The 84,312-nt window shown below is 68.1% G+C and carries 68 protein-coding genes, 1 tRNA gene and 6 pseudogenes (1 of these 75 cut by a window edge); 45 read left to right on the top strand and 30 right to left on the bottom strand.

Annotated elements, in window-relative coordinates:
* The 4 genes and pseudogenes from AB0A65_RS13255 to AB0A65_RS13240 form a co-directional block, all read left to right on the top strand.
* Positions 1-303, top strand: a 303-nt coding sequence (locus AB0A65_RS13255; RefSeq protein WP_359950818.1) for a hypothetical protein, incomplete at its 5' end; no start/stop codon positions are given.
* A gap of 278 nt (positions 304-581) precedes the next feature.
* Positions 582-818 carry a hypothetical protein gene (locus AB0A65_RS13250; RefSeq protein WP_359950816.1) on the top strand — a complete coding sequence of 79 codons (237 nt, stop codon included), beginning with the start codon at positions 582-584 and terminating at the stop codon, positions 816-818.
* 1,024 nt (positions 819-1,842) lie between these two features.
* The gene (locus AB0A65_RS13245; RefSeq protein WP_359950814.1) at positions 1,843-2,166 is read left to right on the top strand and encodes a hypothetical protein; all 324 of its coding nucleotides are present in this window, start codon (positions 1,843-1,845) and stop codon (positions 2,164-2,166) included.
* Positions 2,167-2,203: 37 nt separating this feature from the next.
* Positions 2,204-2,498 (top strand): annotated as a pseudogene (locus tag AB0A65_RS13240) (transposase family protein); the annotation flags it as partial.
* Positions 2,499-2,860: 362 nt separating this feature from the next.
* Here the strand turns inward: AB0A65_RS13240 and AB0A65_RS13235 are convergent.
* On the bottom strand, positions 2,861-3,175 hold the full coding sequence (locus AB0A65_RS13235) for a transposase (RefSeq protein ID WP_359950812.1): 315 nt from the start codon (positions 3,173-3,175) through the stop codon (positions 2,861-2,863).
* Positions 3,176-5,336: 2,161 nt separating this feature from the next.
* Between AB0A65_RS13235 and AB0A65_RS13230 the strand changes: the two genes are divergently transcribed.
* The 5 genes and pseudogenes from AB0A65_RS13230 to AB0A65_RS13210 all read left to right on the top strand — a co-directional run bounded on the left by AB0A65_RS13230 (position 5,337) and on the right by AB0A65_RS13210 (position 9,367).
* On the top strand, positions 5,337-5,669 hold the full coding sequence (locus AB0A65_RS13230; protein ID WP_359950810.1) for a hypothetical protein: 333 nt from the start codon (positions 5,337-5,339) through the stop codon (positions 5,667-5,669).
* Between the two features lie 61 nt (positions 5,670-5,730).
* Positions 5,731-6,099: pseudogene (locus AB0A65_RS13225) on the top strand (transposase); the annotation flags it as partial.
* 80 nt (positions 6,100-6,179) lie between these two features.
* Positions 6,180-6,398, top strand: coding sequence for a MerR family transcriptional regulator (locus tag AB0A65_RS13220; protein ID WP_359950808.1), 219 nt, complete (start codon positions 6,180-6,182; stop codon positions 6,396-6,398).
* Complete coding sequence (locus AB0A65_RS13215; RefSeq protein ID WP_359950806.1) at positions 6,395-6,601, top strand: hypothetical protein; 207 nt, start codon at positions 6,395-6,397, stop codon at positions 6,599-6,601. The genes AB0A65_RS13220 and AB0A65_RS13215 overlap by 4 nt, the downstream gene beginning before the upstream one ends.
* 153 nt (positions 6,602-6,754) lie before the next feature.
* Entirely contained in the window at positions 6,755-9,367 is a 2,613-nt protein-coding gene (locus tag AB0A65_RS13210; protein WP_359950804.1) for a DEAD/DEAH box helicase, read from the top strand.
* Positions 9,368-9,545: 178 nt separating this feature from the next.
* On the opposite strand, the gene AB0A65_RS13205 is transcribed toward AB0A65_RS13210, so the two are convergent.
* Positions 9,546-11,249, bottom strand: a complete 1,704-nt coding sequence (locus AB0A65_RS13205) for a recombinase family protein (protein WP_359950802.1) — start codon at positions 11,247-11,249, stop codon at positions 9,546-9,548.
* Positions 11,250-11,461: 212 nt separating this feature from the next.
* On the opposite strand from AB0A65_RS13205, the gene AB0A65_RS13200 reads away from it, so the two are divergent.
* The 10 genes and pseudogenes from AB0A65_RS13200 to AB0A65_RS13155 all read left to right on the top strand — a co-directional run bounded on the left by AB0A65_RS13200 (position 11,462) and on the right by AB0A65_RS13155 (position 23,288).
* Positions 11,462-12,031 carry a hypothetical protein gene (locus AB0A65_RS13200; protein ID WP_359950800.1) on the top strand — a complete coding sequence of 190 codons (570 nt, stop codon included), beginning with the start codon at positions 11,462-11,464 and terminating at the stop codon, positions 12,029-12,031.
* A gap of 17 nt (positions 12,032-12,048) precedes the next feature.
* A complete protein-coding gene (locus tag AB0A65_RS13195) occupies positions 12,049-13,452 on the top strand; it encodes a hypothetical protein (protein WP_359950798.1) in 1,404 nt (467 codons plus the stop codon).
* Between the two features lie 73 nt (positions 13,453-13,525).
* On the top strand, positions 13,526-14,722 hold the full coding sequence (locus AB0A65_RS13190) for a hypothetical protein (RefSeq protein ID WP_359950796.1): 1,197 nt from the start codon (positions 13,526-13,528) through the stop codon (positions 14,720-14,722).
* A 241-nt stretch (positions 14,723-14,963) separates the two neighbouring features.
* Positions 14,964-15,350 (top strand): CU044_2847 family protein, encoded by a 387-nt coding sequence (locus tag AB0A65_RS13185; RefSeq protein ID WP_359950794.1) that lies wholly within the window; start codon positions 14,964-14,966, stop codon positions 15,348-15,350.
* Positions 15,347-15,874: pseudogene (locus tag AB0A65_RS13180) on the top strand (trypsin-like peptidase domain-containing protein); the annotation flags it as partial. The gene AB0A65_RS13185 and the pseudogene AB0A65_RS13180, both read left to right, overlap by 4 nt.
* A gap of 9 nt (positions 15,875-15,883) precedes the next feature.
* Positions 15,884-16,873: a hypothetical protein gene (locus AB0A65_RS13175; protein ID WP_359950850.1), complete on the top strand. Its 990-nt coding sequence runs from the start codon at positions 15,884-15,886 to the stop codon at positions 16,871-16,873.
* Complete coding sequence (locus AB0A65_RS13170) at positions 16,866-20,990, top strand: CHAT domain-containing protein (protein WP_359950792.1); 4,125 nt, start codon at positions 16,866-16,868, stop codon at positions 20,988-20,990. Before AB0A65_RS13175 ends, AB0A65_RS13170 begins: the two co-directional genes overlap by 8 nt.
* Positions 20,987-22,096, top strand: coding sequence for a tetratricopeptide repeat protein (locus AB0A65_RS13165; protein ID WP_359950790.1), 1,110 nt, complete (start codon positions 20,987-20,989; stop codon positions 22,094-22,096). The genes AB0A65_RS13170 and AB0A65_RS13165 overlap by 4 nt, the downstream gene beginning before the upstream one ends.
* Complete coding sequence (locus AB0A65_RS13160; protein WP_359950788.1) at positions 22,093-22,446, top strand: hypothetical protein; 354 nt, start codon at positions 22,093-22,095, stop codon at positions 22,444-22,446. The genes AB0A65_RS13165 and AB0A65_RS13160 overlap by 4 nt, the downstream gene beginning before the upstream one ends.
* The gene (locus AB0A65_RS13155) at positions 22,443-23,288 is read left to right on the top strand and encodes a hypothetical protein (RefSeq protein ID WP_359950786.1); all 846 of its coding nucleotides are present in this window, start codon (positions 22,443-22,445) and stop codon (positions 23,286-23,288) included. Before AB0A65_RS13160 ends, AB0A65_RS13155 begins: the two co-directional genes overlap by 4 nt.
* A gap of 82 nt (positions 23,289-23,370) precedes the next feature.
* Here the strand turns inward: AB0A65_RS13155 and AB0A65_RS13150 are convergent.
* The 3 genes and pseudogenes from AB0A65_RS13150 to AB0A65_RS13140 all read right to left on the bottom strand — a co-directional run.
* Positions 23,371-23,481, bottom strand: a pseudogene (locus AB0A65_RS13150) (IS5/IS1182 family transposase); the annotation flags it as partial.
* A 108-nt stretch (positions 23,482-23,589) separates the two neighbouring features.
* Positions 23,590-25,044 (bottom strand): annotated as a pseudogene (locus AB0A65_RS13145) (transposase); the annotation flags it as partial.
* On the bottom strand, positions 25,022-25,912 hold the full coding sequence (locus AB0A65_RS13140) for a transposase (protein ID WP_359950784.1): 891 nt from the start codon (positions 25,910-25,912) through the stop codon (positions 25,022-25,024). The pseudogene AB0A65_RS13145 and the gene AB0A65_RS13140, both read right to left, overlap by 23 nt.
* 124 nt (positions 25,913-26,036) lie before the next feature.
* Here AB0A65_RS13140 and AB0A65_RS13135 point away from each other — a divergent pair, with 124 nt between their 5' ends.
* Positions 26,037-26,456 (top strand): hypothetical protein, encoded by a 420-nt coding sequence (locus AB0A65_RS13135; protein WP_359950782.1) that lies wholly within the window; start codon positions 26,037-26,039, stop codon positions 26,454-26,456.
* A gap of 358 nt (positions 26,457-26,814) precedes the next feature.
* Here AB0A65_RS13135 and AB0A65_RS13130 read toward each other — a convergent pair.
* A pseudogene (locus AB0A65_RS13130) lies at positions 26,815-27,078 on the bottom strand (NUDIX domain-containing protein); the annotation flags it as partial.
* A gap of 385 nt (positions 27,079-27,463) precedes the next feature.
* Positions 27,464-27,535: transfer RNA gene (locus AB0A65_RS13125), tRNA-Lys, on the bottom strand.
* A gap of 429 nt (positions 27,536-27,964) precedes the next feature.
* Here AB0A65_RS13125 and AB0A65_RS13120 point away from each other — a divergent pair.
* Positions 27,965-28,708, top strand: coding sequence for a peroxide stress protein YaaA (locus tag AB0A65_RS13120; protein ID WP_359950780.1), 744 nt, complete (start codon positions 27,965-27,967; stop codon positions 28,706-28,708).
* A 299-nt stretch (positions 28,709-29,007) separates the two neighbouring features.
* Here the strand turns inward: AB0A65_RS13120 and AB0A65_RS13115 are convergent, their stop codons facing one another.
* Positions 29,008-29,505 carry an inorganic diphosphatase gene (locus tag AB0A65_RS13115; protein WP_106364117.1) on the bottom strand — a complete coding sequence of 166 codons (498 nt, stop codon included), beginning with the start codon at positions 29,503-29,505 and terminating at the stop codon, positions 29,008-29,010.
* Positions 29,506-29,559: 54 nt separating this feature from the next.
* On the opposite strand from AB0A65_RS13115, the gene dacB reads away from it, so the two are divergent.
* On the top strand, positions 29,560-31,011 hold the full coding sequence (dacB, locus tag AB0A65_RS13110) for a D-alanyl-D-alanine carboxypeptidase/D-alanyl-D-alanine-endopeptidase (RefSeq protein WP_359950777.1): 1,452 nt from the start codon (positions 29,560-29,562) through the stop codon (positions 31,009-31,011).
* A gap of 177 nt (positions 31,012-31,188) precedes the next feature.
* Here dacB and AB0A65_RS13105 read toward each other — a convergent pair whose 3' ends face one another.
* Positions 31,189-32,973, bottom strand: a complete 1,785-nt coding sequence (locus tag AB0A65_RS13105) for a carbohydrate-binding module family 20 domain-containing protein (protein WP_359950775.1) — start codon at positions 32,971-32,973, stop codon at positions 31,189-31,191.
* A gap of 222 nt (positions 32,974-33,195) precedes the next feature.
* Between AB0A65_RS13105 and AB0A65_RS13100 the strand changes: the two genes are divergently transcribed.
* Positions 33,196-34,239 carry a zinc-dependent metalloprotease gene (locus AB0A65_RS13100; RefSeq protein ID WP_359950773.1) on the top strand — a complete coding sequence of 348 codons (1,044 nt, stop codon included), beginning with the start codon at positions 33,196-33,198 and terminating at the stop codon, positions 34,237-34,239.
* Entirely contained in the window at positions 34,232-35,299 is a 1,068-nt protein-coding gene (tilS, locus tag AB0A65_RS13095) for a tRNA lysidine(34) synthetase TilS (protein WP_359950771.1), read from the top strand. The genes AB0A65_RS13100 and tilS overlap by 8 nt, the downstream gene beginning before the upstream one ends.
* 312 nt (positions 35,300-35,611) lie before the next feature.
* Here tilS and hpt read toward each other — a convergent pair whose 3' ends face one another.
* Positions 35,612-36,226 carry a hypoxanthine phosphoribosyltransferase gene (hpt, locus tag AB0A65_RS13090; RefSeq protein ID WP_359950769.1) on the bottom strand — a complete coding sequence of 205 codons (615 nt, stop codon included), beginning with the start codon at positions 36,224-36,226 and terminating at the stop codon, positions 35,612-35,614.
* Positions 36,227-36,518: 292 nt separating this feature from the next.
* Here hpt and ftsH point away from each other — a divergent pair, with 292 nt between their 5' ends.
* The gene (gene ftsH, locus AB0A65_RS13085) at positions 36,519-38,498 is read left to right on the top strand and encodes an ATP-dependent zinc metalloprotease FtsH (RefSeq protein WP_359950767.1); all 1,980 of its coding nucleotides are present in this window, start codon (positions 36,519-36,521) and stop codon (positions 38,496-38,498) included.
* Between the two features lie 110 nt (positions 38,499-38,608).
* A complete protein-coding gene (gene folE, locus AB0A65_RS13080) occupies positions 38,609-39,250 on the top strand; it encodes a GTP cyclohydrolase I FolE (RefSeq protein WP_359950765.1) in 642 nt (213 codons plus the stop codon).
* Between the two features lie 93 nt (positions 39,251-39,343).
* Here the strand turns inward: folE and AB0A65_RS13075 are convergent, their stop codons facing one another.
* Positions 39,344-39,991: a hypothetical protein gene (locus tag AB0A65_RS13075; RefSeq protein WP_359950763.1), complete on the bottom strand. Its 648-nt coding sequence runs from the start codon at positions 39,989-39,991 to the stop codon at positions 39,344-39,346.
* 158 nt (positions 39,992-40,149) lie between these two features.
* Here AB0A65_RS13075 and AB0A65_RS13070 point away from each other — a divergent pair, with 158 nt between their 5' ends.
* Positions 40,150-40,722, top strand: a complete 573-nt coding sequence (locus tag AB0A65_RS13070; protein ID WP_359950761.1) for a hypothetical protein — start codon at positions 40,150-40,152, stop codon at positions 40,720-40,722.
* 90 nt (positions 40,723-40,812) lie between these two features.
* On the opposite strand, the gene AB0A65_RS13065 is transcribed toward AB0A65_RS13070, so the two are convergent.
* From AB0A65_RS13065 to AB0A65_RS13055, 3 genes are all read right to left on the bottom strand, one after another.
* Positions 40,813-41,943 carry a DNA polymerase III subunit delta' gene (locus AB0A65_RS13065; RefSeq protein ID WP_359950846.1) on the bottom strand — a complete coding sequence of 377 codons (1,131 nt, stop codon included), beginning with the start codon at positions 41,941-41,943 and terminating at the stop codon, positions 40,813-40,815.
* 14 nt (positions 41,944-41,957) lie between these two features.
* On the bottom strand, positions 41,958-44,096 hold the full coding sequence (gene tmk / locus AB0A65_RS13060; protein WP_359950759.1) for a dTMP kinase: 2,139 nt from the start codon (positions 44,094-44,096) through the stop codon (positions 41,958-41,960).
* Between the two features lie 107 nt (positions 44,097-44,203).
* Entirely contained in the window at positions 44,204-44,875 is a 672-nt protein-coding gene (locus tag AB0A65_RS13055; protein ID WP_359950757.1) for a TetR/AcrR family transcriptional regulator, read from the bottom strand.
* A 264-nt stretch (positions 44,876-45,139) separates the two neighbouring features.
* Here AB0A65_RS13055 and mshA point away from each other — a divergent pair, with 264 nt between their 5' ends.
* From mshA to AB0A65_RS13015, 8 genes are all read left to right on the top strand, one after another.
* Entirely contained in the window at positions 45,140-46,468 is a 1,329-nt protein-coding gene (gene mshA / locus AB0A65_RS13050) for a D-inositol-3-phosphate glycosyltransferase (RefSeq protein ID WP_359950755.1), read from the top strand.
* Positions 46,468-46,941: a YbjN domain-containing protein gene (locus tag AB0A65_RS13045; protein ID WP_359950844.1), complete on the top strand. Its 474-nt coding sequence runs from the start codon at positions 46,468-46,470 to the stop codon at positions 46,939-46,941. The genes mshA and AB0A65_RS13045 overlap by 1 nt, the downstream gene beginning before the upstream one ends.
* 92 nt (positions 46,942-47,033) lie before the next feature.
* Positions 47,034-47,786 carry a phosphoglyceromutase gene (locus AB0A65_RS13040; RefSeq protein ID WP_359950753.1) on the top strand — a complete coding sequence of 251 codons (753 nt, stop codon included), beginning with the start codon at positions 47,034-47,036 and terminating at the stop codon, positions 47,784-47,786.
* Positions 47,787-47,875: 89 nt separating this feature from the next.
* Entirely contained in the window at positions 47,876-49,117 is a 1,242-nt protein-coding gene (locus AB0A65_RS13035) for an ATP-binding protein (protein ID WP_359950751.1), read from the top strand.
* Between the two features lie 12 nt (positions 49,118-49,129).
* Entirely contained in the window at positions 49,130-49,816 is a 687-nt protein-coding gene (locus AB0A65_RS13030; RefSeq protein WP_359950749.1) for a response regulator transcription factor, read from the top strand.
* A gap of 70 nt (positions 49,817-49,886) precedes the next feature.
* Positions 49,887-50,879, top strand: a complete 993-nt coding sequence (gene mgrA / locus AB0A65_RS13025; RefSeq protein ID WP_359950747.1) for an L-glyceraldehyde 3-phosphate reductase — start codon at positions 49,887-49,889, stop codon at positions 50,877-50,879.
* Positions 50,880-51,014: 135 nt separating this feature from the next.
* Positions 51,015-51,512: a PH domain-containing protein gene (locus tag AB0A65_RS13020; RefSeq protein WP_359950745.1), complete on the top strand. Its 498-nt coding sequence runs from the start codon at positions 51,015-51,017 to the stop codon at positions 51,510-51,512.
* On the top strand, positions 51,509-53,029 hold the full coding sequence (locus tag AB0A65_RS13015; RefSeq protein ID WP_359950743.1) for a PH domain-containing protein: 1,521 nt from the start codon (positions 51,509-51,511) through the stop codon (positions 53,027-53,029). Before AB0A65_RS13020 ends, AB0A65_RS13015 begins: the two co-directional genes overlap by 4 nt.
* On the opposite strand, the gene AB0A65_RS13010 is transcribed toward AB0A65_RS13015, so the two are convergent.
* From AB0A65_RS13010 to AB0A65_RS13000, 3 genes are all read right to left on the bottom strand, one after another.
* Positions 53,018-54,238 (bottom strand): FAD/NAD(P)-binding oxidoreductase, encoded by a 1,221-nt coding sequence (locus AB0A65_RS13010; protein WP_359950741.1) that lies wholly within the window; start codon positions 54,236-54,238, stop codon positions 53,018-53,020. The genes AB0A65_RS13015 and AB0A65_RS13010 overlap by 12 nt on opposite strands.
* Before the next feature lie 76 nt (positions 54,239-54,314).
* A complete protein-coding gene (locus AB0A65_RS13005) occupies positions 54,315-54,737 on the bottom strand; it encodes a hypothetical protein (RefSeq protein WP_359950740.1) in 423 nt (140 codons plus the stop codon).
* Positions 54,738-54,820: 83 nt separating this feature from the next.
* Complete coding sequence (locus AB0A65_RS13000; protein WP_359950738.1) at positions 54,821-58,312, bottom strand: COR domain-containing protein; 3,492 nt, start codon at positions 58,310-58,312, stop codon at positions 54,821-54,823.
* Between the two features lie 211 nt (positions 58,313-58,523).
* Here AB0A65_RS13000 and AB0A65_RS12995 point away from each other — a divergent pair, with 211 nt between their 5' ends.
* Genes AB0A65_RS12995 through AB0A65_RS12985 form a run of 3 tightly spaced genes read left to right on the top strand, consistent with a single transcriptional unit; the run spans position 58,524 to position 60,691 of the window.
* Positions 58,524-59,015: a hypothetical protein gene (locus AB0A65_RS12995; protein WP_359950736.1), complete on the top strand. Its 492-nt coding sequence runs from the start codon at positions 58,524-58,526 to the stop codon at positions 59,013-59,015.
* A gap of 10 nt (positions 59,016-59,025) precedes the next feature.
* Positions 59,026-59,991: a hypothetical protein gene (locus tag AB0A65_RS12990; RefSeq protein ID WP_359950734.1), complete on the top strand. Its 966-nt coding sequence runs from the start codon at positions 59,026-59,028 to the stop codon at positions 59,989-59,991.
* A gap of 22 nt (positions 59,992-60,013) precedes the next feature.
* Positions 60,014-60,691 carry a hypothetical protein gene (locus AB0A65_RS12985; protein WP_359950732.1) on the top strand — a complete coding sequence of 226 codons (678 nt, stop codon included), beginning with the start codon at positions 60,014-60,016 and terminating at the stop codon, positions 60,689-60,691.
* 19 nt (positions 60,692-60,710) lie between these two features.
* Here AB0A65_RS12985 and AB0A65_RS12980 read toward each other — a convergent pair whose 3' ends face one another.
* The 6 genes from AB0A65_RS12980 to AB0A65_RS12955 all read right to left on the bottom strand — a co-directional run bounded on the left by AB0A65_RS12980 (position 60,711) and on the right by AB0A65_RS12955 (position 68,899).
* Positions 60,711-60,980: a hypothetical protein gene (locus tag AB0A65_RS12980; RefSeq protein ID WP_359950730.1), complete on the bottom strand. Its 270-nt coding sequence runs from the start codon at positions 60,978-60,980 to the stop codon at positions 60,711-60,713.
* A complete protein-coding gene (locus AB0A65_RS12975; RefSeq protein ID WP_359950728.1) occupies positions 60,977-61,987 on the bottom strand; it encodes a hypothetical protein in 1,011 nt (336 codons plus the stop codon). The genes AB0A65_RS12980 and AB0A65_RS12975 overlap by 4 nt, the downstream gene beginning before the upstream one ends.
* 168 nt (positions 61,988-62,155) lie before the next feature.
* Positions 62,156-62,899: a respiratory nitrate reductase subunit gamma gene (narI, locus tag AB0A65_RS12970; protein WP_359950726.1), complete on the bottom strand. Its 744-nt coding sequence runs from the start codon at positions 62,897-62,899 to the stop codon at positions 62,156-62,158.
* Positions 62,896-63,492, bottom strand: a complete 597-nt coding sequence (gene narJ, locus AB0A65_RS12965; protein WP_359950842.1) for a nitrate reductase molybdenum cofactor assembly chaperone — start codon at positions 63,490-63,492, stop codon at positions 62,896-62,898. Before narJ ends, narI begins: the two co-directional genes overlap by 4 nt.
* A gap of 26 nt (positions 63,493-63,518) precedes the next feature.
* Positions 63,519-65,243, bottom strand: a complete 1,725-nt coding sequence (gene narH, locus AB0A65_RS12960) for a nitrate reductase subunit beta (protein WP_359950724.1) — start codon at positions 65,241-65,243, stop codon at positions 63,519-63,521.
* The gene (locus AB0A65_RS12955) at positions 65,243-68,899 is read right to left on the bottom strand and encodes a nitrate reductase subunit alpha (RefSeq protein ID WP_359950722.1); all 3,657 of its coding nucleotides are present in this window, start codon (positions 68,897-68,899) and stop codon (positions 65,243-65,245) included. Before AB0A65_RS12955 ends, narH begins: the two co-directional genes overlap by 1 nt.
* 135 nt (positions 68,900-69,034) lie before the next feature.
* On the opposite strand from AB0A65_RS12955, the gene AB0A65_RS12950 reads away from it, so the two are divergent.
* From AB0A65_RS12950 to AB0A65_RS12940, 3 genes are all read left to right on the top strand, one after another.
* Entirely contained in the window at positions 69,035-70,240 is a 1,206-nt protein-coding gene (locus AB0A65_RS12950) for an MFS transporter (protein WP_359950720.1), read from the top strand.
* A gap of 84 nt (positions 70,241-70,324) precedes the next feature.
* Positions 70,325-71,194 (top strand): ATP-binding cassette domain-containing protein, encoded by an 870-nt coding sequence (locus AB0A65_RS12945; protein ID WP_359950718.1) that lies wholly within the window; start codon positions 70,325-70,327, stop codon positions 71,192-71,194.
* Positions 71,191-72,372: an ABC transporter permease gene (locus AB0A65_RS12940; protein ID WP_359950716.1), complete on the top strand. Its 1,182-nt coding sequence runs from the start codon at positions 71,191-71,193 to the stop codon at positions 72,370-72,372. Before AB0A65_RS12945 ends, AB0A65_RS12940 begins: the two co-directional genes overlap by 4 nt.
* A gap of 76 nt (positions 72,373-72,448) precedes the next feature.
* Here the strand turns inward: AB0A65_RS12940 and AB0A65_RS12935 are convergent, their stop codons facing one another.
* Both AB0A65_RS12935 and AB0A65_RS12930 read right to left on the bottom strand, forming a co-directional pair.
* On the bottom strand, positions 72,449-73,750 hold the full coding sequence (locus AB0A65_RS12935) for an NCS2 family permease (protein ID WP_359950840.1): 1,302 nt from the start codon (positions 73,748-73,750) through the stop codon (positions 72,449-72,451).
* A 498-nt stretch (positions 73,751-74,248) separates the two neighbouring features.
* Positions 74,249-75,271, bottom strand: coding sequence for an LPXTG cell wall anchor domain-containing protein (locus AB0A65_RS12930; protein ID WP_359950714.1), 1,023 nt, complete (start codon positions 75,269-75,271; stop codon positions 74,249-74,251).
* 247 nt (positions 75,272-75,518) lie between these two features.
* Between AB0A65_RS12930 and AB0A65_RS12925 the strand changes: the two genes are divergently transcribed.
* Positions 75,519-77,768, top strand: coding sequence for a glycoside hydrolase N-terminal domain-containing protein (locus AB0A65_RS12925; protein WP_359950712.1), 2,250 nt, complete (start codon positions 75,519-75,521; stop codon positions 77,766-77,768).
* A 72-nt stretch (positions 77,769-77,840) separates the two neighbouring features.
* Here the strand turns inward: AB0A65_RS12925 and AB0A65_RS12920 are convergent, their stop codons facing one another.
* The 5 genes from AB0A65_RS12920 to AB0A65_RS12900 all read right to left on the bottom strand — a co-directional run bounded on the left by AB0A65_RS12920 (position 77,841) and on the right by AB0A65_RS12900 (position 81,036).
* Positions 77,841-78,344, bottom strand: a complete 504-nt coding sequence (locus tag AB0A65_RS12920) for a hypothetical protein (RefSeq protein WP_359950710.1) — start codon at positions 78,342-78,344, stop codon at positions 77,841-77,843.
* A 45-nt stretch (positions 78,345-78,389) separates the two neighbouring features.
* The gene (locus AB0A65_RS12915) at positions 78,390-78,944 is read right to left on the bottom strand and encodes a hypothetical protein (protein WP_359950708.1); all 555 of its coding nucleotides are present in this window, start codon (positions 78,942-78,944) and stop codon (positions 78,390-78,392) included.
* Positions 78,945-79,008: 64 nt separating this feature from the next.
* Positions 79,009-79,386 (bottom strand): hypothetical protein, encoded by a 378-nt coding sequence (locus tag AB0A65_RS12910; protein ID WP_359950706.1) that lies wholly within the window; start codon positions 79,384-79,386, stop codon positions 79,009-79,011.
* Positions 79,387-79,471: 85 nt separating this feature from the next.
* The gene (locus AB0A65_RS12905; RefSeq protein ID WP_359950704.1) at positions 79,472-79,840 is read right to left on the bottom strand and encodes a hypothetical protein; all 369 of its coding nucleotides are present in this window, start codon (positions 79,838-79,840) and stop codon (positions 79,472-79,474) included.
* A 191-nt stretch (positions 79,841-80,031) separates the two neighbouring features.
* Positions 80,032-81,036: a hypothetical protein gene (locus AB0A65_RS12900; RefSeq protein WP_359950702.1), complete on the bottom strand. Its 1,005-nt coding sequence runs from the start codon at positions 81,034-81,036 to the stop codon at positions 80,032-80,034.
* A 262-nt stretch (positions 81,037-81,298) separates the two neighbouring features.
* Between AB0A65_RS12900 and glnII the strand changes: the two genes are divergently transcribed.
* From glnII to AB0A65_RS12885, 3 genes are all read left to right on the top strand, one after another.
* A complete protein-coding gene (glnII, locus tag AB0A65_RS12895; RefSeq protein WP_359950700.1) occupies positions 81,299-82,312 on the top strand; it encodes a glutamine synthetase in 1,014 nt (337 codons plus the stop codon).
* A 169-nt stretch (positions 82,313-82,481) separates the two neighbouring features.
* Positions 82,482-83,225, top strand: coding sequence for a DUF6270 domain-containing protein (locus AB0A65_RS12890; RefSeq protein WP_359950698.1), 744 nt, complete (start codon positions 82,482-82,484; stop codon positions 83,223-83,225).
* Between the two features lie 148 nt (positions 83,226-83,373).
* A protein-coding gene (locus AB0A65_RS12885; RefSeq protein ID WP_359950696.1) for a class I SAM-dependent methyltransferase crosses the window boundary here: on the top strand, positions 83,374-84,312 show its 5' portion. It continues 147 nt past the right edge of the window; 939 of the gene's 1,086 nt are visible here — the first part of the coding sequence; it begins with the start codon at positions 83,374-83,376; the stop codon falls past the right edge of the window.

Below are 84,312 nucleotides of genomic sequence, written 5' to 3'. Positions count from 1 at the left end.
AAGCGCATCGAGGACCAGCTCGTCAACCGCGACATGGCCCTGGAGCTGACGGACAACGCGAAGCTGTACCTCGGCCACAAGGGCTACGACCCGGTAATGGGCGCGCGGCCGCTGCGCCGCACGATCCAGCGCGAGATCGAGGACACGCTCTCGGAGAAGATCCTCACACAAGGGACACCTCTCACGCCCCATGAGCCTCAACCACCAAGGACTTCGCCTGGGTGGGCACGGTGCCTCGTCGAAAATTTTTTCCAATGCGGCCAGACAATTCCCCTCTTTTCGAACACGGTCCTGGTTGACTAGAGCCCGGCGGACTGGCTGATTAACCTTGTAGCGCAACGGATTTCACCGCAATGTCGTCTCGATGAGGTACTCGTGACCCTGCGCTCCGCGAGAACTCTCCCCGCGAACCTGGGTCAGCCGCAGGCAAAGCTGACCCCGTCCTGGGATACTCTGGTCGAGAACACGCGGGGACAGTCGGGAAAATATGACTTAGTCCGGCGCCCCGAGAAAGTTCCGCTTCCAATTGCCCCGGCCCGCCCGGGTCGGGGCTCCTACAAAACAATGCAAGGGGAAACCTCATGAACGAAGGTTGGCAGATTCGATCCTGCCTTCCGACGCCGCTTCTGCTCGACGAAGTTCGCGCGCGTTACTTCTCCACCACAGAGACCGTGATCACCGTCACGATCGCTCTCATCGCGACGGTCTCGTACCTTAAGGACGGCATTGATGCCGCTATCGCCCTGACCGTAGCGGTCTGTGGCGGCGTCGCAACCGTCCTGAAGGCCATCCCGACCCGAACGCTTCTCGCTTCCTAGACCGAGAAGCAATGTCGAGCGGACAACCGCCGACCAAGACCCCGGCCGTGCTAGTGAACTTCAAGGAGTGCCTCCGCGAAGTTCACTGGCACGCCGGGCGTCCCACATTGTCGGCCATGTCGAACGAGGTGAACTACTCCCCTGCAGCTTTGAGCCGCGTAGTAAGTGGACCACGCGTCCCCTCTTTGGAGGCAACGCTCGCGTTTGTCCGAGCTTGCGGGGGTGACTGCCCCCACTGGGGCGCGCAGCATGGAATTCTGAAAAAAGCTCTTCATAATTCAACTGATGCAAACTTTACCCCATTTAGTGGTTTTAGACCGTATCTCGGCGCGCCTGCCGAGCCACACGTCCGGTTTCCCGCCCGACCGATGACTCCCGCGGTCTTCGCGTCCGCGATGTCAAAACTTCGGAGCGGATCAAAGTTGACGCTCTCGCAGATCGCCTCGGCCACCACGAGCGAAAGTGTGCTACGCCATATCGGGAAGCCACTCTCAATTTCCACTCTGAGCGACTTGTGCAGCACGAAGCATGGACGAGTTCCGTCCGAGCGCACAGTACGAGGTTTTCTACTAGCGCTCGGCGGCAATCAGAGCGATATTAGCCACTGGCTAAGCTTCCGGTCACAGATTATCCAGTAGTAATCCTTCAAATGCAACGGGTGCGGTCTTGACGCGAACACGTCAGTCCGCACCCGTTGAATTTGCCCTCAGGGCGGCCCTAAAGGTTGCCCCGTTATTGGAGCTGAGGGTCGTTGATCGCGGCGATCCTCGTTGCGCCTCGGTTTCGGGTCAGGCGGTGCGGGCGAGGTTGTGGAGGCGTGCGATGCCGAGCATCGCTTCGGCGACACCGTCGCGTTGCGGACCGCCTGCTCGGCGCCGGACTCGCCGAAGGCCTTGCAGTCGTTGCGGTTGCCCGGCAACGGTACGCTCACAACAGCCACATCGTGGGCGCGTCCTCACGGGTGGGTGCGGACGATCCAGCATGGTTCTGGAGGCCGTCGATGCGCCCGATATCATTTCTGTACATGAACATAGAGGACGAGTTCCGCCGGTACGGTGCGTACTGGAAGCTCATGTGGGGTGTACGTCTGGTGCTGTTCTCCCCGCTGATGCTCGCCATACTGGTCGTCCTTAATCTGTTCGTCTCGACGCCCGGCGACGTGTTCGCCGGAGCGCTCTTCGTCGATGCCGTCGGTGCGTTGGCCTGTTTCGTGCCGGGTTTGATCGGTTTGTTCGCGTTTCTCGACGTCAGCGTGCCCGATCAGAAGAAACGCGACGATCTCGCCGCAGTACGGGGCGATATCTGGCTCTCGATGGTTCGCGAAGCCGTGTTCCTACGAAGGAAATGAGCCCTATACCGCTTGCGCCGCAAAGGCTTAAGATGCTGTGGTGGGTGTGGTGACAGCAGCTGAGGAGTGCTGGATCGAGCCGTTCTCAGGATTGCGGCCCAAGGTCTTCACTCGCCTCGTGCGCCAGCTCGAGCGCGAAGGCGCCGACGCTGTCCACCGAGGCCGACCGTGGAGTCTGTCCCTGGCCGACCGGGTCCTGCTGGTCGCCGCGTACTGGCGGACCAACCTCACTTTGCGCCAGCTTGCGCCACTGTTCGGCGTCTCGAAGTCCACAGCCGACCGCGTCATCGACGACCTGGGACCGAAGCTGGCACTGCCCGCGCAAGCGCTTCACCCCGGGCAGCACAGTGAGTGCCCTGGCTCGAGGCGAACGCCCTCAACCTCAAGATCACCCTGCCAAGCAGGATCACTGAGCACCTAATGGTTACTTCCATCCGCAGTGAGCCGATCGGCCATCTCAAAGACCTTCGCCTACAGTTCGCCTGTGCTGCAATTGAAAGCGATCATCGACTCGCAGGCCACGAACCGCTTCGCCCCTGGTCGCTCAACGAACATGGAAAGGGGCAGGGCGCTTAACCTTCGTCGATGAACTTGAAGCCAGTTCTAGCTTCTCTGATCACGAAGTAGTGAAATCAGGTGGTCCATCCTTCCCTTCAACGGTAAAGAATATTTCTCATTCTCCGTCAGATTTCGCCTACAGCCAGCAGACGGTGGACCAGTCCATCTCTCCGAGCGCATGCAGCTCGGATAGGCGCAAGCAGTGGAACCGGTCCCACACCTCGGCCTCACACCAGCGGCAGAAACGCCGCCAGCAGGTGATGCCCGAACCGAAGCTGAGTTCGGGTGGCAGGTGCTTCCAGTTGATTCTGTCGCAGAGCACGAACTGGATGCCCAGCAAGCATTTCCGGTCATCAAGGGGGACAGGCCCGCGCTTCCCAGGCCGGCGAACCGGCAGGAGCGCCCCGGTTCGAGCCGACAACGCCTCCTCGATCTCCCACGGCTTCGCCATGACGACTCAACGAGGAAACCCTAAGCCGCACAACCAGTCCGATCACCAGCGAACTTGAAACCAGTTCTTGGCCTCCAAGTCACCCGACTCGATGCGAATGCGGCATCGGTTTAGTTGGCCAGCCCGGCAAACCGGCAAGCATCCGGGGATGCAGTCAATCACCCCGCTCCGTACTACCCCCCTCCGACCGCTTCCAAAGACTCATACCGAGTACAGGCAGTTGTGGGTCAGCTTCTATCCATCCCCAGAAGCCCCTGCAAGACAGCTCGTTAGTTCTTCATCGAAGTTCAAACGCCTGCTCATTCCACAAGGTACAGACCATCAAATTAAGTCCATAAGGTACTCATATTTCTGGGTCATCTTGATTTTTCGGCGAGACAGGTTGCAGCGCAACCAACTTGGCAATGATCACAACCTCAACGTTCGCGGTTGCAGATCGTGAACTAGGTCGGCGAGACCCTGAGAGTGAACACTGCCCGTACCGGCACCACTCAGTTGAAGGCCATGTGCGACTCATCAAAGCAGTTGATTAGGTGCCGCTACGGCCGACCGATTGCCTGCTGCAGCCCGGAGCACCGGCAACACAGGATGCATTCACTTGTCGACGTAGTGTTGCGATACCTGACGTTTTCGCAGTTCGAACACCAGGTCATCAACACTGACGCATCAATGATGATTGGCTGGCTGGCTGGCCGCGGAGGCCGTTGGAGCGGTCTGCAACGCAGGCTGTGGTAAAACTGACTGATTGCCCGCCGCTTGGCTTCCATGCAAGCTCCCCGCTTCGGCAAGAGCGGATTCCATCGGCCCAACCGGATATTGAACGTTACGCAACCGGGATTCTTGTTGGGCTGCAAGAGATTTGAGCATCCAAGGATGGTTCTCGCGACAGCCATCTCCTGGCGATGAGATTGAACAGGCGCCTGGCGAACAGAATCAAAACCCCTGGCAGGCAATACAACCAACGGCGCGGACCCACAGCAACTGTGAGTCCGCGCCCCGAGAGCGTTCCGCTTCCAAACAAAACAAGCTCGGATCTTGAGCATACACCTTGCCCTGGAACCGCAGCAATTGGAACCAATCAAAACCAGACATATCATGATATAACTCACGAGATGGAAGATCGATCCGCTACCTTGGACTTGGGCTTGGCTGCCTAGAGGAATGATTCCCCATAACCATCAGTTCCGGCAAACCTCTCCGTCGTACGAAACCATGGATTTTCGCCGACAGCACCGAGCTCACCTGCAATAACGCTGGTCCGACCAGCAGTCAAGGTGGCAAAAGACTCGGACGCATCGGGCCTGTCGCCAACTCACCCGACACTGCGCTGCAGACCGCTCCAACAACACCCTGCAACCAGCAAGTCAATCAACCAACATCGATACGCCAGCAATACCAACATGCATTTGACCTGCAACAACACCCGATCCAACGGCGCCACGGCGCCACGGCTATGAGTGAATACACCCAGCGTCCCTGACACTGCAGACCGCTCCGGGCAATCACCGCTGACACTGCAGACCGCTCCGGGCAATCACCGCTGACACTGCAGACCGCTCCGGGCAATCACCGCTGACACTGCACTGCAGACCGCTCCAACAACACCCTGCAACCAGCCAGTCAATCAACCAACATCGATACGCCAGCAATACCAACATGCATTTGACCTGCAACAACACCCGATCCAACGGCACCACGGCGCCACGGCACCACGGCGCCACGGCGCCACGGCTATGAGTGAATACACCCAGCGTCCCTGACACTGCAGACCGCTCCGGGCAATCACCGCTGACACTGCACTGCAGACCGCTCCAACAACACCCTGCAACCAGCCAGTCAATCAACCAACATCGATACGCCAGCAATACCAACATGCATTTGACCTGCAACAACACCCGATGTCGTCACCAATCAGGTGATAGCGATCTTCGCAAACCAGGCCAGTTCCGGACCGATGGCCGCAAGATTATGACTTTGGACCTGGACGCACTTCAATCATGGATAGGCTTCCACAATCCAAACTAGCCAGTGGACCAAAAGTAACGCTTCACGATGCCTACAAAGTCGCATCACTAAGATGCGTGTCTCAGTTGGTGGCGGTCATGTGTTGCGGGGCTGAAACAGGGTTGGAAACCGGTCTGACTTGAGCAACGATGTTCACATGGATGAAGACGAGCTCCAAGAGATCGAGCGTTGCAGTGCCGCTGCCACGCCGGGCCAGTGGTTTGTTCGCTTCCTCGATGATGACCACGCCATGAACCTCGTCGCGGTGAGCACCGTTGAAGACTCCGGCGCGGGTGAGCGTTGGCTGGCTTTTAGCCATGAAGAGATCATCGCCGCGACGCTCGTACAGCATCCGCGTTATGTCGATGTGGAAGACGAGCGCTGGGATGAGAACGCCGCATTCATCGCGATGGCCCGCGAGGCGATCCCTCGTCTGGTCGCCGAAGTAAGGCGGCTCCGGGATCGACTCACCGATCCCGAAGATACTTGAGCCCGGTGTTCGCGCGAACCCGGTTACCTCCAAGACCACAGCAGAACTGTATAGATCTGGCGTGGATGAGTTCGCCAAACGTCTTGTGCCCAATGGGCTGGGAGATCACCTAGCCGCTGATACCGGCCCCACCGAAGCGGGCCCAGGGCCGTGGTATCCCCCGGGCTGTTGACCGGCAGGTGTTCTGCGCGATCGTGTACGTGCTGACCACCGGCTGCGCCTGGCGGCACCTGCCGCCGACCTTCGGTGTCTCCCAGCAGACCGCGCACCGGCGCTTCACCGAATGGTCGAAGGCCGCCCTTTGGTCGAAACTCCATCGGGCCGTTCTCGACCGGCTCGGCGCAGCCAGCGAGATCGACTGGTCGCACGCCATCATCGACGGCGTGAGCTTGCGCCAAAGTGGAGATCGCTGACCGGACCAAACCCGATCGCGGCAAGCCGGGTCCGTGGACTGTGAGTGTGGTTATTGGCTGTTGACCTTCATGTCGGTTGAAGTCCCACACTCGCAGGGTGACCAACCCTGACTTGATGACGATCTGCGCCTTCGCACAGCGCTTCGGCCTCACGGCGGGCGCGTTGCGGTTCTACGCCGATTCGGGCCTGCTGCTGCCGACCGAGTTCGACGGTGTCTCGGGGTATCGGTTTTACGCCCCGGCGCAGATCGAGCGTGCGGTACTGGTCCGGCGGCTCCGTGGGATCTGCATACCCTGGAGGCGATCGAGACGGTGATCGCCGCCGCTCCTGCGGTGATGGTGCGGCTGGTCGATGAGCATCTCGAACACCTCGGCGAGGAGGTTGCGATCACACGCGAACGGGCGGCGGCCGCCAAAGCCGATCTGGTCGATACGCCGATGCCGGCCGTGGCCTCGCTGAGCGGACCGATCCTGACCGCGACCAACGGGGCGGCCGTCCTGGACAGTCTGCGGTTCTAGTCCGGCGTGGATGCGGTGGTGCTGATCCACACAGCCCCAGCTGGGCAGCGGCACTCCGCGTCTCCGCACTCGCGACGGCCCAGTCGACGGCAGATCGATACCAATTGGGGTGGTGAGCCGCTCCCTGCTGGTTGTCTGCGCGAGAATGTGAAGATGACCCTCGAAGATGGCGAGCGGCCCCGGCCGCGCTTCAGGAAACGTACTGAGCAGCCGGTCGGCGCAACCGATCCGGAGGCCTTGTTTGGAGAGCTCCCGCGTGCGTCAAACGGTGTTGGTGCGCTCTGGTCGCATCAGGCCGATCAGCTCCGAACCTACGCTGAGATGCCTCAGGAGACACCTGACGTTGCGCTCGAGCTCCCAACCGGGTCGGGAAAGACTCTCGTTGGGCTGCTCATCTCAGAATGGCGGCGGCGCACGCTCCGCCAGCGCGTTGTCTATGTCTGCCCGACAAAGCAACTCGCCCGGCAGGTTCTCAAGAAGGCGGACGACCAGGGTATCCCCGCCGTGCTGCTTATCGGACCTCATGGAACCTGGGACCAGGCGGAACTTGCTCGCTACACACGAGGCGACGCCATCGCTATCAGCACATACAGCGCAATATTCAACCTCAACCCTCACCTGAATGACGCCCAGACCCTAATATTCGACGACGCACACGCAGCCGAGGGCTTCGTGGCCGAGGCATGGGCACTGAGTGTAAGCCGAAACGACGGCGCGTACGAACAACTCTTCGACGTGCTCAAAGACTCGATCGATCCCTCGCTCGCGTCCCGAATGCTCGCCCCCGATGGTCCAACTACCGACAGGAGTACAGTCCGCCTCCTACCAATCGGCACCATCTCCCACCACGCGAACGACATAGCTCAAGTGCTCGCACTGCTCCAGGGAGACGCCTCCTACCGCTTCAGGATGCTGCAGGCGAATCTTGCGTCCTGCCTGTTCTACGTTTCCTGGCGCGAATTTTACATCCGGCCAATGATCCCACCGACCTTCGAGCACGCCCCCTTCACCAACCCAGCGCAACGCGTTTATCTGTCAGCCACCATCGGGGATGCCGGCGAGCTCGAGCGCGCATTTGGACGGACTGGCATTAAGCGGGTTCCGGTACCAGCGGCGTGGGACAGGACCGGCAGCGGCCGCCGCTTCTTCGTCTTCCCCGGGCTCGCATCCGCTCCAACAGAGCCAACGGCGAACGACTACGATAGCGGCCCAGAGGTCAGACTTGTCGGCGCGCTGCTCGAGCTAGCCCCAAAACGGCTCGTGCTCACCCCCGACGACGATTCCGCTCATCATATTGCCAATGCAATCAAGGTTCCTGACGATGAGCGATTCACCGCCAGGGATGTCGAAGCTGGGATCCAGCCGTTCATCGATGCCGAAACTGGCACGCTCCTGGCGCCGAATCGGTATGACGGCATGGATCTCGCAGCCGACTCTTGCCGAATGATGCTCATGGCAGGTTTGCCTACAGCATCGCATCTCCAGGATCGGTTTCTCGAAACCAAGCTGCGAGCTTCAGAGGTGCTTCAAGAGCGAATCCGTACGCGCGTATTGCAGGGTGCCGGGCGGTGCACGCGGGGACCTCAAGACTGGGCGGTTGTCATCGTCGCAGGCGAAGACATCCTGCGATTCCTATGCCGTGACGAGGTCCGGAAGTCACTACCAATCGAGCTGCAAGCCGAGATCAGTTTTGGGCTCGATCAGAGCCAAGTGCCCGCAGACGACCTGCTCTTCCTCGCCAAGAGCGCATTTGAACAGGACGATATCTGGATTGAAGACGCAGAACCCGAGCTGGCGACACTGCGGCGAGCAGCAGTCCGCACACCGCAACCCAATGTCACGGAACTCGCTACGAGCGCTGCCCGTGAAGTTAAAGCGTGGAATCTGGCGTGGCGGCAGGACTGGGAGGGAGCCACGCGGGCTGCAATTGATGTGCTCGAGCATCTCACCGCCCCGGGGCTCCGGTCATACCGCGCCCTCTGGGCCTACCTTGGGAGCGCATGGTCCTCACTCTCCGCTCCGGCAAGCAACTCGGCCGCAGAGCGAAGCGCCGAGCTGCTCCGCAAGGCTCATAAGTCCGCTGAAGGAACCACATGGTTGAAGGAGATCCAGCCCCTCCCGTCTGCCATGCTGGACTCTGAACCAGTCGATGAGGAAAGCGTCAATCGTGTCATTGAACTACTGAACGGCAAGTTCAAGTCAGCAGCAAAGTTCAACCGACTGTCAGCTGCGATGCTGGCGGACCTTAATCAGCAAAATGCCACAAAATACGAGCAAGCACTGGTCACACTCGGCGAATTTCTAGGGGCCGAGTCGTTCAAACCGTCCGGTAAAGGACGAGCCGATGCAGTATGGCTCTGGGACCCAATGTGGATTTTGATTGAGGCGAAGAGCGAACAGACGGCTGACGGCATGCTTAGCATGGACTACGTCCGGCAAGCCAACACTCAGCTCACGACGATGGCAGAAGATCGTGAAATGGACTCACCGCCGGGCGCCAGCATATCGGTTATCGTGTCGCCGCGTAGCATCGTCGACCCTGACGCTGTACCCATCGCCGCAACTCATCTACACCTGGCGCCTCCCAGACTCATCCTCGACATTGCGCACGATGTTGTACGCGCATGGAAGGAGCTGCGAGGCATCGGTCACGGTGTGGCCAGCGAGACGGTGCATCCGGAAGCGGCTCGCATCTTCTGGGAGCATCGCGTGCTTCCCACCAATATTCGCGAGCGCTTGTCCAAGGACCCCATACGGGGTGCGTAAGTCACCATCGATAGACGAACGCTCTGGTCTGCGGTTCAGAGGGAAGCCTCGTACGTATGTGTCCCGCATAGCAAGGAACGCAATTAAGTGGACCGAATCGGTTGCACGCCAACCAAATCGACACGTGGGACTACACACAGGTGGAGCCATCGTGATCTGGGCCAAACTCATCTGCTAGCTATACATACGTCGGTACCTCCCAGACGTTCACGTCCCGGCCGCGTTCCCGTTGAGGCTGTTCTCGTTTCGTCTGGGAGGCGGTGATCACGAGGTCGGCGATAGCGCGGACGTTCACCTCAGTACGCCGTTGTCCTGCCGCAGTGAGGTTTCGGGCATCGATCGACACTGCTGACCCGCGGTCCGAGCTCCGTGTTGCGGCGACGAGCATCCCTTCCTCGGTGCGGACGTCGAGGAGGACCTGTTCGAAGCACAGGTGTCCGAGGGTCTTGCGGAGGTTGTTCGGCAGGCGCCTGAACAGGTCCCGGGGCCGGTTCAACGTCGCGAGCATGGCGGTGACAGGGGCGGCCTCCGCATCGGCCGTGCAGGCGTTGGCTTTGATGGTCGCGAGTCGTTGGGTGATCTCGGCGCGCTGATGCCGGACGAGTTCGAGACGCTCGGTGAGTTTGGCCAGCGGCCACCCGCGTTGCCCGAGGAGTTCGAGGCACTGGTTCTCCAGGCTGTTGAGCCGGGTGCGTTCACGGCGCAGGCGCCGCCGCAGGTCTTCGGTGGCGGCTTGCTGGGTTTGGACCGCGCGGTGCAGGTCGTCGGCGACTGCTGCCTGCTCGGCGGGGGTGAAGGCGACCGTGGCCCAGTGCGCCTCCAGGACCGCTTCCACAACCGATAGGGGAAGGCGTGGGAGGTCGCAGGTGCGTGGTTGGCGTCCGGCGCAGATGAAGTAGAAGTAGCGCCAGCCGTGGCGGTTGCGGCTCACCTCGAAGTGGAGTTTCTTCCCGCAGCGGGCGCAGGCGAGCAGGCCCTTGAGGTAGTGGTCCCACTTGCGGTCGCGGGTGCTGCGGCAGCGGCTGGCCAAGGCGCGCTGGGTCCGGTCGAAGAGGTCCTGGTCGACGAGCGGAGGGTGGGTGCCGGGGTATTCCTCGCCGCACCATTGCACGTATCCAAGGTAGGTGCGGTCCTTGAGCAGCTTCGTGAGCTGCGTGACGCTGATGGGTGAGCCGGCGGGGTGGGCCCTGGTGAGCCGGGTGCGCAGGCCGGCAGTGGCGAGCTCGTTTCTGAGGCGGCTGAGCGTGTACTGGCCCGACGCGAAGAGCCGGAAGGCGGTACCGATGTAGGGGGCGCGGTCGGGGTCGAGTTCGATCGCCGGGGTCGAACGGCCCTCAACCTGGATGCGGGTGTTGCGGTACCCGAGTTTCGCCCGTCCCGGCATCCTGCCGCGGGCCGCGGCAGCGGCCATTTTGAACGAGACGTCGATCCCGAGCTTGCGGGATTGGTATTCGTTGACGCCGTCGAGGATCAAGGTGACCAGGTCGCCTTCAGGACCCGCCTCGCAGGGCTCCTGTGTGGAGAGCAGCTCGACGCCGATCTTTCGGAACTCTTCCCGGATGACCATCGCCTCGAAGGCGTTCCGGAAGGCCCGGGAACGGGTGTAGACCAGGACCACCTCGACATCACGCTGGTTGAGGACGCGGTCGAGAAGCTGCCTGAACTGGGGCCTGCGATCAATCGCAGTCCCGGATCCACCTGGTTCGGTGTACTCGGCGACGATCTCAAGGCCGTGTTCACTGGCGTAGCGGTGGCATGCGGCCTGCTGACTCGCAATCGAGGCACCGAACTCCTCAGCTTCGCTGCCGGTCTGCGCCTGCCTGAGGGTCGAGACGCGGTAGTACGCGACCGTTCGTCGTGAGTTGGTCATGTCGAGGTCCATTCTCGGAGAGCACCTCTGTGCACAACATCGAACGTTGCACCGACAGCGGCACTTGTGGCAATGACATGATCCATAACGATCCGGCATTTATCAGGCAACTGCCGTGAGCAAGAATTCCTTCGAGCGACCAGAGTTAGCGATGTGACTCTTGCTCCAGCAGTTCACAAGAGGAGGAACCCAATTCACGCAGTGGAGACGGTAGGCTGGCGCCTATGGTTGCTGAAGGCGCTCACATGCAGGGGCTCATCGGCGTCAAGAAGGCGCAACTGTTCTTGGAGAGCACCACCTTCATCACCTTGCCGTGGAACGTCTGCGAAAACCAGAACCAGACGAGATTCCTCCGTCTGGACAAGGAAATCAAACACTTTGACCTGGCCGGCTACTTTCTTGGCGAGCGACGACCGCCCCTGGCCGTGGAAAACAAGGCGTACAACCATGTTGGCTCCCAGGCGGAGGACTACACCGAGTACCTAGCGAATGCCTACAGCATTACTGCGCGGGCGTGCGAGGACGGCGCGGACGACGAACGGGAGTTCATGTGGCTCACCACCCACCCGTTTGCGCAAGGGAAGTGGCCACGCCTGCGGAGCCCCGAGGAGATCGCCGCAGCACTTGAGAGGCACCCCGATGCGCTCGCAGGACGCCAGATCGACAGCGACCTGCTCCAGCTGGTGTCGGGACGGCTCTGGCTGATCCCGCTCCACGACCGCCACACCGAACTCGTGCTTGATCGCAGTGAGCTCTTCAAAATCCATGAAACGCTCAAACGGAAGGGCTTTTAGCGATGACGGGCGCCAGCATGCGAGAGGCGATCGAGTTCGCCCTCGGCCACGACGATCCCGAAGACGTCATCGACGGGGTTAAGAGCGCGGTCGTCAAGGAGCTCGAAGGCTTGGACGCCACCGCTGAAATCCGCACCACCGAGTACTTCAACCACAGCTTCGCCCCCGACATCGTCATGACCTGGAAGGACAACGGCCAAGCCTCGGACCGCAACATCTTCCTGCGACACTCACTGGCCTCAGCCGCGGCAGGACGTGACATCCCCGCGCTCGGCGACGTCGGCCCCGTGCTGCTCGGACTCCGCGAAGAACGCAATGCCGAGGTGATCGAAGAAGTCCGCGCCGAAGCCGCCGTCGCCCCTAAGGTCCTGGTCACCGACAGCCGATCACTCGACCACATCACCGGCCGCATCCCCAGATCAACCTCGACCATCGCCGCATCGCCCGGCTCAGCCCGCGAGCCGCTCCTGCAACTGGTCCGGGGCAACGTCATGCGAGGCGGGCGGGGACTGTTCCTCTCGGACTCCGACGAAGTTGCTGCACTCACCGGCACACGGGGTGAAACTGACGAGGTGGCCGGGCTCGATTCGTTCAACACCGTCGTGCGCCGTCTCTTCGTCGAGGACGCTGCGGTTAGTCTGCTTCGCGCCGGCCAGATGATCCGGATGGGTATCAGCGGTGACACCACCGACCTCGCACCAACCCAGCGGCTCGACTGGGACCGACCTTCTCAGGTGATCGGGGGGCGACTCTCGGAGGCCGAGCTCATGGTGGTGCTCCCCTACCTGCTGTCACGAGATGACGTGACCGATGACCCGCGGTACTGGGCATATGTGGGCGAGATGATCTCGCTCAAGCGCCTGGAGTCGATGGCCGACCGGCTAACTGGCCTCGACCTCACTCGCCTCGTAAAGCCGAGCCTCGCTTCATGGACCGCATCTCGAGCAAGCGCCAGCCTCAACATCAGCTCCCTTGAAGGTGAGGATGAGAGAGCCCCAGAGGAAGGGTGGCGTATCCACGGGCGCGTACTCGCGTTGATCGCAGGGTCATGGATCATCCATCTCACCAGCGACAAGCGCAGGTTGAACGGACGTAAAGGCGCACCCGCCGCAAGATGGGAAAACCTCGCCGAACCATTGAGCCAGTTCGCCTTGAACGCGGTGACCCTGCAGGGTCTCGTGCGCCGAATCAGAGTCGAAGCAGAGCGCTCCGACGACGTTTACCGAGACGTGGACACCATCACCTCAAGCCTTGCAGACACTTTCCAGGTCCCGGACGTCGAGATTCGCGTCCCCAACGCCCCTGAGAATGCAACCATCACAGCAGATTTCACGCGCATGATCGCCGAAGCCCGACCTCATGCGCCTGCCGCAGCCCTGCTTCGAGTCGCACAGGAGCTGCTTACAACCAGCCGCCGCTAGAAGCACGGAGACATGCGTCTTCCTTGAAGACACGTGGACAGCGCCATACCCCTCTCTCCGAAGGTACTTCATTATGGCATCGATTAATGGCATCTACCTCCCTGGATGGGAGTACAACCGCCTACTCGCGGACGACCCCCTGGAACCGCGAAACAGTGCGCTTCCCGGCGCTGTCTTCTGGAACGGTTCAGCGCCGCTGTGGATGTTCGAGAAGATCTTCTGCACTAGGGAATCGCTGGAGAACGAGAGTTTCGCTGCTCAGGAGATCGGATGGGCCACCAGCCGAATCTTCGTTCAGATGGCTGCCGGGGTGAAGGGTGAGGGACCGATGCTCGAAGCGGTGGACTGGAAAGAGACCGACATCGGCACCTCCGCAGCACTGCGCCAGGTGCATCGGGACCTGACCGATCTCGGCGCGAGGCAACTAGTCTCCCGGTGGATCGAGGAAGCAGATGATGCCCAGCTCGAGCACGTCAAACACGCCCTCATACGACCGGTGGCAGACGCAAAGCAGTGCGTCATCGCAGGATCAATGAGCGGGCTGCGGCATTGGCTGTCGCCTGCCAGCGGATCCGATACGCCATCTGGCAGTGAGATCGCCGATCCTGCCCGAGACCTCCTCGTAAGGATCGAGCGGCCGATTCGCAATTCCCGTGTTCACAACGGGGTTCAGCTACTCAGTCCGCCGAGTTCGTGGGACGCGACAGCCGTAGCTCAGCAGAACCGAGTTAAGCGCGAGGTCGAAACGCCCTATATACAGGAGATGCTGGCTGGAACGGGGCAGTTCTCGGGCCCGCGTGGGTTCGCTCCCTACATTCGAAACGCGGCAAGAGAACGAGCCGCGTACCAAGCTATCGACCTTCCCCTCCTCGCCGATTGGCAGAGGAATCTTCCAACACTCTTGCGACTTCGAGAGGTCGCCAGCAAGCATCTTTGGCCGAAACTCCATGGCGATTGGATACCTGCTTTGATGAGGGGTGATCACGAGGCCCTCAGAGATTACCCTCGTTACATCAATAGCGCCCTGATGGCTCGCCACTTCGCAGGACTCTTGAACCTCAGCACGAACCAGGTCCTCAGCATCATCACGGCAGGCATTTCAGTGATCGCCGCCCACAACCCGTCCCTCAGCGAGGCTGCCACCTATCTTGCAGCCGGGGCAACTCTTCTTGCCATACCTAAGAGAAGTGACACCACGCCACGTTCCGCGGCCCTGGCGATCTTCTACCAGGAGGCTGCAAGAGTTCTTAAAAACGGAAGTAGGGCCTAAACTCACCAACACGACTTAACGGCCCTACGGGCCCATGACTTACAGTCCCGAAACGCTCCTTCGATATCGAGAAATCACAATAGGACTATAATAGACATTACATAGCTTGATGCACTCCGCGATCTGGACTGTCGCTAAGACCCATCTGGCCCCACTTATGGGCGACAGGCGACCCGCAAGGCTCTAGAAGCCATGGCATGATCGTGGTCTGGTCCGACTTCATTCCCCTTAAGGAGTCCCAGTGCCCGATATCGAAATCGAGTTCGAAGACCCTCCCCGGTCTCGAACTATCACCGTCGAAGTCAGTGACGAGTCCTCCCCTCCAGAAGCGGGACTTGAAGGGCCTCAACGTGTCGGTCTGATTGATCGCAGCGCCGCGCTTGGTGCCCGAATTGCAGGGGTCTCTGCAGCAACGTTCAATGAGTCTTTGGCAGCTGTCCCGTTGATGGGGGAGGCCGTGCTGGATCAGATCGAAGCGATGCAGCGCCGGCCCCGCGAAGTCGAGGTTGCTATGTGCTTCAAGATCAGCGCGAAAGGCACCATCAAGCTGGTGGAGGCCTCGGGGGAGGCTCACCTCCAAGTCACGCTCCGTTGGGACGCAACTCTTGAGGAGGGAACGGGGCGATGATCGATCACCCGACCTGGCTCGTCCGGGTCGTCAAGGCTGATGGCACCACCGCAGGGACTGGCATCGCCGTTGACGATCGGCACGTCATTACCTGTGCGCACCTCCCCGTCGGACCTTCGAACGAGCCGATCTCCACTGGTCAGGTTGTCCTCGTAGAGTTCCCATTTGTCGGAGGGCAAGCGGGGATTCCGTCGGATCAACCCGGTCCACCAGTGCGATCGCGAGTTCTCATGTCCCACCAGGTCGCATTGGGCTGGGCCGACTTTGCAGTGCTCGAACTCGATGCACCAGTACCTGGATTGGTTCCACCTCGGCTGCTCCATGCACCCCAGAGCTTCACAGACCGCGCTGTCACCGTCCGAGGTTTCCCTTTCGTCGGCGAGGCACAGGCCCCGGACGCGCAGATGCGCCTCTCCGGAAACTCAAGGCCAGGTTGGGTGCAGCTCAATCCGACCAGCGCGCGGGGCTGGACGGTCGACCATGGCTTCTCAGGTGGGCCGGTCTGGGACGACAAGGCCAAAGGTGTCGTCGGCATGACCGTCGCCAAATCAGGCACCCACGCTGGCGACATGATCGCCCTCGATCACCTCGCATGGCTCTGGCCCGACCTCGGACGACACATGGTTGCGTTTCCTCCATCACGCAAGGCCTGGCGAGTTGTTTCCGCCGTGGGTGGTACTACCTCGGTGCTCCTCGCAGCCGCCCTCCTTCTGCCAGGCTTCGACCGAGGCGCTGACGAGCCAGAGGACCCGGAGTCGACGGAATCTACTCTCCTCGAGGCGACCGATACCGAGGGAGTTTCGCCAGCGGCAGGAGAGTCCCCCGACTTTCTGGCTACTATCACCCAGCTCAACAATGTATGCGCTCGGGTCGACTTCGCTGAAGGCATGGAGGCCACTGCCACACCGTTTCTCGACACTGAACAGGTCTATTCCACTGATGAAGATGTCTACATCGGCGATGCCCTGAACGCCGGGGCATATGCAACGGGGAGTCTGGTCATCGAGTTCACCTTGCAGACGGAGCTGGACCACATGGTGACCATCTACGACATCCGAGCCAACGTGGCCGAGGCCGAACCGCTCCCGATGCAATCCCATCTAGGGCTCGAAACCTGTGGCGGAGGAGAGGTTGATGCCATGGCGATCCCCCTCGGGCAAGCTGATCACGGCCCCTTCGTGCGAGATGAGTACGGTGAGATGACCGGCGAGAAGTTCTTTGACACCAGAACGATCGATGTCTCTCCCACGGAGAAGCCGTACGTGCTCGTCGAAGTCTTCACGACTGAAGATGGATATTCACTCGACACGGCGACCGCGTACGAGTTCACCCTAGAGATCGAGTACGAGTCTGGCGGAGTGAAGGGCACCCAAGTTATCGACCTCAACGATGCCCCGTTCAGACTGAGCACGGGACAGGTCTGCTATGACCAGGTTGTCGGGTACGGAGGAATGACTGGTTTCAACGAAGACCCAACCCTCGCCCGTCTGGAAATCCTGGAATGCGTGAACCGGGATGGTTGAGAAGCTCGCTGACCTGCAGCGAATCCTGGCTCGATTTGACGAGACCGGCGACGGCACGCCCCTGCTCGCCGACACAACTACTGCTCTGGCCAAATCTCTGATGCCGGAGGCCTTCGCTGACGACAAGGTGATGCTCGCGGTCGCCCGGCTCCACATGCTCCGGTACGAGGCGCGTGGCTATGCATTCGTCGGCGAAAGCAGCGTCCCGCTCCAAGTCATCACCTACAAGGGCGAGGAACGGTTTGCGCTTGCCTACGACACCGGCGACGACCACGATGCTGCGGCCGACGCCGCCTCGGCGCTCAGTCTCTTCGCGATGCTCCACGTAGACCATCCAGAAATCGTGCCGGAGCCGCTTGCCAAAGACTGCGAGCTGCTGCGCACCGGGACGATCAAGATGACCGACCTGGCTGAGCAACGCGCCAGTGAGCTGCTGTGGCAGTTCGACCAGACCGGCGATGTCGAGGTTGTCAGGGAAGCCGCGGGCAAGTTCTTGCGCGCGGCCGAACAGCACCTGCTGCCAGCCGACCGCCGTGCCGAGCTGCTTGTGCGTGCGGGGGCCACCATAATTGAGTTGGCAAGCGCCACCGGCGACGTTGACTTCTTTGAACCGGCCGAGGTTGCCCTGCGCGGTGCCGTTGCGATCGGAGAGTCGATCGGCTCGGTTCGCTCATCCGCTCTCGTCTACCTGTCCCAGATTGTGGCCGAGCGGACGGGCGCCTTCGACCAGGCGATTACCCTCGCCCGGCGGGCCCTGGCGACGGTAACCAGCGACAACGACCGGGAGTTCGCTCGCGGCAACCTCGCGGCGCTGCTCATTCGCGACGCAGGGGAGGAAGCGCCGCCCGAACTCGTGGACGAGGTCATCGGCATGCTTCGCACGGTCGTGACCGACGGCGACCCGTCCGCCTCGTATCACTCCGCGGCCAAGGCGAACCTGGCCATCCTGCTCAGCCGTAGTCAACCTACCGCCGCCGACGACCGCCGCGAACTTCTCCTCACTGCGATGCGGCAGCTGCCCCGGCACCACCCGCAGCGGGCCGCGCTCGCCGTCGTCCTGGCACGCCTGATCGACGATTGGACCGAACCCGCCGGCCAGGAGGCTGGCAGCGAGGTGATCGACGCGCTCACAGTGGCCGTCAACCGGCCGACCCCTGACCCGGAGCAGGTCGCCACCCTCGCCGTACAGCTCTACCTCCGCTATCTGGTCGGCGGCAACAACGACGACCTGACCCAAGCCAACGACCTTATGCGAGGCGTCATCGACGACTCGACCGATATCGGATCTCACATCGCTTTCGGCCAGATTCTGGCCGACTCCTACCTCGAGGGCGGCGACGTGCGGGCGCTGCGGGAGGCTATCGACCGGGCCCGGGAGCTGGTCGCTCGGCATCCCGGCGACCCGAAGGTGCTCGTCGCCTACGGGCGCCTCCTGGAACAGGAGCATCGCGTGGCTGACGACCCGGGCGCGGTGCTCGATGAGGCCATCACGGTCATGCGACAAGCCCTCGAGGCGACACCGGAGTCTCATCCGCAGTACGATAGGCGACTGATCGCACTGGCGAACGCATTGCTCAAACGGTCCGACCAGGTTGGACCGACGGACGGCATCGACGACGTGCTGGCGGCCATCCACGCCCGCGTGGAAGCCGATCCGAACCGAGCGCAGATCTACCACAGTAGTCTTTCCGTTGCCGAGATGATGCTATGGGAACAGTCGGCTCGTGGGGACCTGACGGCTGCGATCGAGGCAGCACGTGCCGCGCTGGCCCACCGCGGACTGGATCGGTTCGACCGGGCGACCAGCCTCAATGGGCTTGCGATTTCGGTGCGCGAGCTTTTCCTGCGCACTGGCGATCTCCGCCAACTTGACGAGGCGATCGACTTGGCGCGCCGGTCCGTCGCCGGTTTGCCAAGCCGCCATCCCGACATGGAGAGGAGCGCCGGCACTCTGGCCAGCCTCCTGCAGAGCCGCTACACGCATACCGGCGACACCCGCGCCCTCGAGGACGCAATCGCTTCGGCACGCCTCGCCGAGGCGTCACGCCTACCCGGCACCCGCCCGGACCCCGTCGTGCTCAACACCCTCGGCGGGTGCCTGCTGGCGCGGGCCGCGCGGACCCGCACCGTGGACGATGCGAACGAAGCGGTCGAGGTCATGCGCCGCTGCGCCGAAGCAACACCTCCCGGCCACCCCCGGCACGGTCGGCACCTGTCCAATCTAGCCGCCGCGCTCAACACTCGCCATAGGCTGACCGGGGACGCAGCAGATCACGACGAAGCACTCGCGCTGTACGCCGACGCGGTTGATGCCACCTCGACGGAGTCGCCATTCCGCGTGTTGATGGTCACCAACTCCGCTATCACGCACCTCAATGAGCACACCGAAGAGGGCCGCGAACGGGCCATCGCCCTGCTGCGCGACGCTCTCACCTTGCCCGGGAACACCGGGGCGACGATGCTGCACCTCGGGCGGGCCTTGATCGAGCAATCCCCGGACAGCGACGAGGCTGCCGACTTGCTGCGACGCGCCTCTGATCAAGTCAGCGAGCCGGTCCGGTTGCGGATCGACGCGGCCTGGCAGCTCGGAGAACTCGGCGCCGGACGCGACGACCCAGTGCTCGCCCTAGACGGCTACGGCCGGGCGGTCGAACTGCTCGAACTCCTCGCTTGGCGGGGCTTGAGCCGCAGCGACCGGGAAGGTCTCATCCGGCACCACCGCAAGTTGGCCTCCCGCGCCGCCGCCTGGGCACTCACCGCCGGCCAGCCCGAACGAGCGGTCGAACTGCTCGAACGCGGACAGTCCGTGCTGCTGCGGCAGGCCGCCAGCGGCCACAACCGCTACGACGACCTGCACGCGGCCGATCCCGAACTCGCCGACCAGCTGGCCCGGGTGCAGTCAATGCTGGAGGTCGACCCGTTCGCCGACTTGGAACCCGGGCAGTTGGAGGCACGCGACGCCCTCGTCCGCGAGTGGACCGCCCTCGTCGACCAGGCTCGGGCGCTGCCCGGATTCGCGGACTTCCTAGCGCCACCCACGTTCGCCGACCTGCAACCGGGCGAGGCCGAGCCGCCGATCGTGCTGGTCAACTCCGACCAGACCCGCAGCGATGCGCTCATTGTGGACCACCGCGGCATCACTGTGGTGCCGTTGCCCAGGGTGCGCCGGGCCGAACTGGACTTCTGCGTCCTGGCTTGGGAGACGGCGCTCAACCGATTGCTCGGCGAGGACGCCAGCACGCTCCGACTTGCGCAACTACTGCGCGCCCGCGAGGTGGTCAGCTGGACGCTGGGCTGGCTGTGGGACGAGATCGCGTCACCCGTGCTGGCCGCACTTGGCATCGACGGCCCGCCCACCGGTCGGTGGCCGCGACTGCGCTGGTACCCGGTGGGGTATCTGAAGTTCCTGCCGCTGCACGCGGCCGGCCACCACGGCATACCCGGAGAAAACGTCATCGACAGGGCGGTGTCGAGCTACGTGACGACCCTGCGCGACCTCTACCCCAACTGGGGACGCACGCCAGCGACCAAGGAGCCGCTGCTGGTGGCCATGGCCAACACCCCAGGCCACCGCCAGCTCGCTGGGGTCGACCGGGAGCGGCGGGCCTTCGCGGAACGGTTCCCTGCCGCTCCGGTGCTGCTCGATGACGCTGCCACCATGGCCGCGACAGTCGCCGCGCTGCGCGAATGCGGCTGGGCCCACTTCGCCTGCCACACCGACATCGACAACCTCGAACCGTCAGCCGGCAGACTGCTGCTGCACGACGGCTCGATCACCATCGCGGACCTGCGGGCGGTACGGACCGCACGCGGACGCGGCACACTGGCGATTCTCCTGACCTGCGCCAGTGCTCGGGTCGCCGGGGGAATGGCCGAGGAGAACATCTCCCTCGCCACCGCCATGCAAGTCGTCGGCTTCCACCACGTAATCGGCACGATGTGGACCGTCGATGACGAGACCGCAGCCGACCTCGGCGTCGACCTCTATAAGCGACTTGCCCCCACATCCGCTGTCGACCCGGCCCTTGCTCTGCACGAAACCGTCCGGGCCGCCCGAGCAGCCCATCCTCAGGCCCCGCTTGGCTGGGCTGGCCTAGTCCACCTGGGGGAGCGATGACCGACAAAACGCTGGCGACTGCGACCCAGGCTCTCAAGGACGGCCGTCCCGACGACGCGGAACAGCTCTTGCGTGCAGCGATAGCGGATGGTCACCCGGGCGCTCGAGCGGGACTGATCACCGTGCTCAACTCCTCGGGCCGAACCGCCGAGGCGGAGGAGCTGGGCCGACAGTCGATCGCCGTCGGCGATATCACCACCCAGATGATCTACGGCCGGATACTCGCCGACCGCGGCCGCTTCGACGAAGCGGAGTCGATACTGCTGCCACTCGCTGAGACCGACCACCCTCAACCAGTCGGCGCCTACCTCGCGGTGCTTGACCAGGCCGGCCGCAGTGAGCGAGCCGAGCAGTGGCTGCGCGAGCAGACGGCGGCCGGTCATCCAACGGCGACCCGCTACCTGGCCATCAAACTACTCGAGGAGAGACGGACGGACGAGGCGATCCGCCTCCTGGCGTCCCTCGTCGACAACGGCGACGCTGAAGCATCCGCGAGCCTCGCCCGGATAGTGAGGTTCAGCGCTGGCGTCCTGGCCCGGGAACAGAGTCGCGACGACGAGGCCGTCGGCTGGTTCGAGCGAGCCGCCGACGCCAAGCTGACGGCCGCCACGGTCGAGCTGGGATATCTGCACCGTGAGGCCGGGCGGCTCGACGAGGCCGAGACGGCGTTCGCACGGGCGGCCGACCTCGACGACATCACCGCGCTCCTGGCACTCGCTAACGTCCGCCGATCCCAGGACGATCACGCCGGCGCCGAGCCACCACTGCGCCGTGCAGCCGAGCTCGGCGACCCGACCGCCTGGTTCAACTTGGGAGTCCTGCTCTCCCAGACCAACCGGCGGCCCGACGCGCTGGCCTGGTTCCGTCGCGCGGCGGACGCCGGTGACGCGGACGCCGCCCTTCGGGCCGGATCGATGCTGTTCGAGTTTGATCGGCTGGATGAGGCTCGCCCGTACCTGGAGAAAGCCGCCGAAGCGGGCGACCGTCAGACAATCGGTGTGTTGCTCACGCTCCTTGCCGAGCAGCACGACCTTCCCGCCGGGGCACGCTGGCTGCTGCGCCTCAGGGAACTCGAACATACCGACAACGGAGGGCATGAGGGGTGACGACGGAGGAAAGCCGACTCGCCGAGTTCTGCCGCACGCTTCCGCAGATACGCGCGGCGGCGACGCAGCAGGGTTGGCTGGGCCGGCTAGAACAGACTGTGACTGCGATCGGCACCGACGCGGCCACCGCCCCCGCGGAACTGGCCGAGCTGTGGCGCTTCCTGGGTCTCGAAACTCACGGCCGCGGCCCCGACGTGGAGTTCGGCCGGTCCGGGCAGATGCCGACGCCGCCGCCCGGGGGCAGATACGTTTGCCCGCACCGGGTCTGCACGCGCTACGAGTCCCGGGTACCAGGCGAACCCATCGGCGCGTGCGACCTGTTCGGCGAGTCGCTGGCGTGGCAGCGATGAACGAACCGATTTCCGGTCTACTTGCCGAGACCGGCAAACATTTGGCACAGCGCTTCGTAAACGCCCTCGCCTTCCCTGGCCTGCTGTTCGTGGCGGCCGTCGCCACCGCGGTCGAGCTGGGCATGCGGCACAGCGTGGACATCGCCCGACTGGTCGATGCTGGGCAGCAGCTGGCCGACCAGTTCAATCACCGTCCGGTGCCAGCACTGTTCGCAGTCCTGGCCGCCGGGCTCGCCGCGTGTACGGCCGGGATCGTCTGTGCCGGCCTGTCCCGGGTGCTCAGGTACCTGTGGTTGCGCAACTGGCCTCGGTGGCGGGCGCAGCAGCGAATGAACCGGTGGCTCGCCGCCGATGTCGCCTTCCGGACAGCGACCGCGGGCACCGACGAAGCCGCCCGCCTCGCCTCCGTCCGTAATGCAATTGCGTTGGCGAAACCGACCCAGGCGACCTGGAGCGGCGACCGCCTGGCCGCCTCTGGCCAGCGGGTGTGGGCGGAGTACGGCTTGGACCTCACGTTCAGCTGGCCCCGACTATGGTTGCTCCTACCGGACACCGCGCGCGACGAGGTCCGACAGGCCGGGCAGGCTTTCACGGCCGCCCGCGTATGGCAGGCATGGGGCGTGCTCTACCTGCTGCTCGGCATCCTCTGGTGGCCTGCCGGGCTGGCCGGGGTCGTCACGTTGTTCCTCGGCTGGCGTCATGGCCGGACGGTCGTCGCCACCCTCGCCGACCTGATCGAGGCCTGCTACGACCTGCATGTCAAGGCGTTGATCGACGCGATCGACGGACCGGACCGACTCCTCGGCGAACAGGTCAACGTACGCCTCCGCAAAGGTGCCTAGATTGGCGTACTGGTTTAAACGTTGTCCCGTTATTGGTTTTAAGGGCGGCAGATCGACTGTTGCCTCCGTGGTCGGGCTCGGTTCAAGCGGTGCGCGCGAGGTTGTGGAGGCGGGCGATGCCGAGCATCGCGACGCCGACACCGTTGCCTCGAAGGCGGCAGTCCCGCAGGACTTTCCAGGTCTTCATGATGCTGTCGGTTAACGCCGGTGTCGGACTTTTCAGGCGGACTCTGGCGAGGTGGGTGGTTCTGGTCGTTGCGCGGTGGCAGCCTTGGGCCCAGGCGTCGATGCGGATCAGGTCGATGGCGGCAGCCGCTAGGCAGTGCCCGAGATGGGTCTTGCGCCGTCCGCGGTAGCGGCTGCGTCGGATCCGGGTGCGGTGGAGGGTCTGGCTGATGGTGCCCTCGACGCCGGCCCTGCGCCGGTAACGCGCCCGCCACTCGGGTGTGGACTCTTGGGCCCGGTGCTCGACGAGGGCTTGGTGCTCGCGGTAAGGCAGCACCGTCAGCTGGCGTCCCCACTTGTGGCTCTTGGCATTCGTGCACTCGGCTCGGAGCGGGCACGGGTTACAGGTGTCCGCGCTCCATTTGATGGTGCTGACCGGATGCCCGGCCCGGTTGGTCGCCCTCGTCCAGAGCGCAGGCGGGTGTCCGCCCGGGCAGCGTGCAGTCCGGTGTTTCCAGTCAATGCTGAAAGCGGCCTGGTCGAACAGGCGGCCCGACTGGTTCGCCGACCGCATGAGCCCGACCAGGTCGATGCCGCGCGCGGCGGCGCCGAGGACCTTGTGGATACTCATGTAACCGGTGTCGCCATAGACCGCCGCCGGGGCGGGCAGCGACTCCAAGATCGCGTCGAGACGAGCGATGTCGGCGGCAGCGGCATCGGTGGTGTCGGCGTGGCAGATCAGGTTCGGCCGTTCGGTGTCGCCGCAGGTCTCGGCGAGATGCAGTTTCCAGCCGGTCCAACCGGTCCCGCGCTTGAAGCCGGGCCGGGCATCGGGGTCATGCGGCGTCTCGATCAACTCACACCCTGCCGGGAGCTCTTTTCCCCTGCGCCACACGGCCTTGCCCTCGGCGTCGGGTCGGAACTGCTGGCCCCAGACCCGGCGCAGCACCACCACAGCGGGCAGCCGGAGCAGCCAGTCGAAGCGGTCATCGACCGCAGCCGCGGTGTCCACGGCCTCCAGCAGCCCGTAGCCGTCAGCGCCGACGGTGGCGACCCAGCGGCCGACATCGCTCGGGCCCGCGGGGAGCTTCCACTGGTCGATAGGGCGGTCATAGCGGGCCTGCTGGTCGGCATCGATTCGCTCGGCCAGCCAATCCGGGGCCGCAACCGCGATCGTCTCCAAGGCCAGTCGCAGGGTCTCGGCGACGAACTCCATCCGGTTCAACACCTTTGCGGCCGAGACGATCCGGGTCGAATCGACGCGCACCTCACCGCCCTCGGCAATCAGGTCGGCCGCCCGGCACCGGTCGACCACGGCCTCGAGCACGGCGCTTTCGAGGCCATGGCGGCACAGCCGGGAGCGAAACTCACTCAGAGCCGAGTAGTGAAAGCCCGGATCGTCCAGCTCCAGACCGAGCAGGTACTTCCAGTCCATTCGGGCCCGGACCGCTTCGGCCGCAGCACGATCGGACAGCGCTTCGACATACTGGAGCACGCAGACCAGCGCCAGCCGGCCCGGCGCGATCGCCGGGCGCCCGGTAGTCGAGAACGCCGACCGGAACCGCTCGTCATCGAACACCGGACCGAGCACCTCCCGGACCCGCACCGCCAACGTCCCCTTCGGGAACGCCGCACGCACCACCCGATCCGTCAGCTCCGGAACCCGCTCGGCCGCAACCGAATCCAGCACCATCGCACCCTCCCCGAGGACAGGTGGGGTAACCAATACAGCCTAACCGAGAAATATCAGTATGAATGTCGGATTTCAGCGTTAACCGACAGCATCCTTTTAATCGTGCGAAGGCGTGCTCGACGCGGGCGCGGACGCGCCGGTGGGAGGCGTTGTGCGCCTCCTTCCAGTCGGTAAGCGGCTCGTCCTTGTCCCTGCGCCGATGTGGGATCACCGCTTTGGTGCCTTGGTAGCCGCCATCGGCGATGACTGTCGCGGTGCGGGTGGCGTAGTCGACGCCGGAGGCGCCGAAGGCCACCGAGTCGTTGCGATTGCCCGGCAGCGGTGTCCCGACCACGACCACGAGCTGCGTGTCGGCGTGAATAACCACCTGATGGTTGGTCGAGTACCGGTAGTCCTTCGACTTGGCGGCGACGGCGTGATCCCTGGTCGGAACCAGGGTGCCGTCGACGATCAACACCGTCTCCGGCGCATACCGCTGCCTTGGGCGGAGCGCAAGTTTCGGCGCAAGGTCATCGATGATCCGGTCGGCAGCCGACTTCGAAGTGCCGAACAACGCCGCGATCTGGCGCATCGTGAGGTTGGTACGCCAGTAAGCTGCGACCAGCAGCACCCGATCCTCGAAGGCGAGTTTCCAAGGGCGGCCCCGGAGCGCAGGATCGGCGCCTTCCCGGCGAAGCTGGCGGACCAGCTTGGCGAACCAGCCAGGACTCAGCCCGCTGAACAGGAGCACCATCGATTCGTCCCTCGCCGCGATCACTCCTGACACAACATCATGATCTATTGCGCTCCAACGGCATCCGATTCGGGAGACTCCAGATGAGCGAGCGGTCGCACGCTCACCAGGCGAGATACCCGTTCGACCTGCAGGATGTCTGTGAGAACCTGTCGCGATGAGTACGTATGGCGAGGTTGAGGTGGGCGAGCGGCTGCATCAGGACGGCTGGCGGAAGGCGTTCACCGTCGCTGAGATGGTCGACAAGTGGGAGCGGCTGGTGGGCGAGGTCGAACAGGGCTATAGCCACACCATCCACGAGTACACCAACGACCTCTACAACCGGAACTGGCTCCGGGAGGCATCCGGGCTGCTCCATGACTTCGTAGTCCAGGGTTGGACGCCGAGGCTGATGGCCCTGGACAACCGCTTCACGGCCGCGACCATCGCCGACGACGGCGCAGCGCTCTCCCAGTTCCATAAGCTTCGTGAGCCCGACTGGTGGTGGTGGCGCCGGTATCCCCGCATCCTCACCGGGCCGCTGGGGAAGTCGCTGCGCGATGCTGGCGCCATCGGAAGCGCCCCCGAAACGAACTGATCATGGCCCACCCACCGCTTACGGGACAACGCTTAATTCAGCCCATCACTCTTAACCGGCTTTTGAAGGTCGGGTTCATTGGCTGGGGGCGGGCGCGCGATACGCTCGCCCAAGCGACAGGGCGGGCCCGCAGGGATCGCCCGTAATCCGACCTGAGCGCGCGCCCGCAGGGGTCCCCGGCCAAGGGTGCCGGCCGGAACCTTTCTTTCCCATCATCAAGGCGTCCCCGGCCCGTGGCCGGCCGAGGACCGCCCGCAGCGCAGCGAGGACCGGACCGCAGGCCGGCCACGCGGCAGCGGCCGCAAGGCCGCCTTGAAGATGAATAGAAAGTTCTCACAGGCCCCGACACGCAGCGGCTCAGGTGGTTGGGATTCGTATAGACACCGATCAGCCCAGTGACCTCGATGTCGAGGCCGGTCTCTTCGTTCGCTTCACGGACGGCGGTGTCCTCGATGCTCTCGCCGATGTCGTGCGCCCCACCGGGAAGCGCCCAGTCGCCGTTGTCAGACCGCTTGATGAGCAGGACCTCACCGTGCTCGTTCTCGATGAACGCAACCGCTGAGGGCACCACGCTGTTGGGAGGAGGTGCATCAGGATTGTTGATGTGGTCGATCCTTGACACGGCGTCCTCCTAGCGATCAGGCTTCCGACAGCTCCCAAACCCGGGCGCCATCCCTCAGGAACGCAAGGTGCTCCATGAAGCGCTGGAACGGCCCCCGTCCTCCAGCTTCTTCAGGTGGAGCGTAAGCCAGTTATGCCCCATCTATCCGGAGGGGCAGAGCTCAAGGATGACCCCGCCAGCGCCGAACACCATTTGTCGGCCCCGAGCTCCATGCTCCCGTTGAGCCCGCCGAGCGAGCAAGCAGCAGCTTCGACCGGCACCGTCCACTAAGACTGAGCAGCAGCTCCATCCAAAGGTCATCCACAAAACTGTCTTGGAAAACGTTCTCAGGACTGATTCTCGAAGGCTCTTCAGGAATAAACTGCTGGTCAGGAGATTGCAAGAGTGGGCCCCCTCGGACTCGAACCGAGAACCTACGGATTAAAAGTCCGCAGCTCTGCCATTGAGCTAGAGGCCCTTGCCGGGGACCTTACCGCATCCGGGCGGACGGGGCGCAGGTGGCGGCATCCGGATGGCCTGGGGCACTCGGAATGTCGGAGGGGTCGGGCAGGATGGCGGGAGCGGCTCGCGGACCGGGTCCGGGCGGCTTCCGGGCAGGCTCCACCGCCGGGCCGGTGGCGGTGGAACCCGCGGCGGGCGGTGTGGGCTCGGCGCCGCCGCTGGACGGCGCGGCGGCAGTCGCGGAGAACCGCCGCCGCGCCTATTCGACCCGGCGTCACACGTGGCCCTCGGTGGGGGCGGGCCCGCTCCCGCTGGAATCGAACATATGTACTATAGCGGATCGCCGCCCGCCCGCGCACCCCCGGTCGGGTGAAAACCCGGGAGGCCCGCCGCGCGGGTGCGGCCCCGGCGGCACCAGGCGGACGGGCAGGTAGACTCGCCTGCTGTGCTCATACTGCTGCCGCCGTCAGAGGGGAAGGCCGTCCAAGGCGACGGTCCGTCCCTCGACCTCGGGCGACTCTCCTCACCGGCGCTGAACCCCATCCGCGAACTCCTGGTCGACCGGCTCGTCGAGCTGTGCGCCGACGAGGAGGCGGCCGTGCGGACCCTGAAACTCCCTGCGACGCAGCGGCATTACGTCCAGGCCAACCGGACCCTGCGCAGCGCCCCGACCCTCGCGGCCTGGGAGCTGTACAACGGCGTCCTCTACGACCGGCTCGGCCTCGGCGACCTGCCCGACGGCGAGCAGGTCCTCATCGCGTCCCCGCTGTGGGGGCTCCTGCGGCCCTCCGACCGGGTGCCGCCGTACCGGATGCCGATGAGCGCGAAGCTCCCCGGCACCGAGACCCTCGCGAAGCTGTGGCGCCCGGCGGTCGCCGAAGTGCTCGGCGCGCGCGACGAACTCGTGGTCGACCTCCGCTCCGGCGCGTACGCGCAGGTGTGGGGCCCCAAGGACCGCGGCGTGTCCGTGCGCGTGTTCAAAGAGGACGCCGACGGGCGGCGCAGCGTCGTCACCCACATGGCGAAGGCCACCCGCGGCGAGGTCGCCCGGGCCCTCCTCGCCGGCGGCGCCCGCCCCGAGTCCGCGGCCGAACTCGGCGACTTCCTCGCCGGGCAGGGCTGGAAGGTCCAACTCTCCGAACCCGCGACCCGCTCCAAACCCTGGCTCCTGGACATCGTCGGCGCCTGACCGGCCGAAAGCTACCCTCGCGTGCAGTAAGCAGCACCCCCGGTGCCGATGATGCCCGCGAGCACCTGAAGCCTGGCTGAAGACGGACCCGACTTACCCTCGGGTGTAGTAAGCAGGGCCCCCTGCATCAAGGGTGCCCGCGCGTAGCTGAAGGCAGGCTGAAGACGGTCGCGACCTACCCTCGGGTGTAGTAAGCAGGGCCCCCGGTGCCGATGGTGCCTCGGGGTCGCTGAAGGGGAGCTGAAGACGGCGAAGGGGCGGTCCGGGCGCGAGCCCGGGCCGCCCCTTCGGCGTGTCGTCTAGTGGTTGGAGTGGTATCCGGCGGCCTTCGCGCGGTCGAAGGAGCGGCGGACCTCCTCCTCGGCCTCGGCGCGGCCGGTCCAGGTGGCGCCCTCGACGCTCTTGCCGGGTTCGAGGTCCTTGTAGACCGTGAAGAAGTGCTGGATCTCCAGGCGGTCGAACTCGGGGACGTCGGCGATGTCCTTGAAGCGGTCCTTGCGCGGGTCCTCCGCGGGGACGCAGAGGACCTTGTCGTCCACGCCCTTCTCGTCGCGCATGCGGAACATGCCGATCGCGCGGGCGCGGATCACGCAGCCGGGGAACGTGGGCTCGACGAGCACCAGCGCGTCCAGCGGGTCGCCGTCCTGGCCCAGGGTGTCGTCGATGAAACCGTAGTCGGCCGGGTACACCGTGGCGGTGAACAGCGTCCGGTCCAGGCGGATGCGACCGGTCTCGTGGTCGATCTCGTACTTGTTGGCGCTCCCCTTGGGGATCTCGACGGTCACGTCGAACTCCATCGGCCGACCTCCTCCAGGCTCCTGTGCAGTGTCTCCATGGCCTAGTCTCTGTGCATGTCCCTCAGCGACAACGCCGACCCCAAGGTCGCGAGTAGTACGCCACACGCCCGGCCCGCCGCGCCCGCTCCGGCGCGGCCCCAGAAGCAGGGGCCGCGGCGGCGCCGCCGGGTCCTGACCGGCGTGCTCGCGGCGCTGGCGGTCCTGGTCACCGTAGCCGCCGCGGGCGGCCTGGTGTGGCAGATCTCGGCGGTCGCCGCTCCGCGGACCGGCACGTTCACCACGCCCGAGGCGTACCCGCCGGCCGCTCCGGCGCAGGTCCTGGCCGCGACGAACGCCGACGCGCCGGTGCCGGACCTCCAGTCGGTGCTCCCGTCGCTGCTCGCCGACGCGGGCCTGAACGGGAGCCTGTCGGCGTCGTTCGCCGACGCGCTCACCGGTGAGGTCCTGTTCGAGCAGGAGGGGGCGACGCCGCTCGCGCCCGCGTCGTCGATGAAGGTGGTCACGGCCGTCGCGGCCCTGGAGCACCTCGGCGCCGAGTACCGCATCCCGACGACGGTGGTCGAGGGCCCGACCGAGGACAGCGTCGTGCTCGTCGCGGGCGGCGACGTGACGCTGACCGTCGACGGCGAGGGCTACTACACCGAGTACGCCGACGGCGCGAGCCTCCAGGAGCTCGCCGACCTGGTGCTGGAGGCGCGCGGCGGCACCGCCCCGGCCACGGTCTACCTGGACACGAGCGTGTTCACCGACAACCCGAAGGCCGAGGGCGTGCCGACCACGGACCTGGAGACCGCGACCGCGCCGATGGCGCCGTTCATGGTCGACGGCGGCCGCGTGGACAACACCCAGAAGTACGCGCAGCACTACTCCGACCCGGCGCAGGTCGCGGCCGAGCAGTTCGCGGACCTCCTCGGGGCCGCCACGGTGGCCGACGGGACCGCCGAGGCGGGCGCGGCCGAGCTGGCCGTGGTCTACTCGGCGCCGCTCGCGGCGCTGGTCGACGAGCTCATCCTGACCTCCGACAACCTGCTCGCCGACGCGGTGTCGCTCCAGACGGCGCTGGTCGTCGAGGGCGAGATGACGTGGGCGGCGATGTCCTCGGTGCACCTGGCGACCCTGGAGGGCCTGGGCGTCGACAACACCGGGCTGGTGTTCTACGACGGCTCGGGCCTGTCCCCCACGAACCGCATGACCGCGAACGCGTTCACGCAGCTGCTGCTCGGCGCGGCCGGGTCCAAGTCGTCGGCGGTCTTCGGGTCCCTGCCGGTCGCCGGGTACTCCGGGACGCTCCACGACCGGTTCGGCTCGGCCGAGGAGGGCAAGGGCGTCGTGCGGGCCAAGACCGGCACGCTCACCGGCGTGAGCTCCTTGACCGGGACGCTGACCACCGTCGACGGACGCCAGCTCGTCTTCTCCCTCATCAGCAACGGTGCGACCAACGGCGAGGTGGCGGTCGAGGCGGCGCTGGACGGGATCGCGACGGGCGTCGCGCTCTGCGGCTGCTGAGCGGCTGCGGCTGCTAGTCGGTCTGGTTCATCGGCCTCCTCCTTTCTGCGGCCCGTCCATGATGGGCCGGCGGACCTGAAGCCGCGCTGAAGGCGCCTGAAGGGCGCTTCAGGAAGTACGTCAAAGGGCCCCGGGCGCATCGCGCCCGGGGCCCTCTTCCTATGGGCGGGAACGGGGTCAGGCCGTGTTCCAGGTCTGGTTCAGGGCGAGGCACCCGGTGCTCGGGACGGTGGCCGAGCGGTTGCCGATGGACTCCCAGGTGAGGCTCCCGTCGGCCCGCACGATCACGTACTTGTACTGGAACGACGTCCCGGCCGGGACCGAGACCGTGGCCTTCCAGTACGGGTAGCCGGTGCCCGACAGGTGGGCGGAGGCGATCGGGGTCCAGTTGCCGAGCTGCGGGACCGAGCCGACGATGTAGACCTCGTCGCCGACGCTCGTGCCGGTCACGTACGCGCTGACCTGGACGCAGTTGTCGGTGCCGCCGTTGCCGCCGCCGGAGTCGTTGCCGACATAGATCGCCAGCGCGGTCTTGGCGGCGACCGTCGCGGTGAAGGTCCCGCCGGAGACGGTGACCGTCGAGCCGGAGATCACGTCGACGTAGGAGCCGTTGGGCAGCGAGGTCGTGAACGTCTGGGTGATCGACGAGGTCCCGGCGTTGACGACGACGTGGCCGGAGTCGCCGCGGCCGAAGGCGAGGGCGTCGCCCGAGCCCCAGGTGTTGACGACGGCGTCGCCCGCGGTCGCGGCGCGGAATCCGGCCATGCCGATCATGTACGGGGAGCGGTGGATGCAGGTGAAGGCGTCGGAGCCGCAGTTGACGTCGGCGACGGAGCCGTCGGCGTTGAGGGGCGGGCCGGAGTGGTTGGCGGAGAAGGAGTAGCCGGTGTAGGAGGCGGGGGTGCCGAAGGGGTAGGCGAGCATGAACGCCTCGCCGAGGAGGTAGTCCTGGCCGTTCTTGTAGCTCATGGTGAGGGAGCCGCGCTCGGTGTCGTGGTTGGCGACGAAGACGCCGGCCGGGGAGGTGTAGCCCCAGGAGGTGCCCATGGTGGTGAGGTAGCGGGCCTCTGAGGAGCCGTTGATGTGGTTCTTGAGGTCGTAGGAGTAGGAGAACTCCTGGACGTCGCCGATGCCGGTGTACTCGGCCTCGGTGATGGGTTCGCCGGCGGCGCCGATGACCTCTTGGACGATGTAGGGGTCGCCGTCGACGAGGTCCATGATGGCGCCGAGGTCGGTGGCGGAGATGTGCTTGGCGGCGTCAACGCGGAATCCGGCGACGCCGAGGCTCATGAGGTCGTCGAGGTAGGCGGCGATGGTCTGGCGGACGTGGGTGGAGCCGGTGTTGAGGTCGTTGAGGCCGACGAGGTGGCACTCCTGGACCTGGGTGCGGTTGGTGTAGTCGGAGATCTCGCAGTAGCTGGAGCCGGTGTTGTGGAAGTCGTCGGCGTCGTATCCGGCGTCGGGGTAGTAGAACTGGCGGTACTCGCTGCCGTTCCAGCCGTATCGGGTCTGGGTGGAGGATCCGGCGGCCATGTGGTTGATGACGACGTCGGCGATGACGCCGATGCCGTTGGCCTCGCAGGCGGCGACCATGTTCGCGTATTCGGCGCGGGTGCCGAGGCGGGACTCGATCTCGTAGCTGACGGGCTGGTAGTGGATGTACCAGGCGTCCTGTTCGCCGGAGGAGGCGTCGGTGCCGAGGATGTGCTCCTGGGGCGGGGAGGTCTGGACGTAGGTGTAGCCGGAGTCGGCGAGGGCGCCGTCGCATTCGGCGGCGATGGAGTTCCAGGTCCACTCGAACATGTTGAGGATGGAATCGCCGCCGCCGAGGGCGGCTGCGGGGGCGAGGTCGGCGGGGGTGTCGGGGGCGGTCTGCGGGTAGGCGGCGGCGAGCACGGCGGCCGCGGTGAGGGCGGCCCCGCCTGCGGCGGCGAGCGTCCGCCTGGCGATGGAGTGAGGCATTGTTGCTCCCTGTGCAATTCCTGCCCGCAATCCATGCAAGATGTTGCGAGCCTGGAGAGAACGTAACATCCGGGGCCCGAAACTTTCAAGTCGTTCGATATTTGAATCCGTGCGCGCGCTTTTGCCGGGACCGGGCCGGTTCGGACCCGCTTGCGCGGGATGGTGGCGAGACGACTGCGCTCTGGATAGGCTTGGACGATGGCGCCGCCCGCAGGAAACCCGATGCTGCCGTCAGTCGACTGGCGGACCGCCGCCTCGTGCTCGCGGGCCTTCAGCAAGGGCGGGCCGCGCATGAGCCCCGAAGGGGCCCTCGACGTCGTCGCCGACCTCCACCGCCACGCGCGCACCGCGATCGACCTGGTCACCGAGTACACCGGGCTCGTCCCCGCCGCGCAGGCGCCCGTGGACGTCGTCGACCGCATCCGCTGGAGCCGCATCAACATCGCCGGGTTCCGGCGCCTCCTCGACGGCCTCGGCGCCGACGTGGAGGAGACCGGCGTCCCCAGCGCCGCCGCGCGGCTCACCGGCGTCCAGGCCGGCGCCGTGCTCGCGTTCCTGTCGTCGCGGGTCCTCGGCCAGTTCGAGACGTTCTCCTCCGACACCGGGCGGCTCCTGTTCGTCGCCCCCAACATCGTCGAGGTCGAGCGGCGCCTGCGCCTGCCTTCGCGCGAGTTCCGCCTGTGGATCGCCGTCCACGAGGCCGCGCACCTCACCCAGTTCACGGCCGTCCCGTGGATGCGCGGCCACTTCGAGGGCCTCATCCAGACGTTCTTCGACGCCGCCGAACCCGACCGGTCCTCCGCGGCCGGCCTCGCGCTCGCCGTGCGCCGCGCCCTCGCCTCCGCCCGCGACGACGAGCCGCCGCAGGGCCCCGGCACCGACGTCATGACCGCGGTGACCAGTCCCGAACAGCGCCAGGCGATCTCGCAGATCCAGGCGCTCATGACGCTCCTGGAGGGGCACGCGGAGGCCGTCATGGACGGCGTCGGGCGCACCTCCATCAACCACGTCGCGCTGCTGCGCCGCCGCTTCGACCGGCGCCGCACCAACCCGACCACGCTGCAGCGGTTCGTGCGCCAGCTCCTCGGCCTCGACGCGAAGATGCGCCAGTACGCGGCCGGGCGGCGCTTCGTCGACCACGTCGTGGGCGAACGCGGCCTCGACGGGTTCAACCGCGTCTGGGACGCCCCCGCGAACCTCCCCACGGAGGCCGAGATCGACCGCCCCGAGCTGTGGACCGCCCGCGTCCTCGGAGCCCGTGCCTAAGCTGCCGCCCGCGGTGGCGCGCCTGCGCGCCGCCGTCCGGGACGGCCTCGACGGCCTCCCGCCGGGATCGCTCGTCCTCGTCGCCTGCTCCGGCGGGCCCGACTCGCTCGCACTCGCCGACACCGCGGCGTTCTGCGCCCCGCGCATGGGGCTGCGCGCCGGGCTCGTGAGCGTCGACCACGGACTCCAGGACGGCTCGGGCGAACGTGCTGCGTCGGTGGCGGAGTGGGCGCGGGGGGCCGGGCTCGACCCGGCCGAGGCCGTGCGCGTGGAGGTCGGCGCGGACGGCGGGCCCGAAGGGGCCGCGCGCGAAGCCCGGTACGCGGCGCTCGACGCGGCCGCCGAGCGGTGGGGCGCGGCGGCGGTCCTCTTGGGGCACACCAGGGACGACCAGGCCGAGACGGTGCTGCTGGCGCTCGTGCGCGGCGCCGGTCCGCGCGGCATCGCCGGGATGCGGGCCGTGCGCGGCCGCTACCGGCGGCCCCTGCTGGACATCGCGCGCACCGACACGCATGCGGCGTGCGCCGAACGGGGCCTGCGGCCCTGGGCCGACCCGCACAACGAGGACCCGCGGTTCCTGCGCTCGGCGCTGCGTCCCGCGCTCGACTCGCTGGTGGCGGTCCTCGGCGACGGGCTCGTCGCGAACCTCGCCCGGACCGCGGCGCTCGTCGGCGAGGACACCGACTACCTGGACGCGCTCGCGCTGGCGGCGCTCGACGAGTGCCGGGACGGGATCGCGGCGGGAGGCGGCGGTCCGGTCGGCGGCGGGCCCGGGGACGGGGGCGCGAACGACGATCCGGACGACGGCTCGGGCCGCGGGGCCGCGGACGGCGGTGCGCTGGACGCGAAGCGGCTCGCGGCGCTGCCGGGGCCGGTGCGGACGCGGGCGCTGCGGGCGTGGGTCCTGGAGTCGGGGGTGGACGGCGCGGAGCTGAACCACCGGCACCTCGCCGCGGTCGACGCGCTGGTCGCGCAGTGGCGCGGGCAGGGCCCGGCGTTCCTGCCCGGCGGCATCGAGGTCGCGAGGGCGGACGGGCGCCTGCGCGCACGCCGCCCGTAGTTCCCCCGACGTGAAACCCAAGGCAGTGGAGACCGGGCGCCTGCGCGCGCCGCCCGTAGGGGCGGGAACGTGCGCCGCCCGCAGGGCGGGTGGGTGGGGCAGGCGTCTTACCATCCCCAGCCCCCACCCTCCCAGGGGAGATATAGGTGCGATCCTCCGGCGGGGGTCCGACAGTTCCGGGCCCGTCCCGGCCGGATGTGATCCGGTGGTTTCCGCTTATAGCGAAACTGGGAGAACTCCCAGTGAACGGGGCGAGAGGAAAGGGCCCGCGCGATGCGCGGGCCCTCGGACGGTTGGGTGGGGGAAGCTCGCCTACTGGTAGACCTCGGGGTTGAGGACGCCGATGAAGGGGAGCTCGCGGTAGCGCTCGGCGTAGTCGAGGCCGTAGCCGACGACGAACTCGTTGGGGATGTCGAAGCCGACGTACTTCACCGGGATGTCGACGCGCTGCACGCCCGGCTTGCGGAGCATCGAGACCACCGAGACCGACGCGGGGCGCAGGCCCTCCAGGTACTTGAGCAGCCACGACAGGGTCAGCCCCGAGTCGATGATGTCCTCGACGACCAGGATGTGCTTCCCGGCCACGTCCGAGTCGATGTCCTTGAGGATGCGGACCGTGCCCGAGGAGGTCGTGGAGCTCCCGTACGAGGACAGCGCCATGAACTCCATCTTCACCGGGACCGTCAGCGCCCGCGCGAAGTCGGCCATGAACATGACCGCACCTTTGAAGACCCCCACGAGCAGCAGCTCGTCGGTGGTGTCGGCGAAGTCCGCCGAGACCCGCTCGCCGAGCTCGGCGACCTTCGCGCGGAGCTCCTCCTCGGTGATGATGGTGCGCTCGATCTGCCCGGCGTACCACGCATCCGGATCGAACACCGCGTCCTGCGCCGCGGCTGACGGCACCTCGTTGACCAACTCCGACGTCATGTAACAAGGGTGCCACCCGTTCGCTCGCGCCGCAGGCTTGGGTGGGCGAAGTCAAGCCGCCCGTGGTACTAATTACGGACTATCGGCGGGGCGGGTAAAAGGCGGCGACCGGCGCGAAGCGCCATCTTCGGGGTGCGAACGCTATGGGACGCCGATCCTTCACACCGTGTACGTTCGAGGTGTCAAAGCCTTGCGGCCAAGGAAACCCAGCAGGGCCGAACAGTGGGGCGCTCGCGCCGTGCACGCCCGCGGCCCCGCTCGAATACGCGACGAACGCAGCAGGAGGAAACGAGTGGTCGACGCCGGGAGACCCACACCTGAGCGGAAGCGGTTCTTCCGCAGGCCGCTCGTCTGGATCGTGCTCATCGCCCTCATCGCGGTCCTCATCGGCAGCTTCTGGTCCGGCGGCTCCGACTACGACGAGGCCACCACCTCCGAGGTCCTCAAGGACATCAACGACGGCAGCGTCAAGGAGGCGAACCTCCTCGACAAGGAGCAGCTCGTCCAGCTGACGCTCAACAACGGCGACCAGGTCGAGGCGTACCTCCCCGCGGGGATGATGGAGACCGTCGCCACCGAGCTGGAGGACGCGGGCGTCAAGTTCGACACCGAGGTCAACGAGACCTCCGTGTTCGTGAGCTTCCTGCTGAGCCTCCTGCCGATCGTCCTCATCGTCCTGCTGCTGCTGTTCTTCATGTCGCAGATGCAGGGCGGCGGCTCGCGCGTCCTCAACTTCGGCAAGTCGAAGGCGAAGATGGTGTCCAAGGACACCCCGAAGACCACGTTCGACGACGTGGCCGGCGCCGACGAGGCCGTCGAGGAGCTCCGCGAGATCAAGGACTTCCTCGAAGACCCGAAGAAGTACCAGGAGCTCGGCGCCAAGATCCCCAAGGGCGTCCTCCTGTTCGGCCCGCCCGGCACCGGCAAGACGCTCCTCGCGCGCGCCGTCGCCGGCGAGGCCGGGGTCCCGTTCTACTCCATCTCCGGCTCCGACTTCGTGGAGATGTTCGTCGGCGTCGGCGCCAGCCGCGTCCGCGACCTGTTCACCCAGGCCAAGGAGAACGCGCCCGCGATCGTGTTCGTCGACGAGATCGACGCCGTCGGCCGCCACCGAGGCGCCGGCATGGGCGGCGGCCACGACGAGCGCGAGCAGACCCTCAACCAGCTGCTCGTCGAGATGGACGGGTTCGACACGCGCGGCGGCGTCATCCTCATCGCCGCGACGAACCGCCCCGACATCCTCGACCCGGCGCTCCTGCGCCCCGGCCGCTTCGACCGCCAGATCCCCGTCGACGCCCCCGACAAGGAAGGGCGCCAGGCGATCCTGGCCGTCCACGCCAAGGGGAAGCCGTTCGTCCCGAACGTCGAGTTCGACACGATCGCGCGCCGCACGCCGGGCTTCTCCGGCGCCGACCTGGAGAACGTCATCAACGAGGCGGCCCTGCTGACCGCCCGCCACAACGAGAAGGCGATCTCCGCGGACGCCCTCGAAGAGGCCATCGACCGCGTCATCGCCGGACCCGAGCGCAAGGGCCGCGTCATGGGCGACGCCGAGAAGAAGATGACCGCCTACCACGAGTCGGGCCACGCGCTGGTCGCCCACGCGCTCCCGCACGCCGCGCCCGTCCACAAGCTCACGATCCTCCCGCGCGGCCGCAGCCTCGGCCACACGCTCGTGCTGCCCACCGAGGACAAGTACACGCAGACGCGCTCCGAGATGATCGACACGCTCGCGTACGCGCTCGGCGGCCGCGCCGCCGAGGAGCTCGTCTACCACGACCCGACGACCGGCGCCTCCGACGACATCTCGAAGGCCACCAAGGTCGCCCGCGCCATGGTCACCGAGTACGGCATGTCGTCCAAGCTCGGCGCCGTCAAGTACGGCTCCAGCGGCTCCGAGCCGTTCCTCGGCCGCGAGTACGGGCACCAGAAGGACTACTCCGACGAGATCGCGGCCCTCGTGGACTCCGAGGTCCGGGCCCTCATCGAGATCGCCCACGACGAGGCGTACGCCATCGTCACCGAGTACCGGGACGTCCTCGACCAGATGGTCACCGAGCTGCTGGAGAAGGAGACGCTGAACCAGGAGGACCTGGAGCGGATCGCGACGCGCGTCGTCAAGCGCCCGCCCATGTCCCCGTTCAACGGCACCGACAAGCGCAAGCTCGGCCAGCCGCCGGTCTCCACGCCGAACGGGTCCCGCCCGGTCGACGGCCCCGACGAGGGCATCGAGGTCGGCCCCGGCACCGAGGGCCAGACGCCCCTCGCGTAACACGGAGCGAATATTTTCCGGGCCCGCCTACCTGCGTAGGCGGGCCCGCGTGTTTCCGGCGGGTGACAGAGCGCACTCGGATCGTCGGAGCGGAAACGTAAGCTTGCGCCATGGCTGAACTCGACAACCTCGCCGCGCGGCTCATCGACGGCAGAATCAACGGCGGCCCCGTCGAGGACGCGGTGGACCTGGGGCGCATCGAGGGCGCCGTCCGCGAGATCCTCGCCGCCATCGGCGAGGACCCCGACCGCCCCGGCCTCAAGGAGACCCCCCGGCGCGTCGCCCGCGCCTACGCCGAGCTGTTCGCCGGGCTCCGCGTCGACCCCGCCGAAGTCCTCAAGACCTCCTTCGACGAGAACCACAACGAGCTCGTGCTCGTGCGCGAGATCGAGGTCCAGTCGTTCTGCGAACACCACCTGCTGCCGTTCACCGGCGTCGCCCACGTCGGGTACATCCCCGGGGCCAGCGGCCAGATCGTGGGCCTCTCGAAGCTCGCGCGCCTCGTCGAGGTGTACTCGCGGCGCCCGCAGGTCCAGGAGCGGCTCACCAGCCAGATCGCCGACCAGCTCTACCGGTCGCTCGAAGCCAGCGGCGTCATCGTCGTCGTCGAGTGCGAGCACACCTGCATGTCCATGCGCGGCATCAGGAAGCAGGGCTCCAGCACCATCACGTCCGCGGTCCGCGGGAGCCTCCAGTCCGACGCGCGCACCCGCGCCGAGGCCATGTCGCTGCTGCGCGGCACCAGCGGCTGACCCCGGACGCGACGAAAGGCCGGATGCGTCGCATCCGGCCCTCGCGTATGGAAGGACTGAGGCCAGGGGTGTCCGGTCTCAAGCACCCGGTTGTTAGATGACCTGCCCGGTCTGGGACTGGAACGAGTCGCCCTCGGGGGTGGTCTCGGTGTAGACGGTGTCCAGGAACGCGTCCTGGTTCTCGTCGGTCAGCACCGCGTCGGCCACGCCGTCGCCGTCCGAGTCGATCGAGATGTCGTCCACGAAGCCGTCGTTGTTGGTGTCCGAGGCCACGACGTCGGTGTAGCCGTCGCCGTTGGTGTCGGTGGCGACCGAGTCGACGTAGCCGTCGCCGTTGGAGTCCACGGAGACCTGGTCGACGAAGCCGTCGCCGTCGGTGTCGGACTCGTAGGTGTCGATGTAGCCGTCGCCGTCGGAGTCGGAGGCGTAGGACTCCAGGGTCCCGTCGCCGTCCGTGTCCAGGATCAGCTCGTCGCTGATGCCGTCGCCGTCGTAGTCCGTCGCCACGCCCTCGGCGTCGCCGTCGCCGTCCGAGTCGATCAGGGTGACCCCGTCGGCGGTGATCGTGTTGTCCTCGTAGCCGTCGCCGTCCACGTCGAAGGACTCGGTCACCGAGGAGACCTCGGTGTCGTACTCGTCGGTGTAGTCGGCGGTCTCGTCGGAGGTGTAGGCGGTCTCCTCCTCGGAGTACTCCTCAGCGGTGACGTCCTCTTCGACCGCGGGCTCTTCGTACTCGCTCATGTCTTCCATCCTCAGGTGCTTGAAGTGTTCGGTGCTTGTGAGAAGAACTCTACGACCGGCCCCCGGGCCGTGAATCCCCAGAGTGTGCCAACCCCCTATGCTTTCTCCGGTCCCCCTTGCGCGCAGTTGTCACAGAAGGTCAGGAGCGTTCCTTGGGCTTGCCGGACAGCTCATTCGCGGTCCCGGACCCGCCTCCGGCACTGGTCCCGGTGCCCGCGGGACGGGCGTTCGACCTCCACTCCTCGCGGGTCCTCACCGGCGCCCTGGGATGCGGGTGGCAGTTCGACCTCCGCGCCGACGACCCCGTGACGCGCGACGGGATGCTGCTGGTGCCGTTGATATCCGAGGCCGACTACTACCGGGCCGTGGACGGCGACGGGGACGCGTACGCGAGCCTCGTGCCCGCCGAGGACGTGTGGGTGCAGCGGCCCGAGCCCGGCACGGGCGCCCCCAGGCCGGGGTACCTCATCGAGCGGCTCTCCGACCCCGACGCGCCGCCGGTGCGACGGCCCTACCCGGCGTCCGACGTGCCGAACCTGATCGGGCGGCGCGTCTGGAACTGGACCGACGGGGTGTTCCGCGACGACTTCCGGTGCGTCTCCGAGCCGTTCGAGACCGACGGGGACTTCTGCGTGCGTGTGGTCGAGGAGCGCGCCTGGTACCGGTGGCGCCGCAGCGGGCAGGTCCCGAAGGCGCAGGACGCGTTCATCCACCACCTGTGGACGCAATGAGGGAGTGACGGCCCCCGCGGTCGGGCGTGTCGCGAATGAGCGTCCCCCGGTTCAACAATGGCGCGGGGGTGCGACAGCGGGGTGCGGCGGTCAGGCCCGCCAGAGGGACAGCATCATCGCCTCCACCGCGATACGGGGGCGCACGTTCGCCTCGATGGCCTTGCGGCACGCGAGGATCGCGTCGATGCGGCGCAGCAGGGACTCCGCGGAGAGGCGGGCGGCGGCGGCGCGGGTCGTGTCGGCCATGTCCGGGTGGACCGGGTCCACACGGGCGCCGAAACCGGCGGCGAGCGCGTCGCGGTAGAACGCGGCGAGGTCCACCAGGGCCCGGTCGAGGGAGTCGCGCTGGGCGCGGGTGTCGCGGGTCTTCTGCTTCTTCTCCAGCTCCTTGAGCGCCGCGGAGGCGCCGCGGGCGGCGCGGGACGCGCCCTTGCCGGTGCCGCCCTTGCCGAGCGCGGTCTCCAGGGCCTCGCGTTCGGCGGCCGAGCGCTCGGTGTACGTGCCTGACGCCTCCGCCTCGGCGGCCTCGATGAGCTCGACGGCGGCGGTGAAGCACGCGCCGAGGCCGGTGAGGCGGCGCGGGATCTGGAGCACGTCGTGGCGTTTCGCGCGGGCCTCCGCGTCCGTGGCAAGGCGCCGGGCGCGCCCGACGTGGCCCTGGGCGGCGGCGGCGAAGAGTTCGGCCTCGCGGCGGTCGAGGCCGTCGCGGGCGACGAGGAGGTCGGCGATCGCGTCGGGCGGGGGCTGGCGCAGGCCCATGACGCGGCAGCGGGAGCGGATCGTCACGGAGATCTCGGCGGGGTTCGTGGACGGCGCGCAGAGGAGGAACACGGTGCGTTCCGGGGGTTCCTCGACGGCTTTGAGCAGGGCGTTCGCGGCGGCCTCGGTGAGGCGGTCGGCGTCTTCGACGATGAGGACCTGCCAGGGCCCGGAGGTGGGGGCGCGGGAGGCGTCGAGGATGAGGCCGCGGACCTGGTCGACGCCGAGGGACAGGCCCTCGGGGATGACGCGCGTGACGTCCGGGTGGGTGCCGCCCAGGGCGGTGCGGCAGGCGTGGCACTCGCCGCAGCCGCCGTCGGGGCACTGGAGGGCCGCGGCGAAGGCGACCGCGGCGGTGGAGCGGCCGGACCCGGGCGGGCCGGTGAACAGCCACGCGTGGGTCATGCCGGTGCCGCCGGCGGCGTCGGAGAGGACCCGGCGGGCCTCGTCCTGGCCCACCAATTCGTCGAATACGCTCACGCGCGCCCGGCCTCTTCGGCGACGCTGCCCCAGCCGTACTCCTCGTCGGAGCCGCGCTCGGGGGCCTTGTCGGAGTCCAGGCCCGGCCAGCCGGCGTCGGTGCGGGCGGTCTGGGTGCGGATGTCGAGGCGCTCGGCGACGGCCTCGCGGACCGCGGCGGCGATCTCGTCGGGCGTGCCGCCCGCGGGGATCACCAGGTAGCGCTTGGGTTCGGCGGCGGCGAGGCCGAGGAACGTGGCGCGGACCTTCTCGTGGAACTCCAGGCGCTCCTGTTCGAGCCGGTCCCCTTCGCCGCCCGCCTTGGCGCGGTGCAGGCCCTGCGCGGGGTCGACGTCGAGGAGGACCGTCAGGTCGGGCTTGAGCCCGCCCGTGGCCCACTGGGAGACCCACGCGACCTCGTCCTTGCCGAGGTCGCGGCCCGAGCCCTGGTAGGCGATCGAGGAGTCGATGTAGCGGTCGGAGACGACGACGGCGCCGCGTTCGAGGGCGGGCCGCACGACCCGCTCGACGTGCTGGGCGCGGTCGGCCGCGTACAGGAGGGCCTCGGCGCGCGGGGACGGCGCGGAGTCGCCGCCCGAGTCCAGGACCAGGGAGCGGATGCGCATGCCGATGTCGGTGGCGCCGGGCTCGCGGGTGAGGACCGCCTCGTAGCCGCGGAGCTTCAGCCACGCGGCGAGCTTCACGGACTGGGTGGACTTCCCGGCGCCCTCGCCGCCCTCGAAGACCACGAAGAAGCCGTCGCTGGCGAGCGGGACGGCCGCCGAGAGGGGGCGCCCGCGCAGCGAGGACCACAGGTCGGCGAGGACCGGCACGCCCGGCTTGTCGTCCATGGACCGGAACGCGGTGACGCCGAGCCACACGACGAGCCCTGCCGCGACGAACAGGAGGATGCGGCTCATCGACACCTGGACCTCGGTGAACCCGAGGTTCAGCTGCCTGGCGGCCTGCCAGCCCGCGAGCGGCGCGGAGATCGTCATGGCGAGCATGAGGATGACGCGCGCGGAGACGGCGATGAACGCGAACATGCGGCCGCGGATCTCGTCCTCGGTGGAGCGCTGGAGCAGCGTGATGCCCGCGAGGAACGCCATCCCTGCGCCGAGGCCGATGACCACGGAGCCGATGACGGAGAAGACCATGTGCGGGGCGACCGCGTCGATGGCGAGCCCGGCCCCGGCGAGGACGATGCTCATGCCGAACCAGCGCAGGCGCGAGAGCTCGCCGATGAGCTTGGGGCCGAAGGCGATCCCGGCGCCGAGGCCGAGGAACAGGAACACGGCGAGGGTGTAGAACGCGGCGTCCCCGGCGCCGAGCGTGGCCGCGTAGACGGTGCCGACGCCGATGAGGATGCCCGCGCCGGAGAACGCGCCGAGCATCCCGAGGATCAGGCCGCGCACGCGCTCGTTCGTGCGCAGGTAGGACCAGCCCTCGACGAGGTCGTACCAGACGCTGGTGGCCTTCGCGGCGGTCAGGCCGTAGCGGCCGGAGATCTGCGGGATGAAGAAGTAGACGGTGACGGCGAGGATCGCGAACATGGCCGCCGTCAGGTACAGGGCGATGACCATCGGCTCGGCCCAGGAGCCGAGGTTGGACCACACGTTCGAGCCGCGTTCGAGGATCGCGAGGACCGCGAACGCCAGCGGCGGGGCGATGCCGTACGTGGTGGCGAGGCTGAGCTGGTTCGCGGCCTCGTACTTCTCCGGCGGGAGGAGGTTCGGGACCGCGGCCTCCTTCGCGGGCGACCAGATGAGGACCGCGCCCTCGATGCACAGCTGCGCAATCGCGAGCCACACGACGGTGAACGCCGTGTTGTCGGTGATGAGGTAGACCGTGGGGACCGAGGCGATGAGCAGGAACCGGGCGGTGTCGCACGCGGCCATGGTCTTGCGCCGGTCGAACCGGTCGGCGAACACGCCCGCGACGGGCCCGAGGACCAGCGACGGCAGGAGCCGCAGCACGATCGTCGCCGAGAACGCGGCGCCCTTCGCCGCGGGGTCGTCGAACAGGGACTGCGCGAACCCCGCGGTGGCGAAGATCGCGAGCCAGTCGCCGAAGGAGGCCAGGCCGAGCACGGTCCACAGCCGCCGGAAGGGCCTGATCCGCAGCACCGTCTGGATGTCGGCAAGGGTGTTCGCCATGCTGCTCCTCGAAAGTCAGAAGACCGCACCGGGTCGACTACGAGACTAGTCGGCCCGATGCGGCCCTACGTCCCGGCGCGGTGTTGAGAGTGGCCTGGGACGTCCTCTTACGGAAGGCGGCGGGCGAGGTAGTCGCAGACCACGCCGTTGGCCTCGGCGATCGACGCCGTGCAGCCCTCGGGGTCGCGGCGGAACGCCAGGCGGACCAGGGCCTGCCCGGTCTCGACGGCCACGGTCACGGTCTTGCCGAGCTCGTCGTCGCCGCCGATGCCGAAGCGCTGGGCGAGCCCGGCGAGGATCTGGTCGGCGATCACGTCGCCGCCGGTGGTGACCGCGTCGGCCCGGCCCGGGTCGATCGCGTCGGCCAGGTGGAGGACGCGGAAGCCCGGCGCCGTGCGGTACATGTGGACGTACTCGCCGATGGCGGCCTCGACCCCGGCCCGCCAGTCGGCGGGGGGCTCGGCGTCGAAGCGGGCGGTCAGGCGCTCGAAGTACAGGTCGATGTACCGCTGCGAGAGCGCCTCGGCGAGCGAGCGCTTGTCGCCGAAGAACTGGTAGACCGAGCCGATCGCGACGTCGGCCCGCTGCGCGATGGCGGTGGTCGAGAGCCGGTCGTACCCGACCTCCTCGATCAGGTCGGCGGCGGCGTCGAGCATCCGGCGCACGCGGGCGGCCGAGCGCTCCTGGACGGGCAGGCGGCGAAGCGAGTGCGTCTGGCCGAACTTGGACACCGGTGACATCGTGGGCTGCCTCGCGGCCGGCACGGTGGCAGTGCTCATGGTGTTGTCTCCCCCCTCGTGATGACAAGTCACCCCATCATGGACGACTTGCCCGGATTTGAGGCTCATTCCCGGTCGTGTCGCGAGAGAAATTCCGGCTTCCCCCGACCGAGTGTCACCATTCGGCCACGAAACGGAACGAAAGCTCCATGTCGCCTCCCGTCTTGCGGGAATGCGGAGTTGGTCACTCCCGCGCGTGCGGCGGTTGTGCCAGGACGCCCGGAGGCGGAAGGATGGCGAGGGTTTTGCGCGTTGCTCTAGGGGATGGCAACCGCGGGAGAGGAATCACACGTGAATCAACGGCGCACACCGGCGTTCCGGGCCCGATGCCGAAAGCAGGCCGTCCACCGCGTGGCGATGGTCTCGGTCCACACCTCCCCGCTCGCGCAGCCCGGCACCGGCGACGCCGGCGGCATGAACGTGTACGTCCTCAACACCGCCCGCGAACTCGCGCGCTCCGGCGTCGAGGTCGAGATCTTCACCCGCGCCACCTCCTCCGAGGAGCCCCCCACCGTCGAGGCCGCCCCCGGCGTCCTCGTCCACCACCTCCCCGCCGGGCCCTTCGAGGGCCTCTCCAAGAACGACCTGCCCACGCAGCTGTGCGCCTTCACCGGCGGCCTCCTGCGCGCCGAGGCGCACAACCGGCCCGGCCACTACGACCTCATCCACGCCCACTACTGGCTCAGCGGCCAGGCCGCGTGGGTGGCCTCCGAGCGGTGGAACGTCCCGCTCGTGCAGACCTTCCACACCCTCGCCAAGGTGAAGAACGCGCAGCTCGCGGAGGGCGACAAGCCCGAGCCGATCGGGCGCGTGTGCGGCGAGGAGCAGCTCACGACCGAAGCGGACCTGCTCATCGCCAACACCGCCGCCGAGGCGGACGAGCTGCACCGGTACTACGCGGCCGACGCCCGCCGCGTCGAGGTCGTGCACCCCGGCGTGGACCTCGGGGTGTTCCGGCCCGGCGACCGGTACGCCGCGCGCGCCGCGCTCGGGCTCCCCCAGGACGCCCTCGTCGTCGCGTTCGTCGGCCGCATCCAGCCCGCCAAGGCACCTGACGTGCTGCTGCGGGGGCTCGCGCGGCTGCGCGAGACCGACCCGGGCCTGGCCGAGCGGATCGTCCCCGTGTTCGTCGGCGGGCCGTCCAACACCGACCTGTACTGGCTGCCGAAACTCGCCGGGGAGCTGGGCCTGGGCGACCGCGTCCAGTGGCGCACCCCGCGCTCGGGCGAGGCGCTCGCGCAGGTCTACCGGGCCGCCGACGCCGTCGCCGTCCCCAGCTACAACGAGTCGTTCGGGCTCGTCGCGCTCGAAGCGCAGGCCACCGGCACGCCCGTGCTCGCCGCGAAAGTCGGCGGCCTGACCACGGCCGTCGCCGACGGGACCTCCGGGATGCTCGTGGACTCCCACCGCGCCGACGACTGGGCCGCGGCCCTCGGGCGGCTCATGGGCGACGGCGCGCTGCGCGAACGCCTCGCCGCCGGGACCCGCGCCCATGCCGCGCTGTTCTCGTGGCAGGCCACCGCCGAAGGGCTCGGGGCCGCCTACCGGCGCACCGTCCTGCGCCGCTCCCAGGCGATTACGCTGAACCGGTGATCGAGCGACTCAAGGCCGCCCTCGACGGGACCGGCGCCGACTACCGCCTGGACACCCCGCGCTCGGCGGTCGTCACCCTCCTCGGGCGGCGCAAGCTCACCACCGAGTGCGGCCTCGTCATCGAGGACCACGCCCTGCGCGTCGAAGCCTTCGTCGCCCGCCGCCCCGAGGAGAACCGCGAAGCCGTCTGGGCGGAGCTCCTGCGCCGCAACGGCAAGCTCTACGCCGTCGCCTTCGCCACCGACGCCAACGACGACATCCACCTCGTCGGCCGCCTCCCCTTCGCGGCGATCACCACCGACGAGTTGGACCGCGTCCTCGGCCAGGTCCTCGAAGCCGCCGACGACACCTTCAACACCATCCTCGAACTCGGCTTCAAATCCTCCATCCAGGAGGAATGGCGCTGGCGCCTCGCCCGCGGCGAGTCCACGAGAAACCTCGAAGCCTTCGAGCACCTCAGACCTGAGGACTGATCCCACCAGGCGGAACGCGAGGGGGCGACGGCCGCCACACCTTCGCGGCGGACGGGGGGCCGGGGCGGGCGGGACGCGGCAGGATAGAGGGCATGACTTACACGCTCGTGCTGCTTCGCCACGGCGAAAGCGAATGGAACGCCAAGAACCTGTTCACCGGCTGGGTCGACGTCAAGCTGTCGGCGTCGGGCGAGGACGAGGCGCGGCGCGGCGGGCGGCTGCTCGCCGAGGCCGACCTGCTCCCGGACGTGCTGCACACCTCGCTGCTGCGCCGCGCCATCAACACCTCCGAGCTGGCGCTGGCCGAGGCCGGGCGCTCGTGGATCCCGGTCAAGCGGTCGTGGCGGCTCAACGAGCGCCACTACGGCGCGCTCCAGGGCAAGAACAAGGCCGAGACGCTCGCCGAGTTCGGCGAGGAGCAGTTCATGACGTGGCGCCGCTCGTACGACGTGCCGCCGCCCGTGATCGAGCCGGGCTCCGAGTTCGCGCAGGACGGCGACGCCCGCTACGCCGACCTCGCCCCCGAGGTCCGCCCCGGCACCGAGTGCCTCAAGGACGTCCTGGAGCGGATGCTCCCCTACTGGTACGACGGGATCGTCCCCGACCTGCGCGCGGGCAGGACCGTTCTCGTGGCGGCGCACGGCAACTCGCTGCGCGCGCTGGTGAAGCACCTCGACGGCGTCTCCGACGAGGAGATCGTGGGCCTGAACATCCCCACCGGGATGCCGCTCAAGTACGAGCTGGACGAGGAGACCCTGAAGCCCGTGGTGGCCGGGGGCCAGTACCTCGACCCGGAGGCCGCCGCCGAAGCGGCCGCCGCGGTGGCCGCGCAGGGCAAGAAATAAACGGACATCAGCGCGTTGGGTGAACAACGCGTGACTTAGATAACGGCCCGGTGCTCGACGCCGGGCCGTTTCCTGCTTAATCTGGGCTCGTGGCCCACAACGAACCGCAGCCCAAGAGCCTCGGGAGAGGCGTCGGGCGCGTCCTGACCGGTCTCGCCGCCGGTGCCGCTTTCGGCGCCGCCGCGACCGCCCTCATGAAGTTCCGGCACCGGGGTGCGCCCCACCCCGAGGCGCGCACCGCGCCCGTCCCCGACACCCGCCCGTGGGAGGCCGCAGTCGGCCTGCTGCGCACCGGGGTCTGCCTGGTCGACGACCACAACCGCGTCCTGTACACCAACCGCGCGGCCCGGGACTTGGGCCTGGTGGACGACCACGAGATCGTGTCCCTGACGCTGCGGGCGCTGCTCGCGCAGGCGCGGCGCTCGGGACGCTACCGGGACGCGGAGATCGAGGTCCCCAAGCAGGTCATGGGCGAGCCGAGCGCTGTGAGCGTGCGCATCACGCCGCTGCCCGACGGCGTCTCGGTCGCCGAGTTCCAGGACATCTCCGAGCTGCACCGGGTCGAGCGGGTCCGCCGCGACTTCGTGGCGAACATCAGCCACGAGCTGAAGACCCCGGTGGGAGCCATGCAGATCCTGTCCGAGGCGCTCAAGGACGCCGCGGAGGACCCCGACGCGGCGGCGCGCTTCGCCGACCGCATCCGCTCCGAGTCCAAGCGCATGAACCACCTGGTCAGCGACCTGCTGGAGCTGTCGCGACTCCAGGGCGCGGAGAAGCTGCCGGACCCCGAGCCGGTCGAGGTCGACCGGATCGTGATGGAGGCGTTCGACCAGACGCGGATAGCGGCCGAGGAGAAGGGGATCGAGCTCCGGCTCATCGGCGTCGAGGACATGGAGGTGCTCGGGAACGAGGCGCAGCTCGTCACCGCCGTGAAGAACCTCGTGGGCAACGCCATCTCCTATTCACCCGAGAACACGGCCGTGGAGGTGGAGACGTCGGTGACGTCCCCGACCGGTCATCTGGCCGGTGTCAAGATGGTGTGCATCAGCGTGCGCGACCAGGGGATCGGCATCCCCGCGGAGGAGCTGGACCGGATCTTCGAGCGGTTCTACCGGGTGGACGCGGCGCGGTCGCGCCAGACCGGCGGCACCGGCCTCGGCCTGGCGATCGTCAAACATGTGGCCGTCAATCACGGGGGTAGGGTAGAAGTGTCCAGTATGCCCGATGCCGGATCAGTGTTTACCTTGATGTTGCCTGCTCGTTCCCTTCCGTCCGACGCCACGGCACCGGACTCGGCTGAAATCGGAACAAGCCAGCAAGCCGCCCGTTAGGAAGGTTCACTCGTGACCCGCGTGCTCGTAGTTGAAGACGAGGAATCGTTCTCCGATGCCCTCTCCTACATGCTCCGCAAGGAGGGCTTCGAGGTGGCCGTCGCCGCCGACGGCGACGCCGCCATCAAGGAGTACGAGCGCGCCGGCGCCGACGTGGTCCTGCTCGACCTGATGCTGCCGGAGAAGTCCGGCACGGAGGTCTGCCGGGAGCTGCGGGCGAACTCGAACGTCCCGATCATCATGGTCACCGCCCGCGACTCCGAGGTCGACAAGGTGGTGGGCCTGGAACTGGGCGCCGACGACTACATCACCAAGCCGTACTCCTCGCGCGAGCTGGTCGCCCGCATCCGGGCCGTGCTGCGCCGCTCCGCCGAGCCCGACGACCCGATCGTCACGGTCCTGGAGGCCGGGCCGGTGCGCATGGACGTCGACCGGCACACGGTCACCGTGGGCGGCGCCGACGTGCAGCTCCCCCTCAAGGAGTTCGAGCTCCTGGAGATGCTGCTGCGCAACGCCGGGCGCGTGCTCACCCGCGGCCAGCTCATCGACCGCGTCTGGGGCGCGAACTACGTGGGCGACACCAAGACCCTCGACGTGCACGTCAAGCGCCTGCGCTCCAAGATCGAGCCCGAGCCGGGCAAGCCGCGCCACCTGGTGACGGTGCGCGGCCTCGGCTACAAGTTCGACCCGCACGCGTAGCCGGTCCACCCCGGGCCCGCCCGGGGAATCGATCCGAGACAACGCTTGCCGAACCGGATAGGGTGCACGGGTGACCTACCTTCCCGCGGACGACCGCTACGAGTCCATGCCCTACCGCCGCTCCGGGCGCAGCGGCCTCAAGCTGCCCGCGATCTCGCTCGGCCTGTGGCACAACTTCGGCCACACCCGGCCCCTCGACACGCAGCGGGCGATCGTGCGGCGCGCCTTCGACCTCGGCGTGACCCACTTCGACCTCGCCAACAACTACGGGCCGCCCGGCGGCAGCGCCGAGGAGAACTTCGGGCGCCTCCTCGCCGACGACCTCAAGGCGTACCGGGACGAGATCGTGATCTCCTCCAAGGCCGGGTACTACATGTGGCCCGGCCCGTACGGCGAATGGGGCTCGCGCAAGAGCCTCATCGCCTCCGCCGACCAGTCGCTCAAGCGCCTCGGCCTCGACTACGTGGACGTGTTCTACCACCACCGGCCCGACCCGGACACGCCCCTGGAGGAGACCATGGGCGCGCTCGACGCGATCGTGCGCTCCGGCAAAGCCCTCTACGTGGGCGTCTCCAACTACACGTCCGAGCAGGTCAAGGCCGCGTCCGCGATCCTGCGGGACCTCGGCACGCCGCTGCTCATCGACCAGCCGCGCTACTCGATGTTCGACCGCCGCATCGAGGAGGACCACCTCCTGGACGCGCTCGAAGAGGCCGGCGCGGGCTGCATCGTCTTCAGCCCGCTGGAGCAGGGCGTGCTCACCGACCGGTACCTCAAGGGCATCCCCGCGGACTCCCGCGTCGCCACCAGCCACTTCCTCAACGAGGACCGCCTCGACGACGCCACCATGGCGAAGGTGAAGGCCCTCAACGAGATCGCCTCGGCCCGCGGCCAGTCGCTCGCGCAGACCGCGCTCGCGTGGGCCCTGCGCGACGAGCGCATGACCAGCGTCATCATCGGCGCCAGCTCCGTCAAGCAGCTGGAGGACAACGTCGCCGCGACCGCGAACCTGGCGTTCACCGCCGACGAGCTCGCCGCGATCGACGCGGCGTCCATCGGATAGCAAGGCCCGCAAGGCTTCCGCGGGGCCGCCGTCCGCACGGCGGTCCCGCACCCGATACCTCGGTATGACACGCCGCCCCCGGAAATCCGCCGCAAGTCGGAAGCGACGGGCGCGGTCATTTCCTACTATTCGGGCATGACCGCTCCACGCACCGCCCTCCGCCCGCCCCAGCACCGCTTCGACCCGCGCACCGTGCCCTGGTGGCGCGTGCAGTGGCTCATCACGACCGCGGTGCCCGTCGTGCCGCTCGTCGTCCTCGGCCTCCTCATCGCCCCGGCCCGGACCTGGCTCCTCTTGCCCGCCGCGGCGATCCTCGTCCTCGGCCTCGCCGCCGCGTTCACGCTGCCCGCGTGGTGGCACCGCGTGCACCGCTGGGAGGTCACCGACACCGCCGTGTACACGCTCACCGGGTACTTCTGGCGGACCTGGCGCGTCGCGCCCATGTCGCGCATCCAGACCGTCGACACCACGCAGGGACCGGTGCAGCGCTCCTTCGGACTGTCCACGGTGGTCGTCACGACCGCGTCGTCGGCGGGCGCGGTGAAACTCGAAGGGCTCGACCAGGACGAGGCGTCCGCGCTGGCCGAGCGCCTCACCGAGCTGACCGACGCGACCCCCGGGGACGCGACGTGATCGGCATCGAGCACGCCGAGGGGAACGAGCCGTGGCGGCGGCTCCACCGCGACGGCCTCAAGGTCACCGCGCTGTACATGATCGGCGTGATGGTCGCCGCGGGCGTGCCGGTCGCGATCGGGATCGGCTCCGGCCCCGGACTGCTCATCGCGCTCGCGTTCGTCGTCCCCGGTGCGGCGCTGGTCATCGGGGCGGTCGTCGGGTACGAGGCGATCCGCCTGCGGGTCACCAGGTATCGCGTCACGGACGCGCGCGTGGAGATGCACACCGGCGTCCTGTTCAAGACCCGGCGCTCGCTCATGCGCGAGCGCATCCGCTCGGTGGACCTCACCGCGAACCCGCTCGAACGCGCCTTCGGCCTCGCGAAGGTCAAGGTCGGCACCGGCGAGACCGGCGGCGGGTCCGGTTCGGCGAACGAGCAGACGCTCACGCTCGACTCGGTGGGCCGCGCCGAGGCCGAGCGGCTTCGCGCGGTCCTGCTGCGGCGCAGCGAGGTCGAGGTCGGCGAGGACGGCGAGCAGCGGCTCGCCACGTGGGAGCCGGGGTGGCTGAAGTACGCGCCCCTGTCGTTCCTGACGCCGATGCTCGCGGGCGCGGCGGTCGGCGGCACGTTCCAGATCGCCGACTGGTTCGGCAAGGGCGGCCTGCCCGTCGAGATCGTGGGCGGTCTGGTGGACGAGTACGGGCCGTGGGCGGTCCTCGGGCTGGGCCTGGTCGGCCTGCTGATCCTCGGCGCCATCGCCAGCCTTGCGCTGCAAGGTGAGGCGTGGTGGGGTCACCGGCTCGACCGGGAGCCCGGCGGCACGCTCCGGGTGCGCCGCGGCCTGCTCGTCTCGCGCTCGCTCAGCCTGGAGGAGGAGCGCATCCGCGGCGTGGAGATCGTGGAGCCGCTCGGCGTGCGCTCCGCGGGCGCGGGTCGTCTCGACGTGGTCGCGATCGGTCTCAAGACCGACCAGGAGGGCTCGGACCTGTCGACGCTCGTCCCGGCCGCGCCGCTCCCCACCGTCACCGATGTCGCGGAGGCGGTGATTGGGCCGGTGGACAGCGACCTGACGGCGCACCCGCGGACGGCACGGACGCGGCGCCTCCGCTGGGCCGCAGTCGCAGTCGTCGTCCTCGCGGCCGCCGCGACGGTGCCGCACCTGCTGTGGTCGCTCCCGGCGCTGCTGAGCGCGGCGATCGTCCTGGCGGCGGTGCTGAGCGCGGCGTTCGCGGCGTGGACCGCCTTCGACTCCTATGCGTCCCTGGGGCATGCGCTCACGCCGCGGCACCTGGTGTCGCGGCGCGGGAGCACCCGTCGGGCCACCGTCCACTTGGACCGGTCGGGCATCATCGGCTGGCGGATCACGCAGTCGGTGTTCCAGCGGCGCATGGGCTTGATGACGCTCGACGCGACCACCGCGGCCGGGAAGGGCCACTACGCGGTGATCGACGCCGACGAGCACGAGATCCTCGACTTCGCCGCCGAGGCCGTGCCGGACCTGCTGCGGCCGTTCCTGGTCAAATCACCGGAATGACCGGAGCGCGTCCTCCCCGGGCGGCTCCTCGGCCCGGATCAGCGCCTCGATCTCGCCGACGCGGTCCCACGTGTTGACGGCCATCCCGGCGAGGACGCGCCCGCCCTTCGTCCAGAACGCCACGAACTCAAGGGACTCAAGCGATCCCGAGACGACGACCGCGTCGTAGGCGTCCGGCCCGGCGACGAACCCGAGGTACTCCATGCCCAGGTCGTACTGGTCGGTGAAGAAGTACGGGAGCTTGTCGAAGGCCGCGTCGGACCCGAGCGCGGCCTTCGCGGCGTGCTCGCCGGTGTCGATCGCGGTCTGCCAGTGCTCCACGCGGATCGGGCGGCCGTAGTGCGGGTAGGGGGCGCTGGCGACATCGCCTGCGGCCCAGACGTCCTCGGCGCTGGTGCGGAGGGTGGCGTCCACGGCGAGGCCGCCGCCGAGCGCGCGCTCGCGCTGTTCGAGGCCCGCGGCGGCGGCGAGCCCGGCGTTGGGGACGACGCCGACCGCGACGAGCACCAGGTCCGCGTCGACGCGCTCGCCTTCGGTGGTCTCGACGCCGACGGCGCGGCCGTCCTCGCCGAGGATCTTCGCGATCTCAGTGCGGCGGTGGAGGTCCACGCCCTTGTCGAGGTGGAGCTGCGCGAACACGAGGCCCATCTCGGGGCCGAGGACGCGTTCGAGGGGCTGCGCGCCCATGCCGAACAGGGTCACGTCGCGGCCCAGCTGCCGCGCCGACGCGGCGACCTCCATGCCGATCCAGCCGTCGCCGACGATGACGACGCGTCCTTCTCCGCTCTTCAGTTCGGCCGCAAGGAGGTCGGCGTCCTCGACGGTGCGCAGCAGGTGCACGCCCCGCAGGTCCGCGCCCGCTACGGGCAGGGCCCGGGGGCTCGACCCGGTGGCGAGGATCAGCTTGGCGTAGTCGAGGCCGCTCCCGTCCGCGAGCGCGACCCGGTGCGCGGCGGTGTCGAGCCCGGTCGCGGGCGTGCCGACGCGCAGGTCGGCGTTCTGCCGGTACCAGTCCTCGTCCACGGTGAACAGGGCGCCGCGCCCGGCCTCCCCGCGCAGGTAGTCCTTGGACAGCGGCGGCCTCTCGTAGGGCCGGTGCGGCTCCCCGGTCACGACGACCAGGTCGCCTTCGTACCCCTCGTCGCGGAGGGTCTGCGCGGCCTTGGAGGCGGCGAGGCCGCCTCCGACGATGACGAACGGTGCACTCATGTTGCGGCTCCGGCTCCCGTAGGCGGTTGGTCCGCCTCCCATTCTCACCCCGAACGGGTGACGGCGGGAGGGCCTCCTACAGGTTCCTGAGCGTGCGGCGGCGAAGGAAGGCGAGGAGCAGCGCTCCGGCGGCGAGCGTCCCGGCTCCGGCGAGGCCGATCGCGGCGAGGGAGCCGCCGGTTGCGCCGTCGTTCGAGACGGCGTCGTCCGCGATGAGGAAGTCGATCGCGAGGCTCACGTTGGTGTACTCGCCGGTGGTGACCACCCGTTCGGAGACGAACTGGACGAGCAGTCCGTGCTCGGGCGCTTCGGTGCCGGTGTTGACGAAACTGAACGTGGCGGGCGCGGACCCGCCCGGTTCGAGCCCGCTCACGTCCTGGACCTCAATGGTGTACGCGGTCGCGGCCGCATCCTGCGCCTGCGCGGGCACCGCGATCAGCACGAGACCGACCGCGAGCACGGCCGCCGCGACACGGAGAAGACGGCGCTGTCTGTCCATTCGGGAAGGGGTCATGATTCCGACACGCGCAGCATCGGACCACCGTTGCGCCCTGGGTGAACTTCGAGTGAACGAGAGGCGGCTCAGACCCGATCAGCGTCGCCCATGTCGGGGAGGCCGGGATTGAACTGGGCCTCGTAGCGAGGATGGACCCACATGTACCGGCCGCGGTGACGGACGCGAACAAGTCCGCCGAAGGTGGGGTCCTGTTCGCGGACGAGGTTGTGGAGGTCGCGGAGCTGGGTTCGCGCCTGCTCCGCACTCCAGGAACCCGGTCGGGTCCAGGAGGTCCGAGCCGGCAGGGATTCGACGAGAACATGCTGGACGGGGGTCGATCCCGACTCGGTCGTATTGTTCGGGAGGACGATCGCGAGCGCAATCGCCGTTGCATTGCACCAGGGCCCCGCACCGTCGAGCCACGCCTCCGGGATGCGAACGATGTGGCTCGTGATTCTGGTGCCGTCCGACTTCGTCGGCTGGCGCGAGTACTCACACCAGAAGTTCACCCGGCAGCTCACGACTATCTCTCCCGGGCCGTCGGGCCTGAACTTGTCGATGGCAGAGAGAGTGAGAAGGCGGGGGCCGTCTGCGGCTTCGCTCTCGAATGCCTGGAGGATGTCCTGGAGGCACGTCTCCGCATTGGTGATGTGTCGCCTGCCGATCTGCGCCGCGAACCCGGGTCTGAGCAGATTCTCGACGGCCGTTTCGAAACGCTCATCGGAGTCGATCGGCGCAACCACGCCACTCAGCAAGTCCTGGATAGCGACATCCTCATCGCAAGAGCCGCAGGTGATTTCACGCTTGCCCTTGAGTCGGCGGTTGAAGAGTCGTTCCATCTCCCACTGGCCTGCCTGCCCGCCATCAGGGTCATTGCAGTTGCCCCCGCAGGAGACGAAGGTACGGACCTTCACGCCCTGCCAGAACTCGGCGACGTGGCTCTTGATCTCCTCAATGACCAAGGTGAGGAGGTAATCCGGGACCACCGCCTTGACCGAGACCATCAACCGGTTCCGGTCGAGCTTGATCAGCGCCCGGCCGTGGAGGCCGTGGTCGATTACCAGGCCACCGGTCCAGTGGAGGCTCTCCTCGTATCGTTCGCGCCCCAACGAAAGAGAGTGCAGCCGCACGATGAGCCGGTAGATCAGACCTTCGGGGATGTGGAAGTTGTCCGAGGCGTCGCTGAACTTGCAGATCCTGGTCTGGACGGCGAGATCACCCCCGTAATCGCGCCAAGCCTCCAGTGAAGGCGTGCTGGGGTCGACCAGTTGCGCGATGAGGCTCGTCGGCGCTCGGCCGCCATGGCCACCTCCGCCAACACGGTACGAGATCTCGTACTCCTCCATGAGGCGCAACAGGACCCGGTGGACCTTCTCGGGATAACGCAGGTGAGGCGGGTTGGTCGGGTCGTTCCAGATTTCCTTGAGGCGGGCGTGCTCCACAAGGCCGTGGTCCAGGACGGTCCGCGCGTCGTCGAGCACGAGACTGACCGCCGTGCTGAGCCAGTCGCCCTTGAGGACCACGAGCTGATCGAGACCTGGAATGTCCGGGTAGTAGCACCAGTGGCCGAGGTCCGTGGCCACGGTCGCGAGGGTCTTCGCCGATGCCTCGGTGAGGCCATGCTCGGCGGCGCGGGCGAGGTAGTCCCGGTACTCCAGGTACGGCTCTGGAACCTGGTGCAGATCGTCCTGGAGGCGGCGCCAGCTCGCGGGCAGCTTCCGGGAGAAGTACGGGAGTCCGGAGGCGGTGCGCTGCACGGCGGCCTTCAGGTCCTCGATTCCGGTACCTGTACTGCTGTCGACGTGGTGGAAACCCACGATCACGTCCCCGTGGACCTGCCGAAGTCGGTTCTCATCGATGTGCGCGAAGCGGTCCTTCGGTCCCCCGTGGGTCGCAACGACATGCACTCGGACATCATCGCCGGCGCGGCGGCGGATCAGCTCGATCCACTCTTCGACGTTGTCCTGCCGCGGCCCGTGCCGGGGCTTCCAGACGACAAGGTAGACGGCAGGAGCAGTGAAGAACAGCTGATGCGTCGGGCGGTAGGTCTCCTGGCCGCCGAAGTCCCAGGTGTTCAGCACGCACTCGTCGGCGGTCCCCTGCGAGAGTGTCAACGACCTGACCTCGATGCCATGTGTGGAGGAGCGGTCGGCCTCGAACGGCTCCCCCAGCATCGCGGAGAGCAAGGTGCTCTTGCCGACCGCGCCTTCCCCGACGAGCACGAGCTTCGCTTCCCGGACCGCAACACCGTTGGCTGCGACCTCCTTCAAGAAGGTCATGAGCCCATCTCCACCGCTCGCTTCGGCGGCGGCCATCTCCGGGGGAAGCAGGTTGTCCGATGCGGAGAACCGCTCCAGGTCGGGAAGCTCAGCGATCTGCTCGGGGAGAGCTTGCAGCTCGTTGTCACTGAGGTCGAGGGTCGTGAGCTTGGTCAGGTTCCCGATGGAGTCGGGGAGAGCCGTTAGCAGGTTCCCGCCGAGGTTGAGCGTCGTCAGCGCGGTGAGGCCGCCGAGGGCGTCCGGCAGTGAGACGAGTCGGTTGCGGGTGAGGTGGAGCCGGAGGAGGAAGGCGAGGTTGCCGATGGTTTCGGGCAGTGAGGTCAGCCTGTTGTAGATGAGGTCGAGTTGAGTGAGGCGAGTGAGGTTGCCGATCGACTCGGGCAGCGAGGCCAGTCGGTTCATGCTCGGGTCGAACTCGGTGAGGTTGGCAAGGTTACCGATGGATTCCGGAAGCGCCTCGATGTCGTTGTCCCAGAAGCTCAGGCGTTCGAGCGCGGTGAGGTCGCCGATGGATTCGGGTAGGGATCGCAGTTCGTTGTCGCGACAGGCGAGGTTGATGAGGTTGGTCAACAGTCCGATCCCGTCGGGCAGTGCGGCGAGGCGGTTGTCGTCCAGGTTCAGGTGCGTGAGCCCGGTGAGGTTCAGAATGGTGTCGGGGAGCCGGGTGAGGCGGTTGTCCTCAAGGTTCAGGTTCGTGAGCCCTGTGAGGTTCCCGATCGACTCGGGCAGCGAGGTCAACCGGTTGGCGTCCAGCGTCAGCTCGGTGAGGCCCGTGAGGTCTCCGAGCGACTCCGGGAGTGCCTTGAGGTCGTTCTTGCTCAGGGTCAGCGAGGTCAGGCGGGTGAGGTTCCCGATCGACTCCGGCACTGACCGCAGATCGTTGCCGTCGAGATTGAGCTTGGTGAGCGCCGTGAGTCTGCCGATCGTCGCGGGGATCTCCTCAATGTCGTTTCGGGCAAGCTCCAACCTGGTCAGCGCGGTCAGGTCGCCTATCGAATCCGGGATTCGACTCAACCGGTTCTTGTCGAGATCGAGCGAGGTGAGCGCCCGCAAGCGCCCAAAGGATTCCGGCAGTTCGGTCAACCGGTTGTCGAACAGGTTGAGTTCGGCGAGCGCGCCAAGGTCGCCGATCGACTCGGGCAGGGTGGTGATGCGGTTGTCCGTCAGGTTGAGCTTGGTGAGCCAGGTGAGTTCGCAGATCTCCTCAGTGAGCTCCGTGAGGTCGAGGTCGGAGAGATCTAGGACGGGCTGCCTGGTGCGCTTGGCCTCACGGATACGGCGAATGGCCTCGTCGAGCATCGAAAGGGGCTCTTCCTGCGGGGGAGACAAGGAGACTCCCATTTTAGTCGGCCCGCGCCTGGTAGCAGTCCCCGAATCGTCCCAGCGCGTTCGAGAGTGCAACGCAGGGGACACACAGAGTTGCCACCGATCGGTATAATTCGGCGCATATGCTCAGTGCCCCCATCCCCGATGAGCTGCCTCGTGCTTGTCCTGCGCAAGAAGGATCCCCATGCCGGAAATCGATGTGAACGAGCTGAGATCGGTCGGCGACACTGTCCTGCCCGCGATGGCGGACGACTACGACGGCTTCGCTACCGAGATCGGAGATGCGGGGTCCGGTGCGGCGTCGATACTGTTGCCCGACAACCAGAGCAGCGGAAATGCACTCTCAGAGGCATGGGTCGAGGCGCACAAGTTTCTCTACGCGGTGCTGGAGGAGAACGCCGACAGCCATCGGGCGGCCGGCATGACCATCCTCGAATGCTGCGACGACTACGAGGCCGCCGACGCCGCGAGCGCCCAGGACTTCGAGGTCAGTGCAGAAGACCTCGAATCCAGTTACACCTCGAATTTCGAGAAGACCGATGCCGGCGAGTACGAGAGCGAGCTCGCGCCGCCGGTCGACGGACAGGACTACGACATCACCGCCGGTCAGCAGAGCTACGGCGATGAGATGACCGAGTGGGCCGAACAGCAGCAGCAACAGCAGGCGAACGGGTAGGAGCGCGGCGATGACCAAGTTCGAGAGCCCCGAGAGCCTGATCGAGCTCGATCCGCCGAGCCACGCGGATATCCGGGGCGCGGTGCGGGACCTGCAAGGAATCCTGACCAAGCGATACATGTACTACCGGTACGCCGACTATGCGTTCGGGATCTATGGAGACGGGGCGTTGACGGCCGAGAACTACCACGAGATCCTCGGGTTCATGAGTTGCCTGACGGCCGACGAGGCGACCGAGTTCCACAAATGGTGCTCTGATGCGGCCGACGTCTGGATCGACGAGGTCCTCTCCTGGACCAGTCAGATCCTGACCAAGAGCGAAGACTCCCTTTCCAACTTGGCAAAGCACCTGCGAACGATCGCGCGGCAGATGGAGACCGGAGCGCTGGAGTCGAGGGCGGACGACGTGCTCTCCTCGTTCGATCACTACTGGAAGGACGCGGCAGGCGACGCCGCCCGGGAGAACTACGGCGAGTGCATCGGTGAAGCCGTCGGGCACCACACGGACATGGCGTTCGCGCTGGCGAACGGGGCCGAGTCCGAGCGGATTCTCAGTGTCGCCGCCCGGGCGCACATCGACGAAGTGATCAAGACCGCCTCGGCCGCGCTCGAACACGGCTCCGGGGGTTCGGACGCCGAGATGGTGATCATCAAGTCCATCGCGAACAAGCTGACGGACACCGGGGTGGGGAAGGCGTTCTGGACTGCGGTGACGATCGCCGACGGTCTCTCGAAACTCGACGCGTCGCAGGCGGCCCAGACGTATCCGGTGATGTCCGACAAGAATCCCGACACGTTGAAGCAGGAGGTCCGCGGCGCGTTCGACAGCGTCGAAGAGGTCCTGACGGGAGACCGGGAGGTGTTCGGACAGTCTCTGACGACGGTGTTCAACGAGTACCGCAACCTGTACCGGGAAGAGGAGCAGAACAAGATCGTCCCGGGCATCGGCGGGGTCGGCGGAAGACTGGACATCTAGAGGACTGATGGGGAATCCACACATGTCTGCTGCATGGCGACGGTATTCGGCCGTTCTCACGGGCGCGCTGCTGGTGACGGTCGGCTGTACGCCGTCGGGCGCAGAGGACGGAGAAGCGCCGGAGGGGACCGTGCTCTCCGATGTCTGCGGCGATCTCGACTACGGCGCCGCGGCGGCGCTGCTCGGTGACGAGGCCGTGCAGGCCGTCTCTGGAAGCGGCGAGGTTCTCGGTTCTACGGAGGTCGGCACGCTGCTCTGCGGTGCTGAGGTCCCTCCGCCCGCGAACACCGAGTTCGGATTCGCGGTCTGGAATTACATACCGGACAACGGGAATGAGGAGTTCATCGCCGGACGGGAGCAGATCTGGGGCGATCTCGGCTACGTCTATCCGCTCCAGGGCGCTGACTACGGCGAGATCGACCGGTCGCTCCTCGTCGAACCGGAGGTCGAGGAGTTGAGTGCCGACGGCTGGGACCGGGCGGCGGTGGTGCGCTACTTCCAGGTGGGTGAAGACGCGCAGAGCTGGGATCCCGACGGCGACGGCATGGTGGTGTTCTGCTCCTTCCAGACCGGCGACCTGACGATCGATTTCGAGCTGCGGGTCGGCGACCAGGGGACAGGGACCGCTCCCGATACACAGCCGTACACCGAGATGCTGACCGGAGTCGCGGACCAGCTCGCGGAGCGGTTGGACGTCTGAGAGCCGGGTCCGGAGGCGGTCAGGATTCGGGGCGGAAGTCGTAGTAGGTCATGTTTCGGGGTTCGAGGAGGGCTTCCATGAAGAGGTCGGGGTGGTCGGGGGTGACCATGGCGCCGAGGCGCTGGAGGAGGATGCCGTCGGTGAGGTAGCCGCGGGCCATGCGCTCCCAGCGGTCGTCGAGGACGGTGAGGGTGACGCCGTCGCCGGTGCGGTCGTAGACGGCGACTTTGCGCATGCCGTCGGCCTGGAGGGCGTAGAAGCCGACCTTGTCGGGAACGCTGCTGGTCACGGTCTCGTCTCCCTTGCCACGTAGAGCGGGTGGGCCTCGGTGATGCGGCCGGGCCAGTTGGCGCCGGTGATGCCGCCGTTCTGGCGGATCTCGTCGAGGCGGCTGAGGGCGCCGTCGATCGCGGGCTCCTCCAATCCTAGTCGCGCGAGGTCGTCGCCGAGCTGATCGGAGTCGACGCGGTTGAGGCCGTCGATGATGTCCTGGTCCATGTAGTTGCCGTACTCGTTGGCGACGAAGTCGGAGCGGATGCCGCGGATCGGGCCGCGGTCGAAGGAGTCCTGGTCGACGGGGAAGCTGTAGCCGTGGTCGATGGGGACGACGCCGCCGTTCTGGTCGGTGAGGTAGTTGCCGTTGTGCCTGTCGCTGTTGCCGATGACGTAGTCGAGGACGGCCATGCGCTGCTGTTCGGACGAGGTGTAGTCGCCGGGGTCGTTGCTCGGTGAGTTGGGCATCGCCATGCGCTGCAACGATCCCGGACCGTTCGGGCCGTCCCACATGGTCGTGGCGGGGGTGAGGCCGAGGCCGAGGTGCTGGTCCACGACGGAGGCGCCGGCTTCACGCGGGGCGAGGCCGGAGGGGGGCACGCCGGTCACGGTGGTGGTGTCCTCGCCGATCACGGGCTTGTAGAGGCCCTGGGAGCCGTCCTCGAACGTGACGACGTGCGCTTCGTTGAGGTGCGCGTTGGCGTTCATCGGGGAGATGTCCACGACCTGGAGGTCCATCGGGTCGGGCCACGGCTGGGTGTGGTGGGGCGTCGTGGTCGATCCGGGGGTGGTTCCGGGGGTCGCGGTGGTCGACGGGGTGGACGAGGGCCTGGCGGAGCTGCCGGTGTTCGAGGGGCGGGAGGCGGTGATGCGGTCCCTGGTCGCGCGGGCGTCGTCGGCGTGGCTGCGGCCGGGGAGGGGGCTGCGGGGGCGGCTCGGGGCGCCGTCCTCGGAGCGGGTGTGCGGGGAGTCCGTGTCCGGGCTGCCGGTTCTGGGTGCGTCGGTCCCGTGGTGGCGGGTCATGGCTGCTCCGTTCCGCTTGGAGGCCAAGGATCTCGCTCGGCCCGGCGGTGGCTACAAACCAGGAATATAGACGCTGTTCATCCACTGTGGGGAACTCTAATGTGGCGTCCGGCGCCTCGTGGGGGGCGGGGCCACCAGCGGGGGCGCAGGGACCGAACTTGGCACGTTCTACGTCCAGCCGCGGCGGATGGGGCGGGTGGACTGGGTGGGCTCCTTGTCGCGGGTGCGGTAGACGACGTAGGGCCGGAAGATGTACCAGACCGGGGCGCTGAACGCGTGGACGAGCCGCGTGAACGGGAAGAGCGCGAACAGGGCGAGGCCGATGAGCGCGTGGAGCTTGAACGCGCCGGTGGCGGCGGTCATGGCGGCGACGTCGGGCTGGAGGTAGAAGACGCTGCGGAACCAGGGGGAGACGGTCTCGCGGTAGTCGGCCTCGTGCGCGCCGGTGAGGCCCGCGACGGCGCTGAGGAGGGTGGTGGCGATCCCGGCGAGGATCGCGGCGACGAGGACGAGGTACATGACCTTGTCGTTGACGGTGGTGGCGCTGAAGACCGGGCCGGTGGTGCGGCGGCGCCAGATGAGGAGCGCGATGCCGCCGAGGGTGGTCACGCCCGCGATGCCGCCCAAGGAGAGTGCGGTGACGTGGTACTGGTCGTTGGTGATGCCCACGGCGTCGGTCCAGGACTCGGGGATGAGCAGGCCCACGACGTGGCCGATGATGACCACGAGCAGTCCGAAGTGGAACACAGGGCTGGCGATGCGCAGGAGCCGCGACTCGTAGAGCTGCGAGGAGCGGGTGGTCCAGCCGAAGCGGTCGTACCGGTACCGCCAGATGGTCCCTCCGATGAGGACGGCGAGGACGACGTAGGGCAGTGCGCCCCACAGCAGGTAGTCGACGGTGGTCGGGTTCATCTCGCGGCTCCGATCTTCGCGGGCATGCCGAGGCGCACGGCGCCGTACGGGTCAAGCCCTACGTCCTCGGCTGGAGGTCCGGCGGCGGCCAGGCGGGCGGCCTCGCGGCGGGCTTCGTCGGGGGGCGGGAGGGTTGCGGCCACGGCGTCGAGGACAGCGGCGTACGGGCTGGCGCCCTCGTGGAGGGCGGCGCGCAGCAGCTCGATGCCGGGCTGGAACCGGGCGAGGAGCCGTCCACCCGCCTCCACGTCCCCTCTGGCGGCGAATTCGAGCACCACTGCCAGGTGGTCGGGCAGTTCGGCGGCGTCGAGTCTCCAGCCGCAGGCGCCATAGATCTCCTTGATGCGGGCGAGCGCGTGCCCGCGCCTGCGGGTGTCGCCGTCGGTGTAGTAGGTCAGGTGGAGCGCCCTGCGGCGCTTCAGGTCGAAGGTCCGCACGTACTCGCGGCCCAGGTCAAGCTCCGTCTGCGCCCTCGCGTAGGAGCAGAACGCGGTGAGGGCCTCGCGGGCGTCGCCCGGTTCCAGTTCGGCCGCGGCGGCCTCCACGAGCGGGAGCCGCTCGAAGAACCCGGCGTCCGGGTAGCACAGGAGCATCGCGGCGGCCTGGCGGATCACGGCGGTCACTTCGACTCACCGCCCTTGAGGTACTTGCCGTCCGAGGAGTTCTGGTCCGCTGTCTGCTTGTCCTTCTCCGGGAACAGGCCCGGCGGGCGGCCGTTGCCGTCCCAGTTCAGGAGGTTGAGGCGCCGCGCGGGGCCGGAGTGCCCGTCGCTGGTCTGGCGGTCGCGCAGGGCGTGGAAGTTCTCCACGGACGCGGGCTGCGGCCGCCCCGACGCCTCGCCGAACGGCACGCCGCCGCCCATCCCGCCCATGCCGGGACCGCCCTCGAAGTCGAGGCTGCACCCGATCTCGTCGATGACGCCGCGGTCGGCCTCGTCGACGCCGTACGCGGTCGGGATGACGTACCGGTCGTCGTACTTCGCGATGGCGAGCAGCCGGTACATCGCCTCGATGTCCGTGCCGCTCATGCCGATCGCTTCGGCGATCGACTCGTCGGGCTCCTGCCCGAGGTTGATGCGCCGCATGTACGCGCGCATCGCCGCGAGCTTCGCGAGCACGGCCTTCACCGGCTCCGGGTCGCCCGCGGTGAACAGCTCCGCGAGGTACTCGACGGGGATGCGCAGGGTGTCGATGGCCGCGAACAGGTTCCCGGCGTCCTCGCCGTCGTGCCCGGTCTCGCTCAGCGCGTCCACGACGGGCGACAGCGGCGGCACGTACCAGACCATCGGCATCGTGCGGTACTCCGGATGCAGCGGCAGCGCGATCCCGAACTCCTTGGCCAGCTTGTACACCGGCGAGCGCCGCGCCGACTCGATCCACCGCTCCGGGATGCCGTCGCGGATCGCCGCGGCGGCCACCTCCGGGTCGGAGGGGTCGAGGAACACGTCCAGCTGCGCCGCGAAGAGGTCCTTCTCGTCCTTGACGGCGGCTGCCTTGCCGACCCGCTCGACGTCGTAGAGGATCACCCCGAGGTACCGCAGCCGCCCCACGCACGTCTCCGAGCAGACCGTGGGCATGCCGACCTCGACGCGCGGGTAGCAGAGCGTGCACTTCTCGGCCTTGCCGGTCTTGTGGTTGAAGTACACCTTCTTGTACGGGCAGCCCGTGACGCACATGCGCCAGCCGCGGCACTTGTCCTGGTCCACCAGGACGATGCCGTCCTCGGCGCGCTTGTACATCGCGCCCGACGGGCACGACGCGACGCAGCTCGGGTTCAGGCAGTGCTCGCAGATGCGCGGCAGGTAGAACATGAACGACTGCTCGTACTCGAAGCGGACCTTGTCGCCGATCTTCTGCACGATCGGGTCGTTCGACGCCAGCTCCTCGCCGCCCGCGAGGTCGTCGTCCCAGTTCGCGCTCCACTTGATCTGCATGGGGTCGCCGGTGAGGAGCGACCTGGGCCGCGCGCCCGGGATGTCGTCGCCGAGCGGCGCGGTGACGAGGTGCTCGTAGTCGTACGTCCAGGGCTCGTAGTAGTCCTGGATCGCGGGCATCTTCGGGTTCGCGAAGATCGTGGCGAGCTTCTTCAGCCGCCCGCCCGCGCGCGGCTTGAGACGCCCTGCGGCCGTGCGCTTCCACCCGCCCTGCCACCGCTCCTGGTCCTCGTGGCGGCGCGGGTACCCCTGGCCGGGGCGGGTCTCGACGTTGTTGAACCACACGTACTCGACGCCGGAGCGGTTCGTCCACGCCTGCTTGCACGTGACGGAGCACGTGTGGCAGCCGATGCACTTGTCGAGGTTCATGACCATGGCGACCTGGGCCATGACCTTCCCGATGCGGGCCATCAGTACGTCACCTCGGTTCTGCGTTTGCGCACGACCGTGACTTCGTCGCGCTGGTTGCCGGTGGGGCCGATGTAGTTGAACGCGTAGGAGAACTGCGCGTACCCGCCGATGAGGTGGGTGGGTTTGACGAGGAGGCGGGTGAGCGAGTTGTGGATGCCGCCGCGCTTGCCGGTGGTCTCGGTCTTCGGCACGTCCACGACGCGCTCCTGCGCGTGGTACATGTAGACGGTCCCTTGGGGCATTCGGTGCGAGACGACGAGCCGTGCGGCGACGACGCCGTTGCGGTTGACGGCCTCGACCCAGTCGTTGTCCTTGGCGCCGATGGCTTCGGCGTCGGCGGGGCTCATCCAGATGTTGGGGCCGCCGCGCGAGAGCGTGAGCATGAGCAGGTTGTCCTGGTACTCGGAGTGGATGGACCACTTCGAGTGGGGCGTCAGGTACCTGACGGCGACGGCCCGCTCCCCCGTCGGCCCGATCTCCGGTTCGCCGAAGAGCGCGGCCATGTTCAGGGGCGGCCGGTAGACGGGCAGGGCCTCGCCGAACTCGTGCATCCAGTCGTGGTCCACATAGCAGTGCATGCGGCCGGTGAGGGTGTGCCAGGGCTTGTCGTGCTCCAGGTTGATCGTGAACGGCGAGTACCGGCGGTCGTGGGCCTCCTTGCCGGACCACTCGGGGCTCGCGCCGACGGGCGTGGGGCCGTGCTGGGTGTCGGAGAAGACCACGCGGCGCTCGGCGGCGCCGTGGATGAGCTCGTCGAAGTCGGTGCCGGTGCGGGCCGCGAGGCGCTCGAACCCTTGGGCCGCAAGGCGCCCGTTGCTGGTGCCGGAGAGCGCGAGGATCATCTCGCAGGCCTTGACGTCGGTGTCGATGAGCGGCCGGCCGATCGCGGGATGCTGCCGGGAGGTGCCGTTCCTGGCCGCGAGCCAGCCGATCTCGACGTCGGGCGTGAACGAGACGCCCTTGACGGGCAGGCCCTTCTCTTCGGCGAGCGAGCCGAGCGCGTTCATCTTCGCGGCCACGGCCGGGTAGTCGCGCTCGACGGCGATGATCGCTGGCATGGTCTTGCCCGGTATCGGCCGCAGTCCTTCGGCCTTCCAGTCGGGGGCGATGCCGCCGGGCTGGGCGAGTTCGCCGGGGGTGTCGTGCTGGTGCGGGGCGGCGACGAGGTCGGTGGCGACGCCGAGGTGGTCCTCGGCGAGCTCGGAGAAACGGCGGGCGAGGGCGTGGAACGCCTCGAAGTCGGTGCGCGCCTGCCAGGGCGGGTCGATCGCGGGCGAGAACGCGTGCACGTACGGGTGCATGTCCGTAGTGGACAGGTCGTGCTTCTCGTACCAGGTCGCGGCCGGGAGCACCAGGTCCGACAGCAGCGTCGTGGAGGTCATGCGGAAGTCCAGGGACAGGAGCAGGTCGAGCTTCCCCTGCGGCGCCTGGCCGTGCCACGTGACGTCGGCGGGCCGGTGGTCCGGCCCGGCCTCGGCGCCCTGCACGGAGTTCTGGGTGCCGAGGAGGTGCTTGAGGAAGTACTCGTCGCCCTTCGCGGAGGACCCGAACAGGTTGGCGCGCCACACGGTCAGCACCCGCGGCCAGTTCTCGGGCGCGTCCGGGTCCTCGGCGGCGAAGCGGAGCTCCCCGGATTCGAGCTCGTCGGCGATGTACTCGCCGGGCGCCTTGCCCGCCTCCTTGGCCTCCTGCGCGAGCAGGAGCGGGTTGCGGTCGAACGTGGGGTACGAGGGCATCCAACCCATGCGCGCGGAGGCCGCGACCATGTCGGCGGTGTGCGTGCCCGCCAGGCGATTCGGGCCCGTCGCCGACAGGAGCGCGTCGGCGTCGTAGGTGTCGTAGCGCCACTGGTCGGTGTGCAGGTACCAGTACGGCGTCGCGGCCATGAACCGCGCCGGGCGCGTCCAGTCCATCGCCGAGGCGTATGCGGCCCAACCGGACTGGGTGCGGCACTTCTCCTGTCCGACGTAGTGGGCCCAGCCGCCGCCGTTCTTCCCCTGGCAGCCGGTGAGCAGCAGGAGCGTGAGGAACGAGCGGTACATCGTGTCGCCGTGGAACCACTGGTTCGTGCCCGCGCCGAGCACGATCATGGCCCGCCCGCCGGAGTCCCTTGCGGTGGCGGCGAACTCGCGGGCGATGCGCGCGATCCGGTCGGCCTTCACGGAGGTCACCGACTCGGCCCACGCGGGCGTGCACGGCTCGGACGAGTCCTCGTAGCCCGCGGGCCAGCGCCCGGGCAGGCCCGGCCGCTGGACGCCGTACTGGGCCAGGAGCAGGTCGAAGACGGTGGTGACGAGGCGTCCGCCGATGCGCCGGACGGGGACGCCGCGCTCCATCAACTCGCCTTCGCCGTCGAAGCGGGGCAGGGAGATCGCGGCGGACTCGCCGCCGTCGGTGAACAGCGTCAGTGCGGGGACGACGCCTTCGAGGTCGAGGTTCCACTTGCCGGGCTCGTCGTCGTTCCAGCGGGTCCCGAGGGTCCCGTTGGGCGCCACCGGCTCCCCGGTGCGCTCGTCGAGGAGCACGGGCTTCCACTCGGCGTACGGGTCGTCGGCGGCGGCGCTGCGCAGGAACTTGCCGGGCACGAGGCCGCCGTCCCGCTCGTCCAGCTCCACGAGGAACGGCAGGTCGGTGTACTTGCGCACGTAGGCGTCGAAGGCCGCGGTGCGCTGCTCGACGAAGTGCTCCTTGAGGATCACGTGGCCCATCGCCATGGCCATGGCGCCGTCGGTGCCCGGGTGGGGGGCGAGCCATTCGTCGGCGAACTTCGCGGCGTCGTTGTAGTCGGGGGCGACGGTGACGACCTTCTGGCCGCGGTAGCGGGCCTCGGCCATCCAGTGCGCGTCGGGGGTGCGGGTGACGGGGACGTTGGAGCCCCAGAGGATCAGGTAGGCGGCGTCCCACCAGTCGCCGGACTCGGGGACGTCGGTCTGGTCGCCGAAGACCTGCGGGGAGGCGACGGGCAGGTCGGCGTACCAGTCGTAGAAGGAGAGCATGGACCCGCCGAGGAGGTTCACGAAGCGGGCGCCGACGCCGTGGGAGACCTGGGACATCGCGGGGATCGGGGAGAACCCGGCGATGCGGTCGGGACCGTAGGCGCCGATGGTGTGGACGTGCGCGGCGGCGGCGATCTCGACGGCCTCGTCCCAGGTGATGCGCACGAGGCCGCCCTTGCCGCGGGCGGACTGGTAGCGGGCGCGCTTGGCGGGGTCGGTGGTGATCTCGGCCCACGCGGCGACCGGGTCGCCCAGGCGCGCTTTCGCTTCGCGGAACATCTCGATGAGGACGCCGCGCCCGTACGGGTAGCGGACCCTGGTGGGCGAGTAGGTGTACCAGGAGAAGGCGGCGCCGCGGGGGCAGCCGCGGGGCTCGTACTCGGGGCGGTCGGGGCCCACGGACGGGTAGTCGGTCGCCTGGGTCTCCCAGGTGATGATGCCGTCCTTGACGTACACGTTCCAGGAGCAGGAGCCGGTGCAGTTGACGCCGTGGGTGGAGCGGACGACCTTGTCGTGGGACCAGCGGTCGCGGTAGAACACGTCGCCTTCGCGGCCGCCGTCCTTGATGATCGCGCGCAGGTCGCCGGTGGCCTCGGAGCGGGTGAGGTGGACGCCGGTGCGCAGCAGCAGTGCGGAGGCGGGCCGGTCGGTTCGCGCCACGCTGGTCTCCCTCTCGGTCGCACGGCCCGCGCGGGAGCGCGGGAGTCCGCAGCCAGATTAGGGTCTTCAGCCCCCGCAAAGGGGACTAATCGGCATACTGTCCTCGGCATTGGAGTCCGACCGAGGAGGCCGCCCATGGGCACCACCGACACCGTGCAGCGCGGCGCCGGGAGGAACCTGGCGCTCGCGACGTCCGCGTTCGCGCTGACGTTCTGGGCGTGGAACCTCATCGGGCCGCTGTCGAAGACCTATGCGGACGACCTGGACCTGAACCCGACGCAGACGTCGGTGCTCGTGGCGTTCCCGGTCCTGGTCGGCGCGGTGGGGCGCATCCCGGCGGGCATCCTCACCGACCGGTTCGGCGGCCGGACGATGCTCACGGCCGCGTGCTTCGTGTCGATCGTGCCGGTCCTGCTGGTGGGCCTGTCGGGCGGCTCGTTCGCGGCGCTGCTCGCGTCGGGGTTCCTGCTGGGCCTGGCGGGCACGTCGTTCGCGGTCGGCATCCCGTTCGTGAACGCCTGGTACCCGCCCGCGCGGCGCGGCTTCGCGACGGGCGTGTTCGGCGCGGGCATGGGCGGCACGGCGTTGTCGGCGTTCCTGACGCCGCGCCTGGTGGACGGCATGGGGCTGCTGCCGACGCACCTGCTCATGTGCGCGGCGCTCGCGGTGATGGGCCTGGTGTGCTGGGCGTTCGCGCGGGACGCTCCCCAGTGGAGCCCGAACACGGACCCGGCGCTGCCGCGGCTGCGGGCGGTCGCGAAGCTGAAGGTCACGTGGCAGATGTCGCTGCTGTACGCGGTGGCGTTCGGCGGCTTCGTGGCGTTCTCGACGTACCTGCCGACGATGCTGGTGACGGCCTACGACCTGGCGCAGACCGACGCCGGCCTGCGCACGGCCGGGTTCAGCCTGGCCGCGGTGGTCGCACGCCCGGCGGGCGGCATCCTCTCGGACCGGGTGGGGCCGTTGAAGATCTGCCTGACGTCGTTCTTCGGGGCGGCGATCATGGCGGTGCTCCTGTCGTTCCAGCCGCCCCTGGAGGTGCCCGCGGGCGCGTGCTTCGTGCTCATGGCGCTGCTCCTGGGACTGGGCACCGGCGGGGTGTTCGCGCTGGTCGCCGAATTGGTGGAGCCCGCGCGGGTCGGCGGCGTGACCGGGATCGTGGGGGCCGCGGGCGGCCTCGGCGGGTACTTCCCGCCGCTGGTGATGGGCGCGGTGTACCAGGCGACGGGCTCGTACGCGGTTGGGCTGCTGCTCCTGGCGCTGACGGCGCTGCTGGTCGGGGTGTTCACACTGCGGGTCTTCCGCAGGCCGGTGATCGCTCCGAACCCCAAACTCACGTGATTACTTCTCGGGAATGAAGCGGGCCGGGCCGGAATCCCTCTCAAGCAGGAGGAACCGGCCCGCGTCCGCGCCTAGGGTGAAGTCATGTTGGAAATCAAGGACCTGCACAAGCGGTTCGGCGAGACCGTCGCCCTCGACGGGGTGTCGCTGTCGGCCGCCCCGGGCGAAGTCGTCGGATTCGTCGGCGCCAACGGGGCCGGGAAGACCACCACCATGCGCATCGCCATGGGCGTGCTCGCCGCCGACTCCGGCGAGATCGTCTACAACGGCGCGCGGCTCGGCGTCGAGCAGCGCCGCCGCTTCGGCTACATGCCCTCCGAGCGCGGCCTCTACCCCAAGATGAAGACCGGTGAGCAGGTCGCCTACTTCGGTGAGCTGCACGGGATGACGAAGGCCGCGGCGAAGCGCTCCGCCGCCGAGCTGCTGGAGCAGCTCAACCTCACCGAGCGCATCGGCGACTTCGTGCAGGACCTGTCGCTGGGCAACCAGCAGCGCGTCCAGCTCGCCGTCTCCCTCGTCCACGACCCCGAGGCGCTCATCCTCGACGAGCCGTTCTCGGGCCTCGACCCGATCGCGGTCGACGTCATGGGCACCGCGCTGCGCGACCGCGCCGCCGCCGGGGCGCCCGTCATCTTCTCCAGCCACCAGCTCGACCTCATCGAGCGGCTCTGCGACTCCGTCGTCATCATCGGCAACGGGAAGATCATCGCGTCCGGGTCCGTCGAGGAGCTGAAGGCCAAGGAGGTCAAGCAGCTCCGCATCAGCGTCGAGACCGACCGCGACCTCGCCGCCGAGTTCACCGGCACGGTGACCCGCGACGGCGACGACTACCTCATCGAGGACGGCGACGACCAGGAGGCCCTGCGCATCGCCGCGGCCGCCGGGCGCGTCACCCGCTTCGCCTACGACCAGCCCACCATCGCCGAGATCTTCCGAGAGGCCGTGACCCGATGACGCAGAACGAACCGTCGAGGATGCGCGGGCTCATGCTCGTCGCCGGGCGCGAGATCCGCGTCCGCGGCCTGTCGAAGTCCAACATCGTCAGCCTCATCGTCACCGTCGTCATCGTCGGCGTCCTCGCCGCACTCCCGAGCCTCATCGGTGGCGGCTCCGACGACGAGAAGATCGGCCTCGCCGGGGACGCCGCCCCCGCAATGCAGGCCCAGCTGGACGCCATGGGCGGCTTCGACATCACCTTGTACGACACCGCCGCCGAAGCGGAGAAGGCCGTCGAGGACGAGACCGTGGACGCGGCCGTCGCCGACGGCTCGCTCTACAGCCGCGACGGCGTCGGCAACGAGGTCGAGGCGAAGATCGACGCCGCCTGGCAGGCCGCGAGCGTCCAGACCAACCTCTCCGACGCCGGGCTCAGCGACCAGCAGATCGCCGACGCGCTCACCGTGAAGCCCCTGGAGTGGGTGACCCTGGAGTCCGAGGGCGGCGTCGGCAGCACGCTCGACTACTTCACCGGCCTGATCATCTCCATCATCATGTTCATGATGCTCATGACCCCCGTGCAGTACATCGCCATGGGCGTCGTCGAGGAGAAGTCCAGCCGCATCGTCGAGATCCTCCTGACCAGCCTCAAGCCGTGGCAGCTCCTCGGCGGCAAGGTCATCGGCCTCGGCGTGATCTCCCTGGTCAACCTGATCGCGATGGTCGCGGTCGGCCTCGGCGTCTCGGCCGCCACCGGGATGCTCTCCGACCTGCCCGCGGGCACCGCCTCCGCGGCGGTCTCCACGATCGGCTGGTGGCTCATCGCGTTCGCCCTGTTCGGCACGCTCGCCGGCGGCGTCGGCTCGCTCGTGTCGCGCCAGGAGGAGTCCGGGTCGGTCCTGACCCCGCTCATCATGTCGCTGACGCTCAGCTACCTCGGCGCGATCTTCCTGCTCAACGCGCCGACGAGCACGTTCCCGGAGGTCCTGTCGATCGTCCCGCCGTTCTCCGGCATCGCGATGCCCACCCGCATGGCGATCACCGACGTCCCGGCCTGGCAGATCGGCCTCTCCGGCGTCCTCCTCGCGCTCGCCGCGGCCGGGGCGCTCGCGCTCGGCTCGCAGCTGTACAAGCGGTCCGTCCTCTACACGGGCTCGCGCATGAAGATCAGCGAGGCGCTGCGCCGCGCCGCCTAGCAGCACAAGGCGAAAGGGCCCGGGAGGAGATCCTCCCGGGCCCTTCTGCGTGCAGGCGCTACTCCGTCAGACTGCGCTATTCCGTCAAGAACAGGAAGTAGCCGATCGAGGCGAGCATGAGCACCCAGGCGATCGGGTGGACTTCCTTCCAGCGGCCCTTGGCGGCCATCATGATCGGGAAGAACACCAGGCCCAGGGCGATGCCGTTGGAGATCGAGTAGGTCAGCGGCATCGCGGCGACGATGAGGAACGCCGGGATCGCGTACTCCAGCTTCACCCACTCGATCTCGCCGAGCGCCTTCGCCATGAGCACGCCCACGATGATCAGCGCGGGCGCGGTGACCGCCGGGTTGTTCGCGACCAGGCCGAACACCGGGAACGCCACGAGCGACACGATGAACCAGAACCCGGTCGTCACGGCCGTGAGGCCGGTGCGGCCGCCGACGGAGACGCCCGCGGTCGACTCGATGTACGCGGTCGTGGTCGAGGTGCCGAGGACGGCGCCCGCGGAGGTCGCGATCGAGTCGGTGGCGAGGGCGCGGCCCGCGCGCGGCAGCTTGCCGTCCTTGACGAGCCCGGCCTGCCCGGCGACGGCGAACAGCGTCCCGGCGGTGTCGAAGAAGTCCACGAACAGCATGGTCAGGATGACCGCGATCATGTGGACGGTGAACGCGTCCTCGAAGCCGGTGAAGGCCGCGCCGAACGAGTCGAGGTTCGGGGTGAAGCCGTCGGCCAACTTGAAGTCGATGACGCCGGTGAGGACGCCCAGGACCAGCGTGGCGAGCATCCCGTAGAACACGCCGCCCTTCCAGCCGAGGACCATGAACACCGCGGTGGAGACCAGGCCGAACACGGTGAGCAGGACCGTGCCCGAGGTGAAGTCGCCGATCGTCACGAGCGTGGCCGGGGAGTCGACGACGATGCCGCCGCCCTTGAGGCCGATGAACGCGATGAACAGGCCGATCCCCGCGCCGACCGCGAGCTTCAGCTGCGCCGGGATCGCGTTGATGATCGACTCGCGCGCGCCGGTGACGGCGAGGATGAAGAACAGCACGCCCGAGACGAGCGTGCCGGTCAGCGCGGTCTGCCACGGGATGCCGAGGGTCATGACCACGGTGAAGGCGAAGAACGCGTTGAGACCCATGCCGGGGGCGGTGGCGATGGGGTAGCGGGCCCACAGGCCCATGACGAGGCAGCCGAGCGCCGAGGCGAGCGCGGTCGCGGTGAACACGGCGCCCGGGTTCGGGGCGTCGAACCCGGCTTCGGACAGGCCGAAGCTGAGGATGCCGGGGTTGACGGCGAGAATGTAGGCCATCGCCAGGAACGTCGTGGTCCCCGCGAGGACCTCGCGCTTCCAGTTGGTCTTGTTCTCGGTCATCCCGAAGTACTTGTCGAGGCGCCCGGGCTGGGGCGCGTCCTTCTTCTTGTCTTTGGCTTCAGTGGCCATGTCTCGGGCACTCCTGTGCAGGCGAGTCTTCGGATGCCGGGCAGCTGGCACCCCGGGGACCAGGGTAAATGGATAGGCGCTGAACCTGCGGGTAATGTACCGGGTCCGCCACGGAAAGAAAAGCGAGCTGGCCTCGAAGTTGTGAGTTTTACACAGACTTCACGGGCCGTGCACAAGGCGACGCCCCGGAGCCAAGGGGGGGACGGCTCCGGGGCGTCGACTTAGGGTCGAGCCCCCGGTGGCAGGATTCCGGGGGCTCGACAAGGACCGCACCGTCAAGCAGCGGGCGGTAGTCGGAGGTCTCATCCCCGGCGCAGACGCGCCGGGCTTCCTGCCCTGAGACAACTGCTAAACGCGGCGGCGTCTTGTGCGGTTGCATAACGGTTCGATAACGGGCGCGGCTTTTTTCGCGGCCGCGCCCGCACGCTCCTACTCCTCGTCAGACTCGGTCTTCCGGCGCAGGACAACGAGGATCACGATCCCCGCGAGGACCACGATGCCGCCGCCGACCAGGAAGTAGGTCAGCGACGAACCCGTGGTCGGGAGCTGCGCGACCGGCGTGGTCGAGGCGCCCGCGGGCGCAGTGCTGGTCGCGGCCGGCTCGGAGCTCGACTCGGCCGGGCCCTCGGAGCTCGGGTGCTCCGAGGACGGCTGGTCCGTGGTCGGCCCCTCGGAAGAGGACTCGTCGGTCGTCGGGCCCTCCGAGGACGGCTCGTCGGTGGTCGGGTTCTCAGACGAGGGCCCGTCCGTGGTGGGCGCGTCGGTCGTCGGTTCCTCGGTCGTGGGCCCTTCCGTGGTCGGCCCCTCGGTCGTCGGTTCCTCGGTAGTCGGCGATTCCGTCGAGGGCTCTTCGGTGGTGGGCACCTCCGTCGAGGGCTCCTCCGTGGTCGGGACCTCGGTGGACGGCTCCTCGCTCGGGGTCTCCTCCCCCGGAGGCTCCTCGGTGGCCGGGCAGGTGTGGGTCAGGTTGAAGTTGTCCTTGTGGCTCCCGCCCCCGTTCCCGCCCCCGTTGCCGTTGCCGTTCCCGCCGCGGTCCCGGTCGCGCTTGATCTCGGCCTCGGCGTCGATGAGGGTCAGCCCGGCGGGCGTGATGATGTACGCCTTGTTGTTGCCCGAGCCGGAGACGATGCCCCCGTCGTCGTTGGTGTTGTAGCGCAGCGTGTTGCCGTCCTCGTCCTGGAAGACGGCCTCGATGTACCTGAAGTTGCCGTCGGCGCCGACGGAGCCGGGCAGGACGAACACCCAGCCGTCGAGCCAGTCCTCGGTGTCCCGCGGGATCTGGTCGCAGCTGTTCTTGAAGTCCTCGGCGGTCGTGGGCACGTTGCCGGGGTTGATGTCGATGGTGTCGGTTCCGCCCGCGAGCGCGGGGACGGCGAAGGCGAGCGCGACGGCTCCTGCCAGGCCGGCCGCGGCCGCGGCGCCGAATGCCTTCTGGCGGCGTGTGAATCTCAAGGGAGTGCTCTCCGTGATGGGTGGTCGGAGGTGTCGGAGCGTGCCGGGTTCCGACTGCGCCTGGGCCAGGCGCGGACCAACTGTTCACGTCCCTGGAGTCACGGGAGTTGCGGTTCCGTGAGGCTGATTCTGAATTCCCCCGAACGGCTGACCTGCCAATTCACCGCGAAATCGGCCGAAGGTGCCGAAGCGCCGGGGGCGTCTGCGCCGCACTCGGGCCGAATCGTAGATCCTATAGGATATAGGCATGCCGCAAGCACTGAAGCTGAGCTATGACAAACCCGCGGAAGCCTGGCACGAGGGGCTCCCCCTTGGCAACGGCCGGGTCGGGGCCATGCTCTGGGGGAACCGGATCGAGCTGAACGAGGACGGGTTCTGGTCGGGCGACGGCAACAAGGGCGTCCCTGACGGCGTCGAGGGCATCGCCGCCGAGGCCGCGGAGCTGGTGCGCCGCGGCGAGTTCCACGCCGCCGACCAGCTGATCACCAGGCTCCAGGGCCCGAGCACCCAGGCGTACCAGCCCGCGGGCGCGTTCACAGCGGTCCACACCGGTACCGGGGACGTGCACCGCGAGCTCGACCTGCGCGACGGCGTCGCGACCACCGTCCGCGGATCGGTCCGGCAGGAGGCGTTCGCCTCGGTCGCCTACGGCGTCATCGCGATCCGCTGGAGCGCCGAGGAGCCCTTCGACCTGGACCTGGGCTTCCGGTGGCCGCACGAGGGCGGCTCCTCCGTCGCCGACTACGACGAGCTGAGCTTCACCGGGCACGCGCCCGTCGACGTCCACAAGAAGGGCGGCGGCGCCGACTACTCGTCCACCGAGGGCGTGCGGCGCCTCGGCCTGAACGCGCAGCTGCGCTGCGACGGCGCCCTGGTCCCCGCCGAGGGCGGGCACCGGTTCACCGGCTGCCGCGAGGTCGAGGTGTACCTCGCGCTGCACTCCGATTTCGACGCGTCCGCGGCCCTGGACCGCGCGCAAGATGAGGCCCGGCGCGCGGCCGCGAACGGCTGGAAGGCGCTCCTCGCCGACCACCTCGCGGCGCACCGGGCCGTCATGGACCGCGTGGGTCTCGATCTTCCACAGGGGCCTGTGGACAACTCGACTTCAGAGCGGCTGCGCCTCCGCGCCTCCGGGGAATCGGACGAGGACCTCGCGGTGCTCGCGTTCCAGTTCGGCCGCTACCTCCTCGCCGCGTCCTCGCGCCCCGGCACTCAGGCCGCGAACCTCCAGGGCATCTGGAACAGCGAGGTCACGCCGCCGTGGAACTGCGACTACACCACCAACATCAACGTCGAGATGAACTACTGGCCCGCCGAGACCTGCGGCCTCCCGGAGTTCCACGGCCCGCTGTTCGACCTCGTGGACGAACTCGCCGTGACCGGAGCCGAGACCGCGCGGAAGCTGTACGGCGCGGGCGGCTGGTGCTGCCACCACAACACCGACTACTGGCGGCTGACCACCCCGGTCGACGGGCGCGCGTGCTGGCAGGCGTGGCCCATGGGCGGGCTGTGGCTGGCGATGCACGTCGCCGAGCACTGGCGGTTCGGCCGCGACGAGGAGTTCCTCGCCGACCGGCTGCCCGCGGTCCTGGGCGCGGCCCGCTTCGCGTACGACCGGCTTTCCGAAGGCAGCGACGGCACGCTCGTGACGAACCCGGCGTCGAGCCCGGAGAACGAGTTCGTCACGCCCGCGGGGAACTCAGCGCTGGACGAGTCCACGGGGATGGACGCGGCGCTCGTGCGCGAGCTGTTCGCGTTCGTCGTGGAGGCCGCGGACATCGTCACCGAGACCCTCCACGGCGAGGACCTCCAGCTCGTCATGGACATCGAGGCGGCCCTGCCGCGCCTGGCGGGCCCGAAGATCGGCGCCGACGGGCGGCTCCTCGAATGGGCCGCCGAGCGCGAGGAGGCCGAGCCGCACCACCGCCACGTCTCGCACCTGTACGGGGTGTTCCCCGGCGACTCGTTCGCCGACTCCCCCGAGCTGCTGGACGCGGCCCGCAAGAGCCTCGAAGCGCGCGGCGACGCCGGGACCGGCTGGTCGCTCGCGTGGAAGACCGCGCTGTGGGCGCGCCTGGGCGACGGCGACCGGGCGCACCGCCTGCTCGGGGAGTTCCTGACGCCCGTGGGATTCCGCGGCGCGGGCGCCGAGTACGCCGACGGCGGCGTCTACTCCTCGCTGCTGTGCGCGCACCCGCCGTTCCAGATCGACGGGAACTTCGGGACGACCGCGGCGATCGCGGAGATGCTCGTGCAGTCGCACCGCGTGATCGACGGCGAGCCGGTGATCGAGCTGCTCCCGGCGCTGCCGTCCGCGTGGCCCGACGGGGAGGTGCGGGGCCTGCGGGCCCGCGGCGGCGTCACGGTCGAGCGACTCGCTTGGCGCGGCGGGGAAGTGACCGCGGTGGAGCTGAAGTCCTGCGTCGACGTGCGGGTCCACGTGCTCGGCAGAAAGGTGAAGCTCGACGCCGACGTCCCGTGGGCCGCCGACGTCTGAAACCGCTGAACGCAAAGGGGAGCGGCCGGAGTCCGATCGGACTCCGGCCGCTTTGGTATGAAGGTTGACCTGCTAGCAGGTGGTGTCGACGCTCGCCTGGCCCACGGCGACACCGCAGACCGACCAGTGGAACGCACCGGTCGTGTCGGCGTTCACCAGCGAGATCCCGCTGCGGGGACCCACCGGCTCCTTCGGACCGTCGATCGAGTTGTCGCACTCGAAGCCCTCGGTCTGGGCTGCGACCGCGATCCCGCAGACCTGCCACTTCGCGAAGTCGCGCAGGTCGACGTTGGCGACCGACGGCATGCCCGCGGCGGCCGGGGACTCCGGGACGGAATGGCCCGTCGCCTCGATCTCCTCCTCCGAAGGCGAGCCGAGAACGGTGCCGCAGGCCGTGGCGGTGAGCGCACCGACCTGGTCGGCCTCGCACATACCGGGCAGCACCGAGTCGTGCTCGGACTCCACAGTGGCGAGCGTCAGCCAGTCGGGCGTGGACGCCTGGGCGGCCCCTCCCGTGAACGCGGCCGCCGCTGCGGCTGCGGCGGCCGAGACCGCCACCATGGTGGTGTTACGCATGTTCCTACCTTTGTCTCTCGCCCAATCCGTTAAGAAACGGAAGGACTAGTAGTCGCCCTGGTCGTCGCCCTTGGACGGGTGGTCGTCGTCGTCCGAGACGTGGTCGGCGTTCAGGCACTGCTGGTCGAGCGAGGGCGAGACGCCGACGTTCTGGCCGCAGATCTGCCAGTGGGCGGCGCTCGACGCGTCGAGGTTGCCCAGCGAGGTCTGGCCGGCGTTGACGCCCGAGCCGGCGTTGTCGCCGAAGTGGTCGCGGTTGTCGCAGACCTGGCCGAAGGACTGGGTCAGCACGTTCTGACCGCAGATCTGCCAGTGCGCGGCCGACGAGGCGTCCACGTTCACGGCGGAGACGTCCCCGGCGTTGACGCCCGAGCCCTGGTCTTCGCCGAAGTGGTCGCGGTTGTCGCAGCTCTGGTCGACCGACGTGGTCAGGATGTTCTGGCCGCAGATCTGCCAGTGCGCCGCGTCCGAGGCGTCGATGTTGACCAGGGAGACCGGGCCGGCGTTGACGCCGGAGGCGGCCGCCATGACGGGCGAGGCCGCACCGAGGGCGGCGACGGCGCCGGCAGCGGCGGCGGTGACGGCGAGGATCTTGCGCATGTGATGAGTTCCTTTCGAGAAAGACGGGGCGGGCCCTCAGGTCGAGGGCCCGCCCCCGGTCGAATTACTCGGCCGCGTGGGTCAGGTGGTCGTAGTTCTTGCACTCCTGGTCCAGCGACGGCGCGACGCCGACGTTCTGGCCGCAGATCTGCCAGTGGGCGGCGTCCGAGATGTCCAGGTTGCCGAGCGACACGTCGCCCGCCTGCACGCCGGACTGCGGGCCCATGCCGATGTGGTCGCGGTTGTCGCAGTCCTGGCCGAAGGACTGGGTCAGCACGTTCTGGCCGCAGATCTGCCAGTGCGCCGCGCTGGAGGCGTCGATGTTCACCAGGCTGACCGGGCCCGCCCAGACGCCCGAGTTCTGGGCCATGGCGGTGCCGGCGGAGCCGAGAGCGGCGACCGCTCCGGCAGCAGCGGCGGTGACGGCGAGAGCCTTGCGCATTGTGTGTTCCCCGTTCTGTGTCGGATTACTTCTTGGTTGCCCCCGAGGCGGGCCGCCCGTCATGGGCGGCCCGGCTTGGGAAGTCCTACTCGTTCAGGTGGTCGTAGTTCGCGCACTGCTGGTCGAGCGAGGGCGCCACGCCGACGTTCTGGCCGCAGATCTGCCAGTGGGCGGCGTCCGAGATGTCCAGGTTGCCGAGCGACACGTCGCCCGCGGTGACGCCGGACTGCGGGCCCTCGCCGATGTGGTCGCGGTTGTCGCAGACCTGACCGAACGACTGGGTCAGCACGTTCTGGCCGCAGATCTGCCAGTGCGCCGCCGAGGAGGCGTCGATGTTGACGAGGCTGACCGGACCGGCGGTCACGCCGGAGTTGTTGCCACCGGCCATCGCGGGGGCGGCGGCGGCTGCGACGGCGCCGGCGGCGACGGCGGCGACAGTGAGAACCTTGCGCATGATGTGCGGTTTCCTTCTGGGTCGTGCGCCCGATCGTTCGGGCGACTCATGTGGTTTCCCCGCCTCTGTGGAGGCGGCGGTGACGGCCTGCCGCGCGTCGGCGCGCCGGACTCGCCGGGGATCAGGTCCCCGGGTTCCGTTGGGAGTTGCGAAGGCGGACTTCGGTTCCCGCGCGTCGACGCGCGGCGGCGCTAGTCTGGGGCGACGGACTGCTCGGCGGCGCGGTCCAGCGGCCGCCCCAATTCCCCGATCACCGTGCGGGAGAGTGACACCTCTTCCCCACCGGCGGACGGGGAGACGCAGACAGCGTTGTGGCCGCTGTCGACGGTGATACCGGCGGTCGAGCCAGTGGCTCCACCGGGGATGATCTTCAGGTTCGGAACCGCGGCGCCGTGGTATCCCCACGGCTTGGCGGCGGTGCGCGGCGTACCGTGCACCTCTTCGACCTCGGACCCGTCCGTCCCCCGCGCTTGATGCGCGGAGCACTCGAAGGCGGCGGCCGGCCGGCCGCTGGGCGCTCCGTAGAGCGCCGCCGCCACCTCGCTGGAGTCTGCATTCGCCGCAAGTGTGGTGAAGCTCGGCTGTCCTGCGGCAGCGGCGAGGACGCTCCCGGGCGTCGTCGCGTCGCCGAACCGCAGGCCATCGGTCACCAGTCGCGCCAGGTCGCCGACCGGATCGGTCGGGGGCGCGACAGTCTCATAGACACCGGACACCACGGGGGCGGGGCGGTCCGCAATGGACGCCGTTCCCTGCACGAGGGTTCCCACCAGCGGTGCCACTACTTCGGCGGTGCCGTCTCCGACGGACTTGTCGTCCAGGTCGAGCAGGCCGGGGCCGCCCGGCAGCATCGTGCGCACGGAGCCGTCCGTCTCGTCCACCAGTGACGCCGTCGAATCGGCAAGGCCCGACACCAGCCCCGTGACCTCCCCCTGCACCACCGGCGTCCGATGTCCCTGCTGGTTCTGCGGGACCAGTCGCGCGGCCAGGCGCGACATGTCGGACACCTCTGCGGTGAGGGGGTCGGTCATCGCGGCTAGGCCCTGTGATGACGCGGAATCGTCTGATGCCCAAGCGGAAGTCGCCATGGCGAAGGCCCCCAGAAGCAGGGACCCGAATGCTGTGAGCGCGGCGCCGAGGAGGAACCGGAGCATGCTGGTGCGGCGGGTGTCCCCGCTGCCGCCGGCGATGCGTCCCATCGTCTCCCCCGTCGTCCTGAACCTGAGCGCGAGCGGTCTGGCCGCTCGCAACCTAAAGAACGAGAACGGACCAACGGTGGATACGGGGTGAATCAGATTTATTCCCCGAAATAGGGTGAACAGGACTCACAGCCCCACGTTGCTCACCCGCAGCACCGCTTAACAGACTGTTTACATGTGATCAACGAACGGGAAATTGCTCTTTGGGAGCGTGGCAGCACAGCCTCACGGCTGGACCTCGTATGAAGAAGGGCTCCCACCGATGGCCATCAAAGCCGAGTACATCTGGATCGACGGCACCGAGCCGACGGCCAAGCTGCGTTCCAAGACCAAGATCCTCGGAGCCGGTGAAGAGCCGCCGATCTGGGGCTTCGACGGCTCCAGCACCAACCAGGCGGAGGGCCACACCTCCGACTGCGTGCTGAACCCGGTGAAGACCGTCCCGGACCCGATCCGCGGCGGCGACCACATCCTGGTCCTGTGCGAGGTCCTCGACATCGACCTCACCCCCCACCCGTCCAACACCCGCGCCGCGACCGCCGCCGTCGCCGAGAAGTTCGCGGGCCAGGAGTCCTGGTTCGGCATCGAGCAGGAGTACACCTTCATGGTGGGCGACCGCCCGCTCGGCTTCCCCGAGGGCGGCTTCCCCGCGCCGCAGGGCGGCTACTACTGCGGCGTCGGCGCCGACGAGATCTTCGGGCGCGAGATCGTCGAGAAGCACCTCGACAACTGCCTCGCCGCGGGCCTGCCGATCTCCGGCATCAACGCCGAGGTCATGCCCGGCCAGTGGGAGTTCCAGGTCGGCCCCGCGTCGGCCCTCGAAGTCTCCGACTCGCTGTGGCTGGCCCGCTGGCTGCTCTACCGCACCGCCGAGGAGTGGAACGTCTCCGCGACCATCGACCCCAAGCCCGCCAAGGGCGACTGGAACGGCGCGGGCTGCCACACCAACTTCTCCACCAAGGCGATGCGCGAGGACTACGAGCCCATCATCGCCGCGTGCGAGGCCCTCGGCGAGAAGGCCGCCGAGCACATCGCCGTCTACGGCGACGGCATCGCCGACCGCCTCACCGGCGCCCACGAGACCGCCCACTACACCCAGTTCTCCTACGGCGTCTCCAACCGCGGCGCCTCGATCCGCATCCCCTGGCAGGTCGAGAAGGACAAGAAGGGCTACCTCGAAGACCGCCGCCCCAACGCCAACATGGACCCCTACCTCGTCACCGGCAAGATCGTCGACACGGTCTGCGCGGCCCTGGAGAAGAAGGGCCTGGTCTAGCACCAGCTCGCAAGGGGCGCCGCGGATTCCGCGGCGCCCCTTCGGCGTCCCTTCCGCCATCCGGGACCCGCCCCGCTTCGCACCCGCCCCGGCGAACCCCCTCTGCTATGGTCGTTTCGGTCATAACCGAATAACCCTCGGAAAAGCAACCGGCAGGAAGCGAACGACCATGACCCCGGACGAACCCTTGCAATACTCCATTTTGGGCACCTGCGTGACCCGCGACGCCGCCGACGTCGGCCGCGCCCCGCTCAACCGGCCCGTGAAGTACTTCTCGCGCACCCGGATCCAGAGCATCGTCTCGACGCCCTCCCCGATCGACCCGGACGAGATCACCACCGACAACGTGTTCAACCGGCAGGTCATCCTCAACGAGCACCGCAAGACCGCCGCGCAGACCCTCCCGCGGCTCGACCACCCGCTCGTCATCGACCTCGGCGACGAGCGGCTCCCGATGGTCCACACCGGCCACGGCATCGTCACCGCCACCAAGTCCTACAAGCAGGACTTCCTCGGCCGCCAAGGACACCGCAAGGTCCCCGAGGACACCGAGCTGCGCCCCGACGGCCCCTTCGCCGACGCCTGCCGCCGCTTCGCCGCCCTCCTGCCCCCCGACCGGACGGTGATCGTCCACCGCACCTTCTGGGCCGTCCGCGAGGCCGACGGCTCCCCCGTCCGCCGCATCGACGAGTCCATGCGCCACAACGCGTGGCTCGCCCCCGCCTACGACCACCTCATCGCGGCCCTCGGCCCCCGCGCCGTCGTCGTCTCCATGCCCGAGGACCTCCGCGTCCCCGATCCGAACAGCCGCTGGGGCCACGAGCCCTTCCACTTCATCCCCGAATACCACGACCACCTCGCCACCAGAATCCGAGCGGCGGTCCACCCGGTGGCGGGCGCCGCGCCCCGCTGACCGTCCTTCTAGGTCTCCGTTAGGATCGGCACGCCGACACGTGAGCGGCGGCGCCGATCCCCCGTCTGCATACCCGCGCCGCCCAGGTCGGCCGACGACACCCCACGACCCGACCGCCCGTCCCCGGGGCACGAGTGAGGCGATGGCCATGACCTCCCGCATCCGCAACACAGCGATCGGCACCGCGGCGGCCGCGGCCGCAACGGCCGGAGGCTACGCCCTCGGCGGCCCCGCGCTCGCCGGATACGCCCTGTTCTCGACCGCGCTCTGCGGCGCGGCGGCCGTCCTGTGGCTCCAAGCGCGCAGAGCCGACGCGAGCCAGCGCGGGCGCGACGCGGACCTCGCCCGGCTCACCGAGCGGATCACAGCGCTCACCGAGCGGATGGACCGGCAGCGCCACTCCCAGGAGCAGGACCTGCGGCGTCTGGGCGATCGCGTGGACGCGGTCCGCGAACGGACCGACCTGGTCCCGGCCGAGGTGCGCCGCATGGCGCTGGAGGCCGACCGGACCGGGGAGCTCGCCGCGGTGCTCGACGAGGTCCGCGACGGCGTCGCCGCATTCCCCGCGAAGACCAGGCGCCTGATCCGGGAGTGGAACCGGATGGTCTACGCCGAGATCGAAGACCTCACCGCGCTCTACCGGGACATCGAGCCGGACCGGGCGCTTCCGCCGCTGCACGGATGGGCGGCGGGCCCGGACCTCGCCCGCTACCTCTACCTCCAGGTGGTGGAGCACGGGCGGACCCGTGTGCTCGAATGCGGTTCGGGATCGACGACGGTCGTCCTCGCTTACGCCCTCAGATCCCTCGGGCGCGGCCATGTCCACTCGCTGGAGCACGACCCGCGCTTCGCGGAGCTCACCAGGACCATGCTCAAGGAGCGCGGACTCGACGAGTGGGCGACCGTCGTGGACGCCCCGCTGGCCGAGGTCGAGATCGGCGGCGCGCCGTGGCGCTGGTACGACCCCGATGCCGTTCCCGCTTCGGAGATCGACCTCCTTCTGGTGGACGGGCCGCCCGGCACGACCGGGCCGCAGGCGCGCTATCCGGCGCTGCCGGTGCTGATCGACCGGCTCGCAGAGGACGCG

The organism is Glycomyces sp. NPDC047010, assembly GCF_040644205.1.
Lineage (GTDB): Bacteria > Actinomycetota > Actinomycetes > Mycobacteriales > Micromonosporaceae > Glycomyces.
The sequence above is the reverse complement of the archived record's forward strand: the minus strand, read 5'-3'. Positions and strand labels throughout refer to the sequence as shown.

Excerpts from the sequence above, each read along its gene's own strand:
- AB0A65_RS13250 (WP_359950816.1), top strand. The coding sequence starts at position 582 with ATGAACGAAGGTTGGCAGATTCGATCCTGCCTTCCGACGCCGCTTCTG.
- AB0A65_RS13245 (WP_359950814.1), top strand. The coding sequence starts at position 1,843 with ATGAACATAGAGGACGAGTTCCGCCGGTACGGTGCGTACTGGAAGCTC.
- AB0A65_RS13235 (WP_359950812.1), bottom strand. The coding sequence starts at position 3,175 with ATGGCGAAGCCGTGGGAGATCGAGGAGGCGTTGTCGGCTCGAACCGGG.
- AB0A65_RS13230 (WP_359950810.1), top strand. The coding sequence starts at position 5,337 with ATGGATGAAGACGAGCTCCAAGAGATCGAGCGTTGCAGTGCCGCTGCC.
- AB0A65_RS13210 (WP_359950804.1), top strand. The coding sequence starts at position 6,755 with ATGACCCTCGAAGATGGCGAGCGGCCCCGGCCGCGCTTCAGGAAACGT.
- AB0A65_RS13205 (WP_359950802.1), bottom strand. The coding sequence starts at position 11,249 with ATGGACCTCGACATGACCAACTCACGACGAACGGTCGCGTACTACCGC.
- AB0A65_RS13200 (WP_359950800.1), top strand. The coding sequence starts at position 11,462 with ATGGTTGCTGAAGGCGCTCACATGCAGGGGCTCATCGGCGTCAAGAAG.
- AB0A65_RS13195 (WP_359950798.1), top strand. The coding sequence starts at position 12,049 with ATGCGAGAGGCGATCGAGTTCGCCCTCGGCCACGACGATCCCGAAGAC.
- AB0A65_RS13190 (WP_359950796.1), top strand. The coding sequence starts at position 13,526 with ATGGCATCGATTAATGGCATCTACCTCCCTGGATGGGAGTACAACCGC.
- AB0A65_RS13175 (WP_359950850.1), top strand. The coding sequence starts at position 15,884 with ATGACCGTCGCCAAATCAGGCACCCACGCTGGCGACATGATCGCCCTC.
- AB0A65_RS13170 (WP_359950792.1), top strand. The coding sequence starts at position 16,866 with ATGGTTGAGAAGCTCGCTGACCTGCAGCGAATCCTGGCTCGATTTGAC.
- AB0A65_RS13165 (WP_359950790.1), top strand. The coding sequence starts at position 20,987 with ATGACCGACAAAACGCTGGCGACTGCGACCCAGGCTCTCAAGGACGGC.
- AB0A65_RS13155 (WP_359950786.1), top strand. The coding sequence starts at position 22,443 with ATGAACGAACCGATTTCCGGTCTACTTGCCGAGACCGGCAAACATTTG.
- AB0A65_RS13135 (WP_359950782.1), top strand. The coding sequence starts at position 26,037 with ATGAGTACGTATGGCGAGGTTGAGGTGGGCGAGCGGCTGCATCAGGAC.
- AB0A65_RS13115 (WP_106364117.1), bottom strand. The coding sequence starts at position 29,505 with ATGGAGTTCGACGTGACCGTCGAGATCCCCAAGGGGAGCGCCAACAAG.
- dacB (WP_359950777.1), top strand. The coding sequence starts at position 29,560 with ATGTCCCTCAGCGACAACGCCGACCCCAAGGTCGCGAGTAGTACGCCA.
- AB0A65_RS13105 (WP_359950775.1), bottom strand. The coding sequence starts at position 32,973 with ATGCCTCACTCCATCGCCAGGCGGACGCTCGCCGCCGCAGGCGGGGCC.
- AB0A65_RS13100 (WP_359950773.1), top strand. The coding sequence starts at position 33,196 with ATGCTGCCGTCAGTCGACTGGCGGACCGCCGCCTCGTGCTCGCGGGCC.
- hpt (WP_359950769.1), bottom strand. The coding sequence starts at position 36,226 with ATGACGTCGGAGTTGGTCAACGAGGTGCCGTCAGCCGCGGCGCAGGAC.
- folE (WP_359950765.1), top strand. The coding sequence starts at position 38,609 with ATGGCTGAACTCGACAACCTCGCCGCGCGGCTCATCGACGGCAGAATC.
- AB0A65_RS13075 (WP_359950763.1), bottom strand. The coding sequence starts at position 39,991 with ATGAGCGAGTACGAAGAGCCCGCGGTCGAAGAGGACGTCACCGCTGAG.
- tmk (WP_359950759.1), bottom strand. The coding sequence starts at position 44,096 with ATGGCGAACACCCTTGCCGACATCCAGACGGTGCTGCGGATCAGGCCC.
- AB0A65_RS13055 (WP_359950757.1), bottom strand. The coding sequence starts at position 44,875 with ATGAGCACTGCCACCGTGCCGGCCGCGAGGCAGCCCACGATGTCACCG.
- mshA (WP_359950755.1), top strand. The coding sequence starts at position 45,140 with ATGGCAACCGCGGGAGAGGAATCACACGTGAATCAACGGCGCACACCG.
- AB0A65_RS13040 (WP_359950753.1), top strand. The coding sequence starts at position 47,034 with ATGACTTACACGCTCGTGCTGCTTCGCCACGGCGAAAGCGAATGGAAC.
- AB0A65_RS13020 (WP_359950745.1), top strand. The coding sequence starts at position 51,015 with ATGACCGCTCCACGCACCGCCCTCCGCCCGCCCCAGCACCGCTTCGAC.
- AB0A65_RS13010 (WP_359950741.1), bottom strand. The coding sequence starts at position 54,238 with ATGAGTGCACCGTTCGTCATCGTCGGAGGCGGCCTCGCCGCCTCCAAG.
- AB0A65_RS13005 (WP_359950740.1), bottom strand. The coding sequence starts at position 54,737 with ATGGACAGACAGCGCCGTCTTCTCCGTGTCGCGGCGGCCGTGCTCGCG.
- AB0A65_RS13000 (WP_359950738.1), bottom strand. The coding sequence starts at position 58,312 with ATGCTCGACGAGGCCATTCGCCGTATCCGTGAGGCCAAGCGCACCAGG.
- AB0A65_RS12995 (WP_359950736.1), top strand. The coding sequence starts at position 58,524 with ATGCCGGAAATCGATGTGAACGAGCTGAGATCGGTCGGCGACACTGTC.
- AB0A65_RS12990 (WP_359950734.1), top strand. The coding sequence starts at position 59,026 with ATGACCAAGTTCGAGAGCCCCGAGAGCCTGATCGAGCTCGATCCGCCG.
- AB0A65_RS12985 (WP_359950732.1), top strand. The coding sequence starts at position 60,014 with ATGTCTGCTGCATGGCGACGGTATTCGGCCGTTCTCACGGGCGCGCTG.
- AB0A65_RS12975 (WP_359950728.1), bottom strand. The coding sequence starts at position 61,987 with ATGACCCGCCACCACGGGACCGACGCACCCAGAACCGGCAGCCCGGAC.
- narI (WP_359950726.1), bottom strand. The coding sequence starts at position 62,899 with ATGAACCCGACCACCGTCGACTACCTGCTGTGGGGCGCACTGCCCTAC.
- narJ (WP_359950842.1), bottom strand. The coding sequence starts at position 63,492 with ATGCTCCTGTGCTACCCGGACGCCGGGTTCTTCGAGCGGCTCCCGCTC.
- narH (WP_359950724.1), bottom strand. The coding sequence starts at position 65,243 with ATGGCCCGCATCGGGAAGGTCATGGCCCAGGTCGCCATGGTCATGAAC.
- AB0A65_RS12950 (WP_359950720.1), top strand. The coding sequence starts at position 69,035 with ATGGGCACCACCGACACCGTGCAGCGCGGCGCCGGGAGGAACCTGGCG.
- AB0A65_RS12945 (WP_359950718.1), top strand. The coding sequence starts at position 70,325 with ATGTTGGAAATCAAGGACCTGCACAAGCGGTTCGGCGAGACCGTCGCC.
- AB0A65_RS12940 (WP_359950716.1), top strand. The coding sequence starts at position 71,191 with ATGACGCAGAACGAACCGTCGAGGATGCGCGGGCTCATGCTCGTCGCC.
- AB0A65_RS12935 (WP_359950840.1), bottom strand. The coding sequence starts at position 73,750 with ATGACCGAGAACAAGACCAACTGGAAGCGCGAGGTCCTCGCGGGGACC.
- AB0A65_RS12925 (WP_359950712.1), top strand. The coding sequence starts at position 75,519 with ATGCCGCAAGCACTGAAGCTGAGCTATGACAAACCCGCGGAAGCCTGG.
- AB0A65_RS12920 (WP_359950710.1), bottom strand. The coding sequence starts at position 78,344 with ATGCGTAACACCACCATGGTGGCGGTCTCGGCCGCCGCAGCCGCAGCG.
- AB0A65_RS12915 (WP_359950708.1), bottom strand. The coding sequence starts at position 78,944 with ATGCGCAAGATCCTCGCCGTCACCGCCGCCGCTGCCGGCGCCGTCGCC.
- AB0A65_RS12910 (WP_359950706.1), bottom strand. The coding sequence starts at position 79,386 with ATGCGCAAGGCTCTCGCCGTCACCGCCGCTGCTGCCGGAGCGGTCGCC.
- AB0A65_RS12905 (WP_359950704.1), bottom strand. The coding sequence starts at position 79,840 with ATGCGCAAGGTTCTCACTGTCGCCGCCGTCGCCGCCGGCGCCGTCGCA.
- AB0A65_RS12900 (WP_359950702.1), bottom strand. The coding sequence starts at position 81,036 with ATGGGACGCATCGCCGGCGGCAGCGGGGACACCCGCCGCACCAGCATG.
- glnII (WP_359950700.1), top strand. The coding sequence starts at position 81,299 with ATGGCCATCAAAGCCGAGTACATCTGGATCGACGGCACCGAGCCGACG.
- AB0A65_RS12890 (WP_359950698.1), top strand. The coding sequence starts at position 82,482 with ATGACCCCGGACGAACCCTTGCAATACTCCATTTTGGGCACCTGCGTG.